The organism is Vibrio sp. 779(2023) (assembly GCF_033344285.1).
Taxonomy (GTDB): domain Bacteria; phylum Pseudomonadota; class Gammaproteobacteria; order Enterobacterales; family Vibrionaceae; genus Vibrio; species Vibrio alginolyticus.
In genome coordinates this window covers 1-115,343 of sequence record NZ_JAWPOM010000002.1, presented here as the reverse complement: position 1 = coordinate 115,343, position 115,343 = coordinate 1, and the positions used below count along the sequence as shown (strand labels likewise).

The 115,343-nt window shown below is 44.7% G+C and carries 94 protein-coding genes, 1 rRNA gene, 1 pseudogene and 2 other annotated features (1 of these 98 running past the window's edge); of the genes and pseudogenes, 57 read left to right on the top strand and 39 right to left on the bottom strand.

The genetic code is table 11. The annotated features are described in order from the left end of the window. A protein-coding gene (gene ftsZ / locus R8O70_RS03115) for a cell division protein FtsZ (protein WP_017633617.1) crosses the window boundary here: on the top strand, positions 1 to 893 show its 3' portion. The gene continues 346 nt to the left of window position 1, outside the view; 893 of the gene's 1,239 nt are visible here — the last part of the coding sequence; its start codon lies beyond the left edge, outside the window; it ends in the stop codon at positions 891 to 893. A gap of 101 nt (positions 894 to 994) precedes the next feature. Further along, the gene (lpxC, locus tag R8O70_RS03110) at positions 995 to 1,912 is read left to right on the top strand and encodes a UDP-3-O-acyl-N-acetylglucosamine deacetylase (RefSeq protein WP_005381871.1); all 918 of its coding nucleotides are present in this window, start codon (positions 995 to 997) and stop codon (positions 1,910 to 1,912) included. 113 nt (positions 1,913 to 2,025) lie between these two features. Here the strand turns inward: lpxC and R8O70_RS03105 are convergent, their stop codons facing one another. Then, positions 2,026 to 2,484 carry a DUF721 domain-containing protein gene (locus R8O70_RS03105; protein WP_005381869.1) on the bottom strand — a complete coding sequence of 153 codons (459 nt, stop codon included), beginning with the start codon at positions 2,482 to 2,484 and terminating at the stop codon, positions 2,026 to 2,028. A gap of 407 nt (positions 2,485 to 2,891) precedes the next feature. Between R8O70_RS03105 and secA the strand changes: the two genes are divergently transcribed. The 5 genes from secA to carB all read left to right on the top strand — a co-directional run bounded on the left by secA (position 2,892) and on the right by carB (position 11,966). Continuing rightward, positions 2,892 to 5,621, top strand: coding sequence for a preprotein translocase subunit SecA (gene secA / locus R8O70_RS03100; protein ID WP_005381868.1), 2,730 nt, complete (start codon positions 2,892 to 2,894; stop codon positions 5,619 to 5,621). A gap of 155 nt (positions 5,622 to 5,776) precedes the next feature. Next, the gene (mutT, locus tag R8O70_RS03095) at positions 5,777 to 6,175 is read left to right on the top strand and encodes an 8-oxo-dGTP diphosphatase MutT (RefSeq protein WP_005387387.1); all 399 of its coding nucleotides are present in this window, start codon (positions 5,777 to 5,779) and stop codon (positions 6,173 to 6,175) included. Positions 6,176 to 6,285: 110 nt separating this feature from the next. Next, positions 6,286 to 7,095 (top strand): 4-hydroxy-tetrahydrodipicolinate reductase, encoded by an 810-nt coding sequence (gene dapB, locus R8O70_RS03090; RefSeq protein WP_318184050.1) that lies wholly within the window; start codon positions 6,286 to 6,288, stop codon positions 7,093 to 7,095. 481 nt (positions 7,096 to 7,576) lie between these two features. Further along, on the top strand, positions 7,577 to 8,716 hold the full coding sequence (gene carA, locus R8O70_RS03085) for a glutamine-hydrolyzing carbamoyl-phosphate synthase small subunit (RefSeq protein WP_017821483.1): 1,140 nt from the start codon (positions 7,577 to 7,579) through the stop codon (positions 8,714 to 8,716). Positions 8,717 to 8,732: 16 nt separating this feature from the next. Then, entirely contained in the window at positions 8,733 to 11,966 is a 3,234-nt protein-coding gene (gene carB / locus R8O70_RS03080; protein WP_005381854.1) for a carbamoyl-phosphate synthase large subunit, read from the top strand. 75 nt (positions 11,967 to 12,041) lie between these two features. Here carB and R8O70_RS03075 read toward each other — a convergent pair whose 3' ends face one another. Further along, positions 12,042 to 12,461 (bottom strand): hypothetical protein, encoded by a 420-nt coding sequence (locus tag R8O70_RS03075; protein WP_169644219.1) that lies wholly within the window; start codon positions 12,459 to 12,461, stop codon positions 12,042 to 12,044. Next, positions 12,451 to 13,365: a hypothetical protein gene (locus R8O70_RS03070; protein ID WP_104975853.1), complete on the bottom strand. Its 915-nt coding sequence runs from the start codon at positions 13,363 to 13,365 to the stop codon at positions 12,451 to 12,453. Before R8O70_RS03070 ends, R8O70_RS03075 begins: the two co-directional genes overlap by 11 nt. A gap of 249 nt (positions 13,366 to 13,614) precedes the next feature. On the opposite strand from R8O70_RS03070, the gene R8O70_RS03065 reads away from it, so the two are divergent. Then, positions 13,615 to 14,394 carry a TSUP family transporter gene (locus R8O70_RS03065; protein ID WP_005381847.1) on the top strand — a complete coding sequence of 260 codons (780 nt, stop codon included), beginning with the start codon at positions 13,615 to 13,617 and terminating at the stop codon, positions 14,392 to 14,394. Here R8O70_RS03065 and R8O70_RS03060 read toward each other — a convergent pair. The 10 genes from R8O70_RS03060 to gltB (R8O70_RS03015) all read right to left on the bottom strand — a co-directional run bounded on the left by R8O70_RS03060 (position 14,336) and on the right by gltB (R8O70_RS03015) (position 31,438). Then, a complete protein-coding gene (locus R8O70_RS03060; RefSeq protein WP_064353625.1) occupies positions 14,336 to 15,190 on the bottom strand; it encodes a LysR family transcriptional regulator in 855 nt (284 codons plus the stop codon). The two genes, R8O70_RS03065 and R8O70_RS03060, sit on opposite strands and share 59 nt — an antisense overlap. Positions 15,191 to 15,318: 128 nt before the next feature. After that, a complete protein-coding gene (locus tag R8O70_RS03055; RefSeq protein ID WP_005387377.1) occupies positions 15,319 to 15,939 on the bottom strand; it encodes a TRIC cation channel family protein in 621 nt (206 codons plus the stop codon). Between the two features lie 69 nt (positions 15,940 to 16,008). After that, positions 16,009 to 16,830 carry a vitamin B12 ABC transporter substrate-binding protein BtuF gene (gene btuF / locus R8O70_RS03050; protein WP_017633625.1) on the bottom strand — a complete coding sequence of 274 codons (822 nt, stop codon included), beginning with the start codon at positions 16,828 to 16,830 and terminating at the stop codon, positions 16,009 to 16,011. A gap of 5 nt (positions 16,831 to 16,835) precedes the next feature. Beyond that, entirely contained in the window at positions 16,836 to 17,783 is a 948-nt protein-coding gene (locus R8O70_RS03045) for a cobalamin biosynthesis family protein (protein WP_258625242.1), read from the bottom strand. Between the two features lie 11 nt (positions 17,784 to 17,794). After that, positions 17,795 to 18,490 (bottom strand): 5'-methylthioadenosine/S-adenosylhomocysteine nucleosidase, encoded by a 696-nt coding sequence (gene mtnN / locus R8O70_RS03040; protein ID WP_005381837.1) that lies wholly within the window; start codon positions 18,488 to 18,490, stop codon positions 17,795 to 17,797. Positions 18,491 to 18,553: 63 nt separating this feature from the next. Beyond that, positions 18,554 to 18,982 (bottom strand): DUF1499 domain-containing protein, encoded by a 429-nt coding sequence (locus R8O70_RS03035; protein WP_025768418.1) that lies wholly within the window; start codon positions 18,980 to 18,982, stop codon positions 18,554 to 18,556. 91 nt (positions 18,983 to 19,073) lie between these two features. Beyond that, positions 19,074 to 20,486, bottom strand: a complete 1,413-nt coding sequence (locus tag R8O70_RS03030) for an FAD-dependent oxidoreductase (protein ID WP_005381833.1) — start codon at positions 20,484 to 20,486, stop codon at positions 19,074 to 19,076. Positions 20,487 to 20,506: 20 nt separating this feature from the next. After that, positions 20,507 to 24,970 carry a glutamate synthase large subunit gene (gltB, locus tag R8O70_RS03025; protein WP_318184049.1) on the bottom strand — a complete coding sequence of 1,488 codons (4,464 nt, stop codon included), beginning with the start codon at positions 24,968 to 24,970 and terminating at the stop codon, positions 20,507 to 20,509. Positions 24,971 to 25,418: 448 nt separating this feature from the next. Then, positions 25,419 to 26,888, bottom strand: a complete 1,470-nt coding sequence (locus R8O70_RS03020) for a glutamate synthase subunit beta (protein WP_064376566.1) — start codon at positions 26,886 to 26,888, stop codon at positions 25,419 to 25,421. Beyond that, positions 26,888 to 31,438 (bottom strand): glutamate synthase large subunit, encoded by a 4,551-nt coding sequence (gene gltB, locus R8O70_RS03015; RefSeq protein WP_258625236.1) that lies wholly within the window; start codon positions 31,436 to 31,438, stop codon positions 26,888 to 26,890. The genes R8O70_RS03020 and gltB (R8O70_RS03015) overlap by 1 nt, the downstream gene beginning before the upstream one ends. A 551-nt stretch (positions 31,439 to 31,989) precedes the next feature. On the opposite strand from gltB (R8O70_RS03015), the gene R8O70_RS03010 reads away from it, so the two are divergent. The 4 genes from R8O70_RS03010 to R8O70_RS02995 all read left to right on the top strand — a co-directional run bounded on the left by R8O70_RS03010 (position 31,990) and on the right by R8O70_RS02995 (position 37,773). Beyond that, positions 31,990 to 32,949: a TIGR01212 family radical SAM protein gene (locus R8O70_RS03010; protein WP_062730740.1), complete on the top strand. Its 960-nt coding sequence runs from the start codon at positions 31,990 to 31,992 to the stop codon at positions 32,947 to 32,949. A 35-nt stretch (positions 32,950 to 32,984) separates the two neighbouring features. After that, entirely contained in the window at positions 32,985 to 34,730 is a 1,746-nt protein-coding gene (locus R8O70_RS03005; RefSeq protein ID WP_213915917.1) for a GGDEF domain-containing protein, read from the top strand. 237 nt (positions 34,731 to 34,967) lie between these two features. After that, a complete protein-coding gene (gene arcB, locus R8O70_RS03000) occupies positions 34,968 to 37,322 on the top strand; it encodes an aerobic respiration two-component sensor histidine kinase ArcB (protein WP_005381826.1) in 2,355 nt (784 codons plus the stop codon). 1 nt (position 37,323) lies between these two features. Next, a complete protein-coding gene (locus R8O70_RS02995) occupies positions 37,324 to 37,773 on the top strand; it encodes a hypothetical protein (RefSeq protein WP_258644977.1) in 450 nt (149 codons plus the stop codon). An 85-nt stretch (positions 37,774 to 37,858) separates the two neighbouring features. On the opposite strand, the gene arcA is transcribed toward R8O70_RS02995, so the two are convergent. Beyond that, positions 37,859 to 38,575 (bottom strand): two-component system response regulator ArcA, encoded by a 717-nt coding sequence (gene arcA, locus R8O70_RS02990; protein ID WP_005381824.1) that lies wholly within the window; start codon positions 38,573 to 38,575, stop codon positions 37,859 to 37,861. 361 nt (positions 38,576 to 38,936) lie between these two features. Between arcA and R8O70_RS02985 the strand changes: the two genes are divergently transcribed. After that, positions 38,937 to 39,344, top strand: a complete 408-nt coding sequence (locus R8O70_RS02985) for a DUF3293 domain-containing protein (protein ID WP_005381823.1) — start codon at positions 38,937 to 38,939, stop codon at positions 39,342 to 39,344. Between the two features lie 64 nt (positions 39,345 to 39,408). Next, on the top strand, positions 39,409 to 39,891 hold the full coding sequence (locus R8O70_RS02980) for a putative 4-hydroxy-4-methyl-2-oxoglutarate aldolase (RefSeq protein ID WP_005381822.1): 483 nt from the start codon (positions 39,409 to 39,411) through the stop codon (positions 39,889 to 39,891). Here the strand turns inward: R8O70_RS02980 and R8O70_RS02975 are convergent. Continuing rightward, positions 39,888 to 40,358 carry a hypothetical protein gene (locus R8O70_RS02975; protein ID WP_005381821.1) on the bottom strand — a complete coding sequence of 157 codons (471 nt, stop codon included), beginning with the start codon at positions 40,356 to 40,358 and terminating at the stop codon, positions 39,888 to 39,890. The two genes, R8O70_RS02980 and R8O70_RS02975, sit on opposite strands and share 4 nt — an antisense overlap. A 423-nt stretch (positions 40,359 to 40,781) precedes the next feature. Between R8O70_RS02975 and thrL the strand changes: the two genes are divergently transcribed. The 5 genes from thrL (at position 40,782) to R8O70_RS02950 (ending at position 46,480) form a co-directional block, all read left to right on the top strand. Then, positions 40,782 to 40,859: a thr operon leader peptide gene (thrL, locus tag R8O70_RS02970; protein ID WP_074192076.1), complete on the top strand. Its 78-nt coding sequence runs from the start codon at positions 40,782 to 40,784 to the stop codon at positions 40,857 to 40,859. Next, positions 40,795 to 40,914, top strand: a sequence feature (Thr leader region). (Overlaps the previous gene by 65 nt.) A 53-nt stretch (positions 40,915 to 40,967) precedes the next feature. Then, entirely contained in the window at positions 40,968 to 43,427 is a 2,460-nt protein-coding gene (gene thrA, locus R8O70_RS02965; protein ID WP_258644975.1) for a bifunctional aspartate kinase/homoserine dehydrogenase I, read from the top strand. A gap of 20 nt (positions 43,428 to 43,447) precedes the next feature. Next, positions 43,448 to 44,404, top strand: a complete 957-nt coding sequence (thrB, locus tag R8O70_RS02960) for a homoserine kinase (RefSeq protein WP_318184068.1) — start codon at positions 43,448 to 43,450, stop codon at positions 44,402 to 44,404. Then, on the top strand, positions 44,401 to 45,681 hold the full coding sequence (thrC, locus tag R8O70_RS02955; protein WP_318184048.1) for a threonine synthase: 1,281 nt from the start codon (positions 44,401 to 44,403) through the stop codon (positions 45,679 to 45,681). Before thrB ends, thrC begins: the two co-directional genes overlap by 4 nt. Positions 45,682 to 45,820: 139 nt before the next feature. After that, positions 45,821 to 46,480 carry an NADPH-dependent FMN reductase gene (locus tag R8O70_RS02950; RefSeq protein WP_033906105.1) on the top strand — a complete coding sequence of 220 codons (660 nt, stop codon included), beginning with the start codon at positions 45,821 to 45,823 and terminating at the stop codon, positions 46,478 to 46,480. Positions 46,481 to 46,591: 111 nt separating this feature from the next. On the opposite strand, the gene grcA is transcribed toward R8O70_RS02950, so the two are convergent. Beyond that, positions 46,592 to 46,969 (bottom strand): autonomous glycyl radical cofactor GrcA, encoded by a 378-nt coding sequence (grcA, locus tag R8O70_RS02945; protein ID WP_005381814.1) that lies wholly within the window; start codon positions 46,967 to 46,969, stop codon positions 46,592 to 46,594. A gap of 326 nt (positions 46,970 to 47,295) precedes the next feature. Between grcA and nfo the strand changes: the two genes are divergently transcribed. From nfo to R8O70_RS02930, 3 genes are all read left to right on the top strand, one after another. Beyond that, positions 47,296 to 48,180, top strand: coding sequence for a deoxyribonuclease IV (nfo, locus tag R8O70_RS02940; RefSeq protein ID WP_017821508.1), 885 nt, complete (start codon positions 47,296 to 47,298; stop codon positions 48,178 to 48,180). 289 nt (positions 48,181 to 48,469) lie between these two features. After that, positions 48,470 to 49,150 carry a uracil-DNA glycosylase gene (ung, locus tag R8O70_RS02935; protein WP_005382846.1) on the top strand — a complete coding sequence of 227 codons (681 nt, stop codon included), beginning with the start codon at positions 48,470 to 48,472 and terminating at the stop codon, positions 49,148 to 49,150. Between the two features lie 113 nt (positions 49,151 to 49,263). Further along, positions 49,264 to 49,815, top strand: coding sequence for a hemerythrin domain-containing protein (locus R8O70_RS02930; RefSeq protein WP_005381807.1), 552 nt, complete (start codon positions 49,264 to 49,266; stop codon positions 49,813 to 49,815). A 236-nt stretch (positions 49,816 to 50,051) separates the two neighbouring features. On the opposite strand, the gene R8O70_RS02925 is transcribed toward R8O70_RS02930, so the two are convergent. Beyond that, a complete protein-coding gene (locus tag R8O70_RS02925) occupies positions 50,052 to 50,237 on the bottom strand; it encodes a DUF3545 family protein (RefSeq protein ID WP_005381805.1) in 186 nt (61 codons plus the stop codon). 721 nt (positions 50,238 to 50,958) lie between these two features. Here R8O70_RS02925 and R8O70_RS02920 point away from each other — a divergent pair. Next, the gene (locus tag R8O70_RS02920; protein WP_005381800.1) at positions 50,959 to 52,392 is read left to right on the top strand and encodes an alanine/glycine:cation symporter family protein; all 1,434 of its coding nucleotides are present in this window, start codon (positions 50,959 to 50,961) and stop codon (positions 52,390 to 52,392) included. A gap of 123 nt (positions 52,393 to 52,515) precedes the next feature. Then, on the top strand, positions 52,516 to 53,292 hold the full coding sequence (yaaA, locus tag R8O70_RS02915) for a peroxide stress protein YaaA (protein ID WP_151514425.1): 777 nt from the start codon (positions 52,516 to 52,518) through the stop codon (positions 53,290 to 53,292). A 109-nt stretch (positions 53,293 to 53,401) separates the two neighbouring features. On the opposite strand, the gene srmB is transcribed toward yaaA, so the two are convergent. Both srmB and R8O70_RS02905 read right to left on the bottom strand, forming a co-directional pair. Then, a complete protein-coding gene (gene srmB, locus R8O70_RS02910) occupies positions 53,402 to 54,625 on the bottom strand; it encodes an ATP-dependent RNA helicase SrmB (protein WP_005381797.1) in 1,224 nt (407 codons plus the stop codon). A 107-nt stretch (positions 54,626 to 54,732) separates the two neighbouring features. Continuing rightward, entirely contained in the window at positions 54,733 to 55,452 is a 720-nt protein-coding gene (locus R8O70_RS02905; RefSeq protein WP_318184046.1) for a tRNA1(Val) (adenine(37)-N6)-methyltransferase, read from the bottom strand. A 330-nt stretch (positions 55,453 to 55,782) separates the two neighbouring features. On the opposite strand from R8O70_RS02905, the gene brnQ reads away from it, so the two are divergent. Next, entirely contained in the window at positions 55,783 to 57,093 is a 1,311-nt protein-coding gene (gene brnQ, locus R8O70_RS02900) for a branched-chain amino acid transport system II carrier protein (RefSeq protein ID WP_005382851.1), read from the top strand. 84 nt (positions 57,094 to 57,177) lie between these two features. On the opposite strand, the gene fldB is transcribed toward brnQ, so the two are convergent. Beyond that, the gene (gene fldB, locus R8O70_RS02895) at positions 57,178 to 57,696 is read right to left on the bottom strand and encodes a flavodoxin FldB (protein WP_005381790.1); all 519 of its coding nucleotides are present in this window, start codon (positions 57,694 to 57,696) and stop codon (positions 57,178 to 57,180) included. Between the two features lie 157 nt (positions 57,697 to 57,853). Here fldB and xerD point away from each other — a divergent pair, with 157 nt between their 5' ends. The 7 genes from xerD to R8O70_RS02860 all read left to right on the top strand — a co-directional run bounded on the left by xerD (position 57,854) and on the right by R8O70_RS02860 (position 66,585). Next, entirely contained in the window at positions 57,854 to 58,771 is a 918-nt protein-coding gene (xerD, locus tag R8O70_RS02890; RefSeq protein ID WP_005381788.1) for a site-specific tyrosine recombinase XerD, read from the top strand. A 59-nt stretch (positions 58,772 to 58,830) separates the two neighbouring features. Then, complete coding sequence (gene dsbC / locus R8O70_RS02885; RefSeq protein ID WP_005381786.1) at positions 58,831 to 59,619, top strand: bifunctional protein-disulfide isomerase/oxidoreductase DsbC; 789 nt, start codon at positions 58,831 to 58,833, stop codon at positions 59,617 to 59,619. Positions 59,620 to 59,662: 43 nt separating this feature from the next. Continuing rightward, positions 59,663 to 61,402, top strand: coding sequence for a single-stranded-DNA-specific exonuclease RecJ (gene recJ, locus R8O70_RS02880; RefSeq protein WP_017635068.1), 1,740 nt, complete (start codon positions 59,663 to 59,665; stop codon positions 61,400 to 61,402). Between the two features lie 173 nt (positions 61,403 to 61,575). After that, a protein-coding gene (gene prfB, locus R8O70_RS02875; protein ID WP_100068604.1) for a peptide chain release factor 2 occupies positions 61,576 to 62,674 on the top strand; the annotation gives its coding sequence in 2 pieces (ribosomal slippage) (positions 61,576 to 61,650 and positions 61,652 to 62,674; 1,098 coding nt in all). Between the two features lie 34 nt (positions 62,675 to 62,708). Beyond that, on the top strand, positions 62,709 to 64,226 hold the full coding sequence (lysS, locus tag R8O70_RS02870; protein ID WP_005382861.1) for a lysine--tRNA ligase: 1,518 nt from the start codon (positions 62,709 to 62,711) through the stop codon (positions 64,224 to 64,226). 244 nt (positions 64,227 to 64,470) lie between these two features. Further along, positions 64,471 to 65,805 (top strand): cyclic-di-GMP-binding transcriptional regulator VpsR, encoded by a 1,335-nt coding sequence (gene vpsR / locus R8O70_RS02865; protein ID WP_005385970.1) that lies wholly within the window; start codon positions 64,471 to 64,473, stop codon positions 65,803 to 65,805. 528 nt (positions 65,806 to 66,333) lie between these two features. Then, positions 66,334 to 66,585: a hypothetical protein gene (locus R8O70_RS02860; RefSeq protein ID WP_005381776.1), complete on the top strand. Its 252-nt coding sequence runs from the start codon at positions 66,334 to 66,336 to the stop codon at positions 66,583 to 66,585. A gap of 131 nt (positions 66,586 to 66,716) precedes the next feature. Here the strand turns inward: R8O70_RS02860 and R8O70_RS02855 are convergent, their stop codons facing one another. Beyond that, a complete protein-coding gene (locus tag R8O70_RS02855) occupies positions 66,717 to 67,751 on the bottom strand; it encodes an NADP(H)-dependent aldo-keto reductase (protein WP_213904805.1) in 1,035 nt (344 codons plus the stop codon). A gap of 154 nt (positions 67,752 to 67,905) precedes the next feature. Here R8O70_RS02855 and R8O70_RS02850 point away from each other — a divergent pair, with 154 nt between their 5' ends. Continuing rightward, the gene (locus tag R8O70_RS02850) at positions 67,906 to 68,217 is read left to right on the top strand and encodes a DUF6482 family protein (RefSeq protein WP_005381772.1); all 312 of its coding nucleotides are present in this window, start codon (positions 67,906 to 67,908) and stop codon (positions 68,215 to 68,217) included. Between the two features lie 15 nt (positions 68,218 to 68,232). Here R8O70_RS02850 and mutH read toward each other — a convergent pair whose 3' ends face one another. Then, complete coding sequence (gene mutH, locus R8O70_RS02845) at positions 68,233 to 68,913, bottom strand: DNA mismatch repair endonuclease MutH (protein ID WP_206953692.1); 681 nt, start codon at positions 68,911 to 68,913, stop codon at positions 68,233 to 68,235. 619 nt (positions 68,914 to 69,532) lie between these two features. Here mutH and rppH point away from each other — a divergent pair. The 5 genes from rppH to R8O70_RS02820 all read left to right on the top strand — a co-directional run bounded on the left by rppH (position 69,533) and on the right by R8O70_RS02820 (position 74,871). Further along, positions 69,533 to 70,054, top strand: coding sequence for an RNA pyrophosphohydrolase (rppH, locus tag R8O70_RS02840; RefSeq protein WP_005381953.1), 522 nt, complete (start codon positions 69,533 to 69,535; stop codon positions 70,052 to 70,054). Positions 70,055 to 70,056: 2 nt separating this feature from the next. Next, positions 70,057 to 72,303: a phosphoenolpyruvate--protein phosphotransferase gene (gene ptsP / locus R8O70_RS02835; protein ID WP_104975865.1), complete on the top strand. Its 2,247-nt coding sequence runs from the start codon at positions 70,057 to 70,059 to the stop codon at positions 72,301 to 72,303. A gap of 6 nt (positions 72,304 to 72,309) precedes the next feature. After that, the gene (locus tag R8O70_RS02830; RefSeq protein WP_005385965.1) at positions 72,310 to 73,101 is read left to right on the top strand and encodes a sulfite exporter TauE/SafE family protein; all 792 of its coding nucleotides are present in this window, start codon (positions 72,310 to 72,312) and stop codon (positions 73,099 to 73,101) included. A gap of 87 nt (positions 73,102 to 73,188) precedes the next feature. Continuing rightward, positions 73,189 to 74,010, top strand: a complete 822-nt coding sequence (gene lgt / locus R8O70_RS02825) for a prolipoprotein diacylglyceryl transferase (protein ID WP_005381948.1) — start codon at positions 73,189 to 73,191, stop codon at positions 74,008 to 74,010. A 9-nt stretch (positions 74,011 to 74,019) separates the two neighbouring features. Next, positions 74,020 to 74,871, top strand: coding sequence for a thymidylate synthase (locus R8O70_RS02820; protein ID WP_005381947.1), 852 nt, complete (start codon positions 74,020 to 74,022; stop codon positions 74,869 to 74,871). A gap of 70 nt (positions 74,872 to 74,941) precedes the next feature. Here R8O70_RS02820 and R8O70_RS02815 read toward each other — a convergent pair whose 3' ends face one another. Together R8O70_RS02815 and R8O70_RS02810 are read right to left on the bottom strand one after the other, a co-directional pair. After that, positions 74,942 to 76,084, bottom strand: a complete 1,143-nt coding sequence (locus R8O70_RS02815) for a flavohemoglobin expression-modulating QEGLA motif protein (protein ID WP_053306894.1) — start codon at positions 76,082 to 76,084, stop codon at positions 74,942 to 74,944. Between the two features lie 147 nt (positions 76,085 to 76,231). After that, a complete protein-coding gene (locus R8O70_RS02810; protein WP_025768431.1) occupies positions 76,232 to 77,377 on the bottom strand; it encodes a Na/Pi symporter in 1,146 nt (381 codons plus the stop codon). A 387-nt stretch (positions 77,378 to 77,764) separates the two neighbouring features. On the opposite strand from R8O70_RS02810, the gene nhaR reads away from it, so the two are divergent. After that, the gene (gene nhaR / locus R8O70_RS02805) at positions 77,765 to 78,655 is read left to right on the top strand and encodes a transcriptional activator NhaR (RefSeq protein WP_005381942.1); all 891 of its coding nucleotides are present in this window, start codon (positions 77,765 to 77,767) and stop codon (positions 78,653 to 78,655) included. A 288-nt stretch (positions 78,656 to 78,943) separates the two neighbouring features. Beyond that, the gene (locus R8O70_RS02800) at positions 78,944 to 79,252 is read left to right on the top strand and encodes an ArsR/SmtB family transcription factor (RefSeq protein WP_005381940.1); all 309 of its coding nucleotides are present in this window, start codon (positions 78,944 to 78,946) and stop codon (positions 79,250 to 79,252) included. Positions 79,253 to 79,556: 304 nt separating this feature from the next. On the opposite strand, the gene rpsT is transcribed toward R8O70_RS02800, so the two are convergent. Beyond that, positions 79,557 to 79,817: a 30S ribosomal protein S20 gene (gene rpsT, locus R8O70_RS02795; RefSeq protein ID WP_005381938.1), complete on the bottom strand. Its 261-nt coding sequence runs from the start codon at positions 79,815 to 79,817 to the stop codon at positions 79,557 to 79,559. Between the two features lie 305 nt (positions 79,818 to 80,122). On the opposite strand from rpsT, the gene murJ reads away from it, so the two are divergent. The 6 genes from murJ (at position 80,123) to ispH (ending at position 87,743) form a co-directional block, all read left to right on the top strand. Beyond that, positions 80,123 to 81,685 carry a murein biosynthesis integral membrane protein MurJ gene (murJ, locus tag R8O70_RS02790; protein WP_005385957.1) on the top strand — a complete coding sequence of 521 codons (1,563 nt, stop codon included), beginning with the start codon at positions 80,123 to 80,125 and terminating at the stop codon, positions 81,683 to 81,685. A gap of 69 nt (positions 81,686 to 81,754) precedes the next feature. Then, a complete protein-coding gene (ribF, locus tag R8O70_RS02785) occupies positions 81,755 to 82,690 on the top strand; it encodes a bifunctional riboflavin kinase/FAD synthetase (protein ID WP_017636167.1) in 936 nt (311 codons plus the stop codon). Between the two features lie 64 nt (positions 82,691 to 82,754). Further along, complete coding sequence (gene ileS / locus R8O70_RS02780) at positions 82,755 to 85,583, top strand: isoleucine--tRNA ligase (protein WP_017821497.1); 2,829 nt, start codon at positions 82,755 to 82,757, stop codon at positions 85,581 to 85,583. A gap of 73 nt (positions 85,584 to 85,656) precedes the next feature. Then, complete coding sequence (lspA, locus tag R8O70_RS02775) at positions 85,657 to 86,166, top strand: signal peptidase II (RefSeq protein WP_025768433.1); 510 nt, start codon at positions 85,657 to 85,659, stop codon at positions 86,164 to 86,166. 156 nt (positions 86,167 to 86,322) lie between these two features. After that, positions 86,323 to 86,754: an FKBP-type peptidyl-prolyl cis-trans isomerase gene (fkpB, locus tag R8O70_RS02770; RefSeq protein WP_005381922.1), complete on the top strand. Its 432-nt coding sequence runs from the start codon at positions 86,323 to 86,325 to the stop codon at positions 86,752 to 86,754. A 23-nt stretch (positions 86,755 to 86,777) separates the two neighbouring features. After that, complete coding sequence (gene ispH / locus R8O70_RS02765) at positions 86,778 to 87,743, top strand: 4-hydroxy-3-methylbut-2-enyl diphosphate reductase (RefSeq protein WP_017636164.1); 966 nt, start codon at positions 86,778 to 86,780, stop codon at positions 87,741 to 87,743. 46 nt (positions 87,744 to 87,789) lie between these two features. Here the strand turns inward: ispH and R8O70_RS02760 are convergent, their stop codons facing one another. The 4 genes from R8O70_RS02760 to R8O70_RS02745 all read right to left on the bottom strand — a co-directional run bounded on the left by R8O70_RS02760 (position 87,790) and on the right by R8O70_RS02745 (position 92,438). Further along, positions 87,790 to 88,263 carry a low molecular weight phosphatase family protein gene (locus tag R8O70_RS02760; RefSeq protein ID WP_033906110.1) on the bottom strand — a complete coding sequence of 158 codons (474 nt, stop codon included), beginning with the start codon at positions 88,261 to 88,263 and terminating at the stop codon, positions 87,790 to 87,792. A 71-nt stretch (positions 88,264 to 88,334) separates the two neighbouring features. Continuing rightward, a complete protein-coding gene (gene btsR / locus R8O70_RS02755) occupies positions 88,335 to 89,063 on the bottom strand; it encodes a two-component system response regulator BtsR (protein ID WP_005381917.1) in 729 nt (242 codons plus the stop codon). Between the two features lie 31 nt (positions 89,064 to 89,094). After that, on the bottom strand, positions 89,095 to 90,765 hold the full coding sequence (locus R8O70_RS02750; RefSeq protein ID WP_258646013.1) for a sensor histidine kinase: 1,671 nt from the start codon (positions 90,763 to 90,765) through the stop codon (positions 89,095 to 89,097). A gap of 188 nt (positions 90,766 to 90,953) precedes the next feature. After that, positions 90,954 to 92,438, bottom strand: coding sequence for a carbon starvation protein A (locus R8O70_RS02745; protein WP_005381914.1), 1,485 nt, complete (start codon positions 92,436 to 92,438; stop codon positions 90,954 to 90,956). A gap of 280 nt (positions 92,439 to 92,718) precedes the next feature. On the opposite strand from R8O70_RS02745, the gene R8O70_RS02740 reads away from it, so the two are divergent. Together R8O70_RS02740 and R8O70_RS02735 are read left to right on the top strand one after the other, a co-directional pair. Beyond that, the gene (locus tag R8O70_RS02740; RefSeq protein ID WP_005381912.1) at positions 92,719 to 93,060 is read left to right on the top strand and encodes a DUF2799 domain-containing protein; all 342 of its coding nucleotides are present in this window, start codon (positions 92,719 to 92,721) and stop codon (positions 93,058 to 93,060) included. Positions 93,061 to 93,175: 115 nt separating this feature from the next. Then, positions 93,176 to 93,448 (top strand): hypothetical protein, encoded by a 273-nt coding sequence (locus tag R8O70_RS02735; protein ID WP_005381911.1) that lies wholly within the window; start codon positions 93,176 to 93,178, stop codon positions 93,446 to 93,448. 51 nt (positions 93,449 to 93,499) lie between these two features. Here the strand turns inward: R8O70_RS02735 and murQ are convergent, their stop codons facing one another. Both murQ and R8O70_RS02725 read right to left on the bottom strand, forming a co-directional pair. Then, positions 93,500 to 94,429, bottom strand: coding sequence for an N-acetylmuramic acid 6-phosphate etherase (gene murQ, locus R8O70_RS02730; protein WP_005381910.1), 930 nt, complete (start codon positions 94,427 to 94,429; stop codon positions 93,500 to 93,502). Between the two features lie 36 nt (positions 94,430 to 94,465). Continuing rightward, on the bottom strand, positions 94,466 to 95,578 hold the full coding sequence (locus R8O70_RS02725; protein ID WP_318184042.1) for an anhydro-N-acetylmuramic acid kinase: 1,113 nt from the start codon (positions 95,576 to 95,578) through the stop codon (positions 94,466 to 94,468). Between the two features lie 99 nt (positions 95,579 to 95,677). On the opposite strand from R8O70_RS02725, the gene nagZ reads away from it, so the two are divergent. The 3 genes from nagZ (at position 95,678) to tyrA (ending at position 99,094) form a co-directional block, all read left to right on the top strand. Further along, positions 95,678 to 96,661: a beta-N-acetylhexosaminidase gene (nagZ, locus tag R8O70_RS02720; protein WP_064369000.1), complete on the top strand. Its 984-nt coding sequence runs from the start codon at positions 95,678 to 95,680 to the stop codon at positions 96,659 to 96,661. Between the two features lie 207 nt (positions 96,662 to 96,868). Next, the gene (locus R8O70_RS02715; protein ID WP_005381904.1) at positions 96,869 to 97,945 is read left to right on the top strand and encodes a 3-deoxy-7-phosphoheptulonate synthase; all 1,077 of its coding nucleotides are present in this window, start codon (positions 96,869 to 96,871) and stop codon (positions 97,943 to 97,945) included. 21 nt (positions 97,946 to 97,966) lie between these two features. Next, positions 97,967 to 99,094 carry a bifunctional chorismate mutase/prephenate dehydrogenase gene (gene tyrA / locus R8O70_RS02710; RefSeq protein WP_005381901.1) on the top strand — a complete coding sequence of 376 codons (1,128 nt, stop codon included), beginning with the start codon at positions 97,967 to 97,969 and terminating at the stop codon, positions 99,092 to 99,094. Positions 99,095 to 99,171: 77 nt separating this feature from the next. On the opposite strand, the gene R8O70_RS02705 is transcribed toward tyrA, so the two are convergent. From R8O70_RS02705 to ettA, 3 genes and pseudogenes are all read right to left on the bottom strand, one after another. Beyond that, complete coding sequence (locus R8O70_RS02705; RefSeq protein WP_005381900.1) at positions 99,172 to 100,173, bottom strand: M23 family metallopeptidase; 1,002 nt, start codon at positions 100,171 to 100,173, stop codon at positions 99,172 to 99,174. 28 nt (positions 100,174 to 100,201) lie between these two features. Continuing rightward, positions 100,202 to 100,458: pseudogene (locus tag R8O70_RS02700) on the bottom strand (PilZ domain-containing protein). A 344-nt stretch (positions 100,459 to 100,802) separates the two neighbouring features. Next, complete coding sequence (gene ettA, locus R8O70_RS02695; RefSeq protein ID WP_005381894.1) at positions 100,803 to 102,470, bottom strand: energy-dependent translational throttle protein EttA; 1,668 nt, start codon at positions 102,468 to 102,470, stop codon at positions 100,803 to 100,805. 364 nt (positions 102,471 to 102,834) lie between these two features. Here ettA and sltY point away from each other — a divergent pair, with 364 nt between their 5' ends. Next, positions 102,835 to 104,781 (top strand): murein transglycosylase, encoded by a 1,947-nt coding sequence (gene sltY, locus R8O70_RS02690; protein ID WP_042521869.1) that lies wholly within the window; start codon positions 102,835 to 102,837, stop codon positions 104,779 to 104,781. Positions 104,782 to 104,794: 13 nt separating this feature from the next. Further along, a complete protein-coding gene (trpR, locus tag R8O70_RS02685; RefSeq protein ID WP_005381892.1) occupies positions 104,795 to 105,103 on the top strand; it encodes a trp operon repressor in 309 nt (102 codons plus the stop codon). Between the two features lie 110 nt (positions 105,104 to 105,213). On the opposite strand, the gene yjjX is transcribed toward trpR, so the two are convergent. The 5 genes from yjjX to bamD all read right to left on the bottom strand — a co-directional run bounded on the left by yjjX (position 105,214) and on the right by bamD (position 110,203). Continuing rightward, positions 105,214 to 105,747 carry an inosine/xanthosine triphosphatase gene (gene yjjX / locus R8O70_RS02680; RefSeq protein ID WP_005381891.1) on the bottom strand — a complete coding sequence of 178 codons (534 nt, stop codon included), beginning with the start codon at positions 105,745 to 105,747 and terminating at the stop codon, positions 105,214 to 105,216. Between the two features lie 24 nt (positions 105,748 to 105,771). After that, a complete protein-coding gene (pheA, locus tag R8O70_RS02675) occupies positions 105,772 to 106,950 on the bottom strand; it encodes a prephenate dehydratase (protein ID WP_017636154.1) in 1,179 nt (392 codons plus the stop codon). Positions 106,951 to 106,962: 12 nt separating this feature from the next. Beyond that, positions 106,963 to 107,084, bottom strand: a sequence feature (Phe leader region). Between the two features lie 108 nt (positions 107,085 to 107,192). After that, on the bottom strand, positions 107,193 to 107,519 hold the full coding sequence (gene hpf, locus R8O70_RS02670) for a ribosome hibernation-promoting factor, HPF/YfiA family (RefSeq protein WP_005381889.1): 327 nt from the start codon (positions 107,517 to 107,519) through the stop codon (positions 107,193 to 107,195). Positions 107,520 to 107,844: 325 nt separating this feature from the next. Further along, positions 107,845 to 109,326, bottom strand: coding sequence for a lytic transglycosylase F (locus tag R8O70_RS02665; RefSeq protein ID WP_309475461.1), 1,482 nt, complete (start codon positions 109,324 to 109,326; stop codon positions 107,845 to 107,847). 148 nt (positions 109,327 to 109,474) lie between these two features. Continuing rightward, positions 109,475 to 110,203, bottom strand: coding sequence for an outer membrane protein assembly factor BamD (gene bamD / locus R8O70_RS02660; protein WP_005381876.1), 729 nt, complete (start codon positions 110,201 to 110,203; stop codon positions 109,475 to 109,477). Between the two features lie 136 nt (positions 110,204 to 110,339). Here bamD and rluD point away from each other — a divergent pair, with 136 nt between their 5' ends. The 4 genes from rluD to R8O70_RS02640 form a co-directional block, all read left to right on the top strand. Next, the gene (gene rluD, locus R8O70_RS02655) at positions 110,340 to 111,317 is read left to right on the top strand and encodes a 23S rRNA pseudouridine(1911/1915/1917) synthase RluD (RefSeq protein WP_005381875.1); all 978 of its coding nucleotides are present in this window, start codon (positions 110,340 to 110,342) and stop codon (positions 111,315 to 111,317) included. A gap of 1 nt (position 111,318) precedes the next feature. Continuing rightward, a complete protein-coding gene (gene pgeF / locus R8O70_RS02650) occupies positions 111,319 to 112,047 on the top strand; it encodes a peptidoglycan editing factor PgeF (RefSeq protein WP_047103899.1) in 729 nt (242 codons plus the stop codon). Positions 112,048 to 112,191: 144 nt separating this feature from the next. Then, a complete protein-coding gene (clpB, locus tag R8O70_RS02645) occupies positions 112,192 to 114,765 on the top strand; it encodes an ATP-dependent chaperone ClpB (RefSeq protein ID WP_005381873.1) in 2,574 nt (857 codons plus the stop codon). Positions 114,766 to 115,271: 506 nt separating this feature from the next. Continuing rightward, positions 115,272 to 115,343: ribosomal RNA gene (locus R8O70_RS02640) — 16S ribosomal RNA — on the top strand; the annotation flags it as partial.

Genomic DNA, 115,343 nt, shown 5'->3' with positions numbered 1-115,343 from the left:
TTATTGCTGAAGTGGCTAAAGAGCTTGGCATTCTAACAGTAGCGGTAGTAACTAAACCGTTTAGTTTTGAAGGTAAAAAGCGTTTGGCATTTGCTGAGCAAGGTATCGATGAGCTATCTAAGCATGTTGACTCTTTGATCACGATTCCAAACGAAAAGCTACTTAAAGTACTTGGTCGTGGTGTAACACTACTAGAAGCTTTTGCAAGCGCTAACGATGTTCTTAAGAATGCCGTTCAAGGTATTGCTGAGCTAATTACTCGCCCTGGCATGATCAACGTCGACTTTGCGGACGTAAGAACTGTAATGTCTGAAATGGGTCACGCAATGATGGGTAGCGGCATCGCCAAAGGTGAAGACCGTGCTGAAGAAGCGGCTGAAATGGCAATTTCTAGCCCACTTCTGGAAGACATCGATCTAGCAGGCGCTCGTGGTGTTCTTGTCAATATTACTGCTGGTCTGGATATGCGTCTTGACGAGTTTGAGACGGTTGGTAATACAGTGAAGGCATTCGCTTCTGACAATGCGACTGTTGTTATCGGTACTTCTCTAGACCCTGATATGACTGACGAAATTCGCGTAACAGTTGTAGCGACAGGTATTGGTAATGAGAAAAAGCCAGATATCACGCTAGTTGCGGGTGGTAAAGCTAAAGTGGCACCGACGCCGCAAGCTCAACCACAGCAACAAGCAGCGGCAACGCAAGCTGAAGAAAAACCGGCACAGACCTTGCAAAATAATCAAGTGCAAGAGAAGCCACAGGTAACTCCTCAGCCGACAAACACTGCTCCTTCTTCTCCAGCTTCGTCGAGCCAAAGTTCTGCGGCTCCAAAGCAAGAAAAGGAAAGTGGTTATTTAGATATACCGGCATTTTTGCGTCGTCAGGCTGATTAATCTTTAACCCATAAATTTGACATGGCTCAAAATTATGGTAGCATTCACGGTCGACGTTACAGACGGCCGTGTTTTGTAGCAAATTTTTGAGAGGCAAGCAGATGATCAGACAACGTACTCTGAAAGAAATAGTGAAAACAACTGGTGTGGGTCTCCACTCTGGTCGTAAAGTCACACTTACTCTGCGCCCGGCTGCTGCAAATACAGGTATCATTTACCGTCGTACAGATGTAAATCCACCTGTAGATTTTCCAGCTGATCCAGCTTCGGTTCGTGACACCATGCTTTGTACTGCATTGGTAAACGATGAAGGTGTGCGTATTTCAACTGTTGAGCACTTGAATGCGGCACTTGCTGGTATGGGCATCGATAACATTGTTGTCGAAGTAGACGCACCTGAAATTCCGATCATGGATGGTAGTGCAAGCCCATTTGTATACTTGCTACAACAAGCAGGTATCGAAACGCAAAATGCGCCAAAACGCTTCATCCGTATCAAAAAGCCAGTTCGTTTTGAAGATGGTGATAAATGGGCAGAATTTGTACCATTTAACGGCTTCCGTATGGACTTCGAAATTGAGTTTAATCACCCAGCGATTGAATCAGACGAGCAACGTTTGCTGTTTGATTTCTCGTCAAAAGGCTTTGTTCGTGAGATTTCTCGAGCACGTACGTTTGGCTTTATGCGTGATATCGAATATCTACAATCTCAAAACCTAGTTTTGGGTGGTAGTTTTGACAATGCTATCGTTTTGGATGATTACCGTATTCTTAATGAAGAAGGTCTACGCTTTGAAAATGAGTTTGTGACTCACAAAGTGTTGGATGCGATTGGTGACCTTTACATGTGTGGCCACCCAATCATTGGTGAATTCCGTGCCTTTAAATCTGGCCACGGTTTAAATAACCAACTGTTACGTGCTGTTCTTGCAGATCAGGAAGCGTGGGAGTGGACTACATTCGAAGAAGAAGTCGGCTCACCAGTAGCATTCGCAGAACCAAATATGGTGCTTGCGTAAATACTTGGCATTAGAATTAATAAAAAACCAGGCTTATGCCTGGTTTTTTGCTATTTGGCTTTAATCCTGGATTTATCAATAACATTCAAGCTTTCAGCATATTGAAATAACGTTCACTTACGATCTTCCTTTTCTGCCATATCGGCTAATCGTTTTAAACGCTCTTGAATTTTAGGTGGCGCCATGTCGGCAATCGTCATTAATGACTTTGCTGCAGATTCTGTTAGTGGTGGACGCTTAGGTCTGTCGTCTTGTTGAAAGCGGTTTCTATATAGTGAAGGATTGATCCTCACTTCAACGCTCATCAGCTTGGCAAAGCCTTGAGTACGAAGTTTATTTAGGATCATGAGGCGATCGTAATCGATCTTCATTTTGATCGCGGCACTGGAGACATCGATCAATAGATGTCCGTTACGAACATTCGCTACTCGGCAATGATCGGCCGTCCCCATGGGTAAGACCTCTTGCAAAGCTTGGTTAAGCTGTAAGATTTCTCCAGCATGTTCTTGAATCTGCTTGAACTGTGACTCAGCAATAACATCTTCAGTCGAGGTTGGACGGTGATCACGCATAGGTAAAATCTAATTTTGTTGAGATATAGCTATTCTAGAGCAGCTTTCTATCAAGGTATAGTTTACATTAACGTCTTTAGCTTCAGTTTTACAATGTAGCAAGGTAAAAAGCAAAGTTTGCTCTGGATGGATTACACATATTGCGGTATGCAATATCGGCTAATCAGTCACCACTTTAAGTAAAAACTTCAGAGTGCTTCAAACAAATACGTCTATTTATGGTTGTATCGATTAAAAATCCTTACACTAAGCCACATTGTTTCAAAACTTAGCCTTGAAATATGGATGTTTGAACTCAATATCTTTGATAAATGATTTATCTCAGTATTCTTAGTTCCAAACTGGCAGAGACTGAAGGCATTATGAGTAGATCGGGAACGGTCTGAATAAAGAGAGATTCACGAAAAATGATAACTAAGCTACTGACAAAAGTGATTGGCAGTCGCAACGACCGAACACTGCGCCGCCTTAGAAAAATTGTAAAAGAAATTAATAACTTTGAGCCAACATTCGAAGCTCTAAGTGACGAAGAGTTAAAAGCAAAGACGGTTGAATTCCGTGAGCGCCTAGAGAAGGGTGAAACTCTTGATAAACTACTTCCAGAAGCTTTTGCTACGGTTCGTGAAGCATCTAAGCGTGTCTACGGTATGCGCCACTTCGACGTCCAGCTTATCGGTGGTATGGTTCTAAATGCGGGTCAAATCGCTGAAATGCGTACGGGTGAAGGTAAAACGCTGACGGCAACGCTCCCTGCTTACCTAAATGCCCTAGCTGGTAAAGGCGTTCATATTGTAACAGTGAACGATTATCTAGCTAAACGTGATGCAGAGACAAACCGCCCTCTATTTGAATTTTTAGGTATGACTGTTGGCGTAAACGTGCCAAACATGCCTCCTCAAGAGAAAAAAGAAGCGTACCAAGCTGACATCTTGTACGGAACGAACAATGAATTTGGTTTTGACTACCTTCGTGACAATATGGCTTTCCGTAGCGAAGATCGCGTACAACGTGAACGCTTCTTTGCAGTTGTCGATGAGGTGGACTCAATCCTAATTGATGAAGCTCGTACCCCTTTAATCATTTCTGGTCCTGCTGAAGATAGCTCTGAGCTATACACCCGAATCAACCTTTTGATCCCGCATCTTAAAAAGCAAGACAAAGAAGACTCTGAAGAATATCGTGGTGATGGTCACTACACTGTTGATGAGAAATCAAAGCAAGTATACCTCACAGAAACGGGCCAAGAGTACGTTGAAGAACTGTTGGTGAAAAATGGTCTTATGGAAGAGGGTGACACACTTTACTCACCGACTAACATCAGCATGTTGCATCACGTGAATGCCGCTTTGCGTGCTCATGTGTTGTTTGAGCGCAACGTTGATTACATCGTTACTGACGAAGGTGAAGTAGTAATTGTTGATGAACATACTGGTCGTACAATGCCAGGTCGTCGTTGGTCTGAAGGTCTTCACCAAGCAGTAGAAGCGAAAGAAGGCGTTAAGATTCAAAACGAAAACCAAACTTTGGCTTCGATTACCTTCCAGAACTACTTCCGCTTATACGAAAAACTGTCTGGTATGACAGGTACTGCGGATACTGAAGCGTTTGAGTTCCAATCTATTTATGGCTTGGAAACGGTGGTTATCCCAACCAACAAACCAATGATTCGTAACGATATGCCGGATGTGGTGTACCGTACCGAAGCTGAGAAGTTTGCTGCAATCATTGAAGATATCAAAGAGCGCGTTGCGAAAGGTCAGCCAACATTGGTTGGTACCGTATCGATTGAAAAATCAGAACTACTCTCCAACGCCTTGAAGAAAGCGAAGATCAAACACAACGTATTGAATGCGAAATTCCATGAGAAGGAAGCGGAAATTGTTGCTGAAGCGGGTATGCCGGGTGCGGTAACTATCGCGACCAACATGGCCGGTCGTGGTACGGATATTGTGCTTGGCGGTAGTTGGCAATCAAAAGTGGAAGCTTTGGAGAACCCAACTCAAGAACAAATCGATGCGATTAAAGCAGAGTGGAAAGTGGTACATGATCAAGTACTAGATGCTGGTGGTCTACACATCATTGGTACTGAGCGCCACGAATCTCGCCGTATTGATAACCAGCTACGTGGTCGTTCTGGTCGTCAAGGTGATGCGGGTTCATCGCGCTTCTACCTATCTATGGAAGACTCTTTGTTACGTATTTTCACTTCTGATCGTATGGCGAGCCTTATTCAAAGTGGTATGGAAGAAGGTGAAGCTATTGAATCGAAAATGCTTTCTCGCTCAATTGAAAAAGCACAGCGCAAAGTGGAAGGTCGTAACTTTGATATCCGTAAGCAGCTACTAGAATACGATGATGTGGCGAACGATCAGCGTAAGGTTGTCTACGAGCTGCGCGACGAATTGATGAACGTTGAAGACATCAGCGGTATGATCGAGCAAAACCGTGAAGATGTGCTAACCGCGGTTATTGATGAGTACATCCCGCCACAATCACTAGAAGATATGTGGGACGTTGAAGGTCTGCAAGAGCGCTTGAAAGCAGACTTCGATCTTGATGCGCCAGTGAAGCAATGGCTTGAAGAAGACGATAAGCTTTACGAAGAGGCGCTACGCGAGAAGATCATCAATCTAGCCGTTGAAGTGTACAAAGAGAAAGAGGAAGTGGTGGGTGCGCAAGTGCTTCGTAACTTCGAGAAATCGGTTATGCTTCAAACTCTGGATACGCTTTGGAAAGAGCACTTGGCAGCAATGGATCACTTGCGTCAGGGTATTCACTTACGCGGCTATGCGCAGAAGAACCCGAAACAGGAATACAAGCGTGAATCGTTTGAACTGTTTGAAGGTCTACTAGAAGCGCTGAAAACTGATGTGATTACTGTTCTATCTCGCGTTCGAGTTCAGCAACAAGAAGAAGTTGAACGTATGGAAGAGCAACGTCGTGCGCAAGCTGAAGAGGCCGCTCGTCGTGCTCAAGCGCAACACGCAGCAGCACAAAACCCTCTTTCTGAAGGTGAAGAATCTGAAGAAGGTTCAAGTCAGCCAATGGTACGTGATGAACGTAAAGTAGGTCGCAATGAGCCTTGCCCTTGTGGTAGTGGTAAGAAGTATAAACAGTGCCACGGCAAGATCGACTAACGTATTAGTCAGATAATTTTTTAAAGAGTCGCCTAGGCGGCTCTTTTTTTAAGCAAATTCTGTGGCTGTCGAATTTCATAAGTTTTGATAGCATCGGATAGTTTTAGAGATGCAAAGACCGTTGAAGTGTAACGGCTTGAGAGTTAGGAACCCCTATGAAAAGAATTCACATAGTCGCGGCTATTATTTTTAACCAAGACAAATCAAAAATTTTTATTACAAAGCGTCCAGACGACAAGCATAAAGGCGGGTTTTGGGAGTTTCCCGGCGGGAAAGTCGAGTCAGGAGAAAGTATTGAACATGCTCTAGCAAGAGAACTTGAAGAAGAAGTAGGAATTGAAGTTACTGAGCAAGCCCTTTTCGAGCATTTGGAATATGACTATCCAGACAAATCACTTAAGTTTGATTTTATTACGGTATCTAAGTTCAGTAATGAGCCTTACGGCCGAGAAGGTCAAGAAGGTCGCTGGGTTGAGATAAGAGAATTGGGTAACTATGCCTTTCCTGAAGCGAACGTGCCTATCTTGGAGCGTGTCGTAAAAGAGTTCGCTTAAGCCTGATGAACTTGCTTGTGGTAACCACGGTATGTTGTTAGTTTAAACAGATTAAGCGAAACGAGAGAACGAGAGCAAACCTCGTTATCCAGAGAAGGAGAGAAAGCGCAATGGTTCGTATTGCAATCGCAGGAGCAGCAGGCCGAATGGGCCGTAATTTGGTTAAAGCTTCACACCTTAACTCAGAGGCGATAGTGAGCGCGGGATCAGAACGACCTGAGTCCTCACTTGTCGGTGTCGATATCGGTGAACTTTGTGGTGAAGGCAAATTCGATGTGTTCTTAACGGATGATCTTGCTAAAGACGTCGATAATTTTGATGTAATCATCGATTTTACTGCCCCAGTAAGTACGTTGGCGAATCTTGAACTGTGTAAGAAGCATGGAAAGAGTATTGTGATTGGGACGACTGGTTTCAGTGATGCAGAGCGTGAACTGATTGACGAAGCCGCTAAGCAAGTGCCTGTTGTCATGGCTCCTAACTACTCTGTTGGTGTGAACCTAGTATTTAAGCTTCTTGAGAAAGCAGCCAAAGTGATGGGCGACTACTGTGATGTTGAGATTGTCGAAGCACATCATCGTCATAAAGTTGATGCTCCTTCTGGTACCGCTATCGGGATGGGCGAAGCCATTGCTGGTGCGATGGGCAACAAGCTGAATGATGTAGCTGTCTATGCGCGAGAAGGTATCACAGGTGAACGTACTAAAGATGAGATCGGCTTTGCTACAATTCGCGCTGGCGATATTGTCGGTGAGCACACAGCCATGTTTGCTGATATTGGGGAACGAGTGGAGATAACGCACAAAGCGACCGATCGTATGACGTTTGCTAATGGCGCCGTCAAGGCCGCTGTTTGGTTGAGTGCCAAACCAGCGGGCTTTTATACCATGACAGATGTTTTGGGATTGAATGAACTCTAAATACATAATTATTCGCCGGCGGTAGCCGGCTTTTTTATATCTATAGAATTATTTGTAAATGAAATGATTCTAACAGAAAGTATTTTGGTACTTACTTTTGTTGTTATTTTGGTTGTTTTGTGGGTGTTTTGGGTTTTGATGTCTAAAAATTAATGTCTTTTCTGTTGGGTGAACGTTTGCGTGAAAAACTCATACTTTTTTGTGATCTCTAAAAAGTTCAAATTTGTAAAATTCATTAAACCTCTATGCCTCTCTATGTAATAGCATGTAAAAGTTATCTTTTTGGGCATTACTGATTCAAAATGACCTTACTCGCTAGAAATTAACCATTTATTTTTGATTGTAGGTTGACAGGTTTCGAGTCCAACTTTAGAATACCGCCAATTTGTCTGAAATACCTATTTATGTAGATTTTATAGGTAAAGGAAGGCATGTTTGCAGTTTGATTTATTTTTTTTGCATTTTTATTCTGGAGGTTGTCTTGGGTAAATTAGCACTGTTGGTCCTAGAAGATGGGACAGTGTTCCGCGGAGTGTCCATAGGGGCAGATGGTCTTTCCGTTGGTGAAGTCGTTTTTAATACCTCGATGACGGGGTATCAAGAAATCCTCACTGATCCTTCCTATTCTCAGCAAATCGTCACTCTCACTTATCCTCACATTGGCAATACCGGAACCACTTCCGAAGATGAAGAATCCTCTTCCATTCATGCACAAGGCCTTGTGATTCGCGATCTTCCTCTAATCGCTTCTAACTTCCGTAACGAACAATCCCTCTCTGATTATCTTAAGTCGCAAAATATCGTTGGCATCGCTGATATCGATACTCGTAAGCTCACTCGTATCCTGCGTGAAAAAGGTGCTCAAAACGGCTGTATTGTTGCGGGCAACAACCTAGACGAAGCTTTGGCACTAGCGAAAGCAAAAGAATTCCCAGGCTTAAAAGGAATGGACCTTGCGAAAGAAGTTACAACAAAAGAAGCGTATCAATGGAAGCAAGGTTCGTGGACGCTTGAAGGTGGACTTCCAGAGGCGAAAGATGACAGCGAGCTGCCATACCACGTTGTCGCTTACGACTTCGGCGCAAAACGCAACATCTTACGAATGTTGGTTGACCGCGGCTGCCGCTTAACGGTTGTACCTGCAGAAACGTCAGCGGAAGAAGTTCTGGCACTAAATCCAGATGGCGTATTCTTATCGAACGGCCCTGGTGACCCAGAGCCATGTACTTACGCGATTGAAGCAACCAAAGTGTTCCTAGAAAAAGGCTTGCCAATTTTTGGTATTTGTCTAGGTCACCAAATTCTGGCGCTAGCATCAGGTGCGCAAACGGTGAAAATGAAGTTTGGTCACCACGGTGCAAACCACCCAGTAAAAGATTTAGAGCGTAACGTTGTGATGATCACTTCGCAAAACCACGGCTTTGCGGCCGATGAAGCAACATTACCGGAAAACTTACGTGCTACTCACGTATCGCTATTTGATGGCTCTTTGCAAGGTATCCACCGCACAGACAAGCCAGCATTTAGCTTCCAAGGTCACCCAGAAGCGAGCCCAGGTCCACATGACGCGGCACCGCTATTTGACCACTTTATCGAACTAATCAAAAAACACAGCGCTTAATTCGGAGTAGTAGATAATGCCAAAACGTACTGACATTCAAAGTATTCTAATTCTTGGTGCTGGTCCGATTGTTATCGGTCAGGCATGTGAGTTTGACTACTCTGGCGCACAAGCGTGTAAAGCTCTTCGCGAAGAAGGCTACCGAGTTATCCTGGTTAACTCTAACCCAGCAACGATTATGACTGACCCAGAGATGGCAGATGCGACTTACATCGAGCCGATTCAGTGGGAAGTGGTACGCAAGATCATCGAGAAAGAACGTCCTGATGCAGTTCTGCCAACTATGGGTGGTCAGACAGCACTTAACTGTGCGTTAGATTTAGAGAAGCACGGCGTTCTCGCAGAGTTTGGCGTAGAGATGATTGGTGCAACGGCTGATGCAATCGACAAAGCGGAAGACCGTTCTCGTTTTGATAAAGCGATGAAGTCTATCGGCCTTGAGTGTCCTCGCGCAGATACAGCGAAGAGCATGGAAGAAGCTTACAAAGTTTTAGATATGGTTGGCTTCCCTTGTATCATTCGTCCATCGTTCACCATGGGTGGCACTGGTGGTGGTATCGCGTACAACAAAGAAGAGTTCGAAGAAATCTGTCGTCGCGGTCTGGACTTATCTCCGACCAACGAACTTCTTATCGATGAGTCACTAATCGGTTGGAAAGAGTACGAAATGGAAGTCGTTCGTGACAAAGCGGACAACTGTATCATCGTATGTTCAATCGAGAACTTTGACCCAATGGGTATCCATACGGGCGACTCAATCACGGTTGCTCCAGCACAAACACTGACTGACAAAGAATACCAGCTTATGCGTAATGCATCGCTAGCTGTTCTGCGTGAAATCGGTGTTGAAACAGGTGGTTCAAACGTACAGTTTGGTATCAACCCGAAAGATGGTCGTATGGTCATCATCGAGATGAACCCGCGTGTATCTCGCTCTTCTGCGCTAGCATCAAAAGCAACAGGCTTCCCAATTGCGAAAATTGCCGCGAAACTGGCTGTTGGCTTTACGCTAGACGAACTACAAAACGACATCACAGGTGGTGCAACACCCGCGTCATTTGAACCAACTATCGACTACGTCGTAACTAAGATCCCTCGCTTTAACTTCGAGAAATTTGCTGGCGCAAACGACCGTCTGACAACTCAGATGAAATCGGTTGGTGAGGTAATGGCGATTGGTCGTAACCAACAAGAATCTCTTCACAAAGCACTCCGTGGCCTAGAAGTTGGCGCAACTGGTTTTGATGAGATGGTCGATCTGGAAGCACCAGATGCACTGACTAAGATTCGTCACGAACTTAAAGAAGCAGGTGCAGAGCGTATCTGGTACATCGCCGATGCATTCCGAGCGGGTATGTCAGTCGACGGAGTGTTCAACTTGACTCAAATCGACCGCTGGTTCCTGGTTCAAATCGAAGAAATTGTAAAACTCGAAGAACAAGTCAAGGCGGGCGGCTACGCAGGTTTGACCAAAGAAGTGCTTCGTCAGATGAAACGCAAAGGTTTCTCTGATGCTCGCTTGTCTAAATTGCTTGGTGTCGCTGAAAGTGAAATTCGCCGTGCTCGTGAGCAGTTTGATATTCATCCGGTTTACAAACGTGTGGATACATGTGCAGCAGAGTTTTCTTCTGACACGGCTTACATGTACTCATCTTACGATGAAGAATGTGAAGCAAACCCAACAGACAAAGATAAGATCATGGTTCTTGGTGGCGGTCCAAACCGTATCGGCCAAGGTATCGAATTCGATTACTGTTGTGTTCATGCATCACTTGCGCTGCGTGAAGACGGTTACGAAACCATTATGGTTAACTGTAACCCAGAAACGGTATCCACTGACTACGATACGTCTGATCGTCTGTACTTCGAACCAGTAACTCTGGAAGATGTACTGTCTATCGCTCGCGTTGAAAAACCAAAAGGTGTGATTGTTCAGTACGGTGGTCAAACGCCACTTAAACTGGCTCGTGCTCTAGAAGCGGCTGGTGTGCCAATCATTGGTACTAGCCCAGATGCTATCGACCGTGCGGAAGACCGTGAACGCTTCCAAGCCGCTGTTGACCGTTTAGGTCTACTTCAGCCAGAAAACGCGACAGTAACAACGATGGAGCAAGCGGTTGAGAAATCGAAAGAAATTGGCTTCCCATTAGTTGTTCGTCCATCTTATGTACTCGGTGGTCGTGCGATGGAAATCGTATACGACGAGCAAGACCTGCGTCGCTACTTCAACGAAGCAGTAAGCGTATCGAACGAGTCTCCAGTTCTACTAGACCGTTTCTTGGATGATGCAACCGAAGTTGATATTGATGCTATCTGTGACGGTGAACGCGTCGTTATCGGCGGTATCATGGAGCACATCGAACAAGCGGGTGTTCACTCTGGTGACTCTGCATGTTCACTGCCTGCATACACGCTAAGTCAGGAAATTCAAGACAAGATGCGTGAGCAAGTTGAGAAGTTAGCATTCGAACTCGGTGTACGCGGTTTGATGAACACGCAGTTTGCTGTGAAAGATAACGACGTTTATCTAATTGAAGTGAACCCTCGTGCTGCTCGTACGGTACCATTCGTATCGAAAGCGACAGGCGCTCCTCTAGCGAAAATCGCTGCACGTGTAATGGCGGGTCAATCTCTAGAGTCACAAGGCTTTACTAAAGAGATTATCCCTCCTTACTACTCAGTGAAAGAAGTGGTTCTGCCGTTCAACAAATTCCCTGGTGTTGACCCTCTATTGGGCCCTGAAATGCGCTCAACAGGTGAAGTAATGGGTGTGGGTGCAACGTTCGCAGAAGCTTACGCGAAAGCAGAGCTAGGTTGTGGTGCGGTTTATCCTGAAGGTGGTCGTGCGCTACTGTCTGTACGTGAAGGTGATAAAGAGCGTGTTGTTGACCTAGCTTCTAAGTTAGTGAAACTGGGTTACCAGTTGGATGCGACACACGGTACTGCTGTAATTCTGGGCGAAGCGGGTATTAACCCACGTTTGGTAAACAAAGTACACGAAGGTCGTCCACACATTCTTGACCGCATCAAGAACAACGAATACACCTATATCGTAAACACGGCTGCTGGTCGTCAAGCGATTGAAGATTCGAAAGTTCTACGCCGTGGTGCACTGGCAGAAAAAGTGAACTACACAACGACACTGAATGCAGCGTTCGCTACATGTATGTCTCATACTGCAGACGCAAAAGCGTCAGTAACTTCGGTTCAAGAGTTGCACGCTAAAGTGAAAGCGAGTCTAGACGCGTAACAGATAAAAATCAGTAAGCTCATTAATCAGGGCTTACATGACAACCTCATTGCCCGCTCATTTGAGCGGGCTTTTTTATATCGAGGTTTTTCTAAAATGAAGAGCATTAAAGTGTGCTAGGAACGATTGGTATGCTTCGCTTTTGAAGATCATTAAGCTAATGATGGCAAGCAATGTACCCAAAGATGAAGAAATAGTACTACCACTTGCTGCAACAAAATTAATGCTGCAAGTGAGAATGATAAAAGAGATAGTAAGTAAGTTTATTTTTGCAGCAATACTTAATCCTTTGCTTATTGTCAGAATGTTTGGAATGCATACAACAACAACCGTAATAGCTCCCAATGTAAGAAGGTAAGTATCTAGAGCAATGTGTTGAGTGAAAGAAAACCAGTCATTCCAAATGCTCAAGCTAATAGCCAGACCAATAGTCAATGCCAAGTATAAACATATACTTAGTGAGATGTTTGCTATGCTAATTGATTTAGTATTCAACTTTCAATTCCTCATAGATTCCAATTGCAAGATTTCTTAACTCTCCCGAATAACCGCTTCCTACTATGCTAATTGAGCCTCCAATTGCATCTAGAAGCTGATGAGAAATGGATGCGGATATTGTTGCTTGTGAATACCTCTTAGGAATTTCTCCTGACAACATTAGCTGTTTACGAGCTTTATTCGAAATGCTCGGAAGGTTTTTACGGATGATTTCTTTAGTTAATCTTGTTCTTTCTTGTCTGTTTAAGCCTTTTAGAATCTCGGGAACGCCTTTCTTAGTGGTTTGCTTAAGAGATTGAACCATTTTTATCGTTTGATATCCACTAGCGCCCGCTCCAGCTAAGGAGATGTAATCTAAAGCTTTAGTTGTATTTTGATACCACTCATTACTGTCTATATCCGATAATTTGTCTGGTGATTTAGATACCATACGGGTTCTTGCTACTCCAATAGCACATTGAGCTGTGGCAGCAACAGTAGCGGCGTGTGAGATATAGGACATAGTTACGCCCACAGGACCACTTACTGGTATTGTTAGCCCCGAACCAACTACCCCAATCCAGCCAATCGCTGCACCAATACAGCTAATGCTCGCTGATAGAAGCTCTTGATTGAATCTTGATTTTGACTCTTCCTGTTTTATTTTTTTTGCAAATTCTTGAGATGATTGTAATTTTATCGGTTCTCGTAGAATGATAAAGGTAGGATTGATATGGCATGTGGATTTAAAGTCTCTTAAGCGTACAACGGTGAATTTGTTATCAATATAAATTACACCCGCACCGCTAGTCTCTGGTTTAGAGTCAATAACGCTGAATAGCTGATTAACATTCACTATCTGTTCGATTTTTAAGCGTAATTGCTGCTCTTTTATTGATGGTCGAGTTAGTAAGGCTTCCATTATTTTCGTTTTTTATCAGATTAAATATTTCCTATTAAGACAGCATTTTCTTTTTCTATCAAAATATTAAGAGGCTCTTGAGGTGAGGCTCTATATTTGGATGTAATTGATATTTTTAATGTATCATTCTCTAGATTTATTGACTGATGAAAATTAGGAATAGATTGGTGTCTTGACTTTCCATTGGTAGTTTTGTGAATAAGTGCTACCGTTTCTTCCTCTTTGATACCTCTTCAAAAAGGAAGTGTAGTGGAAATCACGGTTGAGATTTTGTTGGCCTTATTTTTGGTTGCGACTGCCGCAGGCTTTATTGATGCGATGGCTGGTGGGGGGGGGCTCATTACGCTCCCTGCGCTTTTGGCTGCGGGGTTGAGTCCGACTCAAGCTCTAGCAACCAATAAGTTACAAAGTTCGTTTGGCAGTTTCTCTGCTAGCTGGTATTTCGTGCGTAACGGTATTGTCAGCTTAAAGGAAATGCGTTTTGCGATACTCTGCACTTTTATAGGCGCTGCAATCGGTGCCGAGGCTGTGCAGTTTATTGATGCTAGCGTACTCACCAGTTTGATCCCTGTTCTTTTGATAGCCATTTCCCTCTATTTTTTACTCGCGCCAAGTACGCGAAAAATCGATGGAGAACCAAAGTTATCTGAAGCGATGTTTGCGCTATGCATTGGTGGCGGAATCGGTTTCTATGATGGCTTTTTTGGCCCTGGGACTGGATCTATTTTTACTGTTTGTTTTGTTGCACTAGGTCACTTTTCTTTGGTCGAAGCCACTGCTAGAACCAAAATTCTCAATTTCACGTCAAACATTGCGGCACTACTCTTTTTTATCTTCGCTGGGTTGCCCGTGTGGAAGCTTGGCTTAACCATGGCTGTTGGCGGTTTTCTTGGTGCTCAGTTAGGAGCGAAGGTCGTGGTAAGTAAAGGACAAAAATGGATTCGTCCTCTAGTTATAGTGATGTCGATGCTTATGGCAACGAAACTTCTTTGGCAACAACATCAGCAATGGATTCTGTCAGTGCTTTAACTCGTTCGCTACGATATGTGCTGTGACGTAAGCAGATATGTATTGGTCGAACTAACTGATCTAGCTCTTCAAAGTCATAGCAGAACTTAGATGTGATATTAAGTGTCGTTAGGATAGATTTAGGGATTAAAGCGGGAGCCATACCTCCCAAAGCCAGTTGTGCTGCCGCAGTATACGAATCCATTTCCATCAAAGGTTCGATTCCGTGTTTGGATAAAATAGCTTGTTGATATGTGTTGGCAGGGTTAGTTAGGTCATTGGTCAAAATAGCTTTAGGTAGTTGTGAAAGTGAATGTCGACTGACAATTGAGAAAGGTTCATCGGCGAGGTGAAGGCTCATTAATCCATGATGAGGTGGTAGATAGCCAGCGCAAAATCCCAATGTTGCTTTGCCTGATTTCACATTCTCAATAATGCGTGGCGTATGATTGGTCGATATTCGTATGTACTGATCATGGGCAAAGTGTTCTGCCATGATCATGCTGAGGTATCCCGCCACTAAGGTTTCAGAGCAGTCCATTTTGATTAAAGAAGTATCTTCTATTTGTTGTTGATCGTGGATTTTTCCTCTTAACTCATTGAACGTGGGTTCTATTGTGTTTATGAGGGCAAGGCCATCGGAGGTCAGCTTTATGTGCCGACCATTTGGCTCTATCAATTTTTTTCCTAACTTCTTCTCTAGATTTGAAATACGTTTACTCACGGCAGATTGACTAATATAGAGTTGACTGCCTGTGCGGCTCATGGTTTTTTCTTTACTGAGGACAAGTAACGTTTCAATACCTTCAAGCAACATAATGATTAATGAAAGTTAGGAATGGTTGAGATAATTTAGCGAATTGCCCAAGAATTGGCGAATCAAATGAGCATAAATGAGAGGAGCCGACACTTGGTCGACTCCATAATGAGTGATGTTGTTGGTGTTTAACGGTTAATGGCAAAAGTTGGCAGGGATAGATGCCAACGAATCGCACCGAGACGTATAATGAGCGTTGAGATTACACCAGCGAGTAAAGCCGTTGAGTGGTCATAACCCATGTTTACCGCCATCGTATGGAAGATGCCGCCAATAATACATGCCGTAGCATAGACTTCACTTCTTAATACCATAGGAACTTCGCGAGCCAGCACGTCTCGTATAATGCCACCGCCACAGCCAGTAATAACCCCCATTATCACCGCGACCATCCCAGATGCATTGTAGGCGAGTGCCTTTTCTACTCCTATTCCCACAAATACAGCGAGACCGATGGCATCACAAACGGGTAATACCCACCATGAGAGTCGCTTGGGTCTTCGAATAACAAGCATGGTTAGTAGACACGTAACAAATATCACCCATAAGTAAGTCGTATCTGTTATCCAAAATACGGGAGTGGCACCAAGCGCCATGTCTCGGATTGTTCCGCCACCTATAGCAGTCACACTGCCGAGCACGATAACGCCGAATGGATCCATTTTTAAACGGCCCGCCAGTAATACGCCAGAGATAGCGAAAACAGCGGTACCGAACAAATCGATCATATAAAGCAGCATGGAGTCCATGTTACTTAGTACCTTTAAATAGTGTGAGAAAAAATGGGCGGAAATTGTACGGTATTTGCCACGAAATCGTTAGCGTTTTTGACGAACGCTTTTAAAGTGCTCACACACTTCCTTGATCGCGTTCAATGTGCGTGGTGTCGGACGGTTAATCCAATCAGAATTTAGGGACCAGATGTGTTTGTTTTTAAGAGCAAGAAGCTCATTACTCCACTCAGCCCACATACCATCGTTACTCATTGCGTGACGAGAAGTAAAAATAACCTCTGGCTGGCGAGTAATGACTTGCTCGATGCTAACTTGAGGATAAGGCGCGCTGGATGCGGCGAAAATGTTCTCACCACCGCAAAAAGTAAAGACTTCACTTGGCCAGTTCTTTCCAGCGACAGTGATGATAGGCTTTTCACTCAACTGATAAAAGTAACTAACTTTCTCGTTCGTGTTGTACTGTTCTTTTAGTGTACTCAGCTGCGTTCTAAAATCTTCAGCGGCCTTTTTTCCTACTTGTGGAGTTTCGCTGTATTGGCTGAGTTGCTCAATATTATTGGCGATATCTTCTAATGAACCTGTAGTGGAGTAATAGATAGGAATACCGAACTGTTTAATTTTCTCCAACTCTTTAGCGGGGTTTCCGGCTGGCCAAGCAATCACTAAGTCCGGCTGAAGAGCAATAATGCGCTCTAATTTAATTCCTTGATAATTTGAGACTCTTTCTAGCTGCTTTGCCTGTTCTGGATAATCGCTCATTTCGCTGACAGCAACAAGCTGCTCTCCTAGCCCTGCTGCAAAGGCAATTTCGGTGGCATGTGGAGCTAAACTTATAATGCGTTGAGCGGGTTGAGCGAAGGTCGCTGTCGAAACAAACAGCGTTAATGCGAAGCATAATTTATTCATCATAATCATTGATAAATTATTCCTAAAAGCAAACTTTGGATTGCGATCCAAGCCAGGACGCGCCAAACGAGCAGCGTATGTATTTGTGAAAGGTGAATAGCCGATGGCGCAATGCGCCCACCGATTTTTGCGCGCTCTGCACGCACACCTTGATAGATAGCAGGGCCGCATAAAGACAGTTGTAGTTTGTGTCCGATAGTACATAACACCCAGCTAGGTCCTGGTAAGGGCCAAGACTTCGCTTGCTGTTGTATTCCAGAGAGCACATTACTTGTATTCTTTCCGGCAGCTAAAAGTATGGCAAAGAGACGAAGTGGAATAATATCCAGAGTAGCAACCAGTTGAATCACAGGTTTACCAAAGGGCAAATATTGGCGTCGGCTAGGGGACCACACTCGCGCTAATTCTGTTGTGAGTCGATACATTAACGCACCAATACCACCTGTTAGTGCGTACCAAAATAGCACGCCGATCACGTTGCGGCTGTATCCCATAATCAGGGTTTCTGAGCCAGCTTTACCTATGCCAACGATCGAGAGGCTACCAGTGTCGCGATTAAGATATGGTCTCAGTAATGCTCGACACTGAGCTTTGTCTTCCGAAGAGATACTTGTGAAGAGCTGTTTCGTTAACGTTTCGCTGTTACGCCAGTCTAGCGCAATGATCAATAGAACCAGTTCATATAAAGGGATTTGCCAAACAAATGGCTTTACTGCAACCAGTAATATCAAGCAAGGAAACAGCATCAAGCCTAATGCAAGACTGCCTGAGATTACACTCTGTGAGTAATTGTGATTATTGTTCACTTTGTTGGCTAGCTGTTCTGCTAGCTTTCGCCATAAAGTGATGGGGTGCGCTGAATGGGGGATTGGCACTAGAAGGTGCAAGATCAGTGCGCCCCACATTATAAGGAGCGCACCGTTGGCATAAAATGACTGAAAAACTTCTTCCATGAATGAGTCGTTTACTTAATGAGTTCCAGCATTTTGAATACCATTTCGGAAGAGCTTTTTGCTGCTAGAGGTAGGAACTCATCAAAGCTCATTGGTGATTCTTTATCAGCGACATCAGAGATTGCACGCACAACAACAAACGGAGTGTTGAATTGATGACAAGTTTGAGCGATAGCAGATGCTTCCATTTCTACAGCGATAACAGACGGAAAGTGTTTACGAATAAACTCTTGACGCTCAGCAGTACAAACAAACGCATCGCCAGTACAAATTAGGCCGCGAACCGCATGAGTGTTTTCCATTTGTGCTAGGGCTTTTTCGGCTAAGTCCATTAGCTTGTCATCCGCTTTGAATGCAGCTGGTTGACCGGCCATTTGGCCAATTTCATAACCAAAAGCGGTTACGTCTGCATCGTGATGACGAACTTCTGTAGAGATAACTACATCGCCAAGGTTTAAGCTTGAATCGAAACCGCCAGCAGAGCCTGTGTTAATCACAACGTCTGGTTGGTATTCATCAAGAAGGATTGTCGTGCCCACTGCCGCTGCAACTTTACCGATGCCCGATTGTAGTACGACGACTTCAACATCGTTAATTTGACCAGAGAAAAACGTACAACCTGCTTTATTTACAGTTTTGCAGTTTGTAATTGCTTGCTTCAGGATGGTCACTTCTTGTTCCATCGCACCGATGATACCAACTTTCATAACACTCTCTTTAAGTAAATATTTTAGTTGGCCGAGAGTATAGCACTCCCCGTTGGCAGTTTTCTATTTGATGAGCTTCGCTTGAGTGAGCTTTTCTCGTAATTGATCGGCGCGCTTTCTGTTTACGCCAAAGTCAGAGTAGCCCACACGAGATTCCGAGCGCACAATCAGTTGGTCTCCTGCTATTTTTAGTTCGAGGTCATCCACGAAGCGCATGATTTTAGATGTGCACTCGATACGAAGGTAGTTGCTTTCTTTCACCGCGGTTTTCGCGCCTGGCAGTTCAAGCGCAACTTGCTCAATAGCGTCGATGTTCGCTGAATCAACTAAGATAAATGGCGTTAGGTTGTATTTTTCTCGCGTGTCTTGGGTGGAGACGCAGTTTGGTTTGTCACCACAAGGTGATTGAGAACGATCCGTCATGGTTGTGACTCCTTGGCTACAAGCGGTTAAGCCGAGCAAAGTAATGGAAAGGAGAGCGGCTTTTTTCATTGTATTTACTCTTATAATTTTGTTTCTAATTATATGGATACAAAAGAAAAAGGATCCAATAACAGGACCCTTTTTGTGAGGTTAGCTGAGATTAAACTTCGAGGTAATCGAGAATGCCTTCTGCCGCTTTTCGTCCTTCATCAATAGCGGTTACAACAAGATCAGAACCTCGTACCGCATCGCCACCCGCGAAGATCTTTTCGTTGCTGGTCTGGAATTGGAACTCTTGCTTAGCAGGGGCTTTGATACGACCCCATTGATCCAAATCGACATCAAACGGTGCTAACCAGTCCATTTTGTGCGGCTGGAAACCAAACGCCATGATAACAACGTCTGCTGGTAGAACGTGCTCGCTGCCTTCAACGGGCTCTGGACGTCGGCGACCTGCTTCATCAGGTTCACCAAGTGCGGTTTTCACCACTTTGACCCCCGATACTTTGCCTGACGCATCCACTTCCACTCCCAAAGGCTGAAGGTTGAACATGAACTTCACGCCTTCTTCCTTTGCGTTTTTTACCTCGCGACGAGAGCCTGGCATGTTGGCCTCATCACGACGATAAGCACAAACTACGTTGGAGGCACCTTGGCGAATTGAGGTACGAACGCAGTCCATTGCTGTATCACCACCACCCAGTACGACGACTTTCTTTCCTGCCATATCGATAAAGGGTTGGTTACTCTCAAGATCCATGACTTTGTAGGTGTTCGAAACTAAAAATGGCAGCGCGTCATACACACCCGGCGCATCTTCATTATCTAGACCTGCACGCATGTATTTATAGGTGCCAACGCCCAAGAAAACAGCATCGTATTCATCAAGCAGCTCTTGCATTTGGACATCTTTGCCTACTTCCATGTTCATGCGGAACTCGACGCCCATTTCAGTGAACACACGGCGGCGGTTTTCCATCACGCCTTTTTCAAGCTTGAAGGAAGGAATACCGAAGGTCAGAAGGCCTCCAATTTCAGGGTAGCGGTCAAACACGACTGGCTTAACGCCATTGCGCACTAGGATATCCGCTGCAGCCAAGCCAGCTGGGCCAGCTCCAATGATTGCAACCTTTTTATCGGTCCACTCCACCTTGGACATATCTGGCTTCCAGCCCATTTCAAACGCTTTGTCGGTAATGTACTTTTCTATGTTACCGATGGTGACGGCACCAAAGTCATCATTAAGCGTGCATGAACCTTCACATAGGCGGTCTTGAGGACAAACGCGCCCACATACTTCCGGTAGGCTATTGGTTTGATGCGATAGTTCAACCGCTTCAAGAATACGACCTTCATTGGCAAGTTTTAACCATTGAGGGATGTAGTTGTGGACTGGGCATTTCCATTCACAATATGGGTTGCCACAATCTAAGCAGCGATCCGCTTGTGCAGTCGCCTGTTGTTTAGTGAACGGTTCATAGATTTCAACGAACTCGATCTTACGAACTTTTATAGGCTTTTTCGCAGGATCTACACGCTGCACATCGATAAATTGATAAACGTTCTGGCTCATGATTCAAACATCCTCCATGATTACTGTGCTTGAACACGCAGCTCTGCGGCACTGCGGCTCTGGTGACCAAGTAGCGTGCGAAGATCTGCCGCTTGTGGTTTCACCAAATAAAACTTTGGAATCCATTCATCAAAGTTCGCCAAAATATTTTCAGCATGACTCGACCCTGTTTCTTCAAGGTGTTCCGCAATTAGGCCACGCAAATGTTCTTGGTGGATGTAAAGATCGGACAATGAGATGGCTTCGACAGACTCAGTATTAACTCGACCTTCAAAGCTTTGGTTCTCATCCAGAACATAGGCAAAGCCTCCAGTCATACCCGCGCCAAAGTTCACACCTGTCGCACCAAGAATGGCAACAATACCGCCAGTCATGTACTCACAAGCGTTATCGCCAGCACCTTCAATGACGGCTATCGTACCTGAGTTTCGTACGCCGAAACGCTCACCTGCTTTACCGGCTGCAAATAGTTTACCGCCGGTCGCGCCGTACAGACAGGTGTTACCAATGATGGTTGCTTCATTACACTTAAATGCAGTGCCAAGGTGAGGTTTGATAACCACTTTACCACCCGCCATGCCTTTGCCCACGTAGTCGTTCGCATCGCCCGTGAGGTAAAGCTCTACACCACCTGCGTTCCAAACACCAAAGGACTGACCTGCGGTGCCGTCAAGATAGATTTTGATAGGGGAAGCCGCCAACCCTTGGTTGCCATAGCGTTTTGCTATTTCGCCAGATAAGCGTGCACCAACAGAACGATCAGTGTTGATGACATTGTAGAAGAAACTTGCCGATTGACTGTTTTCGACCGCATGCATGGCATCATCAACGATCTTTTGGTTGAGCTCAGCTTTATCAAACGGTTTGTTTGGCTCTGTCCAAAATAGCGGATGGCCCTCAGGTGATACTGGAGCTTCTAGAATATTGGATAGATCCAGCTTGGTCTGTTTCGCTGTAAATCCCTCTACTGCCTCAAGTAAATCGGTACGACCAATCAAGTCCGTCAGCTTTTCAACGCCAAGTTCGGCGAGTAATCCGCGCACTTCGTCTGCCAGGCCGATGAAGTAATTCATCACCATCTCTGGTAGACCTTTGAAGTATTCTTTACGCAGTGTCTCGTCTTGAGTCGCAACCCCAGTTGCACAGTTGTTGAGGTGACAAATTCGTAGGAACTTACAACCCATAGCGACCATTGGCGCAGTACCAAAACCGAAGCTTTCTGCACCTAAAATTGCGGCTTTAACTACGTCTAAACCAGTCTTTAGACCACCGTCTACCTGTAGGCGGATCTTATGACGCAGACCATTAGCAACCAGAGCTTGTTGTGTCTCTGCCAACCCCAACTCCCAAGGGCTACCAGCGTATTTTACCGAAGTTAATGGGCTTGCTGCGGTACCACCGTCGTAACCCGAAATGGTAATAAGATCAGCGTAAGCCTTGGCTACACCCGTTGCGATGGTGCCGACACCTGGCTCGGAGACGAGTTTTACCGAAACCAGCGCATTCGGGTTGACTTGTTTAAGGTCGAAGATCAGCTGGGCCAAATCTTCAATCGAATAGATATCGTGATGCGGAGGAGGGGAGATCAGAGTCACGCCTTGTACCGAATAACGCAGTTTTGCGATTTCTGCGGTGACTTTGTGTCCTGGTAGCTGTCCACCTTCACCCGGTTTCGCACCTTGTGCCACCTTGATTTGCAGTACATCCGCATTAGTCAGGTAATGCGGCGTTACACCAAATCGTCCAGAAGCAATCTGTTTGATACGTGAGTTACGCTCAGTACCGAGACGGCGAGGATCTTCACCGCCTTCACCCGAGTTAGAGTAACCACCAAGACGGTTCATCGCCGTTGCAAGTGCTTCATGCGCTTCTGGGCTAAGTGCGCCAATGGACATTGCCGCTGAGTCAAAGCGTTTGAACAGTTCAGTGCGTGGTTCTATTTGCTCAAGTGGCAGCGGTGAGTCTGATTTTTTCAGCGACATTAAGTCACGCAGCATGGCAACAGGGCGTTGGTTTACCTGCTTAGCAAAGCTCTGATAGTCGTTACTTTCGCCAGATTTAACGGCCTGTTGCAGCGTGCCGACAACATCCGGGTTGTAAGCATGATACTCACCTCCATGGACGTACTTTAACAAGCCGCCATGATCAATCGATTTGCGTTTCGCCCATGCTTTACGAGATAAGTTTGTAAGATCTTGCTGGAAGTCGTCAAAATTCGCGCCTTCAATTCGAGTTGTGACGCCTTTAAAACACAGATCGACCACATTTTGGCTCAAGCCAACTGCTTCAAACAGTTGTGAGCAGCGGTAAGAGGCGATGGTTGAGATCCCCATTTTCGACATGATCTTGTACAGGCCTTTGTTGATGCCGTATTGGTAGTTTTGCATCACATCGCGGTAGTCTTTCTCTAGTGCTTTATCATCAATCAGTTTACCTAACGCTTCATAAGCAAGGTATGGGTAAACCGCAGTGGCACCAAAACCAAGTAAGACGGCAAATTGGTGTGGATCACGGGCTGTTGCGGTTTCGACAACAATGTTGGCATCGCAACGTAAGTTCGCGTCAATCAGACGAGTTTGAACGGCGCCGACTGCCATTGCTGCAGGAATTGGCAGCTTGCCTTTGACTAAAGCGCGATCTGAAAGCACGACTAGAACCGTGCCTTCACGCACCACTTGTTCTGCTTGCTCACACAGATCATCAATGGCTTGTTTGAGATCTTTCTGTTGTGGATCGTAGTTGATATCGAGAATGGTATTACGGTAATGATCGTCACTCAGCTCTAGTAGTTGCTGCATGTCTGAATAGAGCAGTACTGGAGAATCAAAGGTTACACGATGCGCGTGGCCATCGGTTTCACAGAAGACGTTCATCTCCTGGCCGATGCTGGTCGCCAGCGACATGACGTGTTTCTCACGCAGTGGATCGATTGGTGGGTTGGTGACCTGCGCGAACTTCTGACGGAAGTAATCAGTCACCAAGCGCTCTTTCGAAGAAAGAACCGCCATCGGGGTGTCATCACCCATCGAACCGACGGCTTCTTGCCCCATATCACCGAGGACACGCAATACTTGATCGACTTCTTCATTGCTCATAGCAAACTGCTTTTGATAAGTCTTAAGCAAGTCTTCATCAAAGCTGCGCTCACCTACTTGATCTTCAGGCAGCTGAGAGAACGGTGTTAGTTTGCGAACGTTGTTCTCCATCCATTCGCGATAAGGGTGACGACATTTCAGGTCATTATCGATCTCGCTAGATTGCCAAAGCTTACCTTTACGAGTGTCGATGACGAGCAATTCCCCCGGACCTACACGACCTTTTTTGGCAACTTCATCTGGGGCGTAATTCCAAATCCCTACCTCAGACGCCAGAGTGATCAACTTGTCTTTGGTAATTACATAACGCGCAGGACGTAGACCGTTTCGGTCTAGGTTACAAGCAGCATAACGACCATCGGACAGTACGATACCTGCTGGGCCATCCCATGGTTCCATGTGTTTGGAGTTGAAATCGTAAAACGCACGCAAATCCGGATCCATGTCAGGGTGGTTTTGCCATGCTGGCGGCACAAGCATACGCATGGCACGGAAGATATCCATGCCGCCAGCTAAAAAGAGATCTAGCATATTATCTAGGCTAGACGAGTCTGAGCCTGTCTCGTTCACAAACGGTGCTGCAGTTTGTAGGTCAGGCAGCAGTGGTGACGAGAACTTGTAAGCACGAGCGCGTGCCCATTGTCGGTTACCTTCGATGGTATTGATCTCACCATTATGAGCAAGGTAGCGGAACGGTTGAGCTAATGGCCAACGCGGTTGAGTGTTGGTAGAAAAACGCTGGTGGAACAGACAGATAGCAGATTCCATACGTAGATCGGCAAGATCAAGATAAAAGCGCGGTAAGTCCGCAGGCATGCATAGGCCTTTGTACACCAAAACTTGAGTCGACAAGCTACAGATGTAGAAATCCGGATCTTCGGTGATTTGTTTCTCGATGCGACGGCGTGCGATGTAGAGACGACGTTCAATGTCACGCTCGCGCCAACCTGCCGGTGCAGAGATAAAGACTTGCTGAATATTTGGAAGCGAGTTGGCCGCAATTGGACCGAGTACTTCTGAATTAGTTGGTACTTCACGCCAACCAGCCACAGTTAGCGTCTCTTGCGCCAGTTCTTTGTTGACGATGTCTTTAGCGAGTTGAGCTTTGACTGGATCTTGGTTGAAGAAAATCATCCCTACGGCGTATTGCTTGCCAAGGTTGAAACCATTTTCTTCGGCAATAAGACGTAAATAGGAATCGGGCTTTTGTAATAGAAGACCACAACCATCACCAGTTTTACCATCGGCGGCGATACCACCACGGTGAGTCATGCGGTCAAGTGCAGAAATTGCTGTACGTACCAGCTTGTGGCTTTGTTCGCCTTCCATATGCGCGATCAAGCCAAATCCACAGTTGTCTTTCTCAAGACTTGGATCATAAAGAGCCATTGCAATTCTCCCTTTGCTTATCCGTCATCCCGACAGATATATCAACACTGCTTACGTTGATATCGATGACTAACTATGCGTCATCTTTATAGCTTTATGTATAATTATTCAGTAAAAGTTGTGAAATATTTAACATTTTTTGAGTGTTTTATTTTCATCAACTTCACAAGCTATAGCTTATTGTAAAAAAGGTCAAGTTATTAGTGGATCATCACGTGAATATGCGATTTACCATTTAATAAGCTAAAATAGTTTAATAATTTCAAATAGATAGAAAATTGATTGTTACAAAAAAGTAACATTTGATTCTGTGGGAGATAAAAAAGACCAGCATAAAATGCTGGTCAAAATAGAAAGATTGGAAGGAATTGTTTTCTTTCTTCACCGATAGCCATCGATATTGCTGATGGCTATTAGGCAATTGAAAGAGAGAAGCATGACTGCTTCGTTAAGCAGAAAGCATCAGTGAATCTGCTTTTGCTTCTAGGTTTGTGCCACCCATTAAGTAATCATCGATAGCACGGGCACATTCACGGCCTTCGTTGATACAACGAACCACCAAAGATTGGCCTGTTCGCATATCACCAGCAGCAAATACACCTTCTTGGTTTGTAGCAAAACCTTGAGTTGCTACGTTACCACGATCATCTAGCGCGATATCCAGTTGAGCAAGTACGCCTGTTGGTTCAGGGTGTAGGAATCCCATCGCTAGAAATGCCATATCACATGGAATCACACGCTCGCTGCCTTCTACTTCTTTGAAGCTTGGGCGCTCGCCTGGTTTTGCATCTTGCCAAACGATATCAGCAAGACGAAGGCCTGTGACTTCACCTTTGTCATTTCCGATGAACTCTTTGGTCAGGATGTTCCAGTGACGATCGACACCTTCTTCATGAGAGGTCGAAGTACGTAGGATCATTGGGTATTGAGGCCAAGGCATATTGGCTGGGCGCTTCTCTGGTGGAATCGGCATGATTTCCACTTGAGTTACGCTTGCTGCGCCGTGACGGTTTGACGTACCTACACAGTCTGAACCGGTATCACCACCACCGATGACAACCACATGTTTACCTTTTGCGTGAATCTCTTCCGTTTTCAGGTCCATGTTATTTGCACGGCGGTTGTTTTGACCTAGGAATTCCATTGCGAAGTGAACGCCTTTGAGCTCACGACCCGGAACTGGCAAATCACGTGGAACTGTTGAGCCTCCCGTCAGTAGAACCACATCGAATTCTTGACGCAGTTGCTGAGCATTTACATCAACACCGACGTGTTGGTTTACTTTAAACTCAATGCCAGCTTCTGCCATTAGATTGATCTTGCGATCAATGACTTCCATGCTCAGTTTAAAGTCTGGGATACCAAAACGTAGCAGACCGCCCACTTTCTCGTCTCGCTCGAATACTGTCACGGTATGGCCTGCGCTGTTTAGCTGCTCAGCAGCCGCAAGACCAGCAGGTCCAGAACCGATGATCGCCACCGTTTTACCAGTGCGAGAACGTGGTGTTTTTGGTTTGGCGTACCCTTCACGATACGCCGTTTCTACGATAGTTTTTTCGATATTACAGATAGTGATTGGGTCTTGGTTGATACCAAGAACACAAGCACTTTCACATGGAGCAGGGCAAACACGACCAGTGAACTCTGGGAAGTTATTGGTTGAGCTTAGAATGTTCCAAGCTTCTTCCCAGCTATCACGATAAACCGCATCGTTAAACTCTGGGATGATGTTACCGATAGGGCAGCCGTTATGACAAAACGGCACACCACAATCCATACAACGAGAAGCCTGAGTATTGATCTTGTCACCAAACTCCTCGTTCAGAACGAACTCTTTGTTGTTCTTGATGCGTTCAGCTGGGTCGATCTTCTGTGGTAGTTCACGACCATGCTCTAAAAATCCAGTAGGCTTACCCATTATACGGCCTCCACTTGAGTTTCGTTTCCTTGAGACTGTGCTTCAGCTTTACGCTTTTGAAGAACCGCTTTGTAGTCACGCGGCATTACCTTAACCATAGAGGCTAGGCTTGCTTCAAAGTTGTCTAGGAAAGACTGAGCGACTTCACTTCCTGTGAATTGAACATGCTTAGTTAGCATGTCGAGTAATAGATCTCTGTCTTCTTGCTCGATTGGATCTAGGTCTACTAACTCTGGGTTCAGTTTTGACTCAAAGTCACCTGATTTATCCCATACGTAAGCCACGCCACCACTCATACCTGCGGCAAAGTTACGACCTGTTGACCCAAGGATGATGGCTGCACCGCCAGTCATGTATTCACAACCGTGGTCACCGACGCCTTCTACTACTACTTTCGCGCCTGAGTTACGAACACAGAAACGTTCACCAGCCATACCACGAATGAAAGACTCACCCGAAGTTGCACCGTAGAAGCACACGTTACCAACCACGATGTTGTCTTCCGCGACAATGCTTGATTTCGCATCTGGATAAAGTACTAAAGTACCGCCGGATAAGCCTTTACCCCAGTAGTCGTTCGCGTCGCCTTCCACTTCGAACTTCACGCCCTTAGCTAGGAATGCGCCGAATGACTGACCTGCAGAACCTTTGAACTTCACGTTCATTGGCTGAGGTAGACCTGCATCTTTGTACACTTTCGAGATTTCGTTCGACAACATGGTACCTGCAGAGCGGTCCGTGTTGACGATAGGGAACTCGGCATTCACCGCTTCGCCTTTCTCTAGTGCAGGAATCGCTGCTTGAATCAGCTTACGGTCTAGCACTTCTTCTAGGTTGTGGTTCTGTTGAGCTTGGTTGAATACACCATCAGCTTCACGTGGTTGCTCAACGTGGAGAACAGGAGACAGATCTAGGTTCTTGTATTTCCAGTGAGAAATGTCTTGGCGGATCTTCAGTTTCTGACCTTGACCGACCATTTCATCGATAGTGCGGAAGCCAAGTTCAGCCATGATTTCACGTAGACCTTGTGCCATGTATTGGAAGAAGGTTACGACGTCTTCTACGCGGCCATCAAAGCGCTCGCGAAGCGTCTTGTTCTGAGTCGCGATACCAACAGGACAAGTGTTCTTGTGACACTTACGCATCATGATACAACCTTCAACCACTAATGCTGCGGTTGCTACGCCCCATTCTTCTGCACCAAGTAGTGTTGCCACTGCAAGGTCGCGAGGTGTCTTCATCTGACCATCCGCTTGAACCACGATACGGTTACGTAGACCGTTCTTCAGTAGCGTTTGGTGCGTTTCTGCCAAGCCAAGTTCCCAAGGAAGACCTGTATGGCGGATTGAAGACATTGGTGATGCACCTGTACCGCCGTCGAAACCTGCGATTAGTACAACGTCCGCTTTCGCTTTCGCTACACCAGAAGCGATCGTACCTACGCCTGCTTCTGATACCAGCTTCACGTTTACACGGCCTGCGCGGTTCGCGTTCTTCAAGTCGTAGATAAGCTGAGCCAAATCTTCGATTGAGTAGATATCGTGGTGTGGTGGTGGAGAGATAAGGCCAACGCCCGGAGTCGAGTGACGCGTTGCACCGATCCAGTCATCTACTTTATCGCCTGGTAGCTGACCACCTTCACCTGGCTTCGCACCTTGAGCCATTTTGATTTGCAGCTCTTCAGCGTTAGTTAGGTAGTAAGAGGTTACGCCGAAACGACCTGAAGCCACCTGCTTGATTGCAGAGCGTTCCCAATCGCCGTTCTCTTTGCGCTCGAAACGCATTGGGTCTTCACCACCTTCACCAGAGTTCGATTTCGCGCCAAGACGGTTCATCGCAACAGCTAGTGTGGAGTGTGCTTCGTAAGAAATAGAACCGAATGACATAGCGCCCGTCGCGAAGCGTTTCACGATGCTTTCAATTGGTTCGACTTCGTCGATAGAGATAGAACCGGCTGGGTTCTTAATGAACTCAAGTTGGCTACGCAGGGTTACCGCGTTGTCACCTTGCTTATCTACAGCAGTCGCGTATAGCTTGAACTGATCGTAGTTCTTGTTGCGCGTAGACTCTTGCAGTAGAGAAATGGTTTCTGGGTTGAATAGGTGCTTCTCACCACGCTGTTTCCATTGGTAAACACCACCAACATCCAGCATTTGAATTGGGATTTCGCGTTGTGGGTAACCGATGCGGTGACGGATAAGTACTTCTTTGGCGATATCATCAAGGGTTAGACCTTGGATACGAGAAACCGTCCCTGTGAAGTATTTGTCGACCACGGATTTGTGGATACCCAATGCTTCGAAGATTTGCGCACCATGGTACGACTGTAGCGTAGAGATGCCCATCTTCGAGAAGATCTTCAGAAGACCGCCATTGATCGCTTTACGGTAGTTGTTGAACAGATCGCGAGGGTTCGCTTCTGGATCCAACTTCTTCGTACGTTGAAGTTCAATGATGGTTTCAATCACTAGGTAAGGGTTAACCGCATTCGCACCGTAACCAAGTAGCGTTGCAAAGTGGTGCGTTTCACGCGCGTCACCAGTTTCAACCACGATGTCACACTTCGCACGCAGACCTTTACGGATCAAATGGTGGTGTACTGCACCAACCGCCAGCATTGCTGGGATCGCCGCGTGGTTTGAGTTCACTGCACGGTCAGTTAGTAGGATGATTGAGTAACCATCGATAACCGCGTCTTCTGCGTATTGGCAGATACGTTTTAGTGCTCGCTCAAGCTTGCCTTGATCTTCATTGGCTTGGAACACGATATCCAGCGTCTTCGCTTGCAGGTGCTCGTTATCGATCGCACGCAGTTTTTCAAGCTCTGAGTTCGCCAGAACAGGTGATTCTAATTCGACTTTCTGACAGTGAAGTGGTGTTTCAGTCAGAAGGTTTTGGTCTTTACCCAAGTAAGTGTTCAGCGACATAACCATACGCTCACGGATCGGGTCGATCGGTGGGTTAGTTACCTGTGCAAACAGCTGCTTGAAGTAGTTTGAAAGATGTTGAGATTGATGAGATAGAACCGCAAGAGGCCAGTCGGCACCCATTGCTGATAATGGCTCTTTTGCGTCATTCGCCATTGGAACGATGATTTCGTTCACTTCTTCAGTGCTCACACCGAAAGCTTGCTGACGATGCAGCAAACGCTCAGGAGAAGGTTGGCTGAACTGGTTGCTCGCATCTGGCAGCTTCTTCAAGCTCAGTAGGTTTTCTTCTACCCACTTCTCGTAAGGCTGCGCCGTTGCGATGGTGTCTTTCACTTCTTCATCAGAGATGATGCGACCTTGCTCTAGGTCTGCAACAAAGATACGACCTGGTTGTAGACGACCACGGAACTCAACGTTCTCTGGTTCAATATCCACAACACCAGATTCAGATGCCATCACTAGGAAGTTATCTTTGGTCACTGTGTAGCGAGAAGGGCGCAAACCGTTACGGTCTAGTGTCGCACCAACTTGAACACCATCAGTAAAACATACTGAAGCAGGACCATCCCATGGTTCCATGATGTTCGCGTGGTACTGATAGAACGCGCGACGTTTAGGATCCATGTTTTTGTTTTCTTGCCATGCTTCCGGGATCATCATCATCAATGCGTGTGGCAGGCTGCGACCAGAAAGAACTAGGAGCTCAAGTGCCATATCGAAGTTAGATGAATCCGAGCTGCCTTCCTGACAGATTGGAAGAAGCATGTCGATTTCAGCCTGAGTAAACAGGTCTGATTCTAGGATTGCTTCACGGGCTTTCATCCAGTTCAAGTTACCGCGAACTGTATTGATTTCACCGTTGTGGGCAATGTAACGGAAAGGCTGTGCAAGACGCCATTTCGGGAAGGTATTGGTAGAGAAACGAGAGTGTACCAGTGCCAGTGCAGTCACCATGGTCGGGTTTTGCAGATCGAGGAAGTACTGAGGTACTTGCTCAGTCGTTAACTGACCTTTGTACACTAATGTCTTGTAAGACATGGAGTTAATGTAGAAGTCGTCACCAATGTTCGAAACGCTTTCTAGGCAAACGCGTACGGTGTAATTACGAAGTACGTACAGTTTGCGTTCTAGCTCTTCAGGCGTGATGCCAGGGCCGCCGGAGATAAACACGTGCTCAAATTGAGGCTCTGTGCTTAGAGGGTCGGCACCAATCATGGAGTTGTCGGTTGGTAATACGCGGTAGCCGATAACTTCAAGGTCTAGACGCTGTGCGTTGCGTTCTAGAATGTCACGGCATTGTTCGCGTTTGTATTCGTCTTTCGGGAAAAGAACGACACCAACACCATACTTTTCAAACGAAGGCAGTTTAATGCCTAGCTTAACGGCTTCTTCTAATAGGAATTCATGAGGTTTTTGTAGCAAGATACCCGCACCGTCACCGCTGCATGGGTCACAACCTTGACCACCACGGTGTTCCATGCGAGCTAGCATATCCAATGCTTGAGTCACTACTTCATGAGATTTACGGTTTTTAAGGTGAGCAACAAAACCGATACCACAAGCGTCATGCTCCAGTTCCGGAGTGTACAGACCCTGTGGATTTTGCTCTCTATCTACCATAGATACATCCTTCCAGTTCAATGTCGACGCAAAAGTACCGGGCAGCAAATACTACCTAGACTACTGATTACGTCTTGTCCTTTATATTTATTATCGCCACCGATCTAGGTTGACCGGTCTTGATTCCTTTCCGTATCTCGCAGGAAAAGTTTTGCGAGAAAAACAATCCTTGGTGGTATCCCTTTATTTATTATCACTATCTAGTGATTTATATAGGTAGGAGTGGAATAACACCGACAAATCCCGCAGTGTGCTTTGTAATAAAAGTCACAAAAATAACGGGGTTGTGTAAGTATCCTACAATTTTGTCACTTCAGAATGCAATGAAAAACTCGGCGTTGTGACCCAATTTTTTCGTTTAATTATGCATTTTTAGTTTAACATTTACGCAACATGAACGATTTTTGCCTTTAATTATGCAAGTTTATTGATTTTGACCCGCATGATGGGTGTTTGAATTGATTAATATTGTGTGTTTTTTCTTGCAGGGATGTAATTTATTTACACAGATCGTAGTGAGATTGATTACGATTTATTGTTGGTGAGAATTTATGCAGTTACATGAGTTGGTCAATACAATCGGCCAAGATCTTCAGCGTCGATACGGTGAAAAGGTTCATAAGTTAACATTGCACGGTGGATTTAGTTGCCCTAACCGCGATGGCACGATTGGGCGGGGAGGATGTACATTTTGCAATGTGGCTTCGTTTGCAGATGAGGAAGTCCAGATAAAAAGCATTCACGAACAGTTAAAAGATCGCGCAGGTGAAATTCACAGAGCGAAGAAGTATCTCGCTTATTTTCAGGCCTACACCAGTACCTATGCAGAAGTACAAGTTCTCAAAAACATGTATGAGGAAGCACTAAAGGCTGCAGACATGGTTGGTCTTTGTGTGGGGACGCGTCCTGATTGCGTCCCTGATGCGGTATTGGATTTACTGTCGGGCTATGTACAGCAAGGCTATGAAATTTGGCTAGAACTAGGTCTTCAAACCGCCAACAATGACACCCTAAAACGTATCAATCGTGGTCATGACTTTGAGTGTTATGCCGAAATCACTAAGCGTGCGCGAACACTTGGAATCAAGGTTTGTACTCACTTAATTGTGGGTTTACCCAAAGAAACCCGCGCCGAAAATATTGAAACGCTGCAAAAAGTGTTGGCCGTGGGAACGGATGGCATCAAGTTACATGGCTTGCATATTGTCGAAGGTAGCACCATGGCGAAAGCTTGGCGTGCTGGAAAGCTAGAAGCCCCTGAATTAGAAGAATATGTTGCGATCGCCAGTGAAATGATTCGTATGACACCACCAGATGTGATTTATCATCGCGTTTCATCAGCAGTCAGGAGGCCCACGTTATTATCGCCTCTGTGGTGTGAAAACCGTTGGCTAGCGATGACGGAAATTGGTCGAGATCTCAGTGCTCATGGTGCTCAAGGGAGTCTTACGGGGAATACCTTTATCTATACTAAACCGGAATTAATAGCAGATCGCTCAATAAATAACTGATATATTTTAACCAGTGTTCTTTGAAGGTTTAAACGATGGATCAGTTACTCAATTGGCTTTGGGGTGGTCAAGGCGGTTATGGCTATGTCGTCTTGTTATTAATCGCAGGCGTGTGCGCGTTAGCACTGATCTATTTGCACTTTCAGACGTCACTTAAGCAACTAGTAACGGATTCTCCCTATCCAGTCATAGTGGTGGACACTAGCCATGCTCAGCTCTTGCTATCTAACCAGGCTGCGATGCAGTTATTAGGCATTCGCTCTTTGGGAACGGGGTATTTGTATCCTGCTTTATTCGATATTCATGAGCTTGAGCAGTTTCTCGATCGCTTCTCTAGTCGTCATTTTCGTCAGCAGGCTTTTGACTGGCGACTATCTGATAGTGAATCTATTAAAGTGGAGCTGTCAGGCAGAAAGAGTTTATTGCGCAATCATCGAGTTTGGATTCTTTATGCTCAGCCATATCAAGCCACTCACCAAGAGCAGCAACAAGAACTTGCCCAATTAATCATCGCACGTTCGGCATTAGACTCACTTTCAGAGCTAATTTGTACCCAAGACCGCCAAGGCAATCTGTTAACGACCAATCGAGCATTTGATCAATTCTGGCAAGGGCGAAGGGAAGAAGCTTGCGCATCCAAGGCCTTGGGTGAGATGACCAGAAAAAGCGAACGTAAATGGACAACGGATCCACAAGGTCGAAGTTGCTTATTGGAAGTCAATCAAAACTCTCTTGTTTCGCCGAGTGGTGAGCTTATCGGTACGCTGTCTATTAGTCATGACGTGACTGAATGGCACAAGATGCAACAGAATCTGCGAGATGAAATGGAGCGTCGCAAAGATACAGAGGTGGCGCTAGCGCAAAGAGATACTATCTTACAAACGATTCTGGATGCCAGTCCGGACTCTATTGGTATTTTCAATGAGAACATGGTCTATCAAGCGTGTAATCAGCCTTTTGTTAAGGCGTTAGGCATTTCAAAAATTTCTGATTTGATAGGTAAGCGCCTCCAAGACATGATTCCTAAAGAGATGTACGCGCGCTTAGCAGACAGTGACTTAGAAGCATTACGCCAGTTAGAGCCAGTTCGATACATAGATAAAGTCGTGAGTAGTGATGGTAAAAGTACGTGGTTTGATGTGGTGAAATCGCCTTTTAAAGATAAAGCATCAGGAACGAATGGTGTGCTGATCATGGCGCGTGATATTTCTGAGCGTTATCTTGCAGAACAAAAGTTGGAAAAAGCCAACCTAGAGTTAGAAAAATTGAGCTTTATGGATAGCTTAACTCAAGTATCGAACCGACGCCGTTTCGACGAACAGCTGCAGGTATTGTGGTACCACCACGCTCGAGAAAAGCTGCCGCTCACCATCATGTTATGTGACATCGACTTTTTCAAAGATTACAACGACTGTTACGGTCACCAACAAGGTGATGAAGCGTTAGTCAGTGTCGCTACCGTGTTTACACAAGTCATCAATCGTTCTTCGGATTGTGTTGCGCGTTATGGTGGCGAGGAGTTTGGTTTTATATTGCCGAATACCACCACGGAAGGTGCGCGCAACGTAGCGCAGCGTATTCATGAGAAAATTCTACAGCTTGATATGGAACACGACAGTTCAGAAGCATCTGAACGCCTTACCGTCAGTATCGGTCTGGTCTCTTACATTCCTCAGCATGGTGATGAACCCGAAATGGGCATCGCTATGGCTGACAGTGCGTTATACCAAGCTAAAGCTGATGGACGTAATCGCACCTGTATTCACCCCAGTTCTTGCTAACGCTTTGTGACCGCTTGCTCTAAGTTGATAGCTGATTGTTTAAATCACCGTATTAAACACGTTAAACTTACAGAAGCCTGTGCGCTCGTTGGTTTATCTTTCTATCTCGTGTCACAAGCGCAGATCGCACCGTGTGTTTTTCACTAATCAAACAGACCTAAATTGCGTTAGGTCGAGTGCATTTACCTGTTTTTCATCATCGAATGGCGCTATCTAGCCACCACCATGGAGTAGTTAATGAAACCCATGAAAAATCTCGCCCAGTATTATGTCGACTTGCTAGTCAAACTGGGGATTGTTCGCTTCTCTATTTTGCTAGCCCTTGCGCTGGTGGCATTAGCTGTTGTGGTGCAGGTAGGGATTACTTTAGCTCTCAAAGGGCGAGTAGATGATATCGACATTGTCCGTTCGGTGTTTTTTGGTCTATTGATCACCCCTTGGGCGGTTTACTTCCTCTCTGTGGTTGTCGATCAACTAGAAGAGTCTCGCCAGCGTTTAACTAAGCTGGTGTCCAAACTGAAGGACATGCGTTCGCGAGATCAAGAGTTGAATTACCAACTTCAACAAAACATTGAAAAGCTTAACCAAGAAATTGAAGAGCGTATTAAAGCGGAAGAAGCACGTGAAGAGGCGATGCAAGACCTCGAAAACGAGGTGTTCCAACGCGAACGTACTCAATTAGAGTTGGCAGAACGTACCGCATTACTGCGTTCATTTATTGATGCCTCACCAGACTTAATTTACTACCGCAATGCGGATGGTGTTTTCTCTGGCTGTAACCGCGCGATGGAAGAGCTAACGGGCAAGAAAGAGCACCAGTTAGTCGGATTAAGCCCTTGGGATGTGTATAGCAAAGAAATCGCCGAGCATATCGTTGATACTGACCAAAAGGTTTTTGCCGATAATCAAGCGATTACTTACGAGCAATGGCTCGAATACCCAGATGGTCGCAAGCATTACTTTGAGCTGCGTAAAGTGCCATTTTACAGCAAAGATGGCCGTCACCTTGGTCTCGTTGGGTTCGGTCGTGATATCACTGAACGTAAGCGCCATGAAGAGTCGTTAGAGAAAGCAAGCCGCGACAAAACTACCTTCATCTCAACCATCAGTCATGAGCTGCGAACGCCGCTGAATGGCATTGTAGGCTTAAGTCGTATGCTTCTAGATAGTCCGTTGACAGAAGAGCAGCGTAAACACATGCAGACCATCAATGTGAGTGCGATTACTCTAGGTAACATCTTCAACGATATTATCGATATGGATAAATTTGATCGCCGTAAGTTAGAACTATTACCTGCGCCACTTAACTTCGAAGACTTCGTCGCAGAGATTGAGAGTATCTCTGCTCTGATGGCGGAACAAAAAGGGTTACGCTTTGACTTAGAACGTTTAAGCGACTTGCCAAAAGCAATTGAAGTGGATGCAACCCGTCTACGTCAGGTGATTTGGAACTTGGTCAGCAACGCAATGAAGTTCACCAAGGAAGGTGGCGTTGTGATGACAGTGAGCGCGGATGTCGAAGACGATTTTGCGACCATTATTATGGAAGTGGAAGACACAGGTATTGGTATCCCAGACGAAGAGCTAGATAAGATCTTTGCGATGTACTACCAAGTGAAATCAGGCAAGGACAACCTGCACGCGGTCGGTACAGGTATTGGTTTGGCGGTATCTAAGCAACTGATCAATATGATGGATGGTGACATTACGGTTACCAGTGAGGAAGGCTTTGGTAGCACTTTTACTGTATCGATCCACGTTCCGATTGTTGAACTAGCTGAGCCAGTCATTGATGCGAAACGCGACAATGTGCGCCTCAACATATTTATGGTCGAAGACATCGAGCTTAACGTAACTGTGGCTAAATCGTTACTAGAGAGCCTAGGGCACTCTGTCACCGTGGCAATGACGGGCCAAGAAGCGTTAGTGAACTTTGTGCCAGAAAAATACGACTTAGCGTTGTTGGATATCCAACTGCCTGATATGACGGGCTTTGATGTCGCCAATTATTACCGCAAGCATTATAACAATCTTCCTCCATTGGTCGCCTTAACTGCTAATGTAATGAAAGATCGTCGTGAATACTTAGATAACGGCATGGATGATGCGATCAGTAAGCCGCTGGCAGTGAATGCTATTCAGTCAGTGATTGATAAATTCTTCGCTCACCAGTTAGAACAACCTAAGGAAGTGGTGAGCGGTCCCGAAACAGTGGAAGAGCCAGTGCCTTCTCCTGTGATTGAGACACATTTGCTCGATATGGATATGTTAGAGTCTTACGTCGACATTGTTGGTGCAAAACCTGTCTACGACAGCATAAAAATGTTTGAAGATATGATGCCAGACTATATCGATGTCTTAGATTCGAACATGACAGCGAAAGATCAAGATGGGATTGTTTCTGAAGCGCATAAAATCAAAGGTGCTGCAGGTTCAATTGGCCTGAAACGTATCCAAAGTGTGGCGCAAAAAGCGCAATCGCCTGATATGCCTGCATGGTGGGAAAACATTTCAGACTGGGTTGAAGAGATCAAAAATGAATACCAAAACGATATTCAAGTCCTCAAAAGTTGGTTGGAACAAAGGAAATAACATGAAAAGAATCGCACCATTGGCGTTAGTCATGGCATTGATGGCAGGCTGTAGTTCCGTTCCAAATGTGAATTGGCAACAAAACAGTCAGATTACGATTAATGAGGTTAATGTTGAGCTCAAAAGTAATTTATGGGTGAACCTCATGCCGAATATTGGGGACGTGCAAGAGCAAAGTATTCAAGGTGCACTTTTCCTCGAAGGAGATCAGTTACTTCCTGCAAATCTAACGGCAGAAGCTCTTATTATTAAACAGGGGCAAAAAGAGTGGTTGGTGGACAGTGCGTCTTTAGATACTCGAACGCACAGTGAAAGCCGATGGGAGGTGGCGTTCTCGTCTCACATTGATTTGAACACAGAAAAATCGGTTGATATCGCAGTGCTTCTAGACGATGCGGGTAAACAGCGTTGGTTAGTCGAAAAGTACGTGAAGATTAACAAGGTTTATTAACCGCAATGATGTTGCATTAGTCGTTAGACCTAAAACAAAAAGGGCTTGCTCAATGAGCAAGCCCTTCGCATATTAGCGGTTAAATCTAGTCTTCTAGATCGCCACAGAAGCGGTAACCTTCGCCGTGGATAGTGGCGATGATTTCTGGAGTACCTGAAACAGACTCAAAGTGCTTACGGATACGACGAATCGTTACGTCTACAGTACGGTCGTGTGGCTTAAGTTCACGACCAGTCATCTTCTTAAGAAGATCTGCACGAGTTTGAATCTTACCCGGGTTCTCACAGAAGTGCAGTAGTGCGCGGAATTCAGAGCGAGGTAGCTTGTAGCTATCACCAGCAGGGCTTACTAGAGAGCGGCTGTTGATGTCTAGTACCCAACCGTTGAATTCATACTTTTCTACCGAGCGCTTCTCTTCTTGCACCGCGTTAGAGCTCATTGAGCGACTAAGTAGGTTACGTGCACGAATAGTTAGTTCACGTGGGTTGAATGGTTTAGTGATGTAGTCATCTGCACCAATCTCAAGACCTAGGATCTTGTCTACTTCATTGTCACGGCCTGTCAGGAACATTAAAGCAATGTTCGCTTGCTCGCGTAATTCACGCGCTAGTAGAAGGCCATTCTTGCCTGGAAGATTAATGTCCATAATAACCAAGTTGACTGAGTTATCAGACAACACTTGGTGCATCTCTTCACCGTCACTGGCTTCAAAAACAGCGTATCCCTCTGCTTCAAAAATACTCTTAAGAGTGTTACGAGTTACTTGCTCATCTTCAACGATAAGAATCTGCGGGGTTTGCATTGGCGGTACCTAAATTTGTGACAAAATTGTGCTAATAGAATAAATTCTAGGCAAAAATATAACATACAGGTAATGTGATTTTGATAATAAATCAAGTTGATCAAAAAAACACTTCTTTCAGTTATCCGCCCTCCATGGAATTTTGCCAACTCACCAGTATCCAATGGCGACGTTTATTCTAAAGGGCTTGTTTACCTTTCATTTCCTGCTTTCAGTGGGGCCTGAAACGTAAACACCCTAAGATATTGAGCGGATTTTATATTGTTAACAGCATGCTAACAATGCTCAAATGTTAATTCCATTCAGTTTGTTGATTTATATCAATTGATGAAATGTAACTGTTATTAATCGTTTAAGACTTATGATAGAAAAAAGTAATAAGAACATAGACGCATCGTTATGGAATGCTTATTCAGAATCTTTTTTCAGATTCGAAGCCGAGTGGCGTGTTTCAAACTATGCTGTGATAACCGCTTGGAACCCATACAGTAACTTGAGGTCCAAAGAAGAGAACAGCATAAACAATCACGCGTTAGAAAAACAACTACAGCACGTTAATTACGCGCCTGTCACGGTAGGTGATAGCGCTTTTACATGGTATGAGGAAAGCTTTGCCGTCGAGTTGTCGCCAGAGGTAGCCGTTGAATTGGCGAGTGACTTTCAACAAAACGCGATTTATTACGTCATTAATGACCAACTTTATCTTATTGCGTGCTCGCAGCCGAAAGTTTTTCATACGTTAGGCTCCATTAAACCTCGGCTCGTATAGAAGGTATAGAAAAGGATACTGCTCACTGAAGCACCGCTTGGGTGAGAAAATTCACGGAGGAAATATGAGAGACATTACACCCGATATTTGTGACCAATTTGAAGACCAAGTGAGCTTGCTTACTTTACCATTGCAGAACTTTGGTCAACGTAGCGCTTTTTACGGTGAAATCGTTACGGTGCGCTGCTATCACGATAACTCGAAAGTGCGTGAAGTACTGGGCGAAGATGGAACGGGTAAAGTATTGATTGTTGACGGACATGGATCGTGTCAGAGAGCATTACTCGGCGATCAATTAGCGATACTCGGAATAGAAAATGGGTGGGAAGGTATCATTGTCTATGGTGCAATACGCGACGTAGCACAAATATCTCAAATGGACATTGGCGTACAAGCTCTTGGAACTAACCCGTTTAAAACAGAGAAACGCGGGATAGGAGAGGTAAACGTAACCTTAACGATGCAAAACCAAATCGTTCAACCTAAGCACTACGTTTACGCGGACTGGAACGGTGTGTTGATTTCTAAGCAAAAGCTGGACTTCTAAAAACGAAAGCCTAAACCAACCTCAAAGCCTTGTTGCCAATCTTGGTAATCAAGAGTCGCGTGAAGATCCAGTTTATCGGTAATTTTTACGCGACTTGATACTTCAGCCGCGAGGCTACTGTCGTCTTGGCGAATACCTTCCGCTGTTTCGTTCTTGTAAGAGCGAACTGTACTTTTCAGCGTGACACGATCATTAAAGTGATAGCTGATCCCACTCAAAAAACCACTTTGATTTTTGGTAGGAGAGTTATTGACTCGCGCACCGACATAAACGTCTACCGAATCAAAAAGTTCGTAAGCGTAACCCGTATCGATATTCCAAACATCAAAACTGTCAGACTGATAACTGTCGCTGGAAATGAATAGTTTATGAGGAGAAGGGGATGTTTTACCTGGAAGCGGCGGAAGCTCGTTTGCTAGACAAACACCAGGCACAAAAAACAGCAACAGAAAAAGCCCTCTTTTCATGTTCACCACTCCTTGTGTCAACTTTTTTATTAGTATGCGCCCAAAGCTTCTCACTATTAAAGCATAGAATATGAAAGCTAGCTCACCTATTTTCTAAATAATTCGATCCTATGAACATAAGTCACAGTTAAGTTGTTGTTATGTGTCACAACCCTCTCGAATTATTTGATCGTACGTTTTATGGCAAAGATCAGACTAGTTATTAGATAAAAAACCGAACTGGTGATGATGGTTAAGTCCTTTACAAAAACTAACTGTAGATTTTTAAATGATCAATAATGTGTAATTAACTATAAATATCAATGACATTGCTTAGCAGAATTCTCTGAAAGATGGAAAAACAAACAATTTATTGTTGACTATGTATCAGAAACTCGGTAAACGTAGAGTTAAGCAAACACAATTAACGTTGAATATTTATTTATGCCATCTAACAGCCTAGTAGTAATGACCACGACCATTATTATTACCGACACGACACATGTTGGGGCAGGCTGCTGAGCGAAAGAAATTCACAAAAAAGGCCTGTATCCAACAAGATACAGGCCTTTTTTTATGCTTTTTTATCCAGAATTTAGACAAATTTAAGAAGATATACCGGAGGAAGGGATGCGAGTATTGAAGTTTGGCGGATCATCACTAGCTGATGCAGATCGCTTTTTGAGAGCGGCAGACATTATTGCCAATAACGCTCAACAAGAAGAAGTGGCGGTTGTTCTTTCCGCTCCTGGTAAAACAACAAACAAATTGGTTGCGGTCATTGAAGGCGCATTGCGCAATGGTGAAGCAGAACTACAAATCAAAGAGTTGGAGGAGTCGTTTAAAACGCTCTTCACTCAAGTCCAAGCAGTACTACCCAATATCGATGGTTCAGCTTTCGATAACCAAGTGAAAACTTCTCTCTCTCAATTACGCCAATTCGTTCATGGCATCAATCTTCTTGGCATGTGCCCAAACAATGTTAATGCACGTATTATTAGCAAAGGCGAACGCGTTTCGATTCAATTGATGAAAGCGGTGTTAGAAGCCAAAGGCCAGCCTGCACATCTTATCGACCCAGTTGAATACCTATACGCAAAAGGTGATCACCTTGAAGCCATGGTTGATGTAGACGTTTCAACGCAAAACTTCCGCCAAAACCCTCTTCCTCAGGGCCATGTGAACATCATGCCAGGCTTTACCGCAGGTAACGAGAAAGGTGAGTTGGTAACACTTGGTCGCAATGGCTCTGATTATTCGGCGGCGGTTCTTGCGGCGTGTCTGCGCGCAGATTGCTGTGAGATCTGGACAGACGTAGATGGTGTGTACAACTGTGACCCTCGCTTAGTCGAAGATGCTCGCCTACTTAAATCTCTTAGCTATCAAGAAGCGATGGAGCTTTCTTACTTCGGTGCTTCCGTTCTGCACCCGAAAACCATCGCCCCAATCGCACAGTTCCACATCCCATGTCTGATCAAAAACAGCTTTAACCCACAAGGTGCAGGAACTTTGATTGGGCAAGACACTGGTGAAGACAATCTGGCGATCAAAGGTATCACGACGCTAAACGACCTAACTATGGTTAACGTCTCCGGCCCAGGTATGAAGGGTATGGTTGGCATGGCAAGCCGCGTATTTGGCGCAATGTCTTCCGCTGGTGTGTCTATTGTTCTTATTACTCAGTCTTCTTCTGAGTACAGCATTAGCTTCTGTATTGAGGCAGAAGATAAAGCAAAAGCGCAACAAGTACTGGCCGATGCGTTTGAGTTGGAACTGAAAGATAGCTTATTAGAGCCGGTCGAGTTTATTGATAATGTTTCAATCATAACGTTGGTTGGTGACGGCATGCGTACATCGCGCGGTGTTGCATCTCGCTTCTTCTCATCTCTTGCTGAAGTGAACGTAAACATTGTAGCCATCGCACAGGGCTCATCTGAGCGTGCTATCTCAGCCGTGATTCCTGAAGATAAAATCTCTGAAGCGATCAAAGCGTGTCACGAAAACCTATTCAACTCTAAGCACTTCTTAGACGTATTCGTGGTTGGTATTGGTGGCGTTGGTGGTGAGCTGGTGGATCAGATCGAGCGTCAACAGGCGAAGCTTGCGGAAAAAGGCATCGTTATTCGCGTGTGTGGCTTGGCAAACAGCAAAGGTCTTCTGCTTGATAGTGAAGGTCTGCCACTCGATCATTGGCGTGATCGTATGTCGGCAGCGACAGAAGAGTTCAGCCTAGCGCGTTTGATTTCTTTGGTTCAACGTAACCACATCATCAACCCAGTATTGGTTGACTGTACATCAAGTGAAGATATTGCGAATCAATACGCTGATTTCCTAGCTGCTGGTTTCCATGTCGTTACACCAAATAAAAAAGCAAATACAGCAAGCATGGCTTACTACCATCAGCTTCGCGATGTTGCGCGCAGCTCTCGTCGCAAGCTGATGTACGAAACAACTGTGGGGGCGGGTCTACCGGTCATCGAAAACCTGCAAAACCTAATCTCAGCGGGTGATGAGCTAGAGCGCTTCAGCGGTATTCTTTCTGGCTCTCTGTCATACATCTTCGGTAAGTTAGATGAAGGTATGAGCCTAAGTGAAGCAACTAATATCGCAAAAGAAAATGGTTTTACTGAACCGGATCCTCGTGATGACCTTTCTGGTATGGATGTCGCGCGTAAGCTTCTGATCCTAGCTCGTGAAGCAGGCATGTCTCTAGAACTAGAAGACGTTGTGGTTGATCAAGCACTGCCACCAGGTTTTGATGATTCTGGTAGCGTTGATGAATTTATGGCGCGTTTACCTGAAGCAGACGCCTACTTTAAAGAATTATCTGCAAAGGCAGCGGAAGAAGGCAAAGTACTGCGCTACGTTGGTGAGATTAATGAGGGCAAGTGCACAGTAAGCATCGCTGCGGTGGATGAAAACGATCCAATGTATAAAATCAAGGACGGTGAAAACGCACTGGCATTTTACAGCCGTTACTATCAGCCAATCCCACTAGTGTTACGTGGCTATGGTGCAGGCACCGAAGTAACGGCTGCGGGTGTATTTTCTGACGTGATGCGTACTTTAGGTTGGAAACTAGGGGTATAACAATAATGAGTTCAAGTGATATGGATGTAGTGGTTTATGCCCCAGCATCAATTGGTAATGTAAGCGTTGGCTTTGATGTGCTGGGGGCTGCCGTGTCTCCAGTGGATGGCACACTATTGGGTGACCGTGTATTGGTGAAATCTGGGGCTGATCCGTTCAGCCTTAAAACGGCGGGTGATTTTGTTGAGAAATTGCCAACTGAACCAAAAGAGAACATCGTCTACGACTGTTGGCTTGTGTTTGCTCGTGAGTTAGACAAAAAAGGCGTTGAGCTAAAACCACTTGAGGTGACGCTAGAAAAGAACATGCCAATTGGCTCTGGTTTAGGCTCAAGTGCATGTTCTATCGTTGCTGCATTAGATGCATTGAACCGATTCCATGGACAGCCACTTAACGAGACAGAATTACTAGCGCTGATGGGAGAGATGGAAGGCAAGATCTCTGGTGGTATTCACTACGACAACGTTGCGCCATGTTACCTTGGTGGTGTGCAACTGATGCTTGAAGAGTTGGGTATCATCAGTCAAGAAGTGCCTTGCTTTGATGATTGGTACTGGGTGATGGCGTATCCGGGTATCCAGGTATCAACGGCGGAAGCGCGTGAGATTCTACCATCTCAATACCGCCGACAAGATATCATTGCTCATGGTCGCCACCTTGCGGGCTTTATTCATGCGTGTCATTCTGGTCAGCCAGAACTTGCTGCAAAAATGATCAAAGACGTGATCGCAGAACCGTATCGTGAGAAACTGCTTCCAGGTTTTGCGAATGCACGTCAATACGCAGCGTCTGCGGGTGCATTGGCAACCGGTATTTCTGGCAGTGGTCCGACACTGTTCAGTATTTGCAAAGAGAAAGATGTCGCTGAGCGAGTTGCTCGCTGGTTAGAACAAAACTACGTACAAAACGAAGAAGGATTCGTCCACGTTTGTCGTCTAGATAAGCAGGGTTCGAAAGTAACAGGAAGTGAGCTATGAAGCTTTACAATATAAAAGAAAATGATGAACAAGTTTCCTTTGGCCAAGCCGTTTGCCAAGGGTTAGGCCGTAACCAAGGTCTATTTTTCCCATCGGAATTACCAAAATTTGAAGATATCGATGCGCTGCTTGCAGAAGACTTTGTCTCTCGTAGCACTAAGATTCTATCGGCGTTAATTGGAGATGAACTTGCAGAAGAGCAGGTGAATGCTCTTGTTGATGCTGCATTCCAATTCCCTGCGCCAATTAATCAGGTCAAAGACGGTGTTTACGCTCTGGAACTGTTCCATGGTCCAACGCTTGCATTTAAAGATTTTGGTGGTCGCTTTATGGCGCAATCTCTTGCAGCCGTTTCGGACGGTGGCAAGATCACCATTCTGACTGCAACTTCTGGCGATACTGGCGCAGCCGTTGCGCATGCTTTCTACGGTATGGAAGACATCAACGTTGTGATTCTTTATCCAAAAGGCAAGATCAGCCCACTGCAAGAGAAGCTATTCTGTACGCTTGGTAAAAACATTCACACTGTCGCGATCGATGGAGACTTCGATGCGTGTCAGGCACTGGTTAAGCAAGCTTTTGATGATTCTGCACTGCGTGAAGAGATCGGTCTGAACTCTGCAAACTCAATCAACATCAGCCGTTTGATGGCGCAAATCTGTTACTACTTTGAAGCAGCTGCGCAAATGAGCAAACAAGAGCGTGAAAACCTTGTTGTGTCTGTACCAAGTGGTAACTTTGGTAACCTAACTGCTGGTCTATTGGCAAAAGCGTTGGGCTTGCCTATCAAACGCTTTATCGCTGCAACTAATGCCAATGACACGGTTCCTCGCTACCTAGAAACAGGTAAGTGGGAGCCAAAACCAACAGTCGCAACAACATCGAACGCGATGGACGTGAGCCAACCAAACAATTGGCCTCGTATTGAAGAGCTGTGCCGCGTGAAAGAGTGGGGCTTGGAGACGTTAGGTAAAGGCGCAGTATCTGATGAGCAAAGCGCACAGTCAGTGAAAGATTTACATGCTCTAGGCTACCTATGCGAACCGCACGGTGCGATTGCTTACCGAGTGCTTGAAGAACAATTGCAAGACGGTGAAACCGGTCTGTTCCTATGTACTGCTCACCCTGCGAAGTTCAAAGAAGTGGTGGATGATATTCTAGAATCCGATATCGACCTTCCTGCGCCACTAGCGAAGCACGCTGCGATGGAGCTGCTATCGGAAGAGCTCGACGCAGACTTTGACGCATTGAAACAAGTACTGCGCCGCGTGCAGTAAGCTTCAAAGTATAGTAAGTATCAAAAACAGAAATAACGAGAGGTGAATGAGTAATCATTCACCTTTTTTATTGTCGGTAAGTTGTGACTCTCTTTATGATTGAGAAACGAACTTAACTAAATGAGATAGAAAGAGAAGCATGCATTTTTTGATTTTTCTTGGCTCAGTGAGAAACAGCACGCCACCACGACCAGCCCGTTTAGGAATGCGAGTCAGTAAAGCGTGTGAAAAACTCATCGCGAGTCAACATTCGCAACATATGGTCGAAATCATCGACCCTTTGAATTACGACTTTGGCGATGTGTTTAAGCCCGAGTTTGCTTATCACCGCTCTAAAGTTCCGCAGCACCTAAGTGAGCTGGCAGACAAAATCAAACATGCGGATGGGTATGTGATGGTTAGCCCGGAATATAACCATTCGATGAGTCCTGCTTTGGCGAACATGCTTAACCATTTCGGCAGTTCGCTGTTTTCTTACAAGCCGAGTGCTATCGTGACCTATTCTGCCGGACAATGGGGTGGTGTTAGAGCTGCCGTTTCTATGCGTACCTTCTTATCTGAACTTGGATGTCTACCTGTCTCTGCGATGATCCACATTCCGAAAGCGCAAGAAGTCTTTGATGAACAGGGCGTTGCTGCGGATGAGTCGGAGCAGACGCAGTGGGACAACTATATGAATCGCACGATGCATCAATTGATTTGGTGGGCAGAAGGGGCGTCACTGCAAAGAGATAGGCTTGATCCAACCTCTGTAGCGCAAGCGTTTCAGAAAGATCCTTCGCAAAGAAATGCACCTTAGAGGCGAGTTGCTTTCCATTATAGAAAGGGTTTAGAAGGATTCTGAAACAAAAAAAGCTTGGTCATTGCAGACCAAGCTTTTTAAATTCTAGCGAGCTAGTTTACTGAGAGATTATAGAGTCTCAGTAAAAGTACGAGCGATTACATCACGTTGTTGCTCTGGAGTTAGCGAGTTAAAACGTACTGCGTAACCAGAAACACGAATAGTTAGTTGTGGGTATTTCTCTGGGTGTGCAACTGCATCTTCTAGTGTTTCGCGTTTAAGCACGTTCACGTTTAGGTGTTGGCCGCCTTCGATACGAGGAGCAGTTTCGATTGCAACTTCACGGCTTTCGTATTCACCTAGGTCGCTGATTGCGATAACTTGGTCTGCTTCGTAGCCAGCAGTTGCAGCAACACAGCGAGCTTCATTTTTTTCGCTATCTAATAGCCAGATAGAGTTTAGTAGGTCGTCGTTTGCCGCTTTTGTAATTTGGATACCTTGGATCATCACTATCTCCTAGACCACTTACGTGGTGATTATTGGTGTTAATTTTCGAATTTTCGTTGAGCTGAGTATTATATAGCTAATATCCACTATTTTAATATTGATTTAAGTCAAAAAACAACCAAAAACATTATTTTTATTAAGGTGATTTTATTGAGTTAAATCAATAAAACCTTTGAAAACAAACTAATTACAATTTATTTGAGAATATAAAAAATATTTAATAACTGGTTTTGTTGTAAATTTACTACAAATTGAGATTAAAGTTTAAACTGGTTAACGCAACTATCTGTATTTAGGTAGCAATACTGAAAGTCTAAAGTGATTAAATGACAAACATGAAAAACAAGCTTGGGAATAAACTCATTGGTGCACATGTCTCTGCTGCTGGTGGGGTCGATCAAGCTCCGTTGAGAGCTCGTGAAATTGGCGCGAATGCCTTCGCACTATTTACAAAAAACCAACGCCAGTGGGTGGCGAAGCCTTTAGAAGCAAAAACCATCAGTGCGTTTAAAGCGAACTGTAAAATGCTGGGTTTCGGAGCAGAGCATATTCTTCCCCATGATTCTTATCTGATTAACTTGGGTGCGCCGGAAGAAGAAAAGCTGAATAAATCCCGCGCGGCATTTATTGATGAAATGGAGCGTTGTAATCAGTTGGGGCTGACTTTGCTTAACTTCCATCCGGGCAGTCACCTAAAGAAAGTCTCTGAACAGGAGTGTCTCGCGACGATCGCCGAGTCGATCAATCTTGCGCATAAAGCGGTGCCGAATGTGATCGCTGTTATCGAGAATACGGCAGGTCAAGGCACTAACTTAGGCTGGAAGTTTGAGCACCTAGCTGAAATCATCGAGCAAGTGGAAGATAAAGATCGTGTCGGCGTTTGTATAGATACCTGCCATACCTTTACGGCTGGTTATGACTTACGTACAAAAGAAGATTGCGAGCGCACCTTTGCAGAGTTCGACCGTATCGTAGGTATGCACTATTTAAGAGCAATGCATCTAAATGATTCAAAAGTAGAGTTTGCCAGCAAAGTAGATCGCCACCATTCTCTAGGTAAAGGAGAGATCGGGTGGGATTGCTTTGAGTACATCGCGAAAGACCCTCGTTTTGATGGTATCCCTCTGATTTTGGAAACAATTGATCCAGATATTTGGCAGCAAGAGATCAACACGTTGCGTCAATTCCATTTAGCGGCCATTGACAGTTAATGGCGTAACCACAAAGTTGGCACCTTTCTTTCTTAGTCATTGAACATCAATCTCTGAATTAGCAAAGAAGGATGCCAACATGTCTCGACCACTCTCTTTTACTCCTTATGCTTACACTCGTCGCGTGCTTCGCTTACCGATGCCTAATCGTCACATTACCGGACAGGGGCACTTTCGAACGCCACAGAAGCATTAGTCTTTTATTACTTGTCTCAAGTTCGTGGTAAGTTTTTGTTTGTTTGAGTTTCGCTCGTTAGAATAGAAGCAAAATTTAGGACAGGAACTTTCCATGAATCAGTCACCCACTTGGCACGATGTGATCGGCGAAGAGAAAAAGCAGAGCTACTTTGTAGACACCTTGAATTTTGTTGAAGCCGAACGCGCCGCAGGCAAAGCTATTTTTCCTCCCGCAAAAGATGTCTTTAACGCGTTTCGTTTTACCGAGTTCAAAGACGTTAAGGTCGTGATTCTAGGACAAGACCCATACCACGGCCCAAATCAGGCGCATGGCCTGTGTTTCTCTGTACTTCCTGGTATTAAAACGCCACCGTCACTGGTTAATATGTATAAAGAGCTGGCGCAAGATATTGAAGGTTTCCAAATCCCTCAGCATGGTTTTTTGCAAAGCTGGGCTGAACAAGGCGTATTGTTACTCAATACGGTATTAACGGTGGAGCAAGGTAAAGCGCATTCACATTCAAAGACAGGTTGGGAAACGTTTACTGACCGAGTGATTGAAGCCATTAATCAGCATCAAGAAGGTGTAGTGTTCTTGCTGTGGGGGTCACACGCACAGAAGAAAGGGCGCTTTATCGATCGCAACAAGCACCATGTGTTAGCTGCCCCACACCCATCGCCACTTTCTGCACATCGAGGCTTTTTCGGTTGTAAGCATTTCTCTCAAGCAAACCAGTTGCTTACATCACAAGAAAAAGCACCAATTAACTGGCATTTGCCATTAACGGTATAAATGAAGAGACAGCGATCATGGGTGGTATGATCGCTGTTTTTTTGAGCACGCTCGAGGCTGATAGTAAATTTCTCATGTACACTTACTAAAAGTAGGTGTTAAGGAGAGACGCTATGATGATCGAAAGAATTCGACGCGAACATGGTTATATGGTTCGTCTGTTGGCGATACTGCGCCATAAGCTTAATGAGATAAAAAAAGAACGTGTAATCAACTATGCGTTAGTAAGCGAGATTGTTGATTACCTCTCTAATCATTCGGAGAAAGTACACCACCCGAAAGAAGATATCCTCTATCACCACTTTCTTGAACACTATGGTAAGCAACAAACCATGGAAAATTTAGAGAAAGAACATCTAGAGTTAGCGAGTAAAACCAGAGAGTTTTCATCCGTGATAGAGATGATCCTTCAGGATGCTGTTGTGCCACAAGACATGTTTGTCGCTCACCTAGAAGATTTCATAGAATCGCAAAGGCACCACTTGGAGCTAGAAGAGCGAAAAATTTTGCCTCTCATTGAAGAGTTATTTACCACAGAAGATTGGCAGCATGTCGAGAGCTTATGGAGCGTCAGTGAGGATGATCCTGTGTTTGGTGACACGATTGCTGATCGTTATAAGCAGTTGGCCGAACGTGTTCGTCAAAGTGATACTGAGTATGTTTAAGCCTGAGTGATGAAACCTGAGCGAGCGAAAGCCGTCTCTCGGGTTTGTGAGATACATTTCTTATTTATTGGGAATCAACCGAAAATTTAGTGTGCATATTTCTCGGCAAAAAGTACGGAAGATTCTCATTGAGTAATAATGGTATTCATACTTAAACCTTGGTACATAAACTCACGGTGTTTACGGTCACTGTAAACAAAAAACAAAAGGCACCCGTAAGGTGCCTTTTGTTTGAATTAGAGTTTAATGTCTTCCAAGTTATAATCGGTACAGACATCAAGTTCGCGCAGCTCTTTAAGCAAATTGCGTCTGTCGTTCATCTCTTCTATTTCACGCCACTTTCGCTTTACTGGTTTGGCACGAGATTTGGTTGTTGAGGTAGTATCCAGATTAAAAATGTCATCTAGTTGAAAGCCTTCCATAAGCCACCTTTACCTTTCTTAAGCTAAACTGTTGTAACCAGTCCTTGTGGAGTTTTTTAAGTACCACAATAGCCGTGAGAATAACCATGATATATTTCGCATTTGTGTCGGTAGCATGACATTTTCGTGCAAAAATATTCTCAAAATCACACTTTTTATTGCAACGATGTGGATAAAAAATGCACAAACGATCTCAAGAAAACGATTAAATAGAGAGATTTTCTATGTTAATTCGATTTGATGAATGGGTGCACTGCGCAAAGGTTAAAGTTGCATAAAATCAGTTTGATGAAATAGTGTTCAATTAGATGGTAAGTCACTAGCGTAAATTTATGTAACACCTTGTGAATACTAGCTTGTTCTTGTTTATACAGTTTACCATTCCATTTAATGAAGAATAATTATTTATGTTGGTGTTTGGTAATTGAAATGTTGCGCAGTTTGAGTGTTAAGTCTTCTATTTATGTTATTTTTTGGTGACTTTATAGTGAAAAATAACAATGTTATTCTTGTTGTTGCATATTGATTTTTGCGCTCCTAGGTTGCATTATCCGCCCGTCAAAAAATACGCTGGTACGTAAAATGGATGCATGAAGCGACGTTTACGATTCTAGATTGCCCATAAACATTACTTAAAAAGCTAAGCACACTTTGACACTTAGCAGGCAATTTGGTGGATGGCTAGGACGCATAGACTGGCGCAACTCACTTTGAGGTACACATGACAGACTTAATCAATTTGATGAACGATCTCCTCTGGGGCTCGATTCTGGTTTATCTTCTTGTTGGTGTTGGTATTTACTTCACCGTTCGATTAGGGTTCATTCAGTTCCGCCATTTCGGCCACATGTTCTCTGTTCTTAAGAACAGCCGTAAAGCAGACAAAGCTGGTATTTCCTCTTTCCAAGCGCTTTGTACTAGTCTTGCTGCACGTGTTGGTACAGGTAACATGGCGGGCGTTGCAGTTGCATTGACTGCGGGTGGTCCTGGTGCGATCTTCTGGATGTGGCTGATTGCAATGCTTGGTATGGCAACATCGTTTGCTGAGAGCACACTGGCGCAGCTATACAAAACCAAAGATGATGATGGCAACTACCGTGGTGGCCCTGCCTACTACATGGAAAAAGGCCTGGGCATGCGTTGGATGGGCGTGTTGTTCTCAGTTTTCCTAATCATCGCTTTTGGTTTGGTATTCAACGCCGTACAAGCTAACTCAATTGCCAATGCAATGAGCAACGCATTTGGTTGGAATAACCTGTATGTTGGTATTGCCGTTGTTTTACTGTCTGCAATTGTTATTTTCGGTGGCATCAAGCGTATCGCAAGAGTAGCTGAGATGATCGTTCCGATCATGGCACTACTTTATCTAGCCCTAGCGCTGTTCATCATGTTCTCTAACCTAGAGAAATTACCTGATGTATTGATGCTTATCTTTAAGAGTGCATTTGGTCTGCAAGAAGCAGCAGCAGGTGGTCTTGGCTACGCAATTGCACAGGCAATGATTAACGGTATCAAGCGCGGTCTATTCTCGAATGAAGCAGGTATGGGTTCTGCACCTAACGCGGCAGCTTCAGCAACACCTTACCCACCACACCCAGCGTCTCAAGGTTACGTACAGATGCTAGGCGTGTTCATGGATACGATCGTTATCTGTTCTGCAACAGTGGCTATCATCCTGATGTCTGGTGAGTATGTCGGTCAAGCAACAGAAGTGACGGGTATCGAGCTAACTCAGCGTGCATTGAGCTCACAAGTTGGCGATTGGGGCGGCATCTTTGTTGCTGTGGCAATCTTCTTCTTTGCGTTTACTTCAATCATTGCAAACTACTCGTATGCTGAAACGAACTTAATCTTCCTAGAGCACAATCATAAAGCGGGCTTAAGCATTTTCCGCGTTATTGTTCTTGGTATGGTGATGTTTGGTGCACTAGCTTCGTTACCAGTCGTATGGTCGCTTGCTGATGTCTCTATGGGTCTGATGGCGATAGTTAACTTAGTGGCTATCATCTTGCTATCTGGCATCGTGATTAAACTGGCCAAAGATTACAACCGCCAGCTTGGTGAAGGCAAAGTGCCAACATTTGATGCGAATGATTTCCCAGAGCTGAAATCTCAGCTTGAAGAAGGCATTTGGTACAACGATAAAAAAGACTAAGTGAGCTATCACTCATAGCTATCACTCATAGTTGAAAGCTATTAGTACGATGTAAAAAGCCATGCAGACAATGCATGGCTTTTTTTGTACCCTATTAAAAACAAAATTATAGAAGGGAAAGTCATGCTTATCGTAGTTTCTCCAGCGAAGACTCTTGATTACGAGTCTCCGTTAGCGACAGAAAAATTTACTCAACCTGAGTTGGTCGAATACTCAAAAGAGCTTATCGATGTATGCCGCAAACTGACTCCTGCTGATGTTGCCTCTTTAATGAAAGTGAGCGACAAGATTGCCGATTTAAATGTGGGCCGATTCCAAGAGTGGAGTGAAACGTTTACCACGGAAAACTCACGACAAGCCATTCTTGCATTTAAAGGTGACGTTTACACAGGGCTAGACGCCGAAAGTTTATCTGAAGCGGACTTCGAATATGCTCAAGATCATCTGCGTATGCTATCGGGTCTCTATGGTTTACTAAAACCACTTGATTTGATGCAGCCATACCGTCTTGAAATGGGTACCAAGCTTGCAAACGACAAGGGTACGAACTTGTACCAGTTTTGGGGCAACGTTATTACGGACAAGCTTAACGAAGCGATTTCTGCTCAAGGTGATAATGTCCTTATCAACCTTGCATCAAATGAATACTTTAAAGCGGTTAAGTCAAAGAATTTAGATGCGCAAGTGATCACGCCAGTATTCAAAGATTGTAAGAATGGTCAATACAAGGTCATCAGTTTTTACGCGAAGAAAGCGCGCGGTATGATGGCGCGTTACATCATTGAAAACCGTGTTGAGAGCGTGGCAGACCTGACTAAGTTTGATACGGCGGGTTACTACTTTGTGGAAGATGAATCGACGCCAACAGAGTTAGTATTTAAACGCGAAGAGCAAAAATAAAGCTGATTGAGACGTAATCGACGTTAATCTCTATCAGCACAAACGAAAAAGGGTTGGCATTGCCAACCCTTTGTTATTTTCTAGCTTGAGCTACTTGGCCCCAACAAGATTACTTCTTCTTAGCGGTTTTCTTTTTCGCTACTTTTTTCTTGTCGTCTTTTTTCTTTTTCTTCTTAAACACAGGCTTTTTGTGTTTAGGACGCATCTCTTTCACGAAACGCTCTTTGATGTCTTCTTTCACGTAACGTGCAACGCGATCCATCATTGGTTGGTCGTGTGCTTCTACGATTGAGATAGCGTTACCTTTCTTACCTGCGCGAGCCGTACGGCCGATACGGTGAAGGTAAACATCAGCCGTGCGCGGCATGTCGTAGTTGATAACGTGTGATACATCCGGAAGATCGATACCACGCGCAGCAACGTCCGTCGCGAGCAGCACATTCACAGTTCCATCGCGGAAGCGAGAAATCGCATTGTTACGACGATCTTGCGGCATTTCACCTTGAATCCAAGAACATGGAATCTGTGCACTTTCAAGCTGCGCTCGTAGCTCAGCCAAACGCTCACGAGTCTTTAAAAAGACGATAGTGCGCTCAGCTTGCTGAGTAATAATGTGTTTTAGTAATTCCAGTTTGTGTTCAGCATCATCAGCTCGGTGGTACCACTGAGCAATTTTCTTACGCTCACGCAGCGGCGATTTTGCATCGATCTCTGCTGGGTCATTCAACAGATCAGCGGTAAAGCCTTCTACGCCTTTCCCTTCTAACGTTGCTGAGAACAGAAGGGTTTGCTTACGCCAGCGACATTCGTTAGATAGGCGATCGACAGTAGGAGCAAAACCCATATCTAGCATACGGTCTGCTTCATCAAGGATTAACCATTCGATTGCACGACAATCAAAACGTTCTGCATCAATGTATTCTTTTAAACGGCCAGGTGTCGCAACCACAATGTCTTGCGTTGTTGCAAGGATGTCGGCGTGCTCTTGGTACTGAACACCACCAGTGATGGTGAAAATGTTGAGTTTGGTATTTTTTGCCAAAGCACGTGCTTGATCGGCAATTTGCATCGCCAGTTCGCGAGTAGGCGTTAGGATCAAAATACGCGCAGGTCCAGGCTTACGACGAGGGAAGTCTTGCAAGTATTGCAATGCTGGCAGGACGAAGGCGGCCGTTTTACCAGTTCCTGTTGGCGCTGACGCTAGAATGTCACGACCGTCCAACGCTTGTGGAATCGCTTCTGCCTGAATTTTTGTTGGGCGTTCGTAACCCATCTCTTCAATGGCTTCAAGTAGGTTTTGGTCTAGATCAAGTTCAGCAAAGGTTCTGATCACAATGAGTTCTCCACAAGCAAAGCTTGGTTAATGGTTCGCCACAACAGCATAGAATACAAAAAGGTCGCACATTATAAAGTGATTGGTGATAAGGATCACATGTTATTTCACATCTTAAGATAAAACTCGCGGGTTAACTGGATGAAATCATCACTATAGCCGTCATTTGCACGGATAATTAAATGTGACGTCTGCAAATCGCAAGGTCGTTTTGACAGTTCAAATAACAATCGGTGTACTGGTTTCTTTTCTGATGGTTGCACACGACAGCTCCTCGATAGATACCAACCTTGGTTTAATGCTAGCTCAATGAACTGCTCGCCTTCGGTGATTGGCAACACAAAACTAGCTCTCCCTTCGTCATCAAGCAAATGATAGCAACGCTGTAGCAATGCGTTATGGCCTAGCGTATCAGTGTGCCTCGCGGTTGCACGTTGACTGTGTTTCGATTGCTCGCCGCTGTTGAAGTAGGGCGGGTTACAAATGATGCGTTGGAATGAATGTGTCGGCGTAAAGTGCAGTATGTCGGTGTGATGCACACTTACACGATCTGACCAAGGAGACTGGGCCATATTTTTTTGCGCGGCAGCAACGGCTGTTAATTCGATATCGACCGCGGTTATTTGAGCTTCCGTAAAGCGTTGAGCACACATCAGGGCAAGCAGGCCAGTGCCAGTGCCAATATCGAGAATTTTAGCGTCGTTAGGGCTTTGAATCCAAGCACCAAGCATTACCCCATCTGTGCTGACTGGCATACCACTCTCGCCGCCCTCAATACAAAATTGCTTAAAATTGAAACCTTTAGTTTTCAGTTTTTTGTTCTTCATGATTGTTTTATATTTGCTCAATAATTAAGTGGATTACTCTATTGTTTATTAATTGTATAGATTGTTGTTTTGTTGGTTATTAAATTGTATTGTTAATTGATCGAGATAAAGAACTGGTCTGTTATTTGGATCTGGTTATATCCACTGCTTTTAAGTTTGAAAACTAAATTAATATGGTGTTTTTTTCTTAAAGGTTGCCAAATGATGAGTCTTTCGTCATTATGCGGCGAAAATTTTATAGATTGAACCACGTGTACTTATTGACTTTAGGTATACAAAAAGTGGTCTAAGCATACACAACATTCATTAATTAAAAGACAAGGGTTATCTGTGAAGCAGACGTTAAAACTAACAGATATTATCGCAGTAGGCTTTATGCTATTTGCGTTCTTTTTAGGTGCGGGCAATATTATCTTTCCACCTCTAGCGGGTCAGTTAGCGGGTGAAAACTTAATGCCAGCTATGTTTGGTTTCTTGCTGACAGCGGTAGGTCTACCTCTTATTACTATCGTTGCTATTGCTGTTGCTGGTGGTTCTTGGGATCACTTAACGCAAGACCTTCCGAAAAAAGCAGCGGTTATTATGGCTGCGTTGATCTTCATCATCATCGGTCCTGCGTTTGCTGCGCCTCGTACTGGCCTAGTGGCTTACGAGATGGCGGTGAAACCTTTCTTCCTTGAAGCGTCACAAACGCATCTCACTGCATTTTCAGTGATCTTCTTTATTGCGGCGATGATGTTCTCATGGTTCCAAGGCCGTTTGATCGATCTTATCGGTAAAGTACTGACACCAGCATTGTTCGTTGGTTTGATCATTCTTGCTGTCGCTGTCTTCCTTGATCCTCAGGGCGATATGATTGGCGCGCACGGTGAATACCTAACGCAGCCTCTGACCAAAGGCTTCTTAGAAGGCTACAACACAATGGATACGTTCGCGTCATTGATGTTTGGTATGCTGATGGTTGATGCACTGCGCGGTAAAGGCATTACTGAGCGCTCTGCAACTACTAAATATCTGATCTATGCAGGTTGTATTGCTGCTGCTGGTCTTGCGTTTGTTTACATCTCACTATTTTACTTAGGTGCGACGAGTGCAACGGTTGCTGCTGGTGCTGATAATGGCGGCCTAGTGCTTAGCCAATACGTTCAAGCGTTGTTTGGTCCATACGGTCAAATCGTTCTGTCTGTCATCGTATTGCTAGCGTGTCTGACAACCGCGATTGGCTTGATTTCTGCGTGTTCAGATTTCTTCAGCTCGAAAACACCACTGTCATACAAGCAATGGGTACTGATTAATGGTTCTGTTTGTGCATTGGTTGCAAACGTTGGTCTTGCGCAGCTGATTTCTCTGTCAGTGCCAGTATTGTTTGCGCTGTACCCTGTGGCGATTGCGTTGGTTGCACTAACATTTGTGCGCAGCAAACTGCCGAATCCACGCTTTGCTTACCGTGCAGTACTGCTTGTATCTCTACTGTTTGCGTTGGTTGATGCGGCAAAAGTATCGGGTATTGATGTTTCTGCGTTTAACATGCTGCCACTATTCGAAGTCGGCATGGGTTGGGTGCTTCCAACATTTGCGGCTATCGTGTGCATGTTCTTCATCGCGAAACCTCGCCCAGAGCTAGCACAAGAAACCGCGTAATCACTTCGCGTTATCAAGATAATAAAAAGCCCGATGAATTACTTCATCGGGCTTTTAATTTTTAATGATGACGTGTTTGCGCTATTAAAGCGTGTCGTGGAATTCCACAAGAACTTGTTCACACCATTTTTCGATGCGTTCATCACTCAGTTCGTACTGTGAGTCTTCATCTAACGCAAGTCCAACAAACTTGCTGCCATCTTCGATCAATGCTTTCGATGCTTCAAATTCGTAGCCTTCATTTGGCCAGTAACCGATAAAGGTTGCGCCTGTGGCTTGCAATTCATCGTGAAGTAAGCCCATCGCATCTAAATACCACTCTCCGTAACCTTCTTGGTCACCCAGGCCAAACAGCGCTACAACTTTGCCTTTCAGTGGCGTGGTCGCGATGTCTTGCCAAATCGCGTTCCAATCTTCTTGAATTTCACCAAAATCCCAAGTTGAGATGCCAAGGAGTAATAAGTCGTAGTCCGCCATTAGTGATAACGGTGTCTCTTTCACATTGTGAATGTCGACAAGGTCTTCACCAATAAGGGTACGAATTTTCTCTGCTGCCATTTCTGTGTAGCAGGTCGTTGAGCCGTAAAAGAGTCCGATTTTCATTATATTCGTCGTTATTCGTGTTGCTGTTGTGGAAGATTCTAACCATAAATTGAGGAAGATTGCAGCGAATATCCTATGTGGGATGATTTTTTATGGTATTGGATTGGCAGGTGCTTTAATCTAAATACTGTAAATATAAACAGATAAGGAAGCATTCATGACGGCACAACAGCCTGTCAATCAACAAGATTTTTCGCTTGTTGAGCAATTCTTAGATGCGATGTGGATGGAGCGTGGTCTATCAGAGAACACGTTGGCTTCCTACCGAAACGATTTAATGAAGCTGCTCGTGTGGATGGAAAAACATCGATACCGTCTTGATTTTATCAGTTTGTCTGGCTTGCAAGAATATCAAAGCCACCTTGTAGACTTAGATTACAAACAGACGTCCCGTGCGCGTATGTTGTCGGCTATTCGTCGTTTATTTCAATACCTGCATCGTGAGAAGGTGCGCGCTGATGACCCGAGTGCGCTCTTGGTTAGCCCTAAACTGCCACAACGTTTACCCAAAGATATTAGTGAAGAGCAAGTGGACGCGTTGCTCGAAGCGCCAGACCCGAATGACCCTATAGAATTGCGCGATAAAGCGATGCTAGAGCTACTCTATGCGACAGGGTTGCGTGTGACAGAGCTCGTCAGTTTGACCATGGAAAATGTTAGCTTGCGCCAAGGGGTGGTGCGCGTGACTGGTAAAGGTGGTAAAGAACGCCTGGTTCCTATGGGGGAAAACGCGGTCGATTGGATCGAGACGTTCATTCAACAAGGGCGCCCTGCGTTACTTGGTGATACATCATCTGATATTGTTTTTCCTAGTAAACGCGCAAGACAAATGACTCGTCAGACGTTTTGGCACCGTATTAAGTACTATGCTTTGATAGCAGGGATTGACACGGATCAGCTGTCGCCGCACGTACTGCGTCATGCCTTTGCCACGCACTTATTGAACTATGGCGCAGATCTCAGGGTCGTACAGATGCTTTTAGGACATAGTGACTTATCGACCACGCAAATTTATACTCACGTGGCGACTGAACGATTGAAGCAGATCCACAGTCAACACCACCCAAGAGCATAACAATGGTTAGATTCATCCATGTCTTCTTGGAAAAACGATTTTACATTAAGGTGAATTTCATGAGCGTATTACGCCGACTAACTCTGCTGACTTTACCATTTTTTGTTACCGCTTGTGGTGCAGAAGAAAGTCAGGCTCAAACGGAGACTCCTGCGCAACAAGTGGCGCCAGCTGCACAAAGCGGCTTTGATGAAGCAGCATTAAAAACTAAGTTCTCAAAGCTTGGTTTATCTATCGTTGATATTCAACCATCAGACGTCGCTGGCTTATTGGAAATTCAAACCAATGGCGGGATCCTGTTTGCTTCAAATGATGGTAGCCATTTTATCGCCGGTACGCTTTATGCCATTAATGATGATGGCAGTTACAAAGATGTCATAGCAGAGCGTCAAGCGCCGCTTAACGCCGAGAAAATTGCTCAGTTCTCCGATAGCATGATCGAATACAAAGCCGACGATGAAAAGTACGTTGTGACCGTATTCACTGATATCACATGTGGTTACTGTGTGCGTCTGCATAGCCAAATGCAAGGCTATAATGATCTAGGTATTACAGTGCGTTACATGGCTTACCCTCGCCAAGGTGCAACTGGCCCTGTGGCAGAGCAAATGGCAACGATTTGGTGTGCTGAAGATCCGGCGTCGGCAATGCACAACGCGAAAGTGAATCGTACATTTGATAACCCTGCGAAAGACCTGAAACAGTGTAAAGAAACCATCCAGGCGCATTACAATCTAGGTCGCCAATTGGGTATTTCTGGTACGCCAGCAATCTTCTTACCGAATGGCGAAATGGTTGGTGGCTACCTACCACCTGCAGAGCTATTGAAACGTTTAAAGCAACTATAATCCATTAGGAGCAGAGTCGGCAAAGTTGTCGGCTCTTTTAAGCATGATAGAAATTCAACGACGTCCTGAACCTGATCTTTCCCTTCTTCCTGATTCCATTCCTCCGATTCTTAAACGTATCTACATCAACCGTGGGATAACGGATCTTTCACAATTAGAAACGTCGGCCCGTGGGTTGCATTCATATCAAAAACTCGGGGGGATTGAGCAAGCTGTCGATCTTTTGTTTCAGGGGATAAAAGAACAAAAACGCATCATCGTTGTCGGTGATTTTGACGCTGATGGTGCGACAAGCTCAGCATTATCAGTACTCGCGCTGCGCATGCTTGGTAGTCACAATGTGGATTACCTAGTGCCAAATCGTTTTGAAGACGGTTATGGGTTAAGCCCAGAAGTCGTTGACCAAGCCCTAGAGCTTGGCGCTGAGATGATCATGACGGTGGATAACGGCGTCTCATCAATCGAAGGCGTGCGTTACGCAAAAGAAAATGGCATTACCGTGCTTGTTACCGATCACCACTTGCCAGGACAAGTGTTGCCTGATGTGGATGCAATGGTGAACCCAAACCTTGAGAGCTGTAGCTTTCCATCTAAAGCGCTTGCGGGTGTAGGGGTCGCGTTTTATCTCATGATGGCACTATGCGTTCATATGCGAAAACACAATTGGTTTGCAGAACAGGGGATGCAAGAGCCCAAGTTGATGGAACTGATTGACCTTGTTGCACTGGGTACCGTAGCCGACGTCGTTCCATTGGATGAAAACAACCGCATTCTTGTACACCAAGGCTTGCAACGTATTCGTGCGGGCAAAGCGCGTCCCGGCATCCAGGCATTAATTGAGGTCGCGAAGCGCGATGCGCGTCGTTTAGTTGCGTCCGATTTTGGCTTTGCTTTAGGTCCACGTATTAACGCTGCAGGTCGTCTTGATGACATGTCTTTCGGTGTTGAACTATTGATGTGTAACAACATCCACGCTGCTCGTCGCATGGCAAGTGAATTGGATGGCTTGAACCAAACTCGTAAAGAGATTGAAGAAGGCATGAAGCAAGAAGCGATGGCTTTCTGTGAGCGCCTTCAGTTTGGTGAAGGCAATGAGCTTCCTTATGGCCTAGCCTTGTTCCAACGTGATTGGCATCAAGGTGTGATTGGTATTTTGGCTTCGCGTATTAAAGAGAAGTTTCACCGTCCAGTCATTGCATTTGCTGATGGCGGAGAAGGGACGATTAAAGGCTCGTGTCGTTCTATTCCGGGGCTACACATGCGCGATGCGTTGGATTTCATCGACACGCAAAACCCGGGTTTGATCATCAAGTTTGGTGGACACGCCATGGCAGCAGGCTTAACGATTAAAGAGCAGGATTTTGAGCGTTTCAGTCGTTTGTTTGATGAAGTGGTAAAAAAGGAACTCGATGAAGCGGCGCTAAAAGGCGTGATCATGTCAGATGGCGAACTTAAGCCGGAAGAGTTCTCTATGCATGTTGCTGAACAGCTGCGATCGGGTGGCCCTTTTGGACAAGCCTTCCCTGAACCAATCTTTGATGGTGAGTTTAAAGTACTGCATCAAAAGCTGGTGGGTGAGAAGCATCTTAAATTGATGTTAGAGCCGCTTTATAAAGGTCACCCTACCAATGTGATGATCGACGGTATCGCATTCAATGTTGATCTACGTCGATGGCCAGATGCATCGGTTAAAACAGTACGTCTCGCGTATAAGCTGGATGTGAATGAATTTCGTGGTAATCAATCATTGCAATTGATGATCGACCATATCGAAGCTAAGTAATACCTAGATTAACCTTTCTTATAGAGTACGGTTGTCCCTAAGTGGGTGTAAAATTTTATGACCGTGCTCTCTCTCACCGCAATCTGATTTCTCATCCGAAATTTTCCTGTATCTCGGTCACATTTTTCAGTAGAATTTCTCGGTTAAATTCTATTCTAAAATGTTGAGTAAACATGTTTGAAATCAATCCAATTAAAAACCGTCTGCAGGACGTGTCTCAGCGCACAAATGTCCTGAGGGGGTATCTTTGACTATGACGCGAAGAAAGAGCGTCTAGAAGAAGTCAACGCAGAACTTGAACAACCAGATGTATGGAACGAACCTGAGCGTGCGCAAGCACTGGGTAAAGAGCGTGCATCACTAGAAGCGGTTGTTGAAACCATTGATCAACTAGAGCAAGGTGTGGAAGATGTAGAAGGTCTTCTTGAGCTGGCTGTAGAAGAAGAAGATCAAGAAACATTTGACGAAATTGAACCAGAACTTGCTGAGTTGGAAGAGAAGCTAGAAAAGCTTGAATTCCGTCGTATGTTCTCTGGAGACCACGATAGCTCTGATTGTTACATCGATTTGCAAGCTGGCTCTGGTGGTACAGAAGCACAAGACTGGACTAACATGCTGCTGCGTATGTACCTACGTTGGGCAGAAGCGAAGGGCTTCAAAGCTGAAGTGATTGAAGTCTCTGAAGGTGAAGTCGCGGGTCTTAAGTCGGCAACAGTTCGCATCTCTGGTGAGTATGCGTACGGTTGGTTACGCACTGAAACGGGCGTTCATCGTCTTGTTCGTAAATCTCCGTTCGATTCAGGCGGTCGTCGCCATACGTCATTTGCTTCTGCGTTCATCTATCCAGAGATTGATGAAAACATCGACATCGACATTAATCCTTCCGACCTACGTATTGACGTTTACCGTGCGTCAGGCGCAGGTGGTCAGCACGTAAACACCACAGAATCTGCGGTACGTATTACGCACGTACCTACGAACACAGTGGTTCAGTGTCAGAATGACCGTTCTCAACATAAGAACAAAGATCAGGCAATGAAACAGCTTCGAGCGAAGCTATTTGAGCTTGAATTGCAAAAGCAAAATGCGGAAAAACAAGCTAATGAAGACGCTAAGTCTGACATTGGCTGGGGTAGCCAGATCCGTTCTTACGTATTGGATGACTCACGTATTAAGGACCTCCGTACGGGCATTGAAAACCGTAATACTCAAGCGGTTCTTGATGGCGATCTGGACAAATTTATTGAAGCTAGCCTGAAATCAGGTCTATAAAGCTTTTCACCGACAAAAACAGGATACATCGAAAATGACTGATGCTGTTCAAAACGAAACTGTACTAGAAGAAAATAAGCTGATTGCTGAACGCCGCGCTAAACTGGATGCAATCCGAAAGAGCTGCAAAGCGAACGGCCATCCAAACGACTTCCGTCGTGACGCACTAGCGGGCGACCTTCAGAAAGAGTTCGGTGAAAAGACGAAGGAAGAGCTAGAAGAGCTTAACCACGTAGTAGCAATCGCTGGCCGTATCATGGCTAAACGTGGTCCATTCTTGGTAATTCAAGAAACTTCTGGCCGTATCCAAGCTTATGCTGACAAAGCGGTTCAAAAAGTACTTAAAGAAAAATACCAAGGTCTAGATATCGGTGACATCATCGGTGTTAAAGGTGCACTTCATAAGTCTGGTAAGGGTGACCTATACGTGAACATGGAAGAGTACGAGTTGCTAACCAAAGCACTACGTCCACTTCCAGAAAAGTTCCACGGTCTAACTGACCAAGAGATGCGTTACCGCCAACGTTACGTTGACCTGATCGTTAACGAAGACTCTCGTCAAGCGTTCGTAGTACGTTCTAAAGTAATGTCTGCAATCCGCAACTTCATGATCTCTAAGCAGTTCATGGAAGTTGAAACGCCAATGATGCACGTTATCCCTGGCGGTGCGAGTGCGCGTCCATTCATCACGCACCACAACGCACTAGACATGCCAATGTACCTACGTATCGCGCCAGAGCTATACCTGAAGCGTCTAGTTGTTGGTGGTTTTGATCGCGTATTCGAAATCAACCGTAACTTCCGTAACGAAGGCCTTTCTCCACGCCACAACCCAGAATTCACAATGATGGAATTCTACATGGCGTACGCAGACTACAAAGATCTGATGGACCTAACTGAAGAACTACTAAGCTCAGTGGCGCAAGAAGTTCTAGGTTCAACGTCAATGCCTTACGGTGATGAAACGGTTGAGTTTGGTGGTACTTACACTCGTATGAGCATGTTCGAAGCAATCAAGCACTACAACCCAGACCACGCGCAAATCCAAGCGCTAACAGAAGAAGACCTACAAAACCGTGATCTAATGGTTTCTATCGCGAAATCTGTTCACGTTGAAGTAGAACCTTTCTGGACATGCGGTCAGCTTCTTGAAGAGATCTTTGGTGAAACAGCAGAACCTAAGCTAATGCAGCCTACGTTCATCACTGGTTACCCAGCAGATATTTCTCCGTTGGCTCGTCGTAGCGATGATAACCCGTTCTTTACAGACCGCTTTGAGTTCTTTATCGGTGGCCGTGAAGTAGCGAACGGTTTCTCAGAGCTTAACGATGCTGAAGACCAAGATGCACGCTTTAAAGCACAGGTTGAAGCGAAAGAGTCTGGTGACGACGAAGCAATGTTCTACGATGCAGACTACATCACTGCTCTAGAGCACGGCCTACCGCCAACAGCAGGCCAAGGTATCGGTATCGACCGTTTGGTTATGCTACTGACTAACACGCACACTATCCGTGACGTGATCTTATTCCCTGCAATGCGCCCGCAAGCGTAATTCGATAGGATGAGTAAAAAAACCACCTTCGGGTGGTTTTTTTTTGCCTTTTAGTTAAGGTAATTCAAGTTGTTGCACTTGCCTTTTAATGGGATATGCAAATAAACATTCGCCAAATCTCAATCTATTGCATAGTCTTAATACTGAGACAGACGTGAGGGGGCGGAGTCTCGATAATGTTACCCGCTCGCAAAGATAAGTTTGTGGCACAAAATTTCTATTAACAATGAAAAAGGGTTAGAGAATGGCTGGGCAGTTTAAGATGGATTCCATCCCGGGATCGCTTGTGGTAGTTGGCGGTACTTATGAGCCTTGGTTATCGGTACTGGAGCAAGTGGGCTGGAAGTGTCATCAAGTAGGTGACTTACGCAAAGCTAATACGCTGTTAGAAGATATTGGTCCATGTATCGGTATTGTTGATCTCAGCCATGACGAGTTCAGCTTGAATGGTTTGGCGAACTTAGTCAGCTCTCACAAACACGTACGTTGGTTAGCGTTTATTCGTGAATCTCAGCTTGGCACTGACACCATATGCCAGTTCATTGTTAACTTTTGTATCGATTTTTTCACAGCGCCGATCCCAGATGCACAGTTATTAAGCACAATAGGTCACCAGCTTGGCATGCTTAAATTGGAGAAAAAAGTTTGGCCTAGTTTTGGTAGCAGTTTAGATATGGGTTTGATCGGTGAATCTATCCCGATGAAACGTTTACGCGATCAAGTGAAGCGCATTGGTCCAACGGACGTCAGCATTCTGATTTCTGGGGAAAGTGGGACTGGTAAAGAGGCGGTTGCTAGGGCCATCCATAAAGTCTCTTCACGCTCTCATAAACCGTTTATGGCAATTAACTGTCGCGCACTCAATGAACAACGTTTCCAAGCTGAAGTATTTGGTATTAACGCCGATGAAGATATGGAAGCATGCCTGCTTGAACAAGCAGATGGTGGCACCGTGTTGTTTAATGACATTCTTACCATTTCAAAAGAGCAGCAAATGAATCTGCTGAGATTCTTGCAAGAAGGCACCATTGATACCAAAGATGGCGTAAAAGCGGTTAACGTGCGTATTCTTGCTGCTAACTCGTCGGATGTTGAAAAAGCTTTGATTGACGGTGACTTCAATGAAGAGCTTTACCATTACATCAACGTTCTGCGCATCAATGTCCCTAGCTTGAAAGAACGTGCGAGTGACATCGCATTGCTGGCTCGTTTCTACTTACAAGAGTTCTCAAAAGAGTACAACTCGCAAGCAAAAAGCTTTTCTGAGGATGCATTCAAGGCACTGACACGTTATTTCTGGCCTGGAAATGTGCGTGAGCTGATGAACCAAGTGAAGCGAGCGGTATTAATGTCCGACAGCGTAATGATTGAAGATCATCACTTAGATTTACCTCAACGTAATGACTCAAAGCGCAGCTTGAAATCAATCCGAGAGAAGAGTGAACGTGATGCGTTGCTGGTTGTTTTGGAATCTCATTCTGGTCAAGTTTCAAATGCGGCGAAAGAGCTCGGAGTTTCGCGTGCAACCATGTATCGACTACTTAATAAACATAACTTGATTTCCGAACAAGCCATGTAGTTGGCCTTTCCCTGTGTTAAATAGGCGAATAAATACAATAAAAGAGAGTGGCCACAGAGCCGCTCTTTTTATTTTTGTTTGGTTTGATTTATAAAATCCGCAAATTTATATATTCCTCAGGTGAATATGTTATACATAAAAGTATATGAAACTAAATTGCGGTGTATTGATTTGTTTTTAATCAAAAAGGCAAAAAATGTTTGATATATATTCATCAAAGCTTACAATTTAACCGTAACTCAATGAGTTATACCTTTCATAAACGGATTAATTTTTAGCTAGGAGGCGCAAGATGAAACATTACGTTGTTAACACCACTGCTTGCGCTGATCGTATGCCTATCGCTCCGATAACCCTTAAATCGGATGATACCAATACCACTGGCTCACAAGATAAAAATTAATCCGTAACCTATCATATTTATTACTAGGCTGCGGGAAAGTAGCGGCTTAGTATCAACAGAATATTTCTGTTCATTTTACGCACTATTTTTCCCAGTCGAATACATCGATAATCGGAGAAAATATTATGCGTCACTCTATTTACTTACAATTGGCCACTTTGCTATTGAAAGCAGACCTTAAACGCGAAGAAAAGCAATGGCAGCGTACCATACGCCGAACTGCTCATGATATTCCATGGACGAATGTTCATCTATTGAGGGATATTGGTTTAGATCGCGATGGTCGTTCTACACGTGCCAATGTTCCGGATGCAGTAAAAGTTGAACGTCGAGTTCGTCACCTTCGTCGAGTCTTAACGTCGCGAATAATGACGTAATCGTTAGCGTGTTGGGCTGACTGAGTTGCTAACGAGTCATTCAACACGCTTAACTTTTTATATGAAGTATGACTTCATTGGATAAACAGCTGATCTTGAAGATCAGCTGTTTTCGTTTGAAGGTGGTACTGTTAAGGGCAAGGATTCGAGTAAGTTGTACCTATTGCTTGAATTTCAGTAAGTAGTTCGTCGCTAAGTTGCAAATCAATACTGTCGATATTGGCTTTTAATTGGTCTAGGTTTGTTGCTCCGATAATGTTAGAAGCAACAAATGGACGCTGATTGACAAACGCGAGCGCCATTTGTGCAGGGGTTAGACCATGCTCTTGAGCTAAATTGACGTAAGCTTCGGTCGCTTTAACACCTTGCGGAGTGAAGTAGCGCGCAAAACGCTCCCACTTAGTGCATCGAGCGCCTTCAGGTTTTGCCCCGTTTAGGTATTTACCACTCAGGCAGCCAAATGCCAAAGGAGAGTAGGCAAGTAACTGAACGCCTTCGTAATGGCTGATTTCAGACAAGCCAACTTCGAAGCTGCGGTTCAATAAGTTATATGGGTTTTGAATGGAGACAATTCTTGGCAAATCGTGTTTTTCTGCCAAACGCAATAGCGACATCACACCCCACGGCGTCTCGTTGGATACGCCGATATAGCGCACTTTACCTGCATTCACTAATTCAGTAAGCGCTTCCAACGTTTCAATTAACGTGACTTCTTCTTGTTTGTCAGGGTATGGGTAGTTGAGTTGACCAAAGCAGTTGGTTTGACGCTGCGGCCAATGTAGTTGGTACAAATCGACATAATCGGTTTGTAGACGATTAAGGCTGTCATCAATTGCTGTATGGATGTGGCGACGATTAAGGCTCATGTTGTCTCTAATGTGAGGAACATTGCGAGGGCCTGCCACTTTTGTTGCTAGTACTACTTTCTCTCTTTTGCCGCTTTTTGCTAACCAATTACCGATGTATTGCTCGGTGAGCCCTTGTGTTTCCGAGTTTGGCGGTACAGGGTACATCTCTGCGGTATCGATGAAGTTCACCCCATGATCGAGGGCAAAGTCGAGCTGTTCAAAGGCGTCCTTTTCTGTGTTTTGCTCGCCAAACGTCATAGTGCCGAGGCAGATTTTACTGATCTCAAGTGATGAGTGCGGTAGTTTTGTGTATTGCATATCACGTCCTTGAAGAGTTACCGACTAAATAAGTGACTCCAATATAGGGGATTTTTAGCCGCAATCGCAAATGATTTACGTATAAAGGGAGAGCAAACTCGAAAGCTACAGTTAGCCTAACTACACTTAAATAATCGTGTGAAGGAGGTATGTTATGCAGAAGCATCAATTGGACATGTGGCTACATGGTCCACATAAAGATACTTATAAAACTCCCAAAGTATTTGTGATTGGGTGTTCTGATGTCTCTGACTATCTTTTAGCTGTGGAGTACAAGCATCAACTTGAGCCGATTAAAGACGGTGAAGACCCGATACATTTTGGCTCTCTAGACTTAGTAAAAGAAGAATTATTGAGGCTAGGGGTCGATAAAGCGTATTTAAGGCTGCGTAATGCGTATGACGAATGTGGCACTGAAGAGGCAGCCTCGTACTGCGATATTGAGTTATCGCTCGTGACGCACTAAATAGCTGATATAGTTTTATTCTGGTTGAGTGTTAATGTAGTGCTTGAGTAAGATCTGTTCAGTAAACTGTGTTCTAAGGTAAAAGCCTCGGGGCAGAGTTTTCATCGGCTTACCATTTGAGTTATATGCTTCGGTGAGCGCTTTTGCATTTGCGGCTTTAGGGCGAAGATGCAGCGCTTCTCCGTGTCTGGCGGAAATTTGATCAAATCTTCCCAAGACGATCATCTCCATTAACTCTTCCCAGTCATTTCGCAAAATCCGTTCTTCTTCTTCATCTGGTGACCAAATGAGTGGACTGCCCACACGTCTTTCAGCGAGTGGGATTTCTCGTTCTCCTTCTACGGGTACCCAAAGCACACGAGATAGCTTGTTTCGAACATGACTTGTTTCCCATGTAAGACCATGAACACCAGTGAGGGGGGCCACAGAAACAAAGGTTGTTTCTAAAGGTTTGCCAGAGTAACTGATCGGAATACTTTTCAACTCGATCCCTAGTTTTGCGAAATCTTGTTGAGGTTTACTGCCAGCTGGAGCGCCCAAGTGCCATTCGAGTAATTGACCCACCCAACCTTTATCACGTTTTAAGTTTTCAGGAACAATCATATTCGCCTCGGCGGCCAACTCAGCAAAACAGAGTCCTGCCATATCATGCGCTCGTTCCAATAGCTCTGCTTCTGTTTGTGGTTCTGGTTTCATAGTTACAAGGTGGTATTACAAAAAATATAGTTTATCAAACTCCGACCAAATCTACTGTTTAAGATTTCACCGAGGCGGTGTAAGAACGATCAATTCATAACTTATCCACAGGTGGAGGAGGTATTGATAAGATCCTGGCGGGATCTGTATGAATAAACAGGGGTTAAAATGCATTTTTGGGGTTGATTTTGTTGTAATCATCTAAACGAATAGCAGGTGAGTGTGGATAAATAGCCTGTTGGTGGATCTTTGACCGATCTGAGTTTGGTGAAAAGATCATCAAGAAATTGAAGATCGAATTATCGTTATTTTTAAAAATAAATACTTTTTTATCAATGCTTTATGTTTGTTTTTTTGTTTATTCATTTGTTTTTCATTTGATGGGATTGAACTGAATTACTCATTTGAATTGAATTCTTCACAAAGTTATTCACAGAAAAGGTGAATAAATGTGGGCAATGTCTCACTCTTGTGTTGATAAGGTATGGTTTGATTAAAAGATATCCAAAAATGCTGAAAAGGTAATAAATCTTGCTCATATCACATCAGTAAGTTTGCTAGTAATGGGGATATGTGGAAAAATCACGGTAATAAAAAATTTATTCATAGAGGTTAGCCAGTGATAGATGGCGATGGTTACCGACTTAATGTTGGTATTGTGATATGTAATAACCATGGTCAGGTCTTCTGGGCTAAACGATACGGGCAACACTCATGGCAATTTCCACAAGGTGGGATTGACGAAGGTGAAACCCCTGAACAAGCCATGTTCAGGGAGTTATACGAAGAAGTCGGTTTAACGAAAAAAGACGTTAAGATCATTGCAACAAGTCGTCATTGGTTAAGATATAAGCTACCAAAGCGATTGGTGCGTTGGGACTCCAAGCCTGTTTGTATCGGCCAAAAACAGAAATGGTTTCTGCTGAGATTAGAATGCGATGAGTCTCGCATTAATATGCAACGCGGAAAATCCCCTGAATTTGATGGTTGGCGCTGGGTAAGTTACTGGTATCCAGTTAGGCAAGTTGTTTCTTTCAAGCGAGATGTTTATCGACGAGCGATGAAAGAATTTGCATCCTTAGCCATGCCTTTTCGAGAGAGAAAAGCGAAAGGGAAAAGAAAAAAGCAACGTAGAGGATAATCATGCTCAGTCAGCTAAGGGAAATAGTTGAGAAAGTCTCCAGGGTCGATGATGTGCATCTGGCACTCGATATATTGGTGAAAGAGACTTGTGCTGCCCTTAGTACTGAGTGCTGTACTATCTATCTTGCTAATGAAGAAATGCAGCGCCTTGAGTTAATGGCAACTCAAGGCCTTATTTTTGAAGGTGATAGTATTCATATCAACTTCAATGAAGGCTTGGTTGGGTTGGTAAAACGAAGCGCTGAACCCCTTAACCTTGCCGAAGCCTCAAAACACCCCGAGTTCAAATTCTTTCCTCAACTCGGCGAACAGATTTACCACTCTTTTTTAGCTACTCCAATCATTCATCGTAAACAAGTTTTAGGTGTGTTGGTGATCCAACAAAAAACGCCGCGCTTGTTTAGTGAAATGGAAGAATCGTTTCTTGTTACCTTATCCGCTCAGTTAGCGGTGCTCATTGCACATGCGCAGAATCTTGGGCATTGGCAGTTAGCATCTAAACCCACGGTATTAAAAGGTTTGCCTGCGTCTACTGGTGTCGCGATTGGAGAGTTTTGGTTCGACAATACCCAGCCGAGTTTATCGGATATTTTCCCTTCGTCCACGTTAGATAAGGAACGCGAGCACGAGACACTACTGGTGGCCATAGAGCGAGCGTTAAATGACTTTCGCCGCATGCGGAAAAAACTGGACAGTGAAATCAACAAAGATGCGCTGGCGATCTTCGATCTGTTTACTCACTTACTGAATGATCCGATGCTTCGCGGTGATTTGAAGAAGCAGATTGAAAAAGGAGACAGGGCAGACTGGGCGTTACGCCAAGTTGTAGAGTCATACTCGAATCGATTTGCAAGAATGTCGGATGTATACATGCGTGAAAGAGCGCAAGATATCCGAGAGTTAGGGCAAAGGCTGCTCTATTTTCTGCACAACAGTGAGCAAGAAAATTCTGCAATTGATCGTCCCATTATTTTGGTGGCGAACGAACTCACTGCCACCTTGCTCGCTTCTGTACCTAAAGAGTTTTTGTTAGCCGTCGTATCATTAGAGGGAGGCGCAAACTCTCACGCTGCCATTTTATCTCGAGCTCTTGGGGTCCCTGCAGTCATGGGCGCCAACATTAATCCGGATGTGGTGAATGGCAAACTCGGGATAGTCGACGGCTATACGGGTGAGATCTTCTTAGAGCCAAACCGCCAGTTGTTGCGAGAGTATCGCAGCTTAGTAAGCGAAGAGTCTGAACTGTTTGCCATGGTAAACAAGGACCTCGCACTCCCTGCGGTTACGCAAGATAATCACCATATCGAAATTATGCTGAATGCGGGACTCAGTGCAGACAGTAATATTGCCATCAACACAGGTGTTGATGGTGTTGGGTTGTACCGAACTGAGATTGCATTTTTACTTCAGCATCACTTTCCTTCGGAAGATGAGCAGTATCATCAATACCAAGCAATACTTAACAGCTATCCGAATCAACGAGTAGTGATGCGTACTTTGGATATTGGTGGTGACAAACCTTTGCCGTATTTGCCCATCGAAGAAGATAATCCGTTTCTAGGCTGGCGTGGCATTCGTTTTACATTGGATCATCCAGACATTTTCTTGATCCAGCTGCGTGCAATGTTAAGAGCGAGTGCAGAAAGCGGAAACTTAAGTATCTTATTGCCAATGGTGTCAGGGGTAAAAGAGCTAGACGATGCCATTAGCTTGATTAATCAAGCTCACAGCGAAGCCGTTTTGCTTGATGATAGAATTCAATTCCCACAAATTGGGGTCATGATTGAAGTACCATCGATGGTGTATCTGTTGCCAACGATTGCTCACCGTGTTGATTTTGTTTCTGTCGGGACAAACGATTTAACTCAGTATTTATTAGCGGTAGATAGGAACAATTCGCGCGTAGCGGATGTCTATGAATCTATGCATCCTGCGGTACTGTTAGCGCTTAAGCAAATCCATGAGGTGTGTGATAAATATCAGGTGCCCGTGTGTATTTGTGGTGAGCTAGCGGGTGATCCATTTGGCGCTCTTCTCTTACTTGGGTTAGGGTATACCAGTTTGAGTATGAACACCTCCAATGTGGCTAAGGTGAAATATTTGATTCGTCATAGCCAACAAGAAGAATTAGAAAAATTAGCGGAGCAAGCAATGACAAAGTCCTATGGGGAGGACATTCATCAAATGATGCATGACTTCTTCATTCAACAGGGCTTTGCGGGCTTTATCCGTGCAGGTAAAAAGTAGGAAATCGTGACCGTCTCTTTATTTTTGTTATTGTTGGCGCTAGGCGCTTTTGTGGGTGTGATGGCGGGGTTACTCGGTATCGGTGGTGGTTTGATTGTTGTTCCTGCCTTGTTGTATTTGCTTCCTCTTGCTGGGATCTCTCCAGAAATGAGTATGCACATGGCCTTAGCCACTTCGTTAGCGAGTATTATTGTCACGTCTGGCTCATCGGCGATGAATCACCTTAAGCTCGGCAATGTCGATATGTTTGTCGTAAAATGGTTGATGCCTGGTGTGGTCATTGGTGGCTTTGTTGGTGCCAATATTGCTGAGTGGATCCCTACACACTATTTGCCGAAAGTGTTTGGTGTCATTGTTCTTTGCCTGTCAGTACAAATGTTTCGTTCCATTAAAGTTACGAGCAGTAAACCTATGCCGAGCAGCCCTGTGACTGTAGTTTACGGCACGGGAATTGGTGTCGTATCAAGCCTTGCTGGTATTGGTGGTGGCTCACTGTCGGTACCATTTTTAAATAAACATGGGATAGAGATGCGTAAAGCGGTGGGCTCATCCTCCGTTTGTGGTTGCGTGATTGCTATTTCTGGTATGATCGGCTTCATCTTACATGGCTATAAAGTGGAAGGCTTACCTTCATACAGTATTGGCTATGTTTATCTTCCCGCTTTATTAGCGATTGCTATGGCCTCGATGCTCACAACAAAAGTGGGTGCGAAGCTCGCAACTAACCTTCCAACAGCGGTATTAAAAAAGATATTCGCGGTGTTCTTAATGTTTGTTGCAGCGACCATGCTGCTCTAAGTTTGTACCCAAGTCATTCTCGCTGAACCAAGCATCTAGAGGTTACTTGGGTATATTTATTTTGTTGTGATAAGAAGAGAATGATTTATGTCTCAGGGATATATTGAATTTCCCAATATTGATCCGGTTTTAATCTCTATTGGTCCTGTTTCGGTTCGTTGGTACGGTTTGATGTACCTTGTTGGCTTTATGTTTGCTCTATGGTTAGCGAACCGACGTGCGGATAAGCCTGGAAGTGGTTGGACACGAGAGCAGGTTTCTGATTTGTTGTTCGCAGGCTTCCTTGGCGTGGTGATTGGTGGCCGTGTAGGCTACGTGCTTTTCTACAATTTTGAGCTCTTCCTGGCTGACCCTTTGTATCTATTTAAAGTGTGGACCGGTGGTATGTCTTTCCACGGGGGCTTACTGGGTGTGATTACTGCGATGTTCTGGTATGCACACAAAAACGGGCGAACTTTCTTCGGTGTTGCTGACTTTATCGCGCCGCTTGTGCCATTTGGTTTGGGTATGGGGCGTTTAGGTAACTTCATGAACAGCGAGTTGTGGGGCCGAGTAACGGATGTGCCTTGGGCGATCGTTTTCCCAAATGGCGGTCCACTGCCACGTCATCCATCACAGCTTTATGAAATGGCGCTTGAAGGTATCGTCCTTTTCTTCATTTTGAATTGGTTCATCAAGAAACCTCGTCCTCTAGGTTCTGTTTCAGGACTCTTTCTTGCGGGTTACGGAACCTTCCGTTTCCTAGTAGAATACGTGCGCGAACCAGACGCTCATTTGGGGTTATTCGGTGGCTTTATTTCCATGGGACAGATTTTATCCCTGCCAATGGTGGTTATCGGTGTCCTCATGATGGTTTGGGCATACAAACGTGGTCATTACAAAGACGAATTACCACAAAAGACGAAGTAAGGTATTGGTGTGAAACAGTATTTAGATTTGTGTCAACGCATCGTTGACCAAGGTGTTTGGGTTGAAAATGAGCGTACAGGCAAGCGCTGCCTGACCGTAATCAACGCGGATTTAACCTACGATGTTGCGAACAATCAATTTCCGTTGGTCACCACACGTAAAAGTTTTTGGAAAGCGGCCGTTGCAGAGCTATTAGGGTATATTCGTGGTTACGATAATGCGGAAGATTTTCGTAAGCTGGGCACGAAAACCTGGGATGCCAATGCCAACCTAAATGATGCCTGGTTGAATAACCCATACCGTAAAGGCGAAGACGACATGGGCCGTGTCTATGGGGTTCAAGGGCGCGCCTGGGCGAAACCTGATGGTGGTCATGTTGACCAACTACGTAAGATAGTGGATGACTTAACGCGTGGTGTTGATGATCGCGGTGAAATCTTGAACTTCTACAACCCGGGTGAGTTCCACATGGGGTGCTTGCGTCCTTGTATGTACAGTCACCATTTTTCATTGCTGGATGATACGCTTTACCTGAATAGTACTCAGCGTTCGTGTGATGTACCGCTTGGCTTAAACTTCAATATGGTTCAAGTTTACGTGTTCTTGGCGATTATGGCGCAAATTACGGGCAAGAAACCTGGTCAGGCATTTCATAAGATTGTGAATGCTCACATTTATGAAGATCAGCTTGAACTGATGCGCGATGTTCAGTTGAAGCGTGAGCCATTAAAAGCGCCGACGTTCCATATCAACCCAGAGATTAAATCTCTAGAAGATTTGGAAACATGGGTCACACTGGATGACTTTTGGGTTGAAGGGTACGAGCATCACGATCCTATTCGTTACCCATTCTCAGTGTAACGAGTATCGTTCTTCAAGATATAGAAAAAGCTCCGAATGGAGCTTTTTTCTTTTTTGTACTTAGAAGGTATTATTTTAGTGCACTGACAATATAACGGTGAATTGGGTTGGTCTGCATCGGTGTGGACAGTGCCGGGCTAATAAACTTAGGTTGAGTGAATATTTCTTTACTCACTAATGAACGGATAAGCTCAAAGTACTTCAGCTCTGTTTTCCCGCACAACAATAGTGAAAAGTCATCGCCCAATTTATCATAGGCATTGAGCACCTCTCGGAATCCTCTAAGATACAAGTAATCCTTCGTTAAACCTCCACCTCGATAGACTCGGGCAGTCGTTGTAAATGCTTGAAGATCAGAAGCTTTATACTGTTCTTTTAATAGCATGAACGTATGGCGGAAATCGCGATCCTTGATCATCGACTCTACTGCCAGAACTCGTAAGGCTAAGGTTCTTAGGCGCTTGATACTGAAATGTCCTGACAGATACTCACATAATATAGCCAGCCCTTCTTGAGTGTTGGTATTGGCAGGACAACCTAAGCTCAGGACTTTTAGCGGTTGTTGACGACCGTTAAGCGTAGTTAGGAGATGTACTCCCATTTCATGATGTGCAAGAGCCTCCAGCTCATCAGTGGTGATGTACGCCGCGTGGTTAATTTTGACTCTAGATCCTGAAACTAGTGCGTTTGCTAACATCCCGTCCAACACCTGTATTTCACATTCATACCCATTGCGTTGAGCAAAATTTTGCATGAAACGTGCTATTGCACGGCTATCGTGCTGAGGTTCTTTTTCTTCTTCTGTAGGAAGGTGCAATATGAAATGGGCGTTGGCAATATCTTTGGCGCTCGGTTCCCCATAATAGCGTAAGGAGTTATAAAGAAACTCTTGCGTACCTATGGTATTCACTTGATCCAGTTTATCTGCATAAGACTGAATTACATCCGCGTACAGCCTCTGCAGTTGGGTGTCTTGAATGTTTTCTAGAGGTAGCTCATATAGACGTCGCTTTGCGCTGTGGGTATCTACGTTAGTAATTGAATATTGAAAATTAGGCTCTTGAGAATATTTGTTTTTAATGAAACGTTCTCTTTCTTGAGCATAATTAAGAGGATTCACGCTACTGAGGATATCAATATCAGCAACCAGTTGGGTTAGGTTTTCGTCTATTGCGAGTAGCTGATCAGAAATAGCGTCATTAAGCTGCGTCATGTTGTCGACTCCAAATGAGATAGCTCAGCATAAGCATGCTGATGTGGCTCAAATTATCACCGGACAATCGATTTGAACAGTTTAATTATCATAAAAAAGGCTCCACGATGTGGAGCCTAAACAATAAGCGATGGTATGTCGTTGTTGTTACGTTGTTAGGGCTAGAATTGCACCTGGTAGAATAACGAATACTGACATTAGGTAACCACCAACAACTGCTTTATTCTTAATAGCCATTTCAGAAATCATCTCAGCGCCTTTAACCGGAATCTCACGTAGGAATGGAATTCCAAAGATAAACAGCGTCGCCATGATGTTAAATACTAAGTGGACTAGAGCGATTTGTAGTGCGAATACTGCGAACTCTCCAGATACCGCTGTCGCTGCTAGTAGTGCCGTAATACAAGTACCAATGTTAGCACCCAGAGTGAAAGGGTAGATATCTCGTACTTTCAACACGCCAGTACCAACCAACGGAACCATTAAACTTGTCGTGGTTGAGGAAGATTGTACTAGAACGGTCACGATTGAGCCTGATACGATGCCGTGAATAGGACCACGACCGATGGCGTTTTTCAAAATTTCACGTGCGCGACCAACCATTAGGCTCTTCATCAATTTACCCATCACTGTGATTGCAACGAAGATAGTCGCAATACCCAAAGCAATAAGCATGACGCCGCCAACAGTATCACCGAAGGTAGAAAGTGGCTCTTTAATTGCGCCTACGACTGGCTTTGTAATTGGTTTAATAAAGTTGAAGCCTTTAATGCTCATATCACCAGTAGCAAGCAGTGGAGAAACAAGCCAGTGAGAAACTTTCTCTAAAATGCCGAACATCATTTCCAACGGAAGGAAAATAGCGACAGCAAGCAAGTTGAAGAAGTCATGAATGGTTGCACTTGCAAATGCACGTTTGAACTCTTCTTTACAGCGCACGTGGCCAAGAGACACAAGCGTATTGGTCACTGTGGTACCAATGTTAGCACCCATCACCATAGGGATAGCGGTTTCTACAGGTAAGCCACCTGCAACCAAGCCTACAATAATAGACGTTACAGTACTTGAAGACTGAATTAAGGCTGTTGCCACCAAGCCGATCATTAGACCTGCAACTGGGTGTGCGGCAAATTCAAATAGCACCTTAGCTTGATCGCCAGTTGCCCATTTAAAGCCACTACCAACCATAGATACTGCTAGAAGAAGCAGATATAACATGAATGCCAAGTTAGCCCAGCGTAACCAACGAGCTGTGCTCGAAATTGGTGCCACTGTTGAAGTAGCTTGGTTCATCATAATTTTCTCCGTTGACCTTTCAGTTCATTTTTCGGTCTGTAGTTGAATCTGCGGGCGATGTTAGAGAACAAATATTTCAGTAATATTACAGATTTCTTGCTGTGAGAGATTTTTATTGTTCTTTTTGATAATGGCGTAAAAGAGGAAGAAAATTAATTTTTAACTTGTTGATTTTAATGGTTAAATTTTGATTTAGTTTTGTTTGGTTTTTGCGTTTTTTTTTGTAGAGAAAATGCGCCTCAGTTCAACTTTTATGACAGTGTTGACTTTATACTTTCGGTAAAACTTATGCTTTTGTAAGGTATTGTATGGTTTTGTCGAGTTTATTGTTTGTCTCTGTCACATTTGGTATAAAAAGTATCACTTTCTTTTCGGGACTCGATCATGTCACATCTAAACTACAACCATCTCTATTATTTCTGGATGGTGTGCAAACAGGGCTCTGTAACTAAGGCGGCTGACGCGCTCTTCCTGACACCGCAAACCGTGACAGGACAGATCAAAGCGCTTGAAGAGCGCATGAAAGGAAAGTTAACCAAGCGCAATGGTCGTACAGTTGAGCCCACTGAGTTAGGTCAGCTTGTGTTTAAGTACGCCGACCGGATGTTCGGTTTGAGCTATGAGATGTTAGATATCGTCAATTACAGCCAGCACTCGAACATTCTATTTGAAGTTGGTGTAGCCGATGCATTATCTAAGCGCTTGGTCAGTAAAGTACTGATGACGACCGTCCCGGAAGATAACAGTATTCATTTACGCTGTTATGAATCGACCCACGAACTGCTACTTGAACGCCTTTCTCAGCACAAGCTAGATATGATCCTTTCGGATTGTCCCGTTGATTCTACTCAAAGTCCTGGCCTTTATAGCAAAAAGTTGGGTGAAAGTAGCATGAGCTTTTTTGCTTCTTCTGAAATTGAAAATGTGCGATTCCCTGAGATCTTGGAACAAAAAAAACTTCTGATTCCCGCGAGCCGAACGGCTATGGGGCGTAAAGTTATTCAATGGTTTGATCGTCAAGGCCTTCAACCCAATGTGCTAGGGGAGTTTGATGATGTTGCGTTGATGAAAGCTTTTGCTCGGTACCACGATGATGTGATTTTCTTGGCACCGACCGTATACATGTCGGAGATTGAAGACGACCGAAATTTACAGCTAATTGGCCATGTCGATGGGCTAAAAGAAGAGTACTACGTGATTTTTGCGGAACGAATGATCCAACACCCCGCGGTAAAAAATGTTTGTGATGCTGATTTCAGTCAAATGTTTGAGTAAACCCGTATCGTTGCGTAAATAAATAGATTACTATCAATAAAAATATAATTCTAAATAATATCTAAGTAAGCAAGATACTTGTTTTAGTGAGCAAAACTATTAATTATTGATGGCGCACCAATTAAAATCCTTGGTGGATAATATTGGTGTATCACTAACAACTAAATTAGAGGTTCTAATAATGAAGACTCTGGAAGTGTATCTTGATTTTCTTAGATATATAAATCAGTGCAACACAACAAGCTGGCCAGGGTTGGAATAAGTAAGTTGTAGCTAGAGGTCCAACACATGAATCTACAAGAAATGGAGCAGAACTCCGCAAAAGCCGTCGTGTTGCTCAAAGCGATGGCAAACGAGAGACGCCTACAAATCCTTTGTATGCTGCATAACCAAGAGCTGTCCGTGGGAGAGCTGTGTGCAAAGTTAGAGCTAAGCCAGTCGGCATTATCTCAGCATCTTGCTTGGCTTCGCCGTGATGAGTTAGTCACGACAAGGAAAGAAGCACAGACGGTGTACTACACATTAAAGAGTGATGAAGTGAAAGCGTTAATAAAAACACTGCATAGTCTTTATTGTGCTGAGAGTGCTCAACATTAATTAAATAGTCCTAATATACTGCTCATCTTAGAGTGTGAATCTAACTTGTTGGAATATTTGAGAGTGGCGTTAAACTTTTGATGATAGGGTACTACTCATCGACCAATTTGCTTTGTTCTCAAGTGTTTTATTAGTGCTTTCTAGTTTGAGCGTTATATGGGTAATGAATAAGCTGATGTCTTTAAATGGGACATTCAGAAAAAGAAAAGCTGGCATTGCCAGCTTTTTTTATTAAGAAAACTTTGTAGATATAAAAAAACCGACACAAGGTCGGTTTTTTCTTCACTGTAAAATCAGGACTCTATTAAAGAGCTTTGATTTGTGCAGCGAAACGAGACTTATGGCGAGCTGCTTTATTCTTGTGAATAAGGCCTTTAGTTGCCATGCGGTCTAGGATAGGTGTAACTACAGCGAATGCAGCAGTTGCAGCTTCTTTGTCGCCTGCTTCGATAGCAGCAACAGTTTTCTTCATGTAAGTACGCATCATTGAGCGACGGCTAGCATTGTGCTGACGACGTTTCTCAGCTTGGATAGCGCGCTTCTTAGCAGATTTACTATTTGCCAAGGGTCTAACTCCCAAAAACTTAGTTCTGTGACAATTTAAGGGCGAGGAATATCCCTCATTTGCGCTTAAATGTCAAATGATTTGTGCAAAAACCGATCTAAGCCAAAACAAATTTTGGTAAGAGAGGTTATCGCGGTTAAGATGGCGGGGATTCTAACAGCATTTTTATACCAATGCTAATAATTATCCGCGAAAGGCACACTTATTCCTTACAACCCGCGGATAGATTTTTGACGTCTATTTACAGCACCTGTCAGAGAAACAGTATAGGGTTAGCTGTCTTATGGTGATATTCCGAGGTTACAGTGAGTAAACGACTACTCAAGTCTGGCATGATCGTCAGTGCTATGACATTTATTTCCCGCGTTCTTGGCCTAGTTCGTGATGTTGTAGTGGCAAATTTAATGGGGGCAGGAGCAAGCGCAGACGTCTTTTTCTTCGCCAATAAAATTCCTAATTTTTTACGACGTTTGTTTGCTGAAGGTGCTTTTTCCCAAGCGTTTGTACCTGTTTTAACGGAAAGCCATGCTCAAGGCGACATGGATAAAACTCGGGAGCTCATTGCTCGTGCGGCGGGTACATTAGGGGTGATAGTCTCAATTGTTACCATCTTAGGTGTTCTAGGTTCCGGAGTGGTGACTGCACTGTTTGGTTTTGGTTGGTTCCTAGACTGGATGCATGGTGGTCCCGCGGCTGAGAAGTTCGAACTTGCTAGCGTGATGCTCAAGATTACCTTTCCTTATTTATGGTTCATCACTTTTGTTGCCCTATCGGGAGCCATTCTCAATACACTAGGTAAGTTTGCGGTTTCTTCGTTTACTCCTGTCTTCCTCAATGTGATGATCATTTTGGCAGCATGGTTTATCTCGCCGCAGATGCCACAGCCAGAGATTGGTCTTGCCATCGGTGTTTTCCTTGGTGGTTTGGTTCAGTTCTTATTTCAAATCCCTTTCCTTATTAAAGCGGGGGTTATGGTTAAGCCGAAATGGGGCTGGCGCGATCCGGGCGTGGTGAAGATCCGAACCTTAATGATTCCTGCTTTGTTCGGTGTGTCGGTAAGCCAAATCAACTTGTTGTTTGATACTTTTATTGCCAGCTTTCTGCAAACCGGTTCGATCAGTTGGTTGTACTATTCAGATCGCTTGTTGGAATTCCCGTTAGGTCTGTTTGGTATTGCTATTGCAACGGTGATTTTACCAGCATTATCACGCAAACATGTTGACGCACAAAATGAAGGATTCGCACAAACCATGGACTGGGGGGTGCGCATGGTGATCTTACTTGGCCTTCCTGCAATGCTTGGTTTGATGGTACTGGCAAAACCTATGTTGATGGTGTTATTCATGCGAGGTGAGTTTTCGCCACAAGACGTACATCAAGCATCATTGTCACTCTTTGCTTACGCTTCAGGCTTGTTGAACTTTATGCTGATTAAAGTGCTCGCTCCGGGTTATTACTCGCGTCAAGACACTAAAACGCCAGTGAAATACGGCATCATTGCGATGGTGACCAACATGGTATTTAATGCAATTTTTGCGTACTTCTATGGCTACGTTGGCTTGGCTATCGCGACGGCACTATCGGCATTTGTGAATATGGCACTGCTGTATCGTGGCCTGCACATCGCAGAGGTATACCAAATCACTAAGCGAACCGTCTTCTTTATTATACGTTTAGCTATTGCTGGCGCGGCGATGGTGGCGGCAATCTTATGGCAACTGGAAGATATGTCAGTATGGCTCGGCTGGAGCTTTGCTCACCGAAGCGCGGTGCTAGGGATGTTGATCGGTTTAGGAGCCGTAGTTTACCTAGTGGTTCTATTTTTAACTGGTGCGCGTTTAAAAGACCTAAAAGCTGGGACAGACTGAGGGTGATTAGTATATAATCCGTCAGTTTCACACAGTGTAAAGTAAAACAGAGGCAGAAAGCAGTATCCAATGGAACTGATTAGAGGCATTCACAATATCAACCCGCGACATCATGGTTGTGTGCTGACTATTGGCAATTTCGATGGTGTCCATAAAGGCCATCAACAAGTATTGCAGCAAGTGTCTGAGCAAGCGGACAGGCTATCCTTGCCTTCTGTTGTGATGACCTTTGAACCTCAGCCGATGGAGTTGTTTGCCAAAGACAAGGCACCTGCAAGGTTGACGCGATTACGCGATAAGTTCGTGCAATTGAGTAAGCTCGATATTGACCGCTTACTGTGTGTCAATTTCAATCGCCATTTTGCAAATTTAACCGCGGAAGAGTTTATCCGTGACTTGTTGGTCGAGCGTTTGGGTGTTAAGTTTCTTGTCGTTGGTGATGATTTCTGCTTTGGCAAAGGCCGTACAGGTAACTTTGCAATGCTGCAGGAAGCAGGGGAAAAATACGGCTTTGATGTCGTAAGTACCCAGAGCTTTTGTTTACAACAATTACGTGTCAGCAGTACGGCTATCCGTCAAGCGCTGGCGCGTGACGATTTGCATTCCGCGCAACAGATGCTGGGAAGAAACTACAGCATCAGCGGTCGTGTTTCTCATGGAAGAAAGCTAGGTCGAACCATTGGGTTCCCTACTGCAAATATTCCTTTGAAACGCTGTGTTTCTCCGGTTTCCGGAGTCTATGTTGTTCAAGCGCTTGGCTTAGGAAATAAGCCAGTTGGTGGTGTTGCTAATATTGGTCAAAGACCAACCGTCAATGGTGTTCGCCAACAGTTAGAAGTGCACTTATTCGACTTTCATGCCAATTTATATGGCAAGCAACTAGAAGTGGAACTTTTGCATAAACTTCGAGATGAGCAAAAGTTTGAGTCGTTTGAAGCACTTAAACAACAAATTGAATTGGATGCTGAAGCAGCAAGGGTGTGGCTGCGTCAGCTTAAGCGTTGAGCGGTTTATTCCACCGTTCAACATAATGTCTAATTTTCGCCCAATATAACGGAATTAAGAATCGATGAGTGAGTATAAAGATACCCTGAACTTACCTGAAACAGGGTTTCCAATGCGCGGCAACCTGGCCAATCGTGAGCCAGAAATGCTTAAGCGTTGGTACAAAGAAGATCTTTACGGTGAAATCCGTAAAGCTAAGAAAGGCAAAAAGTCATTCGTATTGCACGATGGCCCTCCTTACGCAAATGGTGACATTCATATTGGTCACGCACTAAACAAGATTCTTAAAGACATTATTATTAAATCCAAAACACTTTCAGGTTTTGACGCACCTTACATCCCAGGCTGGGACTGCCACGGTCTACCAATCGAATTAATGGTAGAGAAGAAAGTAGGTAAGCCAGGCCAAAAAGTGACAGCAGCGGAATTCCGCGAGAAATGTCGTGAATACGCAGCAGGTCAGGTTGAAGGTCAGAAAGAGAGCTTCAAACGTCTTGGCATCATGGGTGAGTGGGACAAGCCATACCGCACTATGGATTTCGCAACTGAAGCGAACATTATTCGTGCTCTTGGTAAGATTGCAAGCAATGGTCACCTTCTAAAAGGTTTCAAACCTGTTCACTGGTGTACAGACTGTGGTTCTGCTCTTGCTGAAGCGGAAGTAGAATACAAAGATAAAGTATCGCCATCTATCGACGTTCGTTTTAAAGCGGCTGACGAAGCGGCACTGCTATCTAAATTTGAACTGACAGAAGGTCATGAAGGTCACGGTGACGTATCTATCGTTATCTGGACAACAACACCTTGGACACTGCCTGCAAACCGCGCAGTATGTCTACGTGATGATCTAGAGTACGTGCTTATCCAAACAGAAGGCGACAACGCTGAGCGTATCATCGTTGCTGCTGAGCTAGCGAAAGACGTAATGGATCGTGCGGGTATCGAGCACTTCCACAACCTTGGCTTTGCTAAAGGTGCGGACCTAGAGCTTTCTCAATTCCAACACCCATTCTACGATTTCACTGTACCGGCGATCCTTGGTGATCACGTTACGACTGATTCAGGTACTGGTGTTGTTCACACTGCTCCTGGTCACGGTCAAGAAGACTTCGCGGTTGGTAACAAGTACAACCTAGAAGTAGCAAACCCAGTTGGCTCAAACGGTGTTTACCTACCAGATACAGAGCTATTTGCTGGTCAGCACGTATTTAAAGCGAACGATGCAGTAGTAGAAGTACTAAAAGAAAAAGGTGCACTACTACACCACCACGCTTACGAGCACAGCTACCCACACTGTTGGCGTCATAAGACCCCAATCATCTTCCGTGCTACACCTCAATGGTTCGTTTCTATGGACCAAGCTGGCCTACGTGCTAAAGCATTAGAGTCAATCAAGAATGTAGAGTGGATGCCTGAGTGGGGTCAAAGCCGCATCGAAGGTATGATCGAAGGTCGCCCTGAGTGGTGTATCTCTCGTCAACGTACTTGGGGTGTGCCAATTGCTCTGTTTGTTCATAAAGAAACAGCAGAACTTCATCCAAACACGCTAGAGCTGATCGAGAAAGTCGCTAAGCTGGTTGAAGAGAAAGGCATCCAAGCATGGTGGGATGTAGATGCCGCTGAACTACTAGGTGCTGACGCTGACCAATACGAAAAAGTGCTAGATACGCTAGACGTATGGTTCGATTCAGGTGTCACTCACTTCTCTGTTGTTGATGCTCGTGAAGAGTACAACGGCAACAGTGCAGACCTATACCTAGAAGGTTCTGACCAACACCGCGGTTGGTTCCAATCTTCTTTAATTTCATCTATTGCGATGAAAGACGAAGCACCTTACAAACAAGTACTGACACACGGTTTCGTGGTTGACGGTCAGGGTCGTAAGATGTCTAAATCTATCGGTAACGTGGTTGCGCCAAAAGACGTAACCAACAAGCTAGGTGCTGACATTCTTCGTCTATGGGTTGCTTCTACAGACTACACTGGTGAAGTTGCGGTTTCTGATGAAATCCTAAAACGCAGCGCAGATGCGTACCGTCGTATCCGTAACACAGCGCGTTTCTTCCTAGCTAACTTGAGCGGCTTCAACCCTGAAACAGACATCGTTCCTGTTGAAGAGATGGTTGCGCTAGATCGCTGGGCGGTTGGTCGTGCACTAGCAGCACAAGAAGAGATTGTTAAAGCATACGAAGAGTACAACACACACGGTGTGACTCAGCGTCTAATGCAATTCTGTTCAATCGAAATGGGCTCTTTCTACTTAGACGTAATTAAAGACCGTCAGTACACAGCAAAACGTGGCGGCAACGCTCAACGTAGCTGTCAGACTGCACTTTACTACATCGTAGAAGCGCTAGTTCGTTGGATGGCGCCAATCATGTCGTTCACTGCAGATGAAATCTGGAACGAAATGCCAGGTCAACGCGACAAGTTCGTATTCACTGGTGAGTGGTTCGACGGTCTATTCGGTCTTGCTGAAGGTGAAGAGCTGAACAACGAATTCTGGTCTGAGATCCAAGCGGTTCGTGGTGCGGTAAACAAACTTCTAGAAGATGCGCGTAAAGAGAAAACCATTGGTGGTGCACTACAAGCTGAAGTGACTCTATTTGCTGATGACGCACTAGCGGCGAAGATCAACAAACTTGAAGATGAACTGCGCTTTGTTCTACTAACCTCTGCTGCGAAAGTTAAGCCTCTGGGTGAGAAGACTGATGCAGCACAAGCGACGGATATCGAAGGCTTGTTTGTTGAAGTAGCTGCAGCTGAAGGCGAGAAGTGTGACCGTTGTTGGCACCACACGCCAGACGTAGGCACAATCGAAGGTCACGAGAAGATCTGTGGTCGTTGTGTGTCTAACGTAGACGGCGAAGGTGAAGTACGTAAATTCGCGTAATTGCCTAGAACGACTGAACTTTTTTTAAAATTAACAGCCCCAGTATTTACTGGGGCTGTTTGTAGGTAAAGTAATGAGTGAAAAAGCACTGACGTTAAAGCAATCTGGAGTTCGCTGGCTGTGGTTAGCAATTCTGGTATTTATTGCAGATATTGGCATCAAATTGGTGGTGATGGACAACATGGGCTACGGATGGGCAAACCGAATTGAGGTGCTGCCATTCTTCAACCTACTTTACGTTCATAACTACGGTGCCGCTTTCAGCTTCTTGAGCGATCAAGCTGGTTGGCAGCGCTGGTTATTTACAGGTATCGCGTTTGTTGTTACGGGTCTTTTGACCTACTGGATGAGTAAGCTTCCAGCAAAAGAAAAATGGAACAACATTGCTTATGCACTGATTATTGGTGGTGCAGTGGGCAACGTGTTTGACCGCGTCGTTCATGGCTTTGTTGTTGATTACCTAGACTTCTTCTGGGGTAACTACCACTGGCCAGCATTCAACCTTGCTGACATGGCGATCTGTATTGGTGCCGCGATGATTATTCTTGACGGCTTTCGAAAGAAAGACGAGGCGAAAGCCTAAGTAGTGGCAGTGTATATTGCGAAAAGTTGAATAACCCTAAGCGTCGCCCGTTGATTCGAGCGACGCTTTTTATTATGTTGGAGCGCCAATCAGCATATCAATGTATAAAAAGACCAAGCTGACAGCGTAATAACCCAAGAACAAGGAAGCAGTAACGTGACAACAATAACCAATGAATCGGTAGTAACCCTTCACTTTACGATTAAAATGAAAGACGGATCGGTTGCAGATAGTACTCATAACATGGGTAAACCAGCGAAGTTTGTTATGGGTGATGGAAGCTTGAGTGAAAACTTTGAGCAATGCTTGATCGGCCTCGAAACAGGCGCACAAAAAGCGATTGAGCTAAAGGCAGAAGACGCGTTTGGTATGCCAAACCCTGATCATATTCACTATATGGATCGCACTAAATTTGTAGGTGATGCAGAAGTGGAAGTTGGTACAATCATGGCCTTCAGTGGCCCTGATGGCATGGAAATCCCGGGCATTATTACAGAGATTGCAGGCGATTCAGTCACTGTGGACTTCAACCATCCTCTAGCGGGACAAGACGTGACTTTCGAAGTTGAAATTTTGTCAGTAGAATAGCGAACCCAATAAAGATAATTTCCATGAGCAATGAAATGAAAATCCTATTAGCTAACCCACGCGGCTTTTGTGCTGGTGTAGACCGTGCGATTAGCATCGTAGAGCGTGCGCTAGAGATGTATCAGCCACCGATTTATGTGCGTCATGAAGTGGTGCATAACCGTTTTGTGGTTGAAGGGCTAAAACAGCGTGGTGCTATCTTCGTTGAAGAACTGCACGAAGTGCCAGACAACAACATTGTGATTTTTTCTGCTCATGGTGTATCGCAGGCAGTTCGTCAGGAAGCTAAGCTGCGTGATTTGACCGTATTTGACGCAACGTGTCCTTTAGTAACCAAAGTGCATATGGAAGTGGCGCGTGCGAGCCGTCGTAATATGGAAGTGGTTCTGATTGGTCACGCAGGTCACCCTGAAGTCGAAGGTACGATGGGGCAATACGCCAGTGAAACCGGTGGTATGTACTTGGTTGAAACTCCAGCCGATGTTGAGAAACTGAAGGCGATTGTGAAAGATCCATCCGATCTTCATTACGTAAGCCAAACGACGCTTTCTGTCGATGAAACTGCCGATGTTATCGAAGAGCTACGCCGCGTGTTCCCAGATATCCAAGGTCCACGTAAAGACGATATCTGTTATGCGACACAAAACCGCCAAGATGCCGTACGTGAATTAGCTGGTGACGTAGATGTGATGGTTGTGGTGGGTTCTAAAAACTCATCAAACTCTACACGTCTTAAAGAGCTAGCTGAAAAGCTAGGGACACCTGGCTACTTAACCGACTGTCCGGAAGATATCAAACCTGAGTGGTTCGAAGGCAAAACAAAGGTCGGCGTGACTGCGGGAGCATCTGCTCCGGAAGAGCTCGTTAATCAGATTCTAGAGCGAATCAAAGAACTCGTTGGTGCCGAAGCGGTTGATGAAGTACTTGGCCGTGAAGAGAATATGTTCTTTGAAGTACCTAAAGAACTTCAAATCAAGCAAGTGGATTAGTCTCTATTTATCGAATATTCAAAAGGCGACCTGTGTGTCGCCTTTTTTACATCTCTCTTAACTCATTTAGGTAATCACGAATTTGGTCTTTTCCTAAACCATCGATAATCATATCAGACACCTTCGTGATTCTTCGCTCAAGCGATTGAGCAACCTTTTCGCAATGTGCGTACATGTCTTCATCAGAACCATCGGTCGGAAAAGCATCAACTTGCCAGTTTACTCGAACACCACCTGCAAGCCACTGAGGAGCGGTTTCTTGATGTAAAGAATCACAGAGAATAATAACGATGTCGGGAAGAAACTGAGTTCGCTCCTCCCATGAATGCGTGTGGATATGCGGAATGGGGAGTTGGTGGTCATCTAAATATTTTTGCACCACTGGGTGCACCTTGCCTGTGGGATGTGAGCCTCCACTGGTGACACTAAAATCTGCTGGCAGGATATTGGTTGCGATTGACTCCGCGAGGACGCTTCGTCCAGCGTTGTGCTTACATATGAATAAAACTTTATACATCATCGCCTCGTCTTTTCAGAGCGTCCTATTTATACGCTAGCGGAAACTCAGCGATGATGTGTGAAGTTTTTGTGTTAGTGGCTAATGCCGAGCATCTCTTTGAGCACCTTTAAGTAGCGGCGGCTTACTGGTATCTCAAAGCCTGTTTTGGTAATGATTTCCGCTAACCCATTTTCCAGTAACTTGATTTCGCTAATTGCTTTAATACTGACTAAGTATTGACGATGGCAGCGGACTAGAGGGGTTTTCTCTTCCAACGTTTTTAATGTCAGTTGGGTGCTCGCGGTTTGGCTGGTGGAGCGTACATGCACGCCGCTGATATCACTGTAAGCACATTCCACCGTGTCGGTGGCCATGATAACGATGCGGTTGTGTCCGATGCACGGTATCTGATCCAACGTGTCAGGTGTAATAGCAGACAGTTGTTGCGTTAGGGCGGATTGGCTAATGACTTTGTTTAGTCGTTTGACCGTTTTAGTTAACCGGCATGGGTCGACAGGTTTGAGCAAGTAATCAAAGGCATTGTCTTCAAATGCTTGAATCGCATACTGATCATAAGCCGTGACAAAAACCACATAAGGCATGGTTTCTGGATCAAGCATCCCAAGTAGTTCAATCCCCGTGACTTGAGGCATTTGGATATCGAGAAACACCACATCAGGCTTAAGTTCATTGATTTTTTTTAGGCCAAGGATTGCGTTTGAGGCATCGCCCACGACCTCAACTTGGCCTGTTTCATCCAGTAACTCTGCTAGCTCTTCACGAGCAAACTGTTCATCATCAATGACGAGTGCGGTTAACATCCAACATTACCTTTATTGCTTCAGCGTGCTTTTATGATTTTGGGGGAATGATAAAGCTCATTTTAGTAAATTGATGTGGCTCGCACGTAATTTTTAGCGCTGCATCACGTCCAAATTGATTAGTGAGACGTTTGTCGACAATTTCTAAACCTAGCCCTGAGTGGTTTTCTTTTGGCGGTTCAAAACTGCCTGCGTTGTCTTCGACGGTAATCAAGTGACCTTGTGGGTGTGCTTCGCTGTATATATGAACTTTACCACCTTCAAGCATGTTTGAAATGCCATGCTTAATGGCATTCTCAACCAAAGGCTGGAGTGTAAAGCTTGGTAATTTGATGTCCAGCAATTCAGGTTGAATATCGATTTCAACCTCTAAGCGGTCCGTAAAACGCGCTTTTTCGATGCTCAAGTACGAGTTCACATGTGCAAGCTCTTCCTTTAGCGTCACGGTATTAATGTTCTGCTTTAAATTGCTGCGGAAGAAGTGCGATAAATTTTGGATTAGCTCGCGCGCTTTGTCAGGGTCACGACGAGTAATCGCACTAATAGTATTGAGTGCATTAAACAAAAAGTGTGGATTCACCTGAGCGTGAAGCAATTTTATTTCTGCTTGGGCGAGTAAGGCTTGTTGTTGTTGGTAATCGCCATAAAGGATTTGGCTAGATAGAAGCTGGGCTATTCCTTCCGCCATCGACATGTTGGCCGTCGAGAACAATTTACGCTTCGGTTCATACAGCTTTATGGTACCAATGACCTCTTTCCCTGCACGCAGTGGGATGATCAGCGCAGATCCGAGCTTGCAATCTTTTGCAATGGAGCATTGGTATGGACGCTCCGCACCATCAAGATAAATGATGTCGTTTTTCTCCATGGAGTCTAATGTGCTTTGCGATGAAATCGGCGTGTTTGGTTTATGGTGATCATCGCCAATGCCCACAAACGCTAAGATTTTTTCTTGGTCAGTAATCGCGACAGCGCCCACTTTGGTTTCTTCGTAAATAATACGCGCGATTTTCTCTGCGTTTTCGGTGTTGAAGCCGTTGCTTAGAATTCCCACTGAGCGATCTGCAATGGTGAGCGCTCGACGCGAAAACGTCGCAGAAAACTTTTCAAAGATTGCTTTTCTGTCTTGCAGGATACTCATGAACAACGCCGCACCAAATGAATTCGCGATGATCATAGGCGCTGCAATAGCGGACACCAGTTCATAGGCTTGATCAAAAGGTTTCGCGACGGCGAGCAGCAAAATCATTTGCACCACTTCTGCAACAAACGTAACGCTGAATACGACGCTTGGATTAAACAGCAATGCGCCTTTATTTCGCTTGATAAGGTAAACGTGGAGCAAGCCACCAATTACGCCCTCGGCGGTGGTTGAAATTGCACAGGCTAGGTCAGTAAAGCCACCAAGAGAGTATCGATGAATGCCACCAGTAAATCCGACGGCGAAACCTACAACAGGTCCACCAAACAGCCCGCCCATAACTGCGCCGATCGCACGAGTATTGGCAATAGCATCGTTGATGTGCAGACCGAAATAGGTGCCGAGAATACAAAAGCCAGAGAAGAGTATGTAACAAATTAGGCGGTGGCTTAAGCGCGAAGAAATACTCAGCAAAGGTAAGATGATTGGCGTTTTACTTAGCATGTAAGCCAAAACTAAGTACACACACATCTGTTGTAAAAGGGAGATGACCAGTTCCATAGTGAACCTAACCTAGAATCAATGTTGTTATTGTATACCTAAGTAACCTCAAGATGCTTGGCTCAGATAGATAAGAACAGCTAAGTAAATGATGCTGTGCTTTCTGAGTCTTAAAGTGACTTGGGTATAAAACAAAAAGAGCCTGCAATTGGCAGGCTCCTATCTTAGTCACTCAGATGTGACGAGTATTACGCTGTTTCTGATACGGCTTGTGGTTTCTCTTCGTCAGCCAGTTCAGTTTCACCTTTACCCTTAGAGGTTTTGATAACGTAACCTGTCACAGCTAGGGCAAACACAATACCTACGATAGTTGATAGTTGCATTGGCAGACCAAAACCTAGCGAGCTGTTGTTTAAGATGAACGTGACACATACCGTGGTCATGAAGATAGCTGGGATAGTGGTAATCCAGTGCAGCTTGTTGTGACGCAGTAGGTAAGCGGACGCAGTCCAAAGCATCATTACCGCTGTTGTTTGGTTTGCAAAACCGAAGTAGCGCCAGATAATGCCGAAGTCTACTTGAGTTAAGATACCGCCGATAACGAACAGTGGAAGTGCCATCAGTAGACGGTTACGTAGCGTTTTTTGTTCCATGTTGAAGTATTCAGCAAGGATCAAGCGGCTTGAACGGAACGCTGTATCGCCAGACGTAATTGGTAGGATAACCACACCCAGGAACGCAAGGATACCACCGAACACACCTAGCAGACCAAATGATGCGCTGTATACCACGTTACCAGGACCACCGTTTTTCACAGCTTCGGATAGAGCGTCTAGAGAGCCGAAGAAAGACAGAGCGATAGCACACCAAATTAGCGCGATAACACCTTCACCAATCATTGCACCGTAGAATACGAAGCGACCGTTTTTCTCATTTTCCATACAACGCGCCATCAGTGGAGACTGAGTTGCGTGGAAGCCAGAGATAGCGCCACATGCGATAGTGATGAACAATGCAGGCCATAACGGCATGTCATTTGGGTTGAGGTTAGAGAACATGTCCGAAACTTGGAAGTCACCCATTACTGTGTGTTCGCTAGAGAAAGCAACGGCTGTCATTAGGCCAACAGACATAAAGATAAGTAGGGCGCCAAACAGTGGGTAGAAACGACCAATGATTTTATCGACGGGAACAATCGTCGCAATGATGTAGTAAGCAAATATAGCAATAACCATTGTAGTCATGCTTACGCTCAAGCTTGTTTGATCATTGATGAGGTTAGTAATCATGCCAGCAGGGGCTGAAACGAACACTACGCCAACTAGAAGTAATAGGACAATGGCAAAAATATTCATAAAGTGTTTTGCGCCATTACCTAGGTAGCGACCTGTAATGGTAGGTACAGATGCACCGCCGTTACGCACTGAAAGCATGCCTGAGAAGTAATCGTGTACTGCACCAGCAAAAATACAACCGACTACAATCCAAAGCATCGCCGCAGGACCGTATAGTGCCCCCATGATCGGGCCAAAAATTGGACCAACACCTGCGATGTTAAGTAGTTGAACTAGGTAAACTTTCTTTGTTGACATTGGAACGAAGTCAACACCGTCCGATTTGGTGTGAGCTGGCGTTTGGCGTTTTTCATTGATGCCGAAAATCTTCTCGACGAAAGCGCCGTAGATGAAGTATCCGCCGATTAGGGCTGCGACACAGGTTAGAAACCACATCATAGCAATTGTCCTTGGTCTTAGTTGGGTAGGGTAATTTTTTAATCTCAGGATGCATGTTATGCGTCACTTGTGTTAAATGCATTCGGTTAGTAGATGAGTGGTCGAATAGAGCACTGAGTGGTCGATATGCTGCTTGAGCGGTTTTTAAAAATGGCGAAAGGTTGATGACAGTCTTGAGCGGCTGATTTGAGTCATCAGTGGTTAAATCTGCAAGCTCAGCGGCAAGCGCCAATAATTAGTGGTAAGCTTATTTTTGAAAACAATTACTTAAGGAAGAACCATGAAAAAGGTAACGGTAGGTCTGGCACTGGCTTTACTTGCAGGATGCACAGCAACGACAGCAGATCTTGCCAAGTCGGGAGATTGGCATCAGATCGGATATCAAGATGGCATAACCGGACACACATCGCGCACGATGAGCGAGCTTCGTGAGTTGGGTAGTGTTAAGCAAAGTGACTACGACCAAGGTTATTTAGAAGGTTTACGTGAGTACTGTAATCCTGCTTTTGCGTATCAAATGGGGTTATCTGGTCAGTATTACGAAGGGGTTTGTGAAGGTACTGAGCAAGCGCAAAAATTCCGCATGGAATGGCAACGTGGTTGGAATGAATACTCAAATTAATAGTCAATAAAGCCGTTGTTACACTGTCTGCATCACATAAATGTGGCAAAATCTTCCTTATTAAACTATGTTCATATTGCTTGATAGTGAGCACAGCAAAAAAAGGAATCACATTATGTCAACGCAAATGGCTGGTGGCTGGAGTCCATTTCATGAACTCACAGCAGAGAATAAAGAAGTATTTGCTAAAGGTATCGAGGGGTTTGTCGGTGTCAAATACTCCCCTTTGGTTGTGGCTACTCAAGTCGTAGCCGGACAAAACTATGCGTTTTTCTGTAATGCAGAAGTTGTCTACCCTGGAGCACAACCATACCCAGCAATGGTTCATATGTTCAGTGACCTTGAAGGTAAAGTCGGTATTACTCACATTGAACGATTGAACTACTAAATTAAGCCATAAAAGGCGCCTGACTTTTAAATAAGTGAGGCGCTTTATTGATTAAGATTGATTAGTTTGCGCGATCACGACTTTTCTTAAATATCCTTGCTTGGCGTTCAGTTGCTCAGTCGCGCTTTCTCTATCCAGCCCGGTTAAAATCATCAAAATCGCTAACTTGGCGTCGTAGTCCGTTTCTTTGAGCGCCGTTTTAGCCTCTTGGTTAGTACAATCTGTTGCTTGCATAACAATACGAGCCGCTCTTGCAACTAGCTTTGCATTCGTCGCTTTCACATCTACCATTAAGTTCTGATAACTTTTGCCCAGGCGAATCATGCTTGCGGTAGTGAGCATGTTTAGTACGAGTTTTTGTGCCGTCCCTGATTTTAAGCGAGTGGATCCCGTTAACGCTTCAGGTCCAACAACGGGGCTAATCGCAATATCAGCAATATCTGCAATCGGAGAGTCAGGGTTACAAGATAGTGCTACAGTGGTGGCACCAAGCTCGTTCGCATACTCTAAGCCACCAATCACGTAAGGTGTTCGTCCACTTGCCGCAATACCAACGACGACATCGCGTTGTGTTAGCGTATTCTCTTTAAGATCTTGCTCGCCTAATGTAGGGTCGTCCTCCGCCCCTTCTTTTGCACGGAACATTGCCTCTTTTCCACCGGCAATAATACCAACGACCATCTCTGGATCTGTGCCAAAAGTTGGTGGGCATTCTGAAGCGTCCAAAACGCCAAGTCGACCACTGGTACCCGCACCGATGTAAAACAACCGACCTCCGACCTTAAATGCTTCCGTGATCTTATCAACGGCTTCAGCGATCTCAGGCAACACTTTTTCAACGGCAAGAGGAACGAGTTTGTCCTGTTGGTTGATGCGTTGAACAATATCGAGAGAAGGCAGCAAGTCGATGTCCATGGTGTCTGGGTTTCGCCCTTCAGATACCAGATGGGATAAAGCTGCGATAAGTGCATCGTTCGTCATAATGAATTAAGCCTTTTTGTTTAGGATCTATTGCCCTTAATTTTTTGAATAGAGTACACCCAGTGAAGCGAGACGACTTGCCCCCGTAACTTCCGGTAAGTTGCTAGGGAGGCCGTGAATATGGCGCTGCGCAAGCCAAGCAAACGCCATTGCTTCCATGTAGTCGCCATCAACACCTTTTTCTGCCGTTGTCGCAACGCTCCATTGTGGCAATAACTTGGCCAGTCGTTGCATCAAAAGCGGGTTTCTTGCTCCACCGCCACAGACCAATAGCTGAGGTGTGATGCCATGAGAAAACTTGCCGACTTCGTTGGCAATGGTAATTGCAGAATACTCGCAAAGTGTACGTTGTACGTCTTCGATTGGTAAATTGTGATGGGCCAGTTGTTGATGCAGCCAGTCAATATTGAACAGTTCTCGCCCGGTACTTTTAGGGGCAGGCATGGCGAGGTAAGCTTCTTTGAGTAATTGAGTCAACAAAGTAGCGTTTACCGTTCCTTTAAGTGCAAATTGTGCATCTTCGTCGAAGCTTTGCCCAGTATGCAGCGCACACCATGCGTCCATCAACATATTGCCCGGGCCTGTGTCATAGCCAATGACTGGTTGTTCTGGATGCAGTACCGAGATATTGGCAATGCCTCCAATGTTAAGTACCACAGTTGTGGAATCCTGCATCGCAAAAATGCTTTTATGGAAAGCAGGGACGAGTGGGGCACCTTGTCCACCTAGCGCCATGTCTTTACGACGAAAATCCGCTACCGTATCAATGCCTGTCTTGACTGCGATAATGTTTGCATCGCCCAATTGAGTGGTAAACGGCAAGTTTCCGGTAGGCTGATGGAATACTGTTTGACCGTGATTACCAATCGCACGAATTTGCTCTGCGACGTAACCAGACTTATTGAGTAGCTGTAACACAGCATCTGCAAATAGGTGGCCGAGCTGGTGGTCAAGTTCACCTATGGCTTTTAAATTTGTTGCTTGACCGGTACAAACAGATAACAGCATGTCTTTTAGTGCTGCGGGCATTGGGTAGTCGTCGTGCGCAATCAGGCGAACGTGCTCATCGCTTATTTCAACTAGAGCGGTATCAACACCATCCATACTCGTTCCAGACATCACACCAATGTACAGTTCGTTAAATTTCATAGCCGATCTCGTCAATTCTTCATTCACTTATTGTAAAGCAAATCTGAAGCGAATAACCTCATCGAATACGAGATATTCAGCCGATTTTGAGGAGAAAACATGGGACCGTTATGGGTTGACGTTGCGGGGTATGAACTGACCGCTGAAGACAAAGAAATCTTGGAGCATCCTACGGTTGGTGGCTTAATTCTATTTGCTCGCAACTATCATGATAGCGAACAGCTTCAAGCACTTACTCAATCCATCCGAAAGGCGGCTAAGCGCCCGTTTTTGATCGGTGTGGATCAAGAAGGCGGCCGAGTGCAGCGCTTTCGTGAAGGTTTCTCATTAATTCCTGCTGCTGATGAGTACGCTAAACATCAAAATGGTGAAGAGCTTGCTCGTATGGGCGGTTGGTTAATGGCAGCAGAGCTGATTGCCCATGATATTGATTTAAGCTTTGCCCCGGTACTTGACCAAGGCCATCAATGTAAAGCGATCGGTAACCGCGCATTCGGTGAAGATGCCGATACCATTCTTCGCTATAGCACTGCTTATATGCAAGGAATGAAGAGTGTTGGCATGGCAACGACAGGCAAACACTTCCCTGGACATGGTGGCGTGATTGCAGACTCACATCTAGAAACACCATACGACGAGCGCAGTGATATTTTTGAACAAGATATGGCGATCTTCAAAGCGCAAATTGATGCCGGTATTTTAGATGCCATGATGCCTGCTCACGTGATTTTCCCACATTATGATGCTCAACCAGCCAGCGGTTCTGAATACTGGTTAAAACAGGTCCTGCGTCAGCAATTGGGTTTTAAAGGTTTGGTTTTTTCGGATGACTTGACCATGGAAGGCGCTGCGATTATGGGCAGCCCAGCCGAGCGAGGTGCTCAAGCATTGAGAGCTGGTTGCGATATGTTGTTAATGTGTAATAAACGAGAAGCGCACGTTGAGGTATTAGACAACTTACCGGTTTCAACCGTGCCACTCGCGGATGCATTACTGAAAAAACAGTCATTTTCTCCAAGCGAACTTAAGCTATCTCAAGAGTGGAAAGCGGCGAGTGAAGCGATGAAACGCTTGACTAGCTAAACCTCTTGTAAAAGATTCAAAACAGCGATGAGAAGCCAAAGTTAATTATGCTTTGGCTTTTTATTTAACTGTAAACTTTAATTTACACTAAATGTTTTTTATTATGTACACTTGTTTTTCTTTTTTAGCCTGTTATCTTGTCGTTAAAGCTTAGTTGTCTCACCAAGGGTTTGGTTGGGTGTAAAAATAAATATACAGGTTAGAGTTATGCAGAAAAGTGAGTTGAGCAATATTAATATTATCGAAGAACAGGTTCTTATTACTCCGGAGGAACTAAAAACCAAGCTTCCTTTGAGTGAAAAAGCACGTCGCTTTATTCAAGAGTCTCGTCAAACTATCGCTAATATTATTCACAAGAAGGATCACCGCCTGCTTGTTGTATGCGGTCCATGTTCTATCCACGACGTAGAAGCGGCGAAGGATTACGCAAAGCGACTTAAAGCACTCTCTGAACAACTAAGTGACCAACTGTATATTGTTATGCGTGTTTACTTTGAGAAGCCGCGCACCACGGTCGGCTGGAAAGGCTTGATCAATGATCCACACCTAGACGGCAGTTTCGATATTGAACACGGTCTGCATGTTGGACGCGAACTTCTGGTGGAGTTGGCAGAGATGGAAATCCCGCTCGCGACTGAGGCTCTAGACCCAATTAGCCCACAATACTTGGCGGATACTTTTAGCTGGGCAGCCATCGGTGCTCGTACGACGGAGTCACAAACTCACCGTGAAATGGCAAGCGGCCTGTCTATGCCAATCGGTTTTAAGAATGGCACCGATGGCAGTTTGGCAACCGCAATTAACGCGATGCAAGCTGCGTCCTCTAGCCACCGTTTTATGGGAATTAACCGTGAGGGACAAGTCGCACTGTTGACCACCCAGGGCAATGCTAATGGACATGTGATCTTACGTGGCGGCAAGCAAACTAACTACGATTCGGTATCAGTCACTGAGTGTGAGCAAGAGATGGCGAAATCTGGTCTTGATGCTTCATTAATGGTGGATTGCAGTCACGCCAACTCACGTAAAGATTACCGTCGCCAGCCATTAGTCGCGGAGGATGTGATTCATCAAATCCGTGAAGGCAATAAATCTATTATCGGTCTTATGATTGAAAGCCATATCAATGAAGGAAATCAATCTTCTGACTTAGCTCTTGAAGAGATGAAATACGGTGTATCTATCACTGACGCATGTATCAATTGGGATTCAACTGAGGCACTATTACGTCATGCACATGAAGAGCTAGTGCCTTTCTTAGAAAATCGTCTAAAGGCTAATTAATACAGGATTTAAGGAACATCAATGGCAGTTGAACTTAACGCATTACGCGATCAGATTGATGCAGTCGACAAGCAAATGTTGGAGCTATTGGCTCAGCGTTTAGCGCTCGTAGAGAAAGTTGGGGAAGTAAAAAGCGAACATGGTTTGCCAATTTATGCTCCAGACCGCGAAGCGGCGATGTTAGCTTCTCGTCGTGCTGAAGCTGAAAAAATGGGAATTCCTCCACAGCTTATTGAAGATATTCTGCGTCGAACAATGCGTGAGTCTTATGCCAGCGAGAAAGATTCCGGTTTTAAGTGTTTGAACCCTGATTTACGCTCAGTTGTTATTATTGGTGGTAATGGTCAATTGGGTGGCCTGTTTGGGCGTATGTTCAAATTGTCGGGCTACCAGGTCAAAGTTCTCGGTAGTAAAGACTGGGATCATGCGGATGAGATTCTAGACAACGCGGGTTTAGTCGTGGTCACGGTGCCGATTCATCTAACGGAAGGGGTGATCGAAAAACTGGGGAACTTGCCGCAAGACTGCATTCTGTGTGACCTGACTTCTATCAAGTCGAAGCCTCTGCAAGCAATGTTGAATGTGCACCAAGGTCCTGTGGTTGGTTTGCACCCAATGTTTGGCCCAGATGTTCCGAGCCTTGCCAAGCAGGTTATTGTGTACTGTGATGGCCGTGGTCACGAGCATTACCAATGGCTATTGCAACAGTTTGGGATTTGGGGCGCAAGCTTGTGCCAAATCGATGCACAAGAGCACGATCATGGCATGACGTTGATTCAGGCGCTGCGCCACTTCACGTCGTTTGCTTACGGTATGCACCTTAGCAAAGAGAATCCGAACATCGATCAGTTGTTGAAGTTAAGCTCGCCAATCTACCGCCTTGAATTGGCGATGGTGGGACGACTGTTTGGTCAGGATCCGAACTTGTACGGTGATATCATTTTCTCTTCTCAAGAGAATATCGATATGATCAAGCGATTCCATCAGCGTTTAGGTGATGCGGTAGCGATTCTGGATAGCAGAGACAAAGCGCGATTCATCGAAAGCTTTAAGCAGGTGAGTGATTGGTTTGGTACTTATTCTCAACAATTTATGAATGAGAGCCAAAACTTACTCAAACAGGCGAATGATAATATTCATCGCGGCTAATCACGGGTCATTTAGCCGTGCAGAGTCCGAAACAAAAAGAGCAGCGTAAGCTGCTCTTTTTCGTGTTGATGGACAAATCAGTTCGTCGCAGTATTACTCGTATCTTCACTTGATACTGTGTTGATACTGGTATCGCGATAGGGTGAATTGGTTAAATTGACTTGTAGACGTACAACGTTATCAATCAATTGAACCAAAGGTCCCCATTTCACTTTTTTCTCTTTTTCAAAGACGTCATTGAAGTTTTCTGGCGTCCACTCCATTAAGTATTGAGGGTTGAGTGCTCGTCCGAGGAAGCGTACTTCATAGTGCAAGTGTGGCCCTGTGGAGTTGCCAGAGTTACCGCATTGAGCAATGATGTCGCCTTTACTAACAAACTGACCGCTTTTCACTTTGAAGCGTTGTAGATGAGCAAAGGAGCTCATAAAGCCAAATGAGTGACGAATGGTGACATAGTTACCATAACCACGATTGCTCGGGCGAACGGTTTCCACCACACCGTCAGCCGGTGCCAGGATCTCTTCTCCTCTTTTACAAGTCAGATCGATACCAGTATGAACATGCCTCTTACCTGAAATCGGATTAATACGACTGCCGTAAGAAGAAGAAATACGTTGGTATGTGACTGGGCTGTCATTTGGTATCAAACGGAACATCGTCGCTCGAACAGCAGAATCGATAGCGGCTGCGTCAATTCGCTCCTCTAACCCCATGCTGTTCTCATCGATCATCAACTCTTCGTCTGCGAGACCTAAAACCGATTCAACGTCGAATACCCGTTTGCCCAATAGCTGAATTTGATTGTTTTTGTCAGTCAAAGACTGGGAAAGTGAATGATTGGTATCAAGCTGCTCTTCGTAAAGAGCCGTCACTTCGGCCTTTTCACTTTCCAGTTTGGCGATGATTTGTGTTAGTTCGTCTTTATTGTGCATCTGCTGCTGATTAAGGTACCACGCGCCACCAACGACGGCGGGTAATGCCAATACTGAAGCAAATACTGCTAGGACCGAACTGCGGCCCAAATAGAACTGCTGATCGCCGTCTTTCGTCGGGATCTGCATGATGATTTTTTTAGACATAGTTATTGTTACTTAAATAGGCGTTCATTTATTTTTCTCCTAAAAACCTGAGAGGTGCTCTAACTCTCGATTCAGAAGGTCGTTATTGCCTACATTCAATTCTATAAATCGTTTTAGTTGGCTAATGCTTTCGATGTCTATCTTAGCGATCTTCAACCTAATCTCACACTTAGAGACATTCACAATTTGCGCTTTTAACGTAATCACTTGTTCGGATTGATCAAATGAAAAAGTCACATGGACTGGAAGGGTTGGATCCAAAGCCTCAGTCTCTTCCACTTTCATGAGTAAACCATGCTAGGAAAGATCTTGAATCCTAGCTTCAATTGCCAAGTCACGTTGTTCTATCTTAGCTGGAGCTTGATGGAGAATACGTGAAAAGCGTCGTCTCTCTGTCATATGAATATTCTCGTCAGGTCGTCAAACAGAATTGAATAGTATATCAATACGAACAAAAAATGTTCGATTGTTGTTTGAAAAGTGTCGAGATCGCTACAGAGTGACGTAAGTGCTATGTCATGTTCTTAACGAACGAGACGGGCTAATGAGCTCTTTTTATAACAAAGAAAACAAAGGCCGCTATGATAGCGGCCTTTGTACAAATTACAATCAAACTTTGTGGGTTGCGATTACTTCGCAATGCGCTTGTATTTGATACGGTGTGGTTCTGCGGCTTCAGGACCCAATGTTTTCTTCAACCAATCCATGTACTCTGTGTAGTTACCTTCGTAGAAGTTAACTTGGCCTTCGTCACGGTAGTCAATGATGTGGGTTGCGATACGGTCAAGGAACCAACGGTCGTGCGAGATAACCATTGCACAACCAGGGAACTCTAGTAATGCTTCTTCTAGAGCACGCAGTGTTTCAACGTCAAGGTCGTTGGTTGGTTCGTCGAGTAGCAACACGTTACCGCCCGCTTTAAGCAGCTTCGCAAGGTGGACACGGTTACGCTCACCACCCGATAGTTCACCAATAATCTTTTGTTGGTCACTGCCTTTAAAGTTAAAGCGTGAACAGTATGCGCGAGCTGGGATTTCGAAGTTGTTGATCTTAATGATATCAGCACCTTCAGAGATCTCTTGGAATACGGTTTTAGAATCGTCCATGCTGTCACGGAACTGATCGACCGATGCCAGTTTTACTGTATCGCCCATCTCAATTGTGCCCGAGTCTGGTTGTTCAGTACCACTTAACATCTTGAATAGCGTCGATTTACCTGCGCCGTTCGCACCGATGATACCAACAATCGCACCTTTAGGGATGCTGAATGACAGGTCATCAATCAGAACACGACCGTCAAATGACTTGGTCAGGTTCTTCACTTCAATAACCTTATCACCTAGACGCTCACCTGGTGGGATAAACAGTTCATTGGTTTCATTACGTTTTTGGTGATCAGAGCTTTGCAGTTCTTCAAAGCGAGCCATACGTGCTTTTGACTTCGCTTGACGACCTTTAGGGTTTTTACGTACCCACTCAAGCTCTTTCTCGATAGTCTTTTGGCGAGCACTCTCTTGGGAGGCTTCTTGTTGTAGACGAGCGTCTTTTTGCTCCAGCCATGAGGTGTAGTTGCCTTCCCATGGGATACCTTCACCACGGTCCAGTTCTAAGATCCAGCCCGCAGCGTTATCTAGGAAGTAACGGTCGTGGGTGATGGCCACTACGGTACCTGTGTAATCCACTAAGAAGCGCTCTAGCCAAGCAACTGATTCTGCATCTAGGTGGTTGGTAGGTTCATCAAGCAATAGCATGTCTGGCTTAGAAAGTAGCAAGCGACAAATAGCCACACGGCGGCGTTCACCACCTGATAGGTGCGCAATTTTTTGGTCCCATTCAGGTAAACGTAGTGCGTTTGCTGCACGCTCAAGCGCATTTTCTAGGTTATGACCATCTTTCGCTTGGATAAGGGCTTCTAGCTCGCCTTGCTCTTTTGCAAGTGCGTCGAAGTCTGCATCTGGTTCAGCGTATGCTGCGTAGACTGCGTCCAAACGTTTCAGAGCGTCAGCAACGTCAGCAACCGCTTCTTCAACAACTTCACGAACGGTTTTTGATTCGTCTAATACTGGTTCCTGAGGTAGGTAACCTACGTTTAGACCAGGTTGTGGACGCGCTTCACCGTCGATATCCGTGTCGATACCTGCCATGATACGTAGCAGTGTGGATTTACCTGCACCGTTCAGACCTAAAACACCGATTTTCGCACCAGGGAAGAAGCTCAGAGAGATGTCTTTAAGAATTTGACGCTTAGGTGGCACAATTTTGCTCACCCGCGACATGGTATATACGTATTCAGCCATTGCCGATCGTTCCTAAATTAACTGTCATTCAAACCCATCATTTTATACCAACTGCTTTGTTTTTGTTACCGCATTGCAAGAATTTCCCTAACGAATGGATTTCTTATTTTGAGCTGACCGGAAACTTACACGGTTAGGGTATACACTTTTGTTATTCGTTAAGAATGACGAAGTGTTTTCTATGCGAGTTAGAAACGCTTTGTCTCCATCGTCTTAAAAGTTTGACGAGTACAATTTTTAATACACTAAGTTGCTTTACATGGACATCTGCATTCTGTGTAAATAGATGCATGTGTGAAAATTGCCTTAACATCACATGAACTCTAACAAAACTAGGCTTTAGGGCAGTATATGTCTGGGGAAAATGACACAAATGAGATTCAACGTATCTGAATTGGCTAAAAACGTATGCTGCGCCGCCGCGTTGTGTGCTATGAGTTTGAGTGCTAATGCCGCGCTGAGTTTGGAAAAGCAGCGCGAAGTATATGAGCAAGCTCAAGATTTATTAGATAAAAATGACATCGATGGATACCTTTCGATTCGTCCTAAAATTTCTGACTATCCACTAACGCCTTATGTGGATTACCGCACTTTTATTAGACAGTTACCGGAAAAGTCACCACAACAGGTAAACGAGTTTATTTCTGAGCACGAGTCTTTTCCATTTTCTCGTCGAGTTCGCGCTCCATACCTCAATCATCTTTATAAGCAAAAAGATTGGAAAACTATTACTGAGTTTCAAAAAGTCATTCCTAGTGGTGAGCGTTACCAATGTATTTTCTACGTCGCCCAGTTAAAGCAAGGCAAGAAAGTCGCGGCATTTAAAGGGGCTGAACATATGTGGTTACGTGGCATCAGCATTGCTGATGAGTGTGACCCATTATTTGCGGCATGGGACAAGGCGGGTGAGCGTACCGATGAACTGATTCTACAGCGTATGTTACTGGCGTTTGATGCTCGTAATGGCGGTTTGATGAGTTACTTGCTCAAACTGCCTAAATCAGCGCAGGCAAAGCAACAAGCCAAAGAAATGAAAGCGTTGTTTGATAATCCTTCAAGTGTTGCGGAATTCGCGAAGAAAAAACCTGCGAATGATTTTAATCGAGCGCAAAGTGAATATGCGTTAGAAAAGTTGGCTCGTATGAACACTAGCCAAGCACAAGGTGCGTACGATGCCGTCATTAAAGGACAGAAGTTTTCTCCAGAAAAAGCGCAAGAACTTGCCGACTATATTGCATTTCGATTGACTCGTACGGAGTCTGAGTCATTAGCTAAATGGCGCGATGATAAAACGAAAACCAGTCAGTACTTACCGTTGATTGAAACGCGCATCCGCTTAGCGATTCAAAATGCAGATTGGAAAGGCGTACAAGAGTGGATTGCTGTTCTAAATAAAGAAGAACAAGCCACGCTACGCTGGCAATATTGGCTTGGAAGAAGTGAAATAGCGTTAGGTGATGACATCGCGGGGAAACAGCGTTTAGCAACTCTGCTTGGGCAACGAAACTTCTACAGTGTGGCTGCCGCCAATGCAATCGGACAATCAATCAAATACCCAACGCATACGGTTAAGTTGGATAAGAAAGTTGTTCAACCCTATCAAGACTCGTTAGCTCGTATCGAAGAGTTGATCGCGACGGATAAAATCGCAGCAGCGAAGAGTGAATGGGCACACTTACTGCGCCGCGTAGGAAAAGATGAAAAGGCGATGTTGGCGGCTTATGCATCATTTAAACGTTGGCATCACCTAACGGTGACCGCGAGTATTCAAGCGCAGATGTGGGATAATATCGAACTTAGGTTCCCAATAGCACACCGCTGGTGGTTTAACTTTTATGCGAAAAAGCACAACATTGATCCCGTCACGATGATGTCTCTCGCTCGACAGGAAAGTGCGTTAGATGTTGAAGCCCGCTCTCCAGTTGGCGCTCGTGGTCTTATGCAGATCATGCCTGCGACGGCGAAGTACACGGCACGTAAATATAAGTTGAGTTATCAAGGTACGCAGGATCTCTACAATGTAGGAAAAAATATCGAAATTGGTAGCCATTATTTGCAAGGTTTATTAGAGGATTACGATAATAATCGTATTTTTGCTCTTGCTGCTTATAATGCAGGTCCTAACAGAGTAAAAACGTGGCGAGAGCGTACCCAAGGAAAAGTGGATGCTTATGCCTTTATTGAGGCAATTCCATTTAAAGAGACGCGCGGTTATGTACAAAACATCTTGATGTTTGAAACATACTATCGTGATCTTTTGGGTATCGATGGCGCGTTCTTGAATCAACATGAGATCAATACCAAGTATTGAGTGAGGTAACTTGATGTCGCACGAACCCGAGTACAAAGACTGGCAACAGATTATTGAGCTAATTCGAACAAGTATGGGCACCCAGCAAGATGACATGCTGTTAACTATGCTGATGTCACGTGATGAGAGAGAGTCATTAATATCACGCGTTAATATAATTAACGAACTTCTTAAAGGAGAATTATCTCAACGTCAGATCAGTCAGATGCTTGGTGTGGGCATTGCCACCATTACTCGTGGCTCTAACGAACTAAAGTCGAAATCTGATGAAGAAAAAGACAAGTTGAAAGTCTTGTTAGAACAAGTTGCGGTATCTAAGTAGACAGTATATCCAATTTGCTTTTAGGCCTTGGTGTTACAAGTGACTAAGATAACGTATTACAAAGGGCGGAAATATCCGCCCTTTTGCGTATCTAGAGACTAGGCTGAGTGTTATAAATTTGAAGGAAAATGCTCAGGGTTTGTGAATGGAATTAAAGCCAGAATCAAGGCTTGGTGATAGACCGAGCTTCGAGTTAGCTGGTTTTGGGTTAGCAGGCTAATAGCGCCACCTTTCTGTTTGATATTATCAGTACCAAACACTTCGTCCATTACATCTCCCAATTCATTCGCATCCTTGAGTTTTTCCAAGACTTTTGGCGGCAACATTAAGCTTGCAGAACGAGATTCACCGCGGTGAGTCTCTGACTCAACCACCATCCAAGCAAACGTCACGTTTGCTTCAATTCCCGCTTCGAGACCGACATAGTAATCCGCGTTTGGCATCTCTACTTTTGCGTTTTTAACGCGGTTTAGCGCACCACGATGAGTTTCTTCATTCGTCATGGGCTGATCTGCGACCTCACTCGGTACACTGATGCCAACGAAGTTGAACTCTTGATGCGGAAATGCATTACGAAATGCACTTTGAACTGCATTAATTTTGGCTGGGTTTAGCGATGCGATTACGACTTTTTGGGTTGCCATGATCTTTTTACTCACTGGTGTCTATTAACTCAATTTTACTTGCGTAGGCTTTACGTTCTCACTCGGGTAACAGCCTAATACTTTCAAGTGCTTAGTGATTTTTGTCAGCTCTTCAAGTGCCTGTTGCATTTCTGTCGAAGCAAGATGTGATGTCAAGTCTACGTAGAACATCTCTTCCCACGGGTTCCCCATAATTGGGCGTGATTCTAGCTTGGTCATATTGATGCCGTAACGTTGCAGCACTAATAGTGTTTCAACCAATGAGCCTGCCTCTTGGGAGGTCGACATGATCAATGTGGTTTTTGCTGGAATTTGAGTAGAAACTTCAACCGGTTTACGAGCAACCACGATAAAGCGAGTATGGTTTTCGGTTTGGTTTGCGATGTTGCCTTGAATTGCTTGCAAGCCATATAGCTTACCGCTTGATGCATTACCAATTGCAGCTACATCATCACGATCCATCTCTTGGACTTTCTGCATTGCATCTGCTGTGCTCGCGCAGGACTCCAGCTTTACTCCTTTCATACGGCTTAAAAACTCACTGCACTGTTGGTGTGGCTGAGGGTGAGAATACAGCGTTTTAATATCTTCCAGACGAATGTCTTTTTTCGCAACCAAGCAGTGTTCGATTGGTTGAGTTAGCTCTCCAACGATGTAAAGCGTCGTGTGTTGTAGTAAGTCATACACTTCATTAATAGAGCCTGAGCTGGTGTTTTCGATTGGCAGAACGCCATAATCAGCATGGCCAGATTCAACCGTTTGAGTCACTTCTTTAAAGTGCTCGCAGTTGAGCTCGATAAGCTCCGTATTTTTACGACTGAAGTATTCGCGACTTGCCAAGTGCGAATAAGAGCCTTTGGCTCCTAAAAATGCGACGCGAGCAAGTGGCTTACGGCTTTGCTGTGGGTTAACGAGATTTTGCAGATAACTTTGTTGAAGCAGAACTGAGTCTTCAATGATGGTATGGAAAAGTTTGGTGATGTACTGCGCGTCAAGTTCGTATTTATCTTGGCCATTAGAAATCAGCTTGACCAATAATTGCTGTTCACGGACGGCGTCGCGAACAGGCTTTGAGGTTTGTACTTTGCTTTTGGCTACTTCAATGCTGAGTTTACGGCGCTCAGACAACAAGCTGAGAAGTTGGTCATCCAACTCATTCAAGCGTAAACGAATTTCTTCGAGGGAAATAGGTTGGTCAGTCATCAATTCTTTCCTTATAAAAAAGCCTCCCGATTTGGGAGGCTTTCTGTTTGTTTTTGACTTTTCTTTCACAAACGAGTTCGCCCCTCCAACTATGGGAGGAAAAAGAAGTCAAAAATAAACAGTGAGGTTAAATGCATAAATAGTGCTTAATTTATGAGTGTTTAAACACAATAAGCAAGGCTAGGGAGAGCGTCAAGCAAAAAAATAGCGCCTTTCGGCGCTATTTCCTCAATATGTTCAGTTTACTCTTCTTCTTCCACTAGCTCAGGCTTACTTGCACGTCGAGCTTCAGGTTTGTGGGTCAGCTTGTTCAATTGTCGTTCTAGTTTTTGCTCCACTTCGTTGATAGCTGCGTAAAGATCTTCGTGAGTTGCTGAGGCAATGAGCTGGCCTTTAGGAACTTTGATAACCGCTTCGAATTTCTTCTGTTTGTTTGGTTCCTCACTGAAAGTTGCTTGGCAACCAATTAGGTCTACTTGCCATTTCTCCAGTTTTTTAAATTTGCTCTCAATATGAGCTCGGATTGCAGAGGTGATTTCGATGTTTTTGCCAGTGATATTCATTGTCATAAGTGTTTTTCCTCTGTTGCATCCCTCATGGGTTGAGTTCAGATTACCGCTTTAAGCATAAAAAAATGTGATTCAGATCATTATTTTGCTTGGGTTTTTTATGATGAAAAATGAATGTGATCTCACTCAAGAACTTCTGAGATTTATCGTGAAATTGCTTGTTATCGGTTAGTAAATCCGTAGATTGGATAGAGTACTCAGCTGAAAACGGCCTCGTTTTTAGGGAAGTTTTACGGCCTAATATTTGAGGTGGTTAAAATTTAACTACACGTAAGGTGTGATGACGATCATTGAGTCTTTCCAATGAATCCATTTAAAAAGCCGCTTACTGTACAAGCGGCTTTTTACTGTCTGGCATTTGGCTGACTTTTCGTAGCGGTATCATGAAAATGGGGTCTTTTGGGGCTAGTGAAACCCTTTCTAGACTTTTGACTTGGTCCAAACTTTCTAGTTGTTTGTATATTATGTAGTAGCGATTAATGCTTATGACGTACCCAACCGTTGAGCTTAAACTTTTCCGCATAACGACTTCCACGTTATTAAACCAAACATTAGGATCGTAACCTTGTTGGGCTGCACGCTTACGAATACGCTCTACATTACCGGGGCCCGCATTGTAAGCCGCCAATGTAAAGTAGAGTTTATTTTGTGCAGTGATATCAGGATCACTGAAGTACTGCTTACGCAAAAAAGCTAAGTATTTCACTCCAGCATGAATGTTGTTTTCTAATTGTCGAACATTTTTGATATTGATATTCGGATCTTGAGCGGTGCTGGGTAGGACTTGCATTATGCCAACGGCACCTCGGCTTCCAACTAGGTCGTTATTAAATCCTGATTCCTTGTAAGCGATTGCAGCGATCAGTAAATAGTCGATATCGTATTTCTCACCATAGCGTGAAAATAGCGCCGCGAGTTTTTCTAGTTGAGCAATTTTCTTAGGGTTAAGAGCTCTGTTCAACCATCCCGTGTTATCGATGTATTTACCGTAAATAACGTTACCGAGTAGTGTCCCAGAGCGAGACTTCTGGATGAACTTATTCACGACGGCTTTTAATTTGGGACTATTTTCTCGCATTGCCCAAGCAATTTTGCCATTTTTGCGGATAGGGATTTTTTTATGCACCCGAATATCATCCATCACTTTCAGCCAAAGCTTGGCTTTATGGCTATCGAGAACAATGGCTCTGACGTAACCATTGTTGAGCATTCCGACCAGCTCATAATCTTGAAGTGTTTCTTCAATAAAGTGCACGATAACAGGCGGTAAGCCTTTTTTGTTTAGTTTCTTATTTAGTGTCTGAATGCTTTCAAAGTAGCTAGAGCTGGCGCGCACCCAAATCTCTTTGCCGCTCAGTTGTTCGATTTTCGTCATCGTTGGTGTGCTTTTGTTTGTCACTACCCACTCTTGAATGTCAGTGAGAATGGGTGAACTGAACTCCACTTTCTGTTTGCGCGTGTCGGTAATAGTCAGGTTGGCGACAACTAAGTCTCCTGAACCGTTTTCTAAGGCTGGCAGTAGCAGGTCGCGGGCAACAGGAATAATTTGTACGTCAAGCTTTGGTTTGAGTTTACGAAGGTCTTTTTCGAAATGCGCTAGCAATTCCGCGCCTATGCCTTTTGGTGTGCCGCCCTCAATGTAGTAAAAGCCTAAATCAGCAGAAACTAAGACGCGCAGTACATTCTTCTCCTTGATGACATCGAGGTCCCCGGTATAAGGAGGCTGTTTGAGCGGCGAGATTTGCAGTGCGCAAACGGAAGCAGACAATAGGAGCAGCATAACTGCGCAAAGCTTAGATATCGTCACGTTCACATCCTTTTTATAAAGGGGGGAGGAGAACTTTAAGCATATGTGGAGCTAGGAAGATCATCAAGAAAGGGCTGAATACACTATTGAGAGTAATAAAAAACCGCCACGGTAAAAACGGTGGCGGTTCAGTTTAAAGCAAGTTCAATTACTTCACAGGGTTGAGCTCGATAAGCTTTTCAGTTCTTGCTACGGCGTCTTCCAAACCAAGTTGCTTGTAGGCCTCTAACTGGATAGTCAGTGACTTACGTGCAGCTTCTGTGTCTGGATACGCTTTTTGTAGCTCTTGGCTACGATTAATAGCAGCGACCCAAGCTTCACGGCGAAGGTAGAAGTCAGCAGTCGCTAAATCATAGTTCGCTAGACGGTTTTTCAGCGCGACCATACGTTTTTGTGAATCTTCTGCATATGGGCTATTCGGGTAGCGTTGAAGCAGTTTTTTGAAGTCATCAAACGCTTTTTTTACCGGTTCAGGATCGCGATCGCTTCGATCTACGCTGAATAAATCATGCATAAAGTTACGATCTTGCGCCATGTGGCTTAGACCTCGCATGTACAGCACCCAATCCATCTTTTCATGGGTTGGGTTTAAACGCATAAAGCGAGAAATGGTTGCCAAGCCCAAAGCAAGGTCGTCGTTTTTGTAGTACGCATAGATTAGGTCAAGCTGCACCTGTTCTGAGTAGGCACCGAATGGGTAACGTGAGTCTAATGCTTCCAGTTTCTCAATTGCAGAAAGCCAATTACCACTTTGAAGAGAAATCTGTGCGTCTGCATACAGTTCCGAAGGCGGCACATCAGGAACGATTTCTTCTTTGCTTGCACATCCAAACAGAAGGGATACCGCTAAAAGGCCTGTTAAAGTCTGACGTTTCATATCAGGAGTCTGTTCCTTGAATCTAAATATTTCTTAAGCTGCCGTTACTTTCTTTCCAGTAACAGATACAATGACGTAATAGTCTATTTTTTCACAGTCGTGAGCATTAGTCTCACAGTTTTTAAAAAAGTTCGATATGGCTCAGCAGATTGTATTAACAAATACCGTAAAAGATAGCCAGTTAGGTCAACGTTTAGACCAAGCTATCGCCGAATTATTCGCGGACTTCTCTCGCTCGCGCCTAAAAGAGTGGCTGCTTGATGGGAAAGTTCAAGTTGATGGTGAAGTTGTCACTAAACCTCGTACCAAAGTAATGGGTGGCGAGGAAATTACATTGCAAGCCGAGTTAGAAGATGAAGAACGCTGGGAAGCGCAAGATATCCCGCTAGATATCGTCTATGAAGATGAAGATATTATCGTTATCAACAAACCTCGTGACTTTGTGGTTCATCCGGGCGCTGGTACGCCTGATGGCACTGTGCTTAATGCGTTGTTGCATCATTACCCTGATATTGCAGAAGTACCTCGTGCAGGTATCGTGCACCGTTTGGATAAAGACACAACGGGTTTGATGGTGGTGGCGAAAACCGTTCCTGCACAAACTCGTCTGGTTCGCGCACTGCAAAAACGTAATATTACTCGTGAGTACGAAGCGATCGCTATTGGTCGTATGACTGCGGGCGGTAAAGTGGATCAACCGATTGGTCGTCACTCTACTAAGCGCACGCTTATGGCGGTAGCACCAATGGGCAAACCAGCAGTAACGCACTACCGTGTTGCTGAACGCTTCCGCGAACACACGCGTATTCGCTTGCGTCTAGAAACGGGTCGTACGCACCAGATTCGTGTGCACATGTCTTACCTTCAGCATCCGTTGCTCGGTGATATTGCATATGGTGGACGTGCTCGCATCCCGACAGGTGCGTCTGAAGAGCTAACGGCAATGATCCGGGGTTTCGATCGCCAAGCATTGCACGCAGTAATGCTGCGCTTTGAGCACCCAATTACGGGCGAAGTTCTTGAGTTTCATGCTCCAGTGCCTGATGACATGGTTGTGATGACTGAAGCGCTTCGTCAAGATACAGAAGAGCACGGCTTACCGGAAGAATTCTAATATGAAGACGATCATTCCGAATTGGCCAGCGCCTAAAAATGTCAAAGCTTTCGCCTCAACACGCATAGGCGGATTTTCGACAGGCCCTTACCAAGGGCTAAATTTAGGTACTCACGTTGGGGATGATTTGTCTTTAGTAGAGAAGAACCGAGCTTGGTTGGCGCAACAGGCAAGCATGCCAAATGCGCCAATCTGGTTAAACCAAACGCATTCAACCGTTGTGGCTCAAGTAAATGAACCAACAACACAGGTGCTTGATGCGGATGGTGTATTTACTTCTTCAAGCCATGTTGTTTGTTCAGCGATGACCGCCGACTGTTTACCTGTATTATTGACTAATACACAAGGTACGCAAGTAGCCGCTGTTCACGCAGGTTGGCGTGGCTTAGCAAATGGCATTGTCGAAAATGCGTTAGCGTTGTTTTCTGGTGAAGTGATAGCGTGGCTTGGCCCCGCCATTGGCCCTCAAGCCTTCGAAGTGGGTGAAGATGTTCTGCAAGCTTTTGTTGATTTTGATTCACAGGCGAATCAAGCATTTGCTCCACGCGATACCGACGGTAAATGGTTTGCTGACATGTCGGTGCTGGCAACGCAACGTTTAAACCGAGCTGGTGTGACACAAGTGTTTGATTCTGGACTTTGTACTTACCAAGATAAAGCCTCTTTTTACTCTTATCGCCGTGATGGTAAGACTGGTCGACAAGCAACCTTTATTTGGATCGAAGACTAGCTATAAGCACCAAAGCGCTAAGATGCATACTACTATTTTTGCAAAGCTATCTTTATTCATTCACTCCCTTGAAATTCCTCCTCTGAGTATCCATCTTTCTAACTGTCAAAAGAATTTCCTTTAGTTGAGGTTAGGAAGGTAGATATGCGTCTTGATCGATTCACAAGTAAGTTTCAAATCGCTATCTCTGATGCTCAATCACTAGCGTTAGGGCGCGATCATCAATATATCGAGCCAGTTCACCTCATGGTGGCTTTGCTTGATCAAAATGGCAGTCCAATTCGTCCATTGCTTACTATGCTGGATGTGGACGTAACGCATTTACGCTCTAAATTGAGTGAAATGTTAGATCGATTACCAAAAGTCAGTGGCATCGGTGGGGATGTTCAGCTCTCTAGCTCGATGGGCACATTGTTTAACCTGTGTGACAAAGTGGCGCAAAAGCGTCAAGACTCCTATATCTCGTCTGAAGTCTTCCTGCTTGCCGCTTTAGAAGATCGCGGACCATTGGGGCAATTGCTCAAAGAGATCGGCTTAACAGAGCAAAAAGTCAGCCAGGCAATCGAAAAGATCAGAGGTGGTCAAAAGGTCAATGATCCGAATGCAGAAGAGCTTCGTCAAGCATTGGAAAAGTTCACCATAGACCTTACCGAACGTGCAGAGCAAGGTAAATTGGATCCGGTTATCGGCCGTGATGATGAAATCCGTCGTACTATCCAGGTATTGCAGCGTCGTACTAAAAACAACCCTGTGATTATCGGTGAACCAGGCGTAGGTAAGACAGCAATTGTTGAAGGCTTAGCGCAGCGCATAGTTAACAATGAAGTACCTGAAGGTCTGCGTGGTCGCCGTGTGCTATCACTGGATATGGGCGCACTGGTTGCTGGCGCGAAATACCGTGGGGAATTTGAAGAGCGTTTAAAATCAGTATTGAATGAACTTGCTAAAGAAGAAGGCAACGTCATCCTCTTCATTGATGAACTACACACTATGGTCGGTGCTGGTAAAGGTGAAGGCTCAATGGATGCGGGCAACATGCTAAAACCGGCATTAGCTCGTGGTGAGCTGCACTGTGTTGGCGCAACAACATTGGATGAATATCGTCAGTACATCGAAAAAGATGCAGCATTAGAACGTCGTTTCCAAAAAGTGCTGGTGGATGAGCCGACCGTTGAGGATACCGTGGCGATTTTACGTGGCTTGAAGGAACGTTATGAGCTTCATCATCACGTCGAAATTACCGACCCAGCGATTGTTGCTGCGGCGAGTTTGTCACATCGCTATGTCTCCGACCGTCAGTTGCCGGATAAAGCGATCGACTTAATCGACGAAGCGGCTTCAAGCATTCGTTTACAAATTGACTCTAAGCCGGAGTCCTTGGATAAGCTTGAGCGTAAAATCATCCAACTCAAAATTGAGCAGCAAGCACTAAGTAACGAGCACGATGAAGCGAGTGAAAAGCGTTTGAAAGCGCTTAATGAAGAACTCAATGAAAAAGAACGTGAGTACGCTGAACTAGAAGAGGTTTGGAATACAGAAAAAGCAGCTCTTTCTGGTACTCAACATATTAAGTCTGAGCTTGAACAAGCTCGTATGGACATGGAGTTTGCTCGCCGAGCTGGCGATCTAAACCGTATGTCGGAGCTTCAATATGGTCGTATTCCTGAACTTGAGAAGCAGTTAGATCTTGCAACCCAAGCTGAAATGCAGGAAATGACGCTATTGCGTAATAAAGTAACCGACAACGAGATTGCAGAAGTACTTTCTAAGCAAACCGGCATTCCGGTATCCAAGATGCTAGAAGCGGAAAAAGAGAAACTACTTCGTATGGAAGACGTGCTGCATAATCGTGTGGTAGGGCAAAGCGAAGCGGTCTCTGTTGTATCGAATGCCATTCGTCGTAGTCGAGCTGGGCTTTCTGATCCAAACCGACCAATTGGCTCCTTCTTATTCTTAGGTCCAACTGGTGTGGGTAAAACAGAGCTTTGTAAGACACTTGCGAGCTTTATGTTCGACAGTGAAGATGCGATGGTACGTATCGATATGTCTGAGTTCATGGAGAAACACTCAGTGGCAAGATTGGTGGGTGCGCCTCCAGGCTATGTCGGATATGAAGAGGGTGGTTACTTAACGGAAGCGGTTCGTCGCAAGCCGTATTCGGTAATTTTGTTAGACGAAGTAGAGAAAGCGCATCCGGATGTATTTAACATTCTGCTGCAAGTTCTCGATGATGGGCGTTTAACGGATGGTCAAGGTCGTACTGTTGACTTCCGTAATACGGTTGTGATCATGACATCTAACTTGGGTTCATCTCGTATCCAAGAGAATTTCGCAACATTAGACTATCAAGGTATCAAGAGTGAAGTGATGGATGTGGTTAGCAAACACTTCCGCCCAGAGTTCTTGAACCGTGTTGACGAAATCGTGGTGTTCCATCCACTTGGTCAAGAGCACATTAAGTCCATTGCTTCTATTCAATTGGAACGTTTGGCGAAACGACTAGAGGAGAAAGGCTATCAACTAGAAGTTTCCGACAAAGCACTCGACTTGATCGCTCAAGTTGGTTTCGATCCTGTGTATGGTGCGCGTCCTTTAAAACGTGCAATTCAGCAGAATGTCGAGAACCCGTTAGCCAAATCAATTCTTTCTGGTGAAATCGTTCCAGACAAGACAGTGCAGCTAATTGTTACTAATGACCAAATTTGTGCTCATCAATAATTGTATGGATACAGTAAAATTGAGATAAAAATCACACTAAAGGGGCCGTTTGGCCCCTTTTCTATAGTTTTTTAGAGTCTTTTGTCTGTTTTCTATACGAATAAACTAAAAAGGTGAGTTTTTTTAAAAAATGCACTTGTGTTCTTTAATGAACTCCCTATAATGCGCCTCCGTTGTCACGGGAAAGCAAGTGAAGCGGAACCTAAACAACTACGGTTAGTGAGTTAAAATTAACTCGCAGATAAATAACTTAAAAAAGTGTTTGACACGATAAGTTATCTAGCTAAAATAGCCGTCCACTTTGAAGAGAACTTCGAAGTGTGCTCTTTAAAAATATAGACCTATCAATCTGTGTGGGCACTCGTTGATGATAATCCAATTAGATACCTCGGTATCAAATTAGGTTTCAATGAAACGAAGTGACCATTGAATCTTCGGATTCAGCACAGTCAATTCAAACATTACTTTATGTAATGTTCAGTATTCATTGAGCCGAACAAAATCTTAAATTGAAGAGTTTGATCATGGCTCAGATTGAACGCTGGCGGCAGGCCTAACACATGCAAGTCGAGCGGAAA

Excerpts from the sequence above, each read along its gene's own strand:
- R8O70_RS02705 (WP_005381900.1), bottom strand. The coding sequence starts at position 100,173 with ATGTCTAAAAAAATCATCATGCAGATCCCGACGAAAGACGGCGATCAG.
- nagZ (WP_064369000.1), top strand. The coding sequence starts at position 95,678 with ATGGGACCGTTATGGGTTGACGTTGCGGGGTATGAACTGACCGCTGAA.
- ung (WP_005382846.1), top strand. The coding sequence starts at position 48,470 with ATGAATCAGTCACCCACTTGGCACGATGTGATCGGCGAAGAGAAAAAG.
- xerD (WP_005381788.1), top strand. The coding sequence starts at position 57,854 with ATGACGGCACAACAGCCTGTCAATCAACAAGATTTTTCGCTTGTTGAG.
- R8O70_RS02810 (WP_025768431.1), bottom strand. The coding sequence starts at position 77,377 with ATGAACCAAGCTACTTCAACAGTGGCACCAATTTCGAGCACAGCTCGT.
- R8O70_RS03005 (WP_213915917.1), top strand. The coding sequence starts at position 32,985 with ATGGATCAGTTACTCAATTGGCTTTGGGGTGGTCAAGGCGGTTATGGC.
- ribF (WP_017636167.1), top strand. The coding sequence starts at position 81,755 with ATGGAACTGATTAGAGGCATTCACAATATCAACCCGCGACATCATGGT.
- mutH (WP_206953692.1), bottom strand. The coding sequence starts at position 68,913 with ATGAAACCAGAACCACAAACAGAAGCAGAGCTATTGGAACGAGCGCAT.
- thrA (WP_258644975.1), top strand. The coding sequence starts at position 40,968 with ATGCGAGTATTGAAGTTTGGCGGATCATCACTAGCTGATGCAGATCGC.
- grcA (WP_005381814.1), bottom strand. The coding sequence starts at position 46,969 with ATGATCCAAGGTATCCAAATTACAAAAGCGGCAAACGACGACCTACTA.
- lpxC (WP_005381871.1), top strand. The coding sequence starts at position 995 with ATGATCAGACAACGTACTCTGAAAGAAATAGTGAAAACAACTGGTGTG.
- R8O70_RS03070 (WP_104975853.1), bottom strand. The coding sequence starts at position 13,365 with ATGGAAGCCTTACTAACTCGACCATCAATAAAAGAGCAGCAATTACGC.
- arcB (WP_005381826.1), top strand. The coding sequence starts at position 34,968 with ATGAAACCCATGAAAAATCTCGCCCAGTATTATGTCGACTTGCTAGTC.
- R8O70_RS02985 (WP_005381823.1), top strand. The coding sequence starts at position 38,937 with ATGATAGAAAAAAGTAATAAGAACATAGACGCATCGTTATGGAATGCT.
- ptsP (WP_104975865.1), top strand. The coding sequence starts at position 70,057 with ATGCTCAGTCAGCTAAGGGAAATAGTTGAGAAAGTCTCCAGGGTCGAT.
- R8O70_RS03020 (WP_064376566.1), bottom strand. The coding sequence starts at position 26,888 with ATGGGTAAGCCTACTGGATTTTTAGAGCATGGTCGTGAACTACCACAG.
- pheA (WP_017636154.1), bottom strand. The coding sequence starts at position 106,950 with ATGACTGACCAACCTATTTCCCTCGAAGAAATTCGTTTACGCTTGAAT.
- bamD (WP_005381876.1), bottom strand. The coding sequence starts at position 110,203 with ATGAAACGTCAGACTTTAACAGGCCTTTTAGCGGTATCCCTTCTGTTT.
- tyrA (WP_005381901.1), top strand. The coding sequence starts at position 97,967 with ATGGCAGTTGAACTTAACGCATTACGCGATCAGATTGATGCAGTCGAC.
- R8O70_RS03060 (WP_064353625.1), bottom strand. The coding sequence starts at position 15,190 with ATGTTGCTTGAAGGTATTGAAACGTTACTTGTCCTCAGTAAAGAAAAA.
- btsR (WP_005381917.1), bottom strand. The coding sequence starts at position 89,063 with ATGTTAACCGCACTCGTCATTGATGATGAACAGTTTGCTCGTGAAGAG.
- R8O70_RS02750 (WP_258646013.1), bottom strand. The coding sequence starts at position 90,765 with ATGGAACTGGTCATCTCCCTTTTACAACAGATGTGTGTGTACTTAGTT.
- fldB (WP_005381790.1), bottom strand. The coding sequence starts at position 57,696 with ATGAAAATCGGACTCTTTTACGGCTCAACGACCTGCTACACAGAAATG.
- R8O70_RS02745 (WP_005381914.1), bottom strand. The coding sequence starts at position 92,438 with ATGATGTGGTTTCTAACCTGTGTCGCAGCCCTAATCGGCGGATACTTC.
- R8O70_RS02975 (WP_005381821.1), bottom strand. The coding sequence starts at position 40,358 with ATGAAAAGAGGGCTTTTTCTGTTGCTGTTTTTTGTGCCTGGTGTTTGT.
- mtnN (WP_005381837.1), bottom strand. The coding sequence starts at position 18,490 with ATGAAAGTTGGTATCATCGGTGCGATGGAACAAGAAGTGACCATCCTG.
- arcA (WP_005381824.1), bottom strand. The coding sequence starts at position 38,575 with ATGCAAACCCCGCAGATTCTTATCGTTGAAGATGAGCAAGTAACTCGT.
- R8O70_RS02995 (WP_258644977.1), top strand. The coding sequence starts at position 37,324 with ATGAAAAGAATCGCACCATTGGCGTTAGTCATGGCATTGATGGCAGGC.
- ispH (WP_017636164.1), top strand. The coding sequence starts at position 86,778 with ATGAGCAATGAAATGAAAATCCTATTAGCTAACCCACGCGGCTTTTGT.
- secA (WP_005381868.1), top strand. The coding sequence starts at position 2,892 with ATGATAACTAAGCTACTGACAAAAGTGATTGGCAGTCGCAACGACCGA.
- R8O70_RS02800 (WP_005381940.1), top strand. The coding sequence starts at position 78,944 with ATGAATCTACAAGAAATGGAGCAGAACTCCGCAAAAGCCGTCGTGTTG.
- yaaA (WP_151514425.1), top strand. The coding sequence starts at position 52,516 with ATGCTTATCGTAGTTTCTCCAGCGAAGACTCTTGATTACGAGTCTCCG.
- lgt (WP_005381948.1), top strand. The coding sequence starts at position 73,189 with ATGTCTCAGGGATATATTGAATTTCCCAATATTGATCCGGTTTTAATC.
- trpR (WP_005381892.1), top strand. The coding sequence starts at position 104,795 with ATGTCGCACGAACCCGAGTACAAAGACTGGCAACAGATTATTGAGCTA.
- yjjX (WP_005381891.1), bottom strand. The coding sequence starts at position 105,747 with ATGGCAACCCAAAAAGTCGTAATCGCATCGCTAAACCCAGCCAAAATT.
- nhaR (WP_005381942.1), top strand. The coding sequence starts at position 77,765 with ATGTCACATCTAAACTACAACCATCTCTATTATTTCTGGATGGTGTGC.
- btuF (WP_017633625.1), bottom strand. The coding sequence starts at position 16,830 with ATGAATAAATTATGCTTCGCATTAACGCTGTTTGTTTCGACAGCGACC.
- R8O70_RS02735 (WP_005381911.1), top strand. The coding sequence starts at position 93,176 with ATGTCAACGCAAATGGCTGGTGGCTGGAGTCCATTTCATGAACTCACA.
- R8O70_RS02715 (WP_005381904.1), top strand. The coding sequence starts at position 96,869 with ATGCAGAAAAGTGAGTTGAGCAATATTAATATTATCGAAGAACAGGTT.
- dsbC (WP_005381786.1), top strand. The coding sequence starts at position 58,831 with ATGAGCGTATTACGCCGACTAACTCTGCTGACTTTACCATTTTTTGTT.
- R8O70_RS02930 (WP_005381807.1), top strand. The coding sequence starts at position 49,264 with ATGATGATCGAAAGAATTCGACGCGAACATGGTTATATGGTTCGTCTG.
- R8O70_RS02760 (WP_033906110.1), bottom strand. The coding sequence starts at position 88,263 with ATGATGTATAAAGTTTTATTCATATGTAAGCACAACGCTGGACGAAGC.
- thrC (WP_318184048.1), top strand. The coding sequence starts at position 44,401 with ATGAAGCTTTACAATATAAAAGAAAATGATGAACAAGTTTCCTTTGGC.
- thrL (WP_074192076.1), top strand. The coding sequence starts at position 40,782 with ATGCCATCTAACAGCCTAGTAGTAATGACCACGACCATTATTATTACC.
- R8O70_RS02950 (WP_033906105.1), top strand. The coding sequence starts at position 45,821 with ATGCATTTTTTGATTTTTCTTGGCTCAGTGAGAAACAGCACGCCACCA.
- R8O70_RS03030 (WP_005381833.1), bottom strand. The coding sequence starts at position 20,486 with ATGAGCCAGAACGTTTATCAATTTATCGATGTGCAGCGTGTAGATCCT.
- R8O70_RS02905 (WP_318184046.1), bottom strand. The coding sequence starts at position 55,452 with ATGAAGAACAAAAAACTGAAAACTAAAGGTTTCAATTTTAAGCAATTT.
- hpf (WP_005381889.1), bottom strand. The coding sequence starts at position 107,519 with ATGACAATGAATATCACTGGCAAAAACATCGAAATCACCTCTGCAATC.
- vpsR (WP_005385970.1), top strand. The coding sequence starts at position 64,471 with ATGGCTGGGCAGTTTAAGATGGATTCCATCCCGGGATCGCTTGTGGTA.
- rluD (WP_005381875.1), top strand. The coding sequence starts at position 110,340 with ATGGCTCAGCAGATTGTATTAACAAATACCGTAAAAGATAGCCAGTTA.
- lysS (WP_005382861.1), top strand. The coding sequence starts at position 62,709 with ATGACTGATGCTGTTCAAAACGAAACTGTACTAGAAGAAAATAAGCTG.
- R8O70_RS02740 (WP_005381912.1), top strand. The coding sequence starts at position 92,719 with ATGAAAAAGGTAACGGTAGGTCTGGCACTGGCTTTACTTGCAGGATGC.
- ileS (WP_017821497.1), top strand. The coding sequence starts at position 82,755 with ATGAGTGAGTATAAAGATACCCTGAACTTACCTGAAACAGGGTTTCCA.
- dapB (WP_318184050.1), top strand. The coding sequence starts at position 6,286 with ATGGTTCGTATTGCAATCGCAGGAGCAGCAGGCCGAATGGGCCGTAAT.
- R8O70_RS02925 (WP_005381805.1), bottom strand. The coding sequence starts at position 50,237 with ATGGAAGGCTTTCAACTAGATGACATTTTTAATCTGGATACTACCTCA.
- mutT (WP_005387387.1), top strand. The coding sequence starts at position 5,777 with ATGAAAAGAATTCACATAGTCGCGGCTATTATTTTTAACCAAGACAAA.
- nfo (WP_017821508.1), top strand. The coding sequence starts at position 47,296 with ATGACAAACATGAAAAACAAGCTTGGGAATAAACTCATTGGTGCACAT.
- R8O70_RS02725 (WP_318184042.1), bottom strand. The coding sequence starts at position 95,578 with ATGAAATTTAACGAACTGTACATTGGTGTGATGTCTGGAACGAGTATG.
- thrB (WP_318184068.1), top strand. The coding sequence starts at position 43,448 with ATGGATGTAGTGGTTTATGCCCCAGCATCAATTGGTAATGTAAGCGTT.
- clpB (WP_005381873.1), top strand. The coding sequence starts at position 112,192 with ATGCGTCTTGATCGATTCACAAGTAAGTTTCAAATCGCTATCTCTGAT.
- pgeF (WP_047103899.1), top strand. The coding sequence starts at position 111,319 with ATGAAGACGATCATTCCGAATTGGCCAGCGCCTAAAAATGTCAAAGCT.
- R8O70_RS02860 (WP_005381776.1), top strand. The coding sequence starts at position 66,334 with ATGCGTCACTCTATTTACTTACAATTGGCCACTTTGCTATTGAAAGCA.
- R8O70_RS03035 (WP_025768418.1), bottom strand. The coding sequence starts at position 18,982 with ATGAAAAAAGCCGCTCTCCTTTCCATTACTTTGCTCGGCTTAACCGCT.
- lspA (WP_025768433.1), top strand. The coding sequence starts at position 85,657 with ATGAGTGAAAAAGCACTGACGTTAAAGCAATCTGGAGTTCGCTGGCTG.
- gltB (WP_258625236.1), bottom strand. The coding sequence starts at position 31,438 with ATGGTAGATAGAGAGCAAAATCCACAGGGTCTGTACACTCCGGAACTG.
- R8O70_RS03010 (WP_062730740.1), top strand. The coding sequence starts at position 31,990 with ATGCAGTTACATGAGTTGGTCAATACAATCGGCCAAGATCTTCAGCGT.
- R8O70_RS02815 (WP_053306894.1), bottom strand. The coding sequence starts at position 76,084 with ATGACGCAGCTTAATGACGCTATTTCTGATCAGCTACTCGCAATAGAC.
- carB (WP_005381854.1), top strand. The coding sequence starts at position 8,733 with ATGCCAAAACGTACTGACATTCAAAGTATTCTAATTCTTGGTGCTGGT.
- R8O70_RS02920 (WP_005381800.1), top strand. The coding sequence starts at position 50,959 with ATGACAGACTTAATCAATTTGATGAACGATCTCCTCTGGGGCTCGATT.
- murQ (WP_005381910.1), bottom strand. The coding sequence starts at position 94,429 with ATGACGAACGATGCACTTATCGCAGCTTTATCCCATCTGGTATCTGAA.
- R8O70_RS03055 (WP_005387377.1), bottom strand. The coding sequence starts at position 15,939 with ATGGACTCCATGCTGCTTTATATGATCGATTTGTTCGGTACCGCTGTT.
- sltY (WP_042521869.1), top strand. The coding sequence starts at position 102,835 with ATGACACAAATGAGATTCAACGTATCTGAATTGGCTAAAAACGTATGC.
- recJ (WP_017635068.1), top strand. The coding sequence starts at position 59,663 with ATGATAGAAATTCAACGACGTCCTGAACCTGATCTTTCCCTTCTTCCT.
- R8O70_RS02850 (WP_005381772.1), top strand. The coding sequence starts at position 67,906 with ATGCAGAAGCATCAATTGGACATGTGGCTACATGGTCCACATAAAGAT.
- R8O70_RS03045 (WP_258625242.1), bottom strand. The coding sequence starts at position 17,783 with ATGGAAGAAGTTTTTCAGTCATTTTATGCCAACGGTGCGCTCCTTATA.
- ettA (WP_005381894.1), bottom strand. The coding sequence starts at position 102,470 with ATGGCTGAATACGTATATACCATGTCGCGGGTGAGCAAAATTGTGCCA.
- R8O70_RS03105 (WP_005381869.1), bottom strand. The coding sequence starts at position 2,484 with ATGCGTGATCACCGTCCAACCTCGACTGAAGATGTTATTGCTGAGTCA.
- gltB (WP_318184049.1), bottom strand. The coding sequence starts at position 24,970 with ATGGCTCTTTATGATCCAAGTCTTGAGAAAGACAACTGTGGATTTGGC.
- R8O70_RS02855 (WP_213904805.1), bottom strand. The coding sequence starts at position 67,751 with ATGCAATACACAAAACTACCGCACTCATCACTTGAGATCAGTAAAATC.
- R8O70_RS02980 (WP_005381822.1), top strand. The coding sequence starts at position 39,409 with ATGAGAGACATTACACCCGATATTTGTGACCAATTTGAAGACCAAGTG.